Origin of the sequence: Azonexus hydrophilus DSM 23864, from assembly GCF_000429605.1 — a bacterium.
In the GTDB taxonomy this organism is placed as follows: Bacteria; Pseudomonadota; Gammaproteobacteria; order Burkholderiales; family Rhodocyclaceae; genus Azonexus; species Azonexus hydrophilus.
Genome location: NZ_KE386925.1, coordinates 168,090 through 280,365, shown reverse-complemented (window position 1 = coordinate 280,365; position 112,276 = coordinate 168,090). Strand labels below are relative to the sequence as shown.

Below are 112,276 nucleotides of genomic sequence, written 5' to 3'. Positions count from 1 at the left end.
ACGCACTGCGCAACATGGCGCTGCCGGTGGTTGCCTATCTCGGCGTCCAGCTGGCCTTCGTCATCGAGGGTGTGGTCATCCTGGAAACCCTGTTCGCCTGGCCCGGCATCGGCCACGCCATGGTGCACGCGGTGTTCTGGCGCGACGTGCCGATGATCCAGGGCACCTGCCTGATGCTGGCGCTGTGCTTCGTCATGTTGAACGCGCTGGTCGACCTGCTTTGCCTGGCGCTCGATCCGCGCCATCGCTGAATGAACCGCCCATGAAGCTGACTACCCTGCATCGCATCGGCTGGCTGTTGCTCGCCGCCATCGCTGTCTTCGCCGCCTTTGGCCCGGCGCTCACCGGTACCGACCCCTTTGCCCAGGACCTGCGCGCCTTCCTGCAGGCGCCCGCTCTGGCGCATCCACTCGGCACCGACCACCTCGGCCGCAGCATGCTCGCCCGGCTCGCCGATGCCGCCCAGCTTTCGCTCGGACTGGCCGCGCTGAGCGTGCTGTCGGCGGCGATTCCGGGCACCGTGCTCGGCATCCTCGCGGCCTGGTATGGCGGCGCGCTGGAAAAAGTGCTGCTGTTCATCTCCGATTCGGTGCTGGCGCTGCCCGGCCTGCTGCTGGTGCTGCTGCTGGCGACACTGGCGCCGGGCGAGTTCTGGCCGCTTTACCTGGGCCTGTCGCTGGCCTTCTGGGTCGAGTATTTCCGCGTCGTCCGCGCCAGTGCCCGGACGCTGTTCGCCTCGCCCGGCGTCGAGGCCTCGTTGCTGCTCGGTTTCGGTCTCGGCTACATCGTCCGCCGTCATGTCTGGCCGGAGCTGGCGCCGGTGGTGCGGACGCTGGCCAGCTTCGGCCTGGCCGCCGCGGTGCTGGCGATGGCTGCGCTCGGTTTCGTCGGTGTCGGCGTCAAGCCGCCGCGCCCGGAGCTCGGCGTGATGATGACCGAGCTGCTGCCGTATTACCAGGAAGCCCCCTGGCTGATCGCCGCGCCGGTCGGCCTGCTAGCGACGACCTTGCTGGCGCTGATCCTGATCCAGCATGAGGAGAAGAACGCATGAAGCGCATCCTGGCGGTTGACGGGCTGAGCGTTCGTGCCGGCGACAACGCGCTGCTGCGCGACGTGAGTTTCGCGCTGGCACCGGGCGAGGCGCTGACCCTGGTCGGTCAGAGCGGCGCCGGCAAATCGCTGCTGGCGCAGGCGATCATGGGCAATCTGCCGGATGCCCTGCAGGCGGCCGGCACGGTCGAGGTCGCCGGCGTCGCCTCGGCCGCCGCCGACCACCACACGCGCCGGCCGCTGTGGGGCCGCCAGCTCGGCCTGCTGCCGCAGGAGCCCTGGCTGGCGCTTGACCCGACCATGCGCATCCTGGCCCAGGTCGAGGAAACCTATCGCCATGTCCGCCGCGACGGCAACGCCGCCAACGCCCGCCAGCGAGCGCGCGAGGCGCTGGCCGGCCTCGGCCTGCAGGACAAGGCCGGGCATTATCCGCACCAGATTTCCGGCGGTATGGCCCAGCGCGTCGCCTTCGCCGCGGTCTATGCCGGCGGCGCGCCGATCCTGATCGCCGACGAGCCGACCAAGGGCCTCGACAGGCGCATGCGCGACGAGGTCGTCACCTTGCTGCGCGAGGCCTTGCTCGAAGGTTGTGCGCTGCTCACGGTGACCCACGACCTGGAAGTCGCCGAAGCCCTCGGCGGCCGCCTGGCGGTGATCGAGCAGGGGCGGATCGTCGAATCCGGCGCCACAGCGACGGTGATGCAGGTGCCGCAGCATCCCTACACCCAGGCGCTGCTCGCTGCCCAGCCCCGCAACTGGCCGGCAGAGCCGGCGCCGGCCAGTGGCCAGCCGCTGCTGACAGCGCAGGGCCTGGCCAAGGCCTTCGGCGCCCAGCGCCTGTTCGCCGGTATCGACCTCTGTGTCCATGCCGGCGAGCGGCTGGCGCTGACCGGCCCGAGCGGCTGCGGCAAGACGACGCTGGGCAACATCCTGCTCGGCGTGCTCAAGCCCGACGCTGGCCGTGTCGTCAGCCATGCGGCGCGCCCGTTCGCCTTCCAGAAGTTGTACCAGGACCCGGTCGCTGCCTTCCCGGCGCGGCAGACGCTGCGGCAAACCTTCGCCGACCTGTGCCGCCTGCACCGCCTCGATCCCGGCGCGGCGGAACCGCTGCTGGCCGAGCTCGGCCTCGACGCCGCCTTGCTCGACCGCCTGCCGAGCGAAGTTTCCGGCGGCGAACTGCAGCGCATCGCGATCGCCCGCATCCTGCTGCTACAGCCGCAATTGGTCTTTGCCGACGAACCGACCTCGCGCCTCGACGCGATCACCCAGAAGCAGACCATGGCCGTACTGCTGCGCGCCCTTGAGCGCAGCGGCGCGGCGCTGGTCCTGGTTACCCACGACGATGCTTTGGCCGAACGGGTTGCCGGACGGCGCCTGGCGATCGACATAGCGAACTGAGCTCGTCGCAAATCCGACAAAACCGCCGGCCAGGCGCGACACCACGCGCCCGGCCCACGCACCGGCGGCGTTTGCCACGCTGGCACCGCTCTTGCATTGGCCCGGGCGTTACCAACCATCGTCCCGTCTGCCATGTCTTTGCCTGAAACTGCCAGCTTTCGCTTGCTCTACGCTGTCGCCGTATGAACGCGGCCCATGTCGATGACTGGCTGCGCGGCCATGCCCTGACGGCCAGCGATATCGATTGCGCGACCACGGTGATGCTCAAGATCCTCGACGGCAAGTGCAAGATGGGCGCCGTGGATAAAGTCGTCATGGCGCTGCTCTACGACGCCGTCAAACATCGTCCGGGCGAGCGCTTCGGCGATGAATACCATCGTTTGATCGCCGCCGCCCGGGCTGCCAGCAGCGAGGAAATGCGCAATCTCATCTACGAAAAGCGCGTGCTCGCCGAAACCATGCTTTCGCGCCCGGTCATGAAAACCTTCAAGGCAATGCTGCGCGAGCAGGGCCTGTTCGCGGGATTGAGCGAGGATGATGAATCGCCGGCCTGAAAGTGTCGGTGGCGGCCTGTAAGAAACTGACGCACTTGCCGACTAACGGGGAACCACCGCGCATCGCGCCAGTCAACCTCCGGGTAGCGCTTGCGGCGAGCGGCGGGGTTTCAACCGCGATCCCGCGCCGGCGAAAGGCAAGCAATGTCCCCCCTCAAGAGATTACAAGGATTGATCTTGGCGATATCCAGCAGTGTATTGATCAGCGCCTGCGGCGACGGTGAAGCGGCCGCCAAGGCAAGCCGGCCGGCCATGCCCGCCGTCACCGACAGCATCGTCCTCGGCATGGGCTGTTTCTGGGGCGCCGAAAAACGCATGGCCGCCATTCCCGGCGTGCTCGATGTTGAAAGCGGTTACGCCAACGGCGACATCGCGGGCACCTACGATGCGGTGTTGGCGCACGAACGCATGCGTCAGTGGGGCAAATCCAGCCTGCGCAATCATGCCGAAGTGGTCAAGGTGATTTTCGACCCGGCCAAGGTTGATCTGGAAACGGTGCTGATCCAGTTCTGGGAAAGCCACAATCCGACGCAGGGTGATCGCCAGGGCAACGATGTCGGCAGCAACTACCGCAGCGCCGTCTATACGCACGACGCCAGCCAGCAAGCCGTCGCCCTGAAAACCCGTGACGCCTACCAGACGGCGCTGACGGCGGCAGGGCTCGGCCGCATCACCACCGAGATCGCGCCGCTGGAAAAATACTTCACCGCCGAGGAATACCATCAGGACTATCTGGTCAAGAATCCGGACGGTTATTGCGGCCTGGGTGGTACCGGGGTCAAGTATCCGGGCGCCTCCGCAGCAGCGCCGTCAGCCGGCATACCGCCGCTCGACCACGCCACACTCGACCTGCAGCGCCAGTTGATTGTCTTTGAAAGCGCCGACTGCATCTATTGCCAGAAATTCAAGGCCGACGTCCTCGACCACTGGCAATCGCCGGTGGCCATCGCCCGCAGCCTGAGTCCGCAGGCGCCGGCCGGCTGGACGCTGGCCAAGGCCTTGTTCGCCACGCCGACCATCGTGCTCTTCGAGCAGGGCAGGGAGGTTTCGCGTTACACCGGCTACAACGGCGATACTGGCCGTTTCTGGCAATGGTTGGGCTTCCACCTGCTGACGCCGGCACAACAGAAGATCGCCTTCGAGCAGGGCACCGAGTATCCCGGCACCGGTTCGCATCTCGACGAAAAGCGCCCCGGCACCTTCGTCGATCCCCTTTCTGGTGCGCCCTTGTTCCGTAGTGATGCAAAGTACGAGAGCGGCAGCGGCTGGCCCAGTTTCTTCAATCCGCTGCCGGGTGCGATCACGCTGCACGAGGATGACAGCCACGGCATGCGCCGGGTCGAAGTCCGCAGCGCCAGTTCTGGCATCCATCTTGGCCACGTCTTTGACGACGGCCCGCCGCCCACTGGCAAGCGCTATTGCATCAACGGCAATGTGCTGAAGTTCGTGCCGGACAAGGCCAGCTAAGGCATTCACGGTTGTTCGGTCTGGTAGGCAAGGCCACCGGTCAGGCAGGCATATGGTGCCGGCAGATCGCCCGGCAGACGCCAGCCGAACAACAATTCCTCGGCGTCATCGACGCTGGCGCCGGTGCACAGTATCTGCTCTGAGAGATGGGCGAACGCGGCCAAACGTAGCCAGAACAGCGTTTCCTCGGTCAGCCTGGGACTCATGATCTTCTCCCGTGATGCAACAAGGAGAATCAAGCAGTTTCCATTCCATTACGCGGGAGGTTTTGCCTTTTTCAGCGAGAGCGTGATCAGAAAAGGGAAGTCGGGGTCGGCCTTGCTGACGATACGGTAGTTCTCACCGACAGCCTGGGCGATCCAGCTGCTCAGGGCGGTACGATCGACCGCCTCGCAGCGCAGGTCGGCGACAATGGTGCCGCCGTCTTCATATACCGGGAAATCCGAGCAGCCCGCCGGCTTGATCGGCTGTCCATAGACGCTACAGGATGCCGTCGCCTCATCGAATACCGGGCAGGGCTTGCCGTGCGCGTAATACAAGCCGTTGCCGGCGCGGATTTCCTGCGGCCCCTGGCCCGCCTTCAGTTGCCGGTCGAAGGCGGCACGCGCCTCATCAATCCGCCAGAAAGTCCTGACCTGTTTCCAGTTCAGTTCCAGCACCAAGGGGTCGAGGCGACAGCAGGAATTCGAGCATTGCGGGCAATGCGGGATCACTGCGCTGGCCTGGTAGGCAGCGGCAGCGCTGGCGAGTTCATTGTCGAGGCGACGGTGGTTAGAGGAACTCATCTTGGATCAGGGCCCCTTGGTTGTCGACCACGGTTGCACCGGTACGCTCGAGATCGCGTTACTCGGCGCCCCAGCGATGATCTTGCGACTGATGCCGAGATAGATCAACACCTTGCGTTTGGCGTCGAAGAGGCGATGAATCTGCGTTTCCTTGAACAACAGTGAAGTGTTTTCGCTGAATACTACCTCGCGTTCCGGCAGATTCTCCGGTACGACGATCGGCGCGATCTGGCGGCAAGCGATGGAAAACTGCGAAGGGTCTTCCGCCAGACCGAGACTGCCCTTTATGCCACCGGTGCGCGCCTGGCTGATATGGCAGGTGACACCGGGAATCTTCGGGTCGTCATAAGCATAGACGCAGACGCGGTGATTGGCGCCGATCAATTTCCACTCGGTGGTTGTGCAGCCAATCTCCTCCGCCAACGCAGGCAGGGCGATGGTGGTGAGAAGCAGGACGGGCAGGGAGCGCATGAAGAATTCCGGTTTGACGGCAAACTTGGCAGTGTAGCGCGACTCAGTCCCTGGAAGCTGGTTTCAGGCAAGGCTTTCCAACCATTCCAGCAGCTTGCCAGCAGTGTCCGGCCATTGCGGGTCGAGCATCAGCATGTGGCCAGCCCCATCAATGATCTGCGTTCTGGCGTTCCACACTGCGGCAGTGAAGAAGAGCATCGAGGCCGGAAACACCTGGTCAGCCGAGCCACCCATGACCAATGCCGGAATGCGTGCCCGGCTACGGGCAACGCGAAAGGGCGCAGTGAGCATTTCGGCCACGGCCTTTTCAGATTCCGGCTGGATTAGCGGAAGATACTGGACGGTCTCCTCCGGCGCCAAGCTTGGCGAAAAATAGACGCTGGCCATCGTTCTCATTGTTTTTTCGTTGGCCGCGCCGTTGACCGCATTAGGCAATTCGGCGAAGAAATCCGGCATGGTCAGGGCAAAGCGACTGGCCGTGCCGCCTGTTCCGGTTGGCGGCACCGGTGCCAGGAAGGCGACGGCGTGAGCCGTGCCATGTTCGAGAAAGCGCTGGCTGACCAGGCACCCCATGGAATGTGCGATCAACACCGGTTCCACCGGCAGGCTGGCGACGGCGGTAGCCAGATCTGTGACGTAATCTTCGATGCCGAAATCGTCGAGATTGAGCCGATCACCCGGGTGGCTGCCGTGGCCGGAAAAATCAAGCGCGTAGCAGTTGTAGCCCAGATCCTGGAAATAAGGGATCAAGCGGACGCTCCACAGCGCAGCGTGGCTGTAACCACCATGCACAAAAAGCAATGGCGGCTGAGTACTCGCTTGATGGGCAGGGTAATGGTGAATGACCGGTGTTTTCGTGGGCATCTTGATCTTCATTGGTGAGAAATTGTTAAGCGCTCAGGGTAATTTGAATCTTCGGTTTCTTCATGAGCCTTTGGTTGACGCATGCAGGATGATCCAGAGAGGCTATATGGTATATATGTCAGATGTTGTTAACTCTGTTGGCAAATGAGTATTTTCCATGGCCTCAATCATGCCTAGTTCGGACCGTCAGCTCAAAATTCGCGCCTTATTCGACGAGTACATCGAGCTCTACGCCGCACGCGATGATCGACTGACCACCTTCTTCAGCGAAGACTTCTGTGGTTATACGGGCGGTGGCAGTGTCCTGGTTACGGATCGCGACGAGTGGGTGAGAATCACCCGCCAGGATTTTGCCGAGGTGCCGGAGCGCATCCGGATCGAAATGCGCGATATCTCTATGCAGGATCTGAGTGAGCATGTCGTCTCCGTCACTGCTTTTTTCAACATTCACCTGCCGGTTCCTGACCATGTCCTGGCGCGCGAGGTTGCGCGACTGACCCTGATCTTCCGTCTTGAAGGCGAGTCCTGGAAAATCGTCCACAGCGGCATTTCGATTCCCTATCACCTGGTGCTCGATGGCGAAGTCTATCCACTCAAGAATCTGCAGGAGCGCAACCGGGAACTCGAAGCCCTGGTCGAGGAACGCACCCGGACGCTGAATGAAAGGGAGTCGTTCTACCGGTTGCTTACGGAAGACGCGATGGATGTCATCTGGCGGGCTGACAACGAACTTCGCATCACCTACATCAGCCCGTCGGACGAACGCCTTCGTGGCTACAAGGCTGACGAGGTGGTCGGTCATCATGTGCTTGAGTTGTTCGATGAAGAAGGCGCGGCCATTGTCATGGAAGCATGGCATAAGCGGCAGGAAGCGGAGCGCGCAGGCAACAGGCTGGGTTTCGTCAGCTTCGAAGCCCCGCACCGCTGCAAGAATGGCAGCGTGATCTGGGGGGAAGTGTTCTCGAAGGCCATGCGCGATGAAAGCGGGAAAATCACTGGATATCACGGCATCACCCGCGAAATCACCACGCGCAAGCAGATGCAGGACCAGGTCAGGCAGCTGGCGTTCTATGACACGCTGACCCAGCTTCCCAACCGGCGCTTGCTCAGCGACCGCCTGAGCCAGGTACTGGCTGCCAGCAAGCGCTTTGGTCGTCATGGCGCCCTGATGTTTGTTGACCTCGATAACTTCAAACCACTGAACGACAAATACGGCCACTTCGTCGGCGACCTGCTGCTGGTTGAAGCTGCCAATCGATTGAAGGCTTGCGTGCGTGAGATGGATACTGTGGCGCGCTTTGGTGGGGATGAGTTTGTCGTGATGCTGGGTGAGCTTGATGCCGATCGCACGAAGTCCATTGCCCAAGCCAAGGCCGTTGCCGAAAAGATCCGCCTCAGGCTGTCAGCAACCTATCATTTGAATATTGTGCACGAGCGGATGGCAGAAAGCTCCGTTGAACACCATTGTTCGGCGAGCATTGGCGTGTTCGTGTTTCTCGACCATGAGGACAGTCCCGATGACATCCTGAAATGGGCCGACAAAGCCATGTATCAGGCAAAAGCCGCAGGGCGGAACACAATCCGCTTTCATGAGGCGGACGATGCGGCGTGATGCCCATCCCAATGCGCGACACATTAGCCTCCTGGGTGAGCTGCCGGGAAACCGGCCGCCACCTGACAGGCCATCGAGTGTGTCCGTGAAGCTTACTGCACCGGGCAGGATCAACCGGCCAGGCAGAGCCGCGAATAGCCGACTCCACCGCCCTTCTCGACGCGGATCTGCGCCGGAATCCGCTCCTTCATTCCGTCGACGTGGCTGATGACGCCGATCATCTTGCCGCTGGCGTTGAGCGTGTCGAGGGCATTGAGGGCGATTTCCAGGATGTCGGCGTCGAGCGTGCCGAAGCCTTCGTCGAGGAAGAGCGAGTCGATGCTGGTCTTGTGGCTGACCAGGTCGGAGAGGGCGAGCGCCAGCGCCAGGCTGACCAGGAAGCTTTCGCCGCCGGAGAGGGTGCGGGTGTCGCGGGCGACTTCGCCTTGCCAGCTGTCGACGATGTCGAGTTCGAGTTCGCCGCTGGTTTTGCGGCGCAGCAGGTAGCGGCCGTGCAGGCGGGCCAGGTGGCCGTTGGCGAGGTGCAGCAGGTGGTCGAGGGTGAGGCCCTGGGCGAACTTGCGGAACTTGTCGCCTTTGGCCGAGCCGATCAGGCCGTCGAGGCGCTGCCAGAGATCGGCGTCGGCGGTCTGCGCGGCGATTTCCTGGAATAGCGCCTGCTGGCTCTGCCGCGCCTCCTGGTCGCGGGCGAGCAGGGCGCGCCGGGCGCCGAGCTGTTCGCTGAGTTCGCGGCGCTGTTGGTCGAGTCGGGCGAGGGCGGTGTCGAGGTCGGCGAGCGGAGGTACAGGTGCCTCGCCTGCTTCACGCTGCAGGCGGGCGAGCTTTTCGCGGGCGGCCTGGAGCAGCGCGTCGGCCTGCTGCTTGGCGGCTTGCCGGGTTTCCCGGGCTTGCTGCAGGCGCTGGCGTTCTTCCGCCGGCAGCAGTGCGGCGGTGTAGGCATCGAGGTCGCTGAACGGACTGGCGGCGAGCGCCGTTTGCCAGGCGCTTGCCGCATTGGCAAGGGTTTGCTGCTGCCGGGCGAGATTGGCGTCAAGTTGCGCCTGACGGCCTTGCAATGCGGCGAGTTGCTGGCCGAGTTCGGCCAGGCGCTCGGCGCAGCGGGCGAGGGCGGCGGCGGGGTCGGCTTCGGCGCTGGCCGGTGCCGGCGGGGGGGCGTCGGCGGCTGCGGCCCGTCGTTGTGCAGCCTGTTCGGCCCAGTGGGCGGCCTGGGTCTGCGCGGCGTCGGCGCGTTCCTGTTGCTGGACGAGCTGGGTGGCGAGTTCCTGGCGGCGGCGCTGGGTCTGCTGCCAGTGCTGCCATTCGGTGTCGCGCTCGGCCACCCAGGCGGTGGGGTCGGCGGGGATATCGGCCAGGGTTTCCTTGAGCCGGGCGTCGAGTTCGGCCTGTTCGGCGGCGATGCCCTGGCTGGCTTTGGCGATTTCCGCCTGGCGCAGCGCGGCGGTTTGCCCGGCCTGGATCAGCAGTTGCAGTTGGTTGCCGGCGGCGAGCAGGGCCTGGGCGGCGTCGGCGGCGGTTTTGGTGGCGGCGTTGACCGCCTGTTCGCCGCGTTCGGCGGCTTGCAGGCGGGCGGCGAGCGCGTTCAGCGACTGCTCGGCCTGGCTGCGGGCGGCGGCGAGAGTTGGTTCGTCCTGCCAGGCGTCGATCGGCAGCGTGCCGGCCGGCAGCCCGGCGAGCTGGGTCTGCCAGTCGTCGGCGAGGCGGGCGAGGTCGCGGGCGGTCTTCGCCTGTTGTTCCTGCAGCGCGGCGTGCGCCGTTTTCGCCTTGGTCTGCTCGTCGCGCAGTTGCTGGCCTTTGTCGACCAGCTCGGCGAGCGACGTCTGTGCCGCCTGCAGTGCAGCCTCGGTGACCGAGACGTCGAGCGCGGCGTAGTCGGCGATCGCCGGGTGCTCGAGCGCGCCGCACAGCGGGCAGGGCTGGCCCGGCTGCAACTGGCGGCGGTGGTCGGCGAGGCTGCGGATCAGCCGTTCCTGTTCGAGCAGCTTCTGCTTGTCGGCGACCTGGGCGCTCAGCACCTTGTGCTGGTCGCGCAGCGCGACCAGCCTGCTTTCCCGGGCGGCGATCTGCGGTTCGCCCTGCTGCAGTTGCTGCGCCTGCGCGCCCATCAGGGCGGCGAGTTCGCGGCGCTGGCGGGCGAGCGCGTCGAGTTGCTGCCAGCGGTTGCCGGCAGCCTGCTCGCGTTGCCAGTGGGCGCGCAGGTCGGCCAGTGTCTGGCCAGCGAGGCGCTGGTTCTGTTCGGCGCGGCTGGTCTCGAGCGCAGCGTCGGCGGCGGTTTTTGCCTTCTGCGCGGCGTCGACCGTCAACTGCTGGGCGGCGCGTTGCCGTTCGTTGGCGGCCTGCTCGGCGGCGAGTTTCTGCTGCGCCTGCTGCTGGGCAGTGAGTTCGCGGGCGAGTTTGTCGCGTTGCCGGAATTGTTGATCCCAGACGCCAAGGCGTTCGCCAAGCTGGGCGCGCTGCGCGTGGGCGGTGCAGAAGTCGTCGATCTCCCTGGCGTCGCGCCGGCTTTGTTGCAGGGTCTGTTGCGCCTGGGCGGCGACGGCGGCGGCGTGGCTGGCGGCGGTGTCGTGGCCGGCCAGTTGGGCGGCCTGCAGGCGGCTGCGTTCGCCGTGCAGCGCCTGCCGTTCGGCGGCGGTCTGGCGGGCGGCGGCGTCGGCCTGCTGCCATTGCTGGTGCAGCGGCTGCAGCGCCGCGGCCGGTTCGCTGTCGGCCAGGCGCTTGAGTTCGGGCGCGGCGGCGGCCAGCGCGGCGTCGGCGGCCTGCTGGCGGGTGAGCGCGGCGGTGACTTCCTGTTCGGCCTGGGCGAGATCAAGGCGCCACTGGCGCTGTGCTTGCGTTTGCGTGTGCTGGCGCTGGAGGTCGGCGAGCTGTGTTTCCAGCACGGCGCTTTCCTGCAGCATCGCGGCGCGCTGTTCGTCGCTCATCAGCTCCATGCCGTCGGCGCGGGCCTTGAGCTGGGCCAGTTTGTCCCTGGCTTCGCGCGCCTGCTCGAAGACCTTGCGCGAGATTTCGCCGTAGATTTCGCTGCCGGTCAGTTCTTCGAGCAGTTCGGCGCGCTCGTTGGCGCTGGCATTCAAAAAGGCCGCGAAGCCGCCCTGGGCGAGCAGCATCGACTTGGTGAAGCGCGGGAAGTCGAGGCCGGTGATCTCGGCGACGCGTTTCAGCTTGTCGTTGGTCTGGGTGCTGAGGATGGTACCGTCGCCGGCCGCCAACTCGACTTTCGGCGCCTGCAGCGCGCCGTCGGCCTTGTCGCGGGCGCGGCGCTGGCTCCAGAAGGCGCGGTACACGGCGCCCTTGACCTCGAATTCGACCTCGGCCAGGCAGTCGGCGGTGTGCCGCGTCATGATGTCGTTGTCGGCGGCCGAGATCGTCTTCAGGCGCGGCGTCTGGTGGTAGAGGGCGAGGCAGATGGCGTCGAGCAGCGTCGATTTGCCGGCGCCGGTCGGCCCGGTGATCGCGAACAGCGCGTTGTCGGTGAACGGCGGCCGGGTGAAATCGATGGTCCATTCGCCTTTCAGCGAATTGAGGTTCTTCAGGCGCAGGCTGAGGATCTTCATGCTTCCTCCCCATGCAGGCCGGCGACGACGCTGCGGTAGCGCTCGCTCAGCGCCTGCTGCAGTTCGGCGTCGAGTCCTTCCTGCTGGAGGCGGCGGGCGAAGACTTCGTGCGGGTCGAGTTCGTCCAGCGTCTCGCTGGCGGTGGCTGCCAGCCGGGCGGCGGCGTTGCCGCGCTGGCGGCGGATGCGCAGGACTTCGACCGGCCAGCCGTCGGTCATCTTTTCAATGCGCGCCGGCAGGTCGGCGAGGTAGTCGTCCTCGGCGACGGTGACTTCCAGCCAGGTCGGCCGGTCCGGCGTGCCTAGCGCGGAGGCGGCGCCGATCTGTGCCGGCAGGTCGGCGAGCTTGCCGGCGATCGCTACCAGCCCCTGGAAGCGCGGTACCGGCAGCGGCGTCACCGCCTGCAGGCCGTCGGCGTTGAGGTCGACGAGCAGCATTTCCTTTTGCTGTTTCGCCTCGTCGAAGCCGAGTGGAATCGGCGAGCCGCAGTAGCGGATGTGTTCCAGCCCGCCGACTTTCTGCGGCCGGTGGATGTGGCCGAGCGCGATGTAGTCGGCGGGCGGGAAGGCGGCGGTGGGGAAGGCTTCGAGCGCGCCGACGTAGATCTCGCGCACCGATTCGCTGGCGCTGGCGCCGACCGTGGTCAGGTGGCCGGTGGCGACGACGGGCAGAGTGACGCCGAGCTCGGCCATTCTGGCCCGGGCGGTGGCGTCGACCGCGCCATAGTGCTGCTGGATCGCCTGCTGCAGCGACAACTGCTTGTCTTCGGCGCTCTGCCCGGCCTGGCTCTGCAGCACGTCGCGCGGGCGGACGAAGGGCACGGCGGCGACGATGCAGCCGGGCGCGCCGTCGCGCTGCGCCAGGACGACCACCTGCGTCGCCGGATCGGCGTGCGTCGCGGCGATCACCGTCGTCCCCAGGCGCGCCAGCAGTTCGCGGCTTTCGCTCAGTGTGGCCGGCGAATCGTGGTTGCCGCCGAGCAGCAGCAGCGCGACGCCTGCTTCGTGCAGGCGCACGACCAGTTGGCTGTACAACTCGCGGGCGTAGCTGGGCGGCGTGCCGGTGTCGAAGATGTCGCCGGCGATCAGCACCGCGTCGATGCTATGTTCCGCCACCTGTTCGAGCAACCAGCCGATCAGCGCCTGGTGCTCGGCCTGCCGGCTTTTGCCCATGAAATGCTGGCCGAGGTGCCAGTCGGAGGTGTGGAGGAGGCGCATGCGGGCGGCTTGGCGATGACAAAGGCCGGATTTTACGGCCTTTGTCCGGCCTTGCCTCAGGTCCCGCAGAAGGTCTGGTAGCTGGCGGTGATTTCCGGTGCTGCCGGTTCGGTGTAATGGCGGTCGGCTTCGCGTTCGTCGAAGGGCGCGCGCAGCGCGGCGAGCAGGGCGTCGAAGGGGGCCAGGTCGTTGCGGTCGACGGCAGCTTCGAGCGCATTTTCGACCAGGTGGTTGCGGGCGATCAGCCAGGGGTTGGCGCGCTTCATGGTCGCCAGCAGGGCGGCGTCGCGTTGCGCTTGGCGGGCTTGCCAGCGTTGCTGCCAGACGGCGGCGTCCGGGTCGTCGGCGAACAGTCGGGCGAGTACCTGCGGGCGGCCATCGGCAAAGTCGTAGAGGGCGCGGAAGCTGTTGGTGAAGTCGTGGCGGCCGCGTTGCAGCAGGGTCAGGAAATCGTTGGCCAGGGTGCGGTCGGTTTCGGTGTCGCCGTTGTCGTCGATGCCGAGCTTGGCGCGCATCACGTTCAGCCAGCAGGCGGCGTGACGCTCGGGGAAGGCCTCGATCACCGCCGTGGCGGCGGCGATGGCGCGGTCCATGTCGGTGTCGATCAGCGGCAGCAGGGTTTCCGCCAGGCGGGCGAGGTTCCATTGCGCAATCGACGCCTGGCGGCCGTAGGCGTAGCGGCCCTGGCTGTCGATCGAGCTGAACACGGTGCGCGGGTGGTAGCTTTCGAGGAAGGCGCAGGGGCCGTAGTCGATGGTTTCGCCGGAGATGGTCATGTTGTCGGTGTTCATCACGCCGTGGATGAAGCCGACGCCGAGCCAGCGCGCGACCAGCTCCGCCTGGCGGCTGGCGACGGCGTCGAGCAGCGCCAGGTAACGGTCGGCGCGGCCGGCCAGTTGCGGGTCGTGGCGGGCGATGGCGTAGTCGGCGAGCTGCTGTACGGCGGCCGGGCCATGATGCACGGCGACGTACTCGAAGGTGCCGACGCGCAGGTGGCTGGCAGCAATACGGGTGAGCACGGCGCCGGGCAGGGCGCGCTCGCGGCGCACCATGTCGCCGGTAGCGACCACGGCCAGCGCCCGCGTGGTCGGGATGCCGAGCGCGTGCATCGCTTCGCCGACCAGGAATTCGCGCAGCGCCGGACCCAGCGCGCACTTGCCGTCGCCGTTGCGCGAGAAGGGCGTGCGCCCGGAGCCCTTGAAGGCGATGTCGCGCTGTCGGCCCTGACGGTCGACCACTTCGCCGAGCAATAAAGCGCGGCCGTCGCCCAGGCGCGGCGAGAAACCGCCGAACTGGTGGCCGGAATAGGCCTGGGCGACCGGTTCGGCGCCGACCGGGACGAGATTGCCAGCGAGCATGGCAATGCCGTCGGTGCTCTCCAGTTGCTGCGGATCGCCGCCGAGTTCGCTGACCAGTTCCCGGTTCAGGCGGATCGGTTTCGGTGCGCTGGCCGCTTCAGCCTGCCAGCGAACGCAAAATTCCGGGAGTTCCCGGGCGTAGGTGTTGTCGAAAGTGAAAGGGCGAAAGCTGGCAGACATGGTGGTTTTCCGGGCAATGGGCAGGTTGACCGTGGCGAAGGATGTCAGTTCAAGCAATCGACGTTCCTGCCGCCGGGGTTCGCGATGGCGCCTGGGTAGTCTATGCTTCGCCTTGAGGAATATGGCAAACGGAGAGTAATGATGGGTATCAAGAAGCACGTGGCGACCTGGCTGGTGTTTGCGGTTCTGGCAACCGGTACGACGACGGGTATGGCTTCCGGCCTCAAGATCCTCGCCTTTGACGACAATTCCTGCCGGGCCTGGCGCCAGGGTGCCGAGGATGTCGAATTGCGCACCGCCCATGTCGCCTGGGCGCGGGGCTTTCTCAGCGGTCACAACTATGCCAACCCGCGTCAGCAGGTGACCGATGTCTCGGTGGCGACCGTCGAGCGCAACATCGAACAGTTTTGCCGTCGTAACCCGGATGGGCTGTTCATCGACGGCGTTTACCGGATGAGCGACAGCATGTCGGGGCGTAACGCGCCGATCAAGAAATGAAAAAGGCCGGCAATGCCGGCCCGGGATGTTGCTGCTGAGTTTCAGACGCGGTATTGGGCAACGATGTCGTGCATTTCCTGCGCCAGCTTGACCATTTCTTCCGAGGTGCCTGAAGTCGATTGCGCGGCGGCACTGTTTTCCTCGGCCATCTGCGCAATTTTCTCGACCTGTTGAGCGATGTCGGTGCTGGCGACGCCCTGTTCCCGGATGGCGCTGGTGATGTCGCTGACCATGCCAACCGTTTCTGTCGAACCGTTGCCAATTTCCTGCATCGCGCCGCTTGCCTGCTCAGCGTAACCGACACCGGAGGCAACTGCGCCTTCGACGCTCTGGATACTGTGTACAGCGCCCTGGGCGCCGCTGAGCATTTCCTGGATGGTTACGGCAATTTCCTGAGTCGAGTGGCCGGTTCGCTCGGCCAGCTTGCGCACTTCGTCAGCCACAACGGCGAAGCCGCGGCCCTGTTCGCCGGCACGCGCTGCCTCGATGGCGGCATTGAGAGCGAGCAGGTTGGTCTGGTCGGCGATGTCTTTGATCACGGAAACAATGGTGCTGATCTTCTCGCTTTGTTTCTCCAGTGCCGTCAGTTGCTCGGAAGCGCTTTGCACGGTGGTGGCAATGCCGTTGATCGACAGTACCGTCTCGCCGATGATGTTCTGGCCGCGTGCAGCGACGCTACCGGCGCTGGTTGCCAGACGGCGGGTGTCCTCGGCGCGGTCGGCGACGTGATTGACGCTGACGGTCATCTCTTCGACTGCCGCCGCCATGCTTGAGGCGGCTTCGCTCTGGTACTGGGAGGCAACCGACATCTGACGGGCCGCCGTCGATACCCGCTGAGCCGCTTGATTGACGGATTCAGCGTGCCTGGACATTTTGCGGAAGCTCTGCTGGAGGCGTTCGAGCAGGCCGTTGAAAGCGTGTGCGACCTTGGCCAGTTCATCGTTGCCGGCAACATCCAGGCGCCCGGTGAAGTCGAGGTCCTTCTCGATGCCGGTGAATATCGTCACCATCCGGTCGAGGCCGCCTGAAACGTGACGGTAGATCAGCAGGCCGATGGTGGCGACGACCAGGCTGAGTAGCACGATCGCACCGACAACCAGGTTGATCGCGGTGTTGTGGATGTCGTAGGCCTCCTTGGCCGACTCCTCGGCATGCGTCTTGATGAACTTGGCGTGCTCGACCAGGGCGTTGGACAGGCCATTGACGGTGTCGGCGGCATTGCGCGAGATGGTCATCGCTTCATCGCGGTTGCCGGCGAGCGCGGCGGCCATGTACTGCTTGGCGAACTCGAGGTAGGCGGCGGCGGTCTTCTTGTCGTGCGCCAGCAACTCGCGGTCCTTGTCGTCGTGCACCAGCTTCTCGTAATCGGCGAAGGCGGCGTTCATCTCGGCCATGCGCTCGTTGAAACGCTGGACCAGCGTCTCGCGGCGGGCCAGGTCGCTTTCGATGAGGACGTTGATCAGGAAAGGGCGGGCGAGCAGGAAGGCGGTCTGCGCTTCATTCAGCTTGAGGATGCCGGGAATCGTGGTTTCGTTGGTTTCCTTGACGCCATTGTTGATCTTGGCCATCTGATAGAGACTGAAGCCTCCAAGGCCAATCAAGCCGGCAATCGCCAGTGCGATAAGCAGGACGATGCGCATTGCGATGCTCATGAAAACCTCCAGTGATATTTGTTCAAGTGTTGGGATAGTTAAGCCTCGCGATTCTAGGTTATTTATCGATCATAATCAATAATTATGAAAAAAATACCAAATGTAACCGTGCAATAATTCGTTACCAGTCATGCCGATGTTCTGAATTGGCATGGCGGCCATTTGCTTGACCGCCCTCGGGTATAATGCCCGCCTCTCCGCATCTAACCCGACCGCACACTCCATGGCCGACATCATTTGCCTCAAAGGCGACGCCGCCTTTTCCGCCTTCCGCCTGCAACGCCTGCTCGCCCGCCTGAGCGCGGCGGTGTCGGACATCGAATCGGTGACCGCCGATTACTGGCACGTCGTCGCGCAGAAGCGTGCGCTGTCCGCCGACGAGCGCGCCAAGCTGGCCAAGTTGCTGGAAGAAGTGCCGGCCGGCGCCGACAAGGGCGAACTGTTCCTGGTGGCGCCGCGCATCGGCACCATTTCGCCGTGGTCGTCCAAGGCCACCGACATTGCCTTCAACTGCGATCTGGAACCGGCCATCGAACGCATCGAGCGCGTCGTCGCCTTCCATGTCATCGTGAACAACGCCCGCGCGCTGAGCAGTGACGAGCAGAAGATTGTCGCCGGCCTGCTGCACGACCGCATGACCGAATCGGTGCTCGCCGGTTTTGCCGAAGCCGGCGAACTGTTCCGCCATTTCGCGCCGAAGCCGCTGTCGACTGTCGACATCCTGGCTGGCGGCAAGGCCGCACTGGTCGAAGCCAACGGCACGCTGGGCCTGGCGCTGTCCGACGACGAAGTCGATTACCTGCTCGACATCTTCACCAAGGCCGGGCGCAACCCCACCGACGTCGAACTGATGATGTTCGCCCAGGCCAACTCCGAGCACTGCCGCCACAAGATCTTCAATGCCTCCTGGGTGATCGACGGCGAGAAGAAGGACAAGACGCTGTTCGGCATGATCCGCGAAACCCACGCCGCCAACCCGCAGGGCACGGTGATGGCCTACGCCGACAACGCCTCGATCATCGAAGGCGCGACCATCCAGCGTTTCTACCCGGATGCCGACCGCGGCTACAGCTACAAGGAAGAGCTGACCCACATCCTGACCAAGGTCGAGACGCACAACCACCCGACGGCCATTTCGCCGTTCCCCGGCGCCTCGACCGGCTCCGGCGGCGAAATCCGTGACGAAGGCGCCACCGGCAAGGGTTCCAAGCCGAAGGCCGGCCTCTGCGGTTTCTCGGTCTCCAACCTGAACCTGCCGGATGCCCCGCAGCCGTGGGAACACGCTTACGGCCGTCCGTCGCGCATCGCTTCCGCCCTCGACATCATGCTCGAAGGCCCGATCGGCGCCGCTGCCTTCAACAACGAATTCGGCCGCCCGAACCTGACCGGCTACTTCCGGACCTACGAGCAGGACGTGGCCGGCACGGTCCGCGGCTACCACAAGCCGATCATGATCGCCGGCGGCCTTGGTTCCATCCAGGCCGAGCAGTCGTTCAAAGAAGAAACCTTCCCGGTCGGCACGCTGTTCGTGCAACTCGGCGGCCCCGGCATGCTGATCGGCCTGGGCGGCGGCGCCGCTTCGTCGATGACGGCTGGCGTCAATGCCGAAGACCTCGACTTCGCCTCGGTGCAGCGCGGCAACCCGGAAATCCAGCGGCGTGCCCAGGAGGTGATTGATCGCTGCTGGCAGATGGGCAAGGACAACCCGATCCTTTCCGTGCACGACGTCGGTGCCGGCGGCGTTTCCAACGCCCTGCCGGAACTCGCCCACTCGGGCGGCGTCGGCGCCAAGTTCGACCTGCGCAAGGTGCCGACCCTGGAGCCGGGCATGTCGCCGGCCGAAATCTGGTCCAACGAATCGCAGGAACGCTACGTGCTGGCCATTCCGCCGAACCGCATCGGCGAATTCCAGGCCATGTGCGAGCGCGAGCGCTGCCCGTTCGCCGTGGTCGGCGAAGCCACCGGCGACGGCCACCTGACCGTCACCGACGCGCATTTCGGCGTCAATCCGGTCGACATGGAAATGGAAGCGCTGCTCGGCAAGCCGCCGCGGATGACGCGCGATGTCACGTCGCAGCCGGCCAGCTTCGTGCCGTTCGACGCCGTTTCCATCGAACTCAAGGACGCCGCCTACCGCCTGATGCGTCTGCCGACCATCGCCGACAAGACCTTCCTGATCTCGATCGGTGACCGCTCGGTCGGTGGCATGACGGCTCGCGACCAGATGGTCGGCCCGTGGCAGGTGCCGGTGGCCGACGTGGCGGTGACCACGATGGGCTATCAAGGTTATCTGGGCGAAGCCTTCGCCATGGGCGAGCGCACGCCGCTGGCCGTGCTCGACGCGCCGGCTTCCGGCCGCATGGCCATCGGCGAGGCGCTGACCAACCTGGCCGCCGCCGATGTCGGCAGCCTGGACAAGGTTAAGCTCTCGGCCAACTGGATGGCACCGTGCGGCGTGCCGGGCGAGGATGCCCGCCTGTACGCCACGGTCGAAGGCATTACCGAGCTGTGCAAGCAGATCGGCGTGTCGATCCCGGTCGGCAAGGATTCGCTGTCGATGCGCACCGCCTGGGATGAGAACGGCGAGAAGAAGCAGGTCGTTTCACCGCTGTCGCTGATCGTTACCTCGTTCGCCGCCGTCGACGACGTGCGCAAGACGAAAACCCCGCTGCTCGCCAGCGATCAGGGCGAAACCGAATTGCTGCTGCTCGACCTCGGCAAGAACCGCCTTGGCGGCTCGGCGCTGGCGCAGGTGTACAACGCCACCGGCGACGATGCGCCGGACGTTGATGAACCGGCCAAGCTCAAGGGCCTGTTCGACGCCGTGCAGAAACTCAATCGCGACGGCCTGCTGCTTGCCTACCACGACCGTTCCGACGGCGGCCTGTTCGTCGCCGCCTGCGAAATGGCCTTCGCCAGCCGCCGCGGCGTCTCGCTCGACCTCGACGGCGTCTGCTTTGACGCCGCCGCGCTTGATGTCGATGGCGCCGAGAAGCGTCCGGACCTGATGGCCGGCCGCGATTTCGAGCACATCGTCCGCGCGCTGTTCAATGAGGAACTCGGTGCGCTGATCCAGATCCGTCGTGCCGACCGCGAGAAGGTCACGCCGATTCTGCGTGCCTGCGGTGTGCCTTACCACTTCGTCGGCCACTTGAACGAGTGGGACGAAATCCGCGTCACCCGCAATGCCAAGCGCGTGCTGCGCGAGAAGCGCGTCGATCTGCAGCGTGCCTGGTCGGAAACCAGCTTCCGCATGCAGGCGATGCGCGACAACCCCGACTGCGCCCAGCAGGAATTCGACCGCATCCTCGACGTCGCCGACCCCGGCCTGACGCCGAAGGTGACTTTCGATCCGCAGGAAGATTTCACCCAGGTCTACCGCGACATCAGCGGCCGCCCGCGCGTCGCCATCCTTCGCGAGCAGGGCGTCAACAGCCATTACGAAATGGCCGCCGCCTTCGATCGCGCCGGCTTCCAGTCGGTCGACGTGCATATGAGCGACATCCTCGCCGGCCGCGTCAGCCTCAAGGACTTCAAGGGCCTCGTCGCCTGCGGTGGCTTCTCCTACGGCGACGTGCTCGGTGCCGGCCAGGGCTGGGCCAAGACCATCCTGATGCACGACGGCTGCCGCGACGAGTTCGCCGCCTTCTTCAACCGCCCGGACACCTTCGCACTCGGCGTCTGCAATGGCTGCCAGATGATGAGCGCGCTCAAGTCCATCATCCCCGGTGCCGAACACTGGCCGGCTTTCCGCCGCAACCAGGTCGAGCAGTTCGAAGCGCGCTTCGTGATGACCGAGGTACTCGATTCGCCGTCGATCTTCTTCGCCGGCATGGAAGGCTCGCAGATCCCCATCGTCGTCTCGCACGGCGAAGGCCGCGCCGTCTTCGACAACGCCGACGACCCGGGCAAGTGCCTGTCGGCGATCCGCTACGTCGACAACAAGGGCGAGCCGACCGAAGTCTACCCGTACAACCCGAACGGTTCGCCGGGCGGCCTGACCGCGGTGACCACCGCCGACGGCCGGTTCACCATCATGATGCCGCACCCGGAGCGCGTCTTCCGTACCGTGCAGATGTCCTGGCACCCGGAAAGCTGGGGTGAGGACAGCCCGTGGATGCGGATGTTCCGCAACGCCCGGCGCTGGGTCGGCTAAGCGCTGTTCGCCGCCCTCGGCGTCGGGGGCGGCTTAAGCGACGAAGCGCATCGACAGGTCGAGCGCCTTGACGTCCTTGGTCAGGGCACCGACCGAGATGCGATCGACCCCGGTTTCGGCAATGGCGCGGATGGTTTCCAGGCTGACGTTGCCGGAGGCTTCGAGAATGGCGCGCCCGGCGTTGACGGCGACGGCCTCGCGCATCAGGTCGGGGGTGAAATTGTCGAGCAGGATCATCCGGGCGCCGGCAGCCAGCGCCTGGTTCAGTTCGTCGAGGTTTTCCACTTCGACCTGGATGAACTTGCAGCGGTCGGCGGCTTGCCCGGCGACCTGTTCGGCTGCCGCGTAGGCCTGGGCGATGCCACCGGCGGCATGGATGTGATTTTCCTTGATCAGGATCGCATCCCACAGCGCCAGCCGGTGGTTGCCGCCACCGCCCGCACGGACGGCGTATTTCTGGGCGATGCGCAGGCCGGGCAGGGTCTTGCGGGTGTCAACGACCTGCGCCCGGGTGCCGGAGATGGCATCGGCGTAGATGCGGACCTTGCTGGCCACTGCCGACAGCAGTTGCAGGAAGTTCAGCGCGCTGCGCTCGGCCGTCAGCAGGGCGCGGCCGTTACCGTCGATGGTGCATAGCAGCTGATCGGCAGCGATCCGTTCGCCGTCACCGGCCTGCCAGGTGATGTGGGCATTCGGGTCGAGGCGGCGCACGCATTCGTCAAACCAGGCCGTGCCGCAAAGCACGCCGGCCTCCCGAGAAATGACCGTGGCCCGGACCTGACGGGCGCCGGGTACCAGTGAAGCGGTCAGGTCGCCGGGGCCGACATCTTCGGTCAGGGCGGCGTCGACATTGCGGGTGATTTCTGCGGCGAGCGGGTAGGCGAATTCTATGGACATCTCTGGGTTCCGGCGGCATGCTTAGGCGCGAATTGTACCGTCAGGGGGGAGACAATGTCAGAAATCGTCGGGGTGTTTCACGTCAGTCTTGGGGTGATGGTCGTTCTGGTGCTGGCGGTGCTCCTGCTGTTCTGGTACCTGCGCGACGTCACCCAGAAGCGCCACACGGTCTTGCGCAATTTCCCCATCGTTGGCCATCTGCGTTTCTTCTTCGAAAGCCTGGGCGAATACTTCCGCCAGTACTTCTTCCTCGGTGACCGCGAGGAAATGCCCTTCAACCGGGCGACACGCGCCTGGGTCTATCGGCTGGCCAAGAACGAAGGCGGCATGATCGGCTTCGGTTCGACCTACGACATCAACCAATCCGGCGCGCTGGTCTTCGTCAACGCCGCCTTTCCGGTGCTCGACAGCGATCACCGGCCGTCGCCGCCGGTGATGATCGGCGAAGGCTGGTGCGACAAGCCGTTCGCCGCCCGTTCGCTGATCAATATCAGCGGCATGAGTTTCGGCGCCATTTCCCGGCCGGCCGTCCGCGCCCTGTCGCAAGGCGCGGCCCTGGCCGGTTGCTACATGGATACCGGCGAAGGCGGGCTCAGCCCCTACCATCTCGAAGGGCGCTGCGACGTCATTTTCCAGATCGGTACGGCCAAGTACGGTGTTCGCGAAGAGTCTGGCCGCCTGAGCGACCTGCGCCTGCGCGAACTGGCCGGGCACGAGCATGTCCGCGCCTTCGAGATCAAGCTGTCGCAGGGCGCCAAACCGGGTAAAGGCGGGGTGCTGCCGGCGGCCAAGGTAACGGCCGAGATCGCCGCCATCCGCGGTATTCCAATGGGCAAGGATTCGCTGTCGCCAAACCGTCACCCCGAGACCGGGACGATGGAGGAACTGCTCGACATGGTCGTGCATGTCCGCGAAGTGACCGGCAAGCCGGTCGGCATCAAGACTGCCATCGGCGGCTGGCAATTCATGCACGAACTGGCCGAAGCCGTCAGACGGCGCGGTTTGTGGAGCGCGCCGGATTTCCTCACCATCGACGGCGGCGAGGGCGGTTCGGGCGCGGCGCCGCAGGCGCTGGCCGATCACATGGCCCTGTCGATCAACGAAGCGCTGCCGCGCGTGGTCGACGCCTTGATCGAAAACGGCTTGCGCGAGCGGATCAAGGTGATTGCCTCGGGCAAGCTGCTGACCCCGGCCAAGGTCGCCTGGGCACTGGCCTGTGGTGCCGATCTGGTCAATTCGGCCCGCGGCTACATGTTCGCGCTCGGCTGCATTCAGGCCTTGCGCTGTCACCAGAACACCTGTCCGACCGGCATCACCACGCACAACCAGAAACTGCAGCGCGGTCTGGTCGTCGAGGACAAGGCCGAACGGGTTGCCCATTACACGCGCAACCTGAACCAGGAAGTGGAAATGATCGCCCATGCCTGCGGGGTTCCGCATGCCCGGGAACTGCGCCGCGAACATGTACGCATCGTCCAGCCCAACGGCCAGAGTCAGGCGCTGAACATGCTCTATCCCTATCCGTCGCCGCCGGCGGCGGATTGAGGCTGCACTTCAACGCAGCCAGTCGTTGACCAGGCAGCGGGCGCTGTCGATGACTTCGCCGGCGGTCAGGCCGACCGGACCGATGCCGTCGGCGGCCAGCCGGTCGGCGGCTGCGCCGTGCAGATGCACCGCCGCCAGCAAGGCCTGTTCCGCCGGCCATTGCTGGGCCAGCAGGGTGGCGATCATGCCGCTCAGGACGTCGCCCATGCCGGCCGTGGCCATGCCCGGGTTGCCGGTGGTGTTGATCCACCAGCGGCCATCCGGTCCGGCGACAATCGTGCCGCAACCCTTGAGGGCGACCGGGCAAGCGTAGCGCGCAGCCATCTCGCGGGCGGCGGCGATGCGATCAAGCTGCACCTCGCGCGTCGAGGCGCCGAGCAGACGGCCGGCCTCGGCCGGGTGCGGGGTCAGGATGGCCGGCGCGACGCGGTTGTAGAGGTTGCCTTCGAGGCGCCCGTCGCTGGCCAGGATGTTCAGGGCATCGGCATCGAGGACCAGAGGCAACGGGCATTTCAGGGCCTGCTCGACGCAATCGGCTGCGTTGCCGGCGGTGCCGAGCCCGGGGCCGCACACCAGCGCCTGCAGGTCGGCCTGGAAGAGCGTGTCGATGCGGCGGATCATCAGTTCCGGCTGGACCAGGTCCACGCTCGGTCCATCCGGGTCGAGCAGGCCGAGATAGACGCGGCCGGCGCCGAGCTTGAGCGCGGCACGACCGGCGAGCAGGGCGGCGCCGCTCATCGACTTGCCGCCACCGATGATGCCGACGCCGCCGAAGCTGCCCTTGTGCGAATTGCGGCCCCGGGGTTTGAGGCGCCCGGCGAAATCCTGGCGGCTGACGGTGTGGCCGTCGGCCGGGTCAGCGCCGGTCGTCTCGAGGTCGAGCGTGGCGATGGCGATTTCGCCGCAGTGGTCGGGACCGTCGGCGGTCAGCAGGCCGGGTTTGCCGGCGATGAAGGTCAGGGTGTGCGTGGCTTCGATGCAGATGCCGGGCCGGTTGCCGGTGTCGGCATCGAGACCGGACGGGCAGTCGAGCGCCAGCAGGGCGCAGCCATCACGGCGGGCGAGGCGGTTGGCCAGCGCGATCCACTCGGCGTAGATGCCTTCCGGCGCCCGTTTCAGTCCGATGCCGAACAGGCCATCGATGATCAGGCCCCAGTGCCGTTCGTCCTCCAGTGTCAGGGAAAACTCGCCGCCGGCGTCGGTGAAGCGCCGGCAGGCCGCGGCGGCGTCGGCCGGCAGTTGTTCCGCCTGGCCGGCGAACAGCACGCGGACATCGAAAAAGCGTTGGCGCAGCAGTCGGGCTGCCTCGAAGGCGTCGCCGCCATTGTTGCCGGGGCCCGCCAGCACCAGGATGGGGCGGTTACGCTCGCCGGCCAGCTGGCTGGCCAGGTCGGCGGCGGCTTGACCGGCACGTTGCATCAGCGGCTGGTCGGCGTGGCGGGCTTCGATGCGCCGTAGCGATGGGCTCAGGAGGAGACGGGTGTCCATGCCGTGATTCTAGCGCCACATGGCGCGGCCGAGGCGGATCGTGGCAGCATGGATGCTGACCGTGTCGTCGATGTTGCGCGCATAGCCGCCGGCCATGGCGACGGCCACCGGAATGGCGCCGTCCCGGCAGCGCCGGAATACCCGCCGGTCGCGCTCCGCCAGGCCGTTCATGCTCAGGGCCAGGCGACCGAGCCGGTCGTCGGCATAGGGGTCGGCACCGGCCAGGTAGATGACCAGATCGGGGCAGGCGAGATCGAAGGCAGTGTCCAGTCCATGCTCAAGCTGGGCCAGGTAGGCCGGGTCGCCGCAGCCGTCGGGCAGCTCGATGTCGAGATCGCTGTTTTCCTTGGTGAACGGGTAGTTGCGGGCGCCGTGAATGGAAAAGGTGAAGATGTCGGGATCGTCCCTGAGGATGGCGGCGGTGCCGTTGCCCTGGTGCACATCGCAATCGACGATCAGGATGCGCCCGGCCAGTCCTTCCGCCCGCATCGCCCGAGCGGCGACGGCAGCATCGTTGAAGACGCAGAAGCCTTCGCCATGGCCGGCAAAGGCGTGGTGGGTGCCGCCGGCTAGATTGGCGGCGATGCCCCGGCTGGCGCAGGCGGCACGGCAGGCGTCGATGGTGGCGCCGGCCGAGCGCCGGGAGCGCTCGACCATGCCCGGACTCCACGGAAAGCCGATGGCCTTCTGCATCTTTTCGTCGATCTCGCCGAGGCTGATGCGCCGGATGTAGTCGGCGTCGTGGGCGCGCTGCAGTTCCTCGTCGGTGGCGGCGTGCGGCAGATGGAAGTCGTCTGGTGAAAAATCGCCGCCGGCGAGCAGTGTCTGCCGCAGGCGGGCGTATTTCTCCATCGGGAAGCGATGCCCCGGCGGCAGCGGCAGAACGAAGACGTCGGTGTAGAAAAGCTGCATCGCGGCGGTCGGTGCGCGCTGGCACCGACCAGAGATGTCAGTTCAGCGCGGCGGAAAGTTTGCGACGATATTCGCGGACGAGATCGTCGTACTGCTCGCCAGCCAGGGCCTCGAAGAACTGGAGCAGGGCCTTGCGCCCGGCGCCTTCGTCGAAGAAACGGTCGCGCCGGACCACTTCGAGCGCGGCGTCGAGCGCCTCGCGGAAGCGGCTTTGCGCGGCGTAGGCCTTGGCCAGTTCGAGGCGCGTGGCGTGGTCGTCCGGGTTGGCGGCCAGCTTCGCTTCCAGCGGTTCGGTATCGGCAGCGCCCTGGGCCAGTGCCAGGCGGGCGCGCAGGGCGCCGGCGCGCTCCGGTTCGTCCTTGAATTCGCCAGCCAGCAACTGCGCGGCTTCGTCGTTGCGGCCCAGGTGCATCAATACCTCGATGGCGTCGAGTTGCACCGCCTGATCCTGCGGATTGGCCTGACTGGCCTCGACCAGCCTGGCCAGCGCTTCCTCGAACCGGCCTTCGGCGGCCAGGGCGGCTGCCTCTTCGCGCGGATTGGCGTTGTCGCCGGCGGGCAGGGCGATGCGGTCGAGAAACTGGCGGACCTGGCCTTCGGGCAGGGCGCCGTTGAATTCATCGACCAGTTGTCCCTGGAATACGACCTTGACCGACGGAATGCTGCGCACGCCGAAATGGCCGGCCAGCTGGGGGTATTCGTCGGAATTGACCTTGGCCAGGAGGAAGCGGCCCTGGTATTCCTCGGCCAGTTTTTCCAGCATCGGCTTCAACGTCTGGCACGGGCCGCACCAGGGCGCCCAGAAATCGACCACCACCGGCACCTGCAGCGAGGCCTGCAGGACCTTGATTTCGAATTCCTCGATGGAGACGTCAAAAGAGAATTGGGACATGTGTGCTTTTCCGGTCTGTTTCAGTTGCCGGGTATTTTAACGGAGACTGGCGGAAGCGGCGGACGGCTTTCGCTCCCGGCATGTTTTCGGCTATCATTCTGCTTTCCCGCAGCCTGTCTTTCCATGACCAAATACGTTTTCGTTACAGGTGGTGTCGTGTCCTCACTGGGCAAAGGCATCGCCGCCGCGTCGCTCGGGGCCATTCTGGAATCCCGCGGCATCAAGGTTACCCACCTCAAGCTTGACCCCTACATCAACGTCGACCCCGGCACGATGAGTCCCTTCCAGCACGGAGAGGTCTTCGTCACCGAGGATGGCGCCGAGACCGATCTCGATCTGGGGCATTACGAGCGCTTCACCAGCGCCAAGATGACCAAGCGCAACAACTTCACCACCGGCCAGATTTACGACACGGTGCTGAAGAAAGAGCGCCGCGGTGAATATCTCGGCAAGACGGTGCAGGTCATCCCGCACATCACCGACGAGATCAAGGGCAAGGTCAAAGCCGGCGCCGAGGGTGCCGACGTGGCCATCGTCGAGGTCGGCGGCACGGTCGGCGACATCGAGTCTCTGCCCTTCCTGGAAGCCATCCGCCAGATGGGCATCGAGGAAGGCCGCAACAACGTCTGCTACATGCACCTGACGCTGCTGCCCTACATCCCGACCGCCGGCGAACTGAAGACCAAGCCGACCCAGCACTCGGTCAAGGAACTGCGCGAGATCGGCATCCAGCCGGACATCCTGCTGTGCCGTGCCGACCGCTCGATTCCGGTCGAGGAGCGGCGCAAGATCGCGCTGTTCTGCAACGTCATGCCGGAAGCCGTCATCGAGTGTCTCGACGCCGACTCCATCTACAAGATCCCGGGCATGCTGCACGAGCAGATGCTCGACGAAATCGTCTGCCACAAGCTCGGCATCCTGGCCAAGGCAGCCGACCTGTCGGTCTGGGAAAACCTGATCGTGGCGCTGGAACACCCGCTGCACCAAGTGAAGATCGCCTTCGTCGGCAAGTACGTCGATCTGACCGAGTCGTACAAGTCGCTGATCGAAGCCATCAAGCATGCCGGCATCCACACGCGCAGCGAAGTGAACATCGTCTATCTTGATTCGGAAGAGATCGAGAAGAACGGCACCGGCGTGCTCGAGAGCATGGACGCCATTCTCGTGCCGGGCGGTTTCGGCCGCCGCGGTACCGAAGGCAAGATCGCCGCGATCCGCTACGCCCGCGAGAACAAGGTGCCGTATCTGGGCATCTGTCTCGGCATGCAGATGGCCGTCGTCGAATTCGCCCGCCATGTCGCCGGCCTGAAGGACGCGCACTCGACCGAGTTCGTTGCCGACACGCCGTACCCGGTGATCGGCCTGATCACCGAGTGGCTCGACGCCTCCGGCAAGGTCGAGAAGCGCAGCGAGGATTCCGACATCGGCGGCACCATGCGCCTCGGTGCCCAGGTCTGCCAACTCAAGGAAGGTTCGCTGGCCCGCCAGATTTACGGCGCTGCGGAGATCACCGAGCGTCACCGCCATCGCTATGAAGTGAACAACACGCTGCTGGCGCAACTGGAAGACAAGGGCCTGGTCGTTGCCGGCCGGGCGCCGGGCACCGACCTGTGCGAAATGGTTGAACTGCCGGCCGATGTCCATCCATGGTTCGTCGGTTGCCAGTTCCATCCGGAATTCACCTCCAATCCGCGCCAGGGACATCCGCTGTTCACGTCCTACGTCAAGGCCGCGCTGGCCAGCAAGCAGGGCAAGAACTGATGAAACTCTGCGGTTTCGAGGCTGGTCTTGACCAGCCTTTTTTCCTGATCGCCGGTCCCTGTACCGCCGAGTCGGAGCAATTGTGCGTCGATGTCGCCGGCCGCATGAAGGAAATCTGCGCCCGCCTGGGTGTCAATTACATTTTCAAGGCATCCTACGACAAGGCCAACCGCAGTTCCGGCAAGTCGGTGCGCGGCCCCGGCATCGATGGCGGCCTGAAGATTCTTGAAGCCGTGCGCGCCCAGGTCGGTGTGCCGGTGCTGACCGATGTCCATGATGGCAACGACGTCGCCCAGGTGGCGAGCGTGGTCGACGTGCTGCAGACGCCGGCCTTCCTCTGCCGGCAGACCGATTTCATCCACGCCGTGGCGTCCTGCGGCAAGCCGGTGAATATCAAGAAGGGCCAGTTCCTGGCGCCGGGCGACATGAAGAATGTCGTCGACAAGGCGCGCGAAGTGAACGGCGGCGCCGACAACATCATGGTCTGCGAACGCGGTGCCAGCTTCGGCTACAACAACCTCGTTTCCGACATGCGCTCGCTGGCGATCATGCGCGATACCGGTTGCCCGGTGGTATTCGATGCCACCCACTCGGTGCAGTTGCCGGGCGGGCAGGGTACGGTTTCCGGCGGTCAGCGCGAATTCGTTCCGGTTCTGGCGCGGGCGGCGGTGGCGGTGGGGATTTCCGGCCTGTTCATGGAAACCCATCCCTGCCCGGAAAAGGCCTTCTCCGACGGCCCGAATTCCTGGCCGCTGGATCGCATGGAAAGCCTGCTGGCGACCCTGGTGGCGCTGGACAAGGCCGCCAAATCGGCCGGTTTTGAAGAATTGAAATTCTGATAATTTACTTTAATTTGTTCTTTCAACCTTCTGTTTACAAGGAAGAAATATGAGTTCTATCGTTGATGTTGTCGCCCGCGAGATCCTGGATTCCCGTGGCAATCCCACGGTCGAGGCCGATGTCCTGCTCGAGTCCGGCGTCATGGGCCGTGCGGCTGTTCCGTCGGGCGCTTCGACCGGCACCCGCGAAGCCATCGAACTGCGTGACGGCGACAAGAGCCGTTACCTCGGCAAGGGCGTGATGCAGGCCGTCGAGAACATCAACACCGAGATCTCGGAAGCGATCATCGGTCTCGACGCTCAGGAACAGGCCTTCATCGACCAGACCATGATCGAACTCGACGGCACCGACAACAAGTCGCGTCTCGGCGCCAACGCCATCCTGGCCGTGTCGATGGCTGTCGCCAAGGCCGCTGCCGAAGAATCCGGCCTGCCGCTGTACCGCTACTTCGGCGGCATGGCGCCGATGCAGATGCCGGTGCCGATGATGAACATCATCAACGGCGGCGAGCACGCCAACAACAGCCTGGACATCCAGGAATTCATGGTCATGCCGGTCGGTGCCAACACCTTCCGCGAAGCCCTGCGTTGCGGCGCTGAAATCTTCCACGCGCTGAAGAAGCTGCTCGACAAGGCCGGTCACTCGACCGCCGTCGGCGACGAAGGCGGTTTCGCCCCGAACCTCGGCAGCCACGCCGAAGCCCTGCAGATCATCATGCAGGCGATCGAGGCCGCCGGTTACGTGCCCGGCCAAGACGTCCTGCTGGCCCTCGACTGCGCTGCTTCCGAGTTCTACAAGGACGGCAAGTATCACCTGTCCGGCGAAGGCCTGCAGCTGACCTCGGCTCAGTTCGTCGATTACCTGGCCAACCTGGCTGACCAGTTCCCGATCGTCTCGATCGAGGACGGCATGTCGGAAGCCGACTGGGACGGCTGGAAGCTGCTGACCGAGCGTCTGGGTGCCAAGGTGCAGATCGTCGGCGACGACATCTTCGTCACCAACACCCGCATCTTCAAGGAAGGCATCCAGAAGGGCATCGCCAACTCCATCCTGATCAAGATCAACCAGATCGGCACGCTGTCGGAAACCTTCGCCGCCGTCGAAATGGCCAAGCGCGCCGGTTACACCGCCGTGATCTCGCATCGCTCGGGCGAAACCGAAGACAGCACCATCGCCGACATCGCCGTCGGCCTCAACGCCGGCCAGATCAAGACCGGTTCGCTGTCCCGCTCGGACCGCATCGCCAAGTACAACCAGCTGATCCGCATCGAGGAAGATCTGGGCGATACCGCTTCCTACCCGGGCCGCGAGACTTTCTACAACCTGCGCTGATCGCTCATGCGCTGGCTGACGGTCGGCCTTCTTGCCGTGATCGTCCTCCTCCAGTACCCATTGTGGCTGGGTAAGGGAGGATGGTTGAAGGTATGGGAGTACGACCGTCAGTTGAAGGTCCAGCGGGAGGAAACCCGCAAGCTGGAAATCCGTAACGCGGGCCTCGATGCCGAGGTCCGCGATCTCAAGCAGGGCTACGATGCCATCGAGGAGCGCGCGCGCTTTGAACTCGGCATGGTGAAACAGGACGAAGTGTTTGTCCAGATACCCGACGAGCCCGCCGGCGAGCGCCGGTAAATCGCTTCAAACCTTGTAGCCACCGCCATTTTGCTCAGCTAGAATCGTTCTCAGCAGTCCCACGCTGAGCACTCAAGGAGAACGATATGCTGCTCAAGAATGGCGATAAGGCCCCGACATTCAGCTTGCCGGATGCTGATATGGAGACTGTCGATCTGGCGAGCTTTCAGGACAAACAACACCTTGTCCTGTTGTTCTACCCCAAGGACGGAACACCCTCCTGTACGCGTGAAGTCACCGATTTTTCGGACCATGAGGTAGATTTCCGGAAACACGGGTGCTCCATTCTCGGCATCAACCGGGAAGACTGTCTCAAGCATCAGGAATTCAGGGACAGGGAAGGTATCGGTATCAATCTGCTGTCCGACGCCGAAGGCGAAGTTTGCCGGCAATACGGCGTCTGGCAGACGAGGGAGGTGGATGGGCAGCCGAAAACCGGCATCGTCCGTTCAACCTTCGTCATCGATCGCAGCGGCGTCATCCGCCATGCGCTTTACAACGTCAATTTCAAGGGTCATGCCCAGGAAGTACTGGCCCTAGTCAAGGAACTCAACTCATGAACCAACTGGTTGCCCGCAATACCGTCATCACCCTCGACTACCATGTCACCGATTCCGATGGCGAAGTCGTGGACGAAGGTCGCGATCCGCTCGTCTATCTGCACGGCGGCTACGACGACATCTTCCCCAAGATCGAAGAAGCCCTGCAGGGCAAGAGTGTCGGCGAGTCGGTCCAGGTCAAACTGCAGCCCGACGAAGCTTTCGGCGAATACGATCCGCAACTCGTCCAGATCGAGCCGCGCAAGGATTTCCCCAAGGAACTCCAGGTCGGCATGCAGTTCGAAGGCGGTCCGGAAGACGGTAGCGACGAAGAGTTCGTGATCTATCGCGTGACCGACATCGAAGGCGACAAGGTTGTGCTCGACGGCAATCATCCGCTCGCCGGCAGCGCCCTGGTATTCACCTGCACCGTCACCGCCATCCGCCCGGCCAGCGCCGACGAAATCGAGCACGGCCACGTGCATGGCGCCGACGACGAGGACGGCTGCGACCACTAAGCTCGCTACTTCAGCAAGCCTTTCAGCGCGTACAGCGCATCGAGTGCCTCGCGCGGCGTCAGACTGTCCGGGTCGATGGCAGTGAGGTGCTCGACCACCGGATGCGGCGCCGATTCGCTGGCTTCGGCCAGCTCGCCCGGGAAATCCTGGGCGAACAGGTCGGGTTGCAGCGGATCGACGGCGGCGCGCTGCTCGAATTCGCGCAGCTGTTTTCTCGCCGCGCGTACCACGGCCGACGGAATCCCGGCCAGCGCCGCCACCTGAATCCCGTAGCTCTGGTTGGCCGGGCCTTCCTCGACCGCGTGCATGAAGACGATGCGGTCGTTGTGCTCGACGGCGCCAAGATGGACGTTGGCCAGTTCGCTGTATTCGTGCGACAGCCGGGTCAGTTCGAAATAGTGCGTGGCGAACAGCGTCAGGCTGCGGTTCTTGTCGATCAGGTGGCGCAGGATGGCGAAGGCCAGGGCCATGCCGTCGAAGGTCGAGGTGCCGCGCCCGATCTCGTCCATCAGCACCAGGCTCTGGTGGGTCGCGTGGTGCAGGATGGCGGCGGCTTCGGTCATCTCGACCATGAAGGTCGACCGCCCGGACGCCAGATCGTCGGAAGCGCCGATGCGGGTGAAGATGCGGTCGAGCGGGCCGAGCACGCAGCGGTCGGCGGGCACGAAGCTGCCGATGTGGGCGAGCAGGGCGATCAGCGCGACCTGGCGCATGTAGGTCGATTTACCGCCCATGTTCGGGCCGGTGATCAGCAGCAGCCGCCGGCTTTCGGCCAACAGACAGTCGTTGGCGATGAAGGTCTCGGCGCTCTGCGCCAGTTCGTTCTCGACCACCGGGTGACGGCCACCCTCAATACTCAGTTGCGTTTCTTCGGCAAACTCCGGCTTGCACCAGTTGCGCTTCAAGGCCGATTCGGCAAAACCGGCGAGCAGGTCGAGCTGGGCGACGGCGCGGGCAATGATCTGCAGCGTCGGCACGACCGGCAGCAGCGCATCGAGAATGCCCTCGTAGAGCAGCTTCTCGCGCGCCAGCGAACGTTCCTGCGCCGACAGCGCCTTGTCCTCGAAAGCCTTCAGTTCCGGCGTGATGTAACGCTCGGCGTTCTTCAGCGTCTGCCGCCGGCGGTAGTCGTCGGGAATCTTGTCGACGTTGGCGTGCGTGACCTCGATGTAGAAGCCATGCACCTTGTTGTATTCGACCTTGAGGCTGGAAATCCCGGTGCGCTCGCGCTCGCGGACCTCCATATCGACGAGGAAGGCGCCGCAGTTGTCGTTGAGCGAGCGCAGCTCATCCAGATCGGCGTCGTAACCCGGCGCGATGACGCCGCCGTCGCGCACCTGGGCGCCCGGTTCGGCGGCGATGGCGCGGACCAGCAGGTCGAGCGTCTCAGCCGGCGTTTCGAGTTCGGCGAAGGATTGCTGCAGCAAAGCCGACGGCGTGCCGGCCAGCGGCGCCCGCAGTTCCGGCAGGCGGGCGAGCGATTCGCGCAGGCTGGCGAGGTCGCGCGGGCGGGCGTTGCGCAGCGCGATGCGGCCGGCGATGCGCTCGATGTCGGCGATACCGCGCAGGGCTTTTCTGGTCTCGCCGGCCAGTCGACCGTAATCGTCGAGCAGCGCTTCGACCGCACCATGGCGGGCGGCCGGGATCGCCCGGTCGCGCAGCGGATGGTGCAGCGTGTGCCGTAACAGCCGCGAGCCCATGCTGGTGATGCAGTTATCGAGCAGCGAGAACAGCGTCGGCGACGGCTGGCCGCGCAGCGTCTCGGTCAGTTCCAGATTGCGCCGGGTGGCCAGGTCGAGGCCGAGGTAGGCGCCCTCGATTTCCACGGTCAAACCGCGCAAATGCGGCAATTTGCCCGACTGCGTCGCCTGCGCGTACTGGAGCAGGGCGCCGGCTGCGGCAATCGCCGGCTTCAGGCCCTCGGCGCCGAAACCGGCCAGCGAGGCGACCTCGAACTGCTCGCAGAGCAGGCGTTTGGCCGAATCGAAATCGAAATACCAGTCCGGCTGGCGCGTGCGCGCCACATCGATGCCGAAATTCGGCGTCCAGCTTTCCGGGTAGAGGATTTCCGCCGGGCGGATGCGCTCCAGCGTCGCGGGAATCTGCTCGGCCGGCACCTCGATCAGGATGAACTCGCCGCTGGCCAGGTTCAGCCGGGCGATACCGGCGGTGTTGCGCAATGTCGTCACCGCCAGCAGCCAGATGTCCTGCTTGTCGTCGATCAGCGTCGCGTCGGTCAGCGTGCCCGGCGTGACGATGCGCGCCACCGCCCGCTCGACCGGCCCCTTGCTGGTCGCCGGATCGCCGATCTGCTCGCAGATCACCGCCGACTCGCCCAACTTCACCAGCCGCGCCAGGTAGGGCTCGAGCGAATGGAAAGGTACCCCGCACATCTTGATCGGCACCCCGGCCGACTGCCCGCGCGTGGTCAGCGTGATGTCGAGCAACCGCGCCGCCTTCTCGGCGTCCTCGTAGAACAACTCGTAGAAGTCGCCCATGCGGTAAAAGAGCAGGGTGTTCGGATGCTTTGCCTTGAGCCCGAGGTACTGGACCATCATCGGGGTGTGCTTGGGGCTGTCGGCGGTTTTGCTCATCGGCTGGGTCAGGTGGAAAAAGATGCGGATTTTAGCAGGCGCTCAGCAAGTGCCCGAACATGTCGTTGCCGTCGACAGATCAAGGAAACCTGTCGATATTTCCGCAAAACATCGACACGTTCTCCGGCTCAGCCCTGAAGCAGTTCAGTATCCGCGTGGTCGTAAGCCGGAGAACAGCAGCACAGCAGCTTGAGCGGCGCCTCGCCGGTGGCTTCGATGCAGTGTGGCGTGCCTGGGGGAATGCAGACGGTGTCGCCCGGCTGGACGGGGAAATGTTCCTGGCCCAGGGTCATCAGGCCGGTGCCGGCGGTGATGTGGTAAAGCTCTTCGGTGATCGCGTGGCGGTGCAGTTCGGTTTTGCAGCCGGGCAGGATGGTGGCTTCGGCGAGGCTTTGCGCACGATTGCCGTGTACCGACGGGTGCATCAGTTCGCGGATTTCGGAGCCGTCCTTGGTGATGTAGGGGGCGACGCCTGCGTAGGCTTGCAGCGTCATGGTCAGTGCGGGGAATCGTCCAGGTGCATCACGTCGTCGCGGTCGCGCTGGTTGGCCAGGTGGCGTTCGCGGATCAGGTACATGATGCCGCTGACGAACAGCCCGAACAGCGTCAATACCCAGTAGATCGACATGTCGGCGCGGATCATCACGTAGTACAGGCCGGTCATGATCAGGATCGACAGGTTTTCGTTGAAATTCTGCACGGCGATCGAGTGGCCAGCACCCATCAGGATGTGGCCGCGGTGCTGGAGCAGGGCGTTCATCGGTACGACGAAGAAGCCGGATAGCGCGCCGATCAGGATCAGCAGCGGGATGGCCAGCCACATGTCGCGGACGAAGTTCATGACCAGCACGATGATGCCCATGGCGATGCCGAGCGGGATGACCCGCACCGACTTGCGCAGGGTGATGAACTTGGCGGCGACGATGGCGCCGGTGGCGACGCCAACCGCAACCACGCCCTGGAGCATTGAGGATTGCGACAGGTTGAGGCCGAGCGCGGTTTCTGACCACTTGATGACGATGAACTGCAGCGTTGCGCCGGCACCCCAGAACAGGGTGGTGACGGCCAGGGAAATCTGGCCGAGCCGGTCACGCCAGAGCAGTTTCAGGCAGTGATTGAACTCGTGGATCAGATAGAGCGGATTCTTCTTCAGCGGCTTGTGGTCGACGCCGGTGTTGGGAACGAAGAAATTGAACAGCGCGGCCAGCAGATAGAGCAGGGCGATGATGGCGACGGCGATTTCGGCGGTGGTGTCGAGTCCGGTATCGATCAGCGGGAAATCGAAGCTCAGCAGGTGGCTGGTCACGTTGGGCTGGATCAGCAGGCCGCCGATGACGACGCCGAGGATGATGGCGCCGACGGTCAGGCCTTCGATCCAGCCGTTGGCCACGACCAGCAGGCGGTGCGGCAGGTATTCGGTGAGGATGCCGTACTTGGCCGGCGAATAGGCGGCGGCACCCAGTCCGACGATGGCGTAGGCGGCGAGCGGGTGGATGTGGAGAAACATGAGTCCACAACCGAAAATCTTGATGCTGTTGCTGATCAGCATGACCCGGCCCTTGGGCATCGAGTCGGCAAAGGCGCCGACAAAGGCAGCCAGGGCAACGTAGGAAATGGTGAAGCAGGTCTTGAGCAAAGGCTCGTATTCGGCCGGCGCCTGCATGTCGCGCAGGGCGGCAATGGCGACGATCAGCAGGGCGTTGTCGGCCAGCGCGGAAAAGAATTGCGCGGCCATGATGATGTAGAAGCCGAACGGCACGAAACTTTGTCTCTTAATCTATTACTTTGGGCGAGGTTTATACCACGGAATGCACTCGCCGATGGCGGGTAGCGCAGCCTGAAGGCCCTTGCTTACCGTTTGATGACAGCGACCGGGGAAAAATACACGCCGTTACGCGGAGCGGTGGGTGAATGTGGTTGAATAGCGCTTTACCCGTTCTGGAGTTCTGCCATGGCTGACCGGCGTTTGCAGGTGTTTCATGCCGTAGCCAAACATCTGAGTTTCACCCGCGCTGCCGATGCCCTGTTCATGACACAGCCGGCGGTCACCTTCCAGATCCGGCAACTGGAAGAACAATACGCCACCCGCCTGTTCGAGCGTCGGCACGGCAGCATTTCGCTGACGCCGGCCGGCGAACTGGCCTTCGAATACGCCCGCAAGATACTCGCCTTGTCCGACGAGATGGACATCCGCATCGGCGAGATGACCGGCGAAATGCGCGGGCCGCTGCTGGTCGGCGCCAGCACGACGATTGCCGAATTCATGCTGCCGCGCGTGCTTGGCGAATTCAATGCGCTCTACCCGCAGGTCAGGGCCCGGCTGATCGTCGGCAATTCGGAGAGCATCGAAGGCCAGGTCGCCGAACATACGCTCGACGTCGGCCTGATCGAAGCGCCGGCGAAACTGTCCGGGCTGGAAAGCCGGATGTGTTGCGAGGACGAACTGCAGGTCATCTGCGTGCCGGATTATCCGCTGGCCGAGTTTCCGGTGTTGCGTCCGGCCGACCTCGCCGATTACGAATTCATCTCGCGCGAGCCGGGGTCGGGAACGCGCGAAATCACCGACGCTTATTTTGCCGAGCACGGCATTGCCCCGGAAAGCCTGAAGGCGCAGATGGAACTGGGTAGTCCGGAAGCGCTCAAAGGCGTCGTCGCCACCGGCCTGGGGTTTGCCATCGTGTCGCGCGCGGTGGCCGCCCGCGAGGTCGCGCTCGGCGAATTGCGCGGGATTCCGCTCGATCCGCCGCTCAAGCGCGGCCTTTACCTGATTCACCCGCAGGAACGTTTCCAGTCGCGGGTGCTGACCACCTTCATCGATTTCGCCCGGCGCCAGCTCAAGGAGCACGCAGCATGAAGATTTCCCGCCCGATCCGCGCCCGCATCCGGCCGGCGGCCATTCTCAACAATTATCGCCAGGCCAAGGCGCATGCGCCGGATGCCTGGGCCTGGGCGGTGGTCAAGGCCGACGCCTACGGTCACGGCCAGCTGCGCGCCGTGGACGCCCTGCGCAGCGAGGCCGACGGCTTTGCCCTGCTCGAATGCGAAAACGCCGTCGCCCTGCGCGAACACGGCGTGCGCCAGCCCATCCTGCTGCTTGAAGGCATTTTCGGCATCCACGACGCCAAACAGGTGGTCGAACACGGCCTGCACAGTGTGGTCCATTGCCTGGAGCAGATCGACATGCTGGCCGCGCAGGCCCGCACCGACCGACCGCTGAGCGTCTATCTCAAACTCAATACCGGCATGAACCGCCTCGGTTTCACCGAAAGCGCGCTGCCGACCGCCTGGGAGCGCCTGAAGCGGATTCCTGCGCTCAACCTGACGTTGATGACGCATTTCGCCGAAGCCGACGGCGAGCGCGGTGTGCTTTGGCAACTGGAACGCTTCCAGGCGATGGCTGGCGAATGGCACGGGCCGGTCAGCCTGGGCAATTCGGCAGCCATCCTGCGTCACCCGTTGGCGCACGGCGACTGGGTACGGCCGGGGATCATGCTCTACGGTGCCTCGCCGTTTGCCGACCAGTCGGCCGAGGAATTCGGCCTGCAGCCGGCGATGGTCCTGGAAAGCCGGATCATCGGCGTGCAGACGGTCGCCACCGGCGAACGCATCGGCTACGGCGGCACCTATGTTGCCGAACGGCCGATGCGCATCGGCATCGTCGCCTGCGGTTACGCCGACGGCTATCCGCGTCATGCGCCGACCGGCACGCCGATTGCCGTTGCCGGCAAGCTGACGCGTACCGTCGGCCGGGTGTCGATGGACATGCTGGCCTGCGATCTCAACGATATCCCCGACGCCGGCATCGGCAGTCCGGTGACGTTGTGGGGGCCGGGCGAGGCCGGTTACGTGCCAGCCGACGCGGTGGCCGCCGCTGCCGGCACCATTGCCTACGAACTATTCTGTGCCCTGGCGCCGCGCGTGCCGGTGACCATCGACGGACAATAAATGGCCAAAGCCAAGACGCTCTACAGTTGTACCGAATGCGGGGCGACCAGCCCCAAGTGGCAGGGCCAGTGCCCCGGCTGCAATGCCTGGAACACGCTGGTCGAGACGATTGCCGAAAAACCCGGCAACCACCGTTTCGAGTCGCTGGCCCCGGCGGCGAAGCTGCAGAACCTGGCCGACATCGAAGCGCGTGAGGCCGACCGCATCGCGACCGGCATCGGCGAGTTCGATCGCGCGCTCGGCGGGGGTCTGGTCGGCGGCGGCGTGGTGCTGATCGGCGGCGATCCGGGCATCGGCAAGAGTACCTTGCTGCTGCAGGCGCTGGCGCATCTGGCCCAGGCGCACAAGGTGCTTTACGTGACCGGCGAGGAATCCGGGCAGCAGGTGGCGTTGCGCGCCCGCCGGCTCAATCTCGATACCGGCAATCTGCCGCTGATGGCCGAGATCAACCTCGAGCGCATTCTGGCGACGCTGCAGGCCGAGCAACCGCAGGTGGCGGTGATCGACTCGATCCAGACGCTGTGGTCCGATCAGTTGTCGAGTGCGCCGGGGTCGGTCGCCCAGGTGCGCGAATGCGCGGCGCAACTGACGCGCCTGGCCAAGCAGGCCGGCATCACCGTGATCCTGGTCGGCCACGTGACTAAGGAGGGCGCGCTGGCCGGGCCGCGCGTGCTCGAACACGTGGTTGATACCGTGCTCTATTTCGAGGGCGACACGCATTCCAGTTTCCGCCTGGTGCGCGCGGTCAAGAACCGTTTCGGCGCGGTCAACGAACTTGGCGTCTTCGCCATGACCGAGACCGGCCTCAAGGGGGTCAGCAATCCGTCGGCGATGTTCCTGTCGCAGCACGGCCAGGAAGTCGCTGGGTCGTGCGTGATGGTGACGCAGGAGGGAACGCGGCCGCTGCTGGTGGAAATCCAGGCGCTGGTCGATACCGCGCACGGCAACCCGCGCCGGCTGACGGTGGGGCTGGACGCGCAGCGTCTGGCCATGCTGCTGGCGGTGTTGCACCGCCACGCCGGCATCGTCTGCTTCGATCAGGACGTCTTCGTCAATGCCGTCGGCGGGGTCAAGATAGGCGAACCGGCAGGCGATCTGGCAGTCATTATGGCAATTACTTCTTCATTGAAAAACAAGGCATTGCCAGAGAAACTTATAGTGTTTGGTGAAGTTGGTCTGGCCGGTGAAATCCGGCCCGCGCCACGCGGTCAGGAGCGCCTGAAGGAAGCGGCCAAGCTCGGTTTCACGCGGGCGCTGATTCCTGAAGCCAACCGGCCGCGCCAGGCCATTCCCGGCATGGAGGTGATCGCCGTCAAGCGCGTCGAGGAAGCCGTCCAGCGTATCCGGGAGCTGCAATGATGTTGGGTCTGGCCTGGCGCATGCTCAAGCGCGAATTGCGCGCCGGCGAGTTGCGCCTGCTGTTCGTTGCCCTGTGCATCGCCGTCGCCGCCGTGTCGGCGGTCGGTTTTCTGGCCGACCGGGTCGGCCGCACCCTGGAACTGGAAGCGCGCCAGATGCTCGGCGCCGATCTGGTGCTGGTCGCCGATCAGCCGATCGACGACGCATTCGTTGGTGAAGCCCAGGCGCGCGGACTGCGTGCGGTGCGCACGCTGGTTTTCCCGAGCATGGTTTTCGCCGACGGGCGGGCGCAACTGGTCGAAATCAAGGCCGTGGGCAGCGCCTATCCCTTGCGCGGGCAGTTGCGTCTGGCTGCCCAGGTCGATGGCGCAGATCAGGCGGTGGCCGGCGGGCCATCCGCCGGCAGCGTCTGGGGCGATGCCCGCCTGTTCGGCCTGCTGGCGCTGACGCCGGGGGCGAAGGTCGGCGTTGGCGAACTGCAATTGCCGGCGGCTGGTGTGCTGACCCAGGAACCGGATCGCAGCTTCAACCTGTTTTCGGTGGCGCCGCGCTTGATGATGCATATCGACGATGTGCCGGCCAGCGGACTGATCCAGTTCGGCGCCCGCGTCCGTTACCGGTTGCTGCTCGCCGGCAGCGAACCGGCGCTGGCCGGCTGGCGCGAGTGGGCCGAAAGCCGGCTGGATCGCGGCCAGCGTCTGGAAGGAATCGCCGATGCCCGTCCGGAAGTGCGCAATGCGCTCGACAAGGCGCAGCGTTTCCTCGGTCTGGCGACCTTGCTGACGGTGATCCTGTCGGCCATCGCCGTGGCCCTGGCGGCGCGCCGCTACATGCAGCGCCATCTCGATGCCTGCGCCGTGCTGCGTTGCCTGGGAACGACCCAGGGCGGGCTGTTGCGCCTGCACGTGCTGGGTTTTCTGATGATGACCCTGCTGGCCACCTTGCTTGGCGTGCTGCTCGGCTTTGCCGCGCATTTCGCGCTGGTCTCGGCGATGAGCGGCCTGCTTGGCGCGCAGTTGCCGATGCCCGGCAGTGGCCCGGTCCTCGAAGGCCTGCTGGTCGCTGCCGTGCTGCTGTTCGGTTTCGCCGTGCCGCCATTGTTGCAACTGGCGCGGGTGCCGACCCTGCGGGTACTGCGCCGGGAACTGGGGCCACCGGCGCCGCTGGCGGTCATCGGTTACCTGTTCGGTTTCCTGCTGCTGGCCGTGCTGATCGTGCGTGCGGCCGGCGATTTGCGCCTGGGCTTGCTCGCGGTGGGCGGTTTTGTCGGGGCGCTGGCCTTGTTCTGGGGCATTGCCTGGCTGGCCGTGGGTCTGGCCGGCCGGCTGCGCGGCGGTGCCGGCTTCGGCTGGCGTCAGGGCCTGGCGACGCTGGCGCGGCATGGCGCGGCCAATACCCTGAAGGTCGTCGCCCTCGGTATCGGTCTGATGGCCTTGCTGCTGCTCGGCGTGACCCGGCTGGAGCTGGTCGAGGCCTGGCAGAAATCGGTGCCGGCCGACGCGCCGAACCGTTTCGTGATCAACATCCAGCAGGACCAGCGCCAGGCGGTGGCCGACTGGCTGGCCGGGCAGGGCATCGCCGCCGAACTGGCGCCGATGGTCCGCGCCCGCCTGCTCAGCGTCAATGAGCGGCCGATCAGTGCCGCCGATTTTCCTGAGGATGACCGGGCGCAACGCTTGATCGAACGCGAATTCAACCTCTCCTGGCGGGCCGACCTGCCGACGGGCAATGAACTGGTCAGCGGGCGCTGGTTCTCCGGCAAGGCCGGCGAAGCCTCGGTCGAGGCCGGGCTGGCCAAAACCCTGGGCATCGCCCTCGGCGACCGCCTGGTGTTTTCGGTGGCCGGCGTCGAAAAGCCGGTCGCGGTGACCAGCCTGCGCAAGCTGGATTGGGATTCGATGCGCGTCAATTTCTTCGTGCTGACGCCGCCGGGCGTGCTCGAAGACGCGCCGGCCAGCTACATCACCAGCTTCCATCTGAGCGCTGCGCAGCGTCCGGCAGCGGCACGGCTGGTCGAGGAATTTCCCAACCTGACGGTGATCGACATTGATGCCATCCTGGCCCAGATCCAGTCGGTGGTCGGGCAGGTGGTGGCGGCTGTCCAGGTGGTCTTCCTGTTCACGCTGACGGCCGGTGCCGTGGTGTTGTATGCGGCGCTGTTGTCGGCGATCGACGAGCGGCGTTTCGAACTTGCCGTGATGCGCGCGCTGGGCGCCCGCCGCGATCAATTGCGCGCCGCCATGCTGGTCGAACTGGCGGCTGTCGGGGCGCTGGCCGGCCTGATCGCGGCTGTGGGCGCGGCGGTGGTCGGCCAGTTGCTGGCGCGCCAGGTATTCCAGCTCGACCCGGTGTTTTCCTGGACGTCGCCGCTGCTGGCGGCGGTGCTCTGCGCACTGGCGACCACCCTGGCCGGCTGGCTGGGCATGCGCCGGTTGCTCGCCGTGCCGCCGCTGGCGGCGCTGCGTCAGGGCGCCTGAAGGCCGATCTCGACGATGTTGCGCCCGCCTTCGCGGCGATAGTGCTGTGTCTGGCTCATGCCGCCCAGCAGGGCCAGGCCGAGTCCGCCGATGCTGTCGTCGCCGGCCGTTATGGCGGGCGGCAGGAAGGGATTGAAGGCCGGCGCTTCGTCTTCGTAACGCAGCGTCAGGCCACTGTCGTCGCGTCCGAGAACCAGGCGGACCAGGCTGTCGCTGTTTCCCCGCAGGCCATGGTCGATGGTGTTGATGAACAATTCCTCGGCGAGCAGTTGCAGGCGTAGGCAGTCCGCTTCACCTATGCCCAGGCGCACGCAGGCAGCGGCGATTCCGGCGTTGAGTTCGGTCAGCGCTTGGTGGCGCGCCGGGACTGAAATTTCCGTAGAATGTTCGTTCATGACAAAAACAGGACGACAGGGCAATGATTAAATCACATCGTGCAGCAGCTTTGATGATTGTCGGCATGGCCGGCAGTCTTTCCGCGTTGGCGGCCGACGTGGCAGGCATGGTCAAGACGAGCAGCGGCCGGGTTGTCATCGAGCGTCAGGGCGAAATCCTGCCGGCTCCGGTGGGTACCCAGGTACGGGTTGCCGATCGCGTGCGTACCGGTGTGGATGGCGCCGTGGGCGTGACCTTGCGCGACAACACCTTGCTTTCTGCCGGCCCGGGCTCGCTGGTAGTGATCGACAAATTCGCTTTCGACAGTTCGACGCTGGATGGCCGGATGTCGGTCGGCGTCCGTAAAGGGACGCTGTCGGTCGCTACTGGCAAGATTGCCAAGCGGACACCGGAATCGGTCGATTTCCATACGCCGACGTCGGTGCTTGGCGTACGCGGCACCGAATTCATCATCGAAGTCGCCGGGGGCAGCAATGAATAAGTTGCTGCTGCCGGGTCTGGCATTGCTTCTGCTGGCTGGTTGCGCCAGCGAACGCGTGGTCCTGCTGCCGTCGCCCGACGGCAAGCCGGCCGCCGTCGTGCTGCGTGATCGCGCTGGTGCCGAACAGGTGCTTGACCAGCCCTACGCGGCAACGGTCCGGCGCCTTGGCATCAATCGCGCTGATCAGACCGATGCCGAAACGGTGCAGGCCCGTTACGCGCAGACGCTGCAGGCGCTGCCGGTGCGTCCGGTCAGCTTCGTGCTCTATTTCGAACTCGGCAGCGATCGTCTGACGCCCGAGTCCGAGGCCGAGTTTGCCCGGGTCAAGCAGGAAGTTGCAGCGCGCACGGCGCCTGAGGTGATGGTCATCGGCCATACCGACCGGGTCGGTTCGGTGGAAGCCAACGACGCGCTGTCCTTGCAGCGGGCGCAGACCATGCGCGGTCTGCTGGTGGCCGAAGGCCTGCCGGCGGAAAAACTCGAAGTCGCCGGTCGCGGTGAGCGGGAGCCGCTGGTGGCCACCGCCGATGAGGTCGAGGAAGCGCGTAACCGCCGGGTGGAAATCAATATCCGCTGAGCGGTCCGTTCCAGCGCAGCAGCAGCAGGGTCAGGTCGTCGGCCGGCGCGGCGCCGGCCTCGAAGCGCCGGACCGCGTCGCGAATCAGCGCGCATTGCTGGCTCGGTGAGTTGTCGGGGAGCGTCGCCAGGCAGTCGGCCAGCCGTTGCGTGCCGAACAACTCGCCGCCGTCGCCAGCCTCGCTGACGCCATCGGTGAACAGGCAGAGCAGATCGCCGGGTGACAAGGTGCATCGGCCGGCAATGTAGGGATAGTCGCCCAGCGCACACAGGGGCGGACCGGCGATGGTGTCGGTATCGATGCGCAGGATGTCTGCGCCGCGCTTGAGCATCGGCGCATCGTGGCCGGCGCAGACGTAATCCAGGGTTCCGGATTCGACGTCGAGAATGGCGATGAAAGCAGTGACGAACAGATAGGCCGGATTTTCCCGGCTGAGTTCGCGTTCGATGTCGTGCACGGCGGCGGCCAGATCGTCGTGGCGGCGGGCCAGGGTGCCTCCGAGCGTCTTGGAAATGGCCATGAACAGGCTGGCCGGCACGCCCTTGCCGGAAACGTCGCCGATGGCGATGCACAGGCGCTGCCGGTCGAGCATGAAACAGTCGTAGTAATCTCCGCCGACGGCTCGGGCGGGTTCGAGCACGGCGCCGATGGCAAAACGCGCCTCGCCGGCAAAGCACTTTTCCGGGTCGGGCAGCAGGCCCATCTGGATTTTGCGGGCGGCATCGAGTTCGCCGGCGACGCGGGCGGCTTCCTCACGGCTGCTCTGCAACTGGCGTTCCGCTTCGCGGCGGCGGGCGTCGGCAGCAATCAGCGTGCTGCCGAGCAGGGCCATGAAGACCGGGGCCAGGAGGACGCTCAGCGATGGTCCGTCGAACAGCCAGCGACCCGCCAGGAAAGCCAGGTAACCGCTGCTGACCAGGCTCAGGCTGAGGCCGGCGAAGGTGAAGACCGCGTAACGCGGCCGTAGCGCCGGCACGGCAGCGATCAGCAACAATCCGCCAAACAGCAGGGCGCTCATCTCGACCAGCGGCATCCAGTGGGGCCGCCGCAGAGCGGTTTGTTCGAGCAGGCTTTCGATGACCTGGGCGTGAATGTCCACGCCGGGCAAGCTGTCGCCGAGCGGGCTGATCACCCGGTCCTGGAGGCCGATGCTGTTGAAACCGACGATGACGAAGCGCGAGGCGAATATTTCCGGCGGATGCACGCCGGCCAGGACGTCGGCGGCCGATAGATAGTAGTTGGCGCTGGACTTGCCGAAGTGCAGCAGCAGTTCGCCGTTGGCCTGCGTCGGCAGATGGTAGTCGCCGATCCGGATGCCGCGCATGCCGGCGCTGCCCTGATCGACCGCGACTTGGCCGCCGCCCAGCGCCTGGCGCACCATTTCCAGCGGCAGCGACAGGTAGGGCTGATCGTGAATGAAGGCCAGCGTGGGGACCCGGCGCAGGATGCCGCGTTCGCCGTGGCTGGCCAGATTGTCCGGGGTGGCGTTGATGAAGCCCTCGCTGCCGGCTGCGGCCTGGAGTTCGGGGCGGCTGGCGAGGGCGCTGGCAAAGTGCGGCAGGGCGGTCGTCGCGGCGGGGTCCATTGTTACCGCCGGCAGGGGATGCAGCGGCTTGCGGGCGCCCGGCAATTCGCGGGACAGGCCGACGACCGCCAGCGTGGTCGGGGCGCGGCCGACGACCTCGGCCAGGACCGCATCCGGATCGGGCAGACCGTGCAGCAGGTGGGCGCTGCCGGGCAGGCGGCGGGCGATCAACTCGGGGGCATGCTGGTCGCGCTCGGCGAAAACGAAGTCGAGACCGACGGCCAGCGGTTCGCCGGCCTGTATCCTGGTCAACAAGCGGGCGACCAGATCGCGCGGCCAGGGCCACTGACCATGAGCAACCAGACTCTGGCTGTCGATGCCGACGACGATGACCGGTTCGTTTTCGCGTTGTCTCGGCTGCAGTCGCTGATAGCGGTCGAACTGGCCGGCCTGCAGGTTGTGCAAGGGCGTGCGCTCGATGTTGTGCAGCAGGCCGGCGGCTATCGCCAGCAGCACGACCGGGAACAGGCGTCCCCGCCCGGCGCGCAGCAGGGCCGCGGCGAGGGCGGTCAGGCGGCTCACAATTCGACGATCAGTCCGTCGTAAGCGGAGACGATCTCCAGCGGCGCCCGTTCGCCGCGCGTGATCTGTTCGAGGCGACGGGTCTCGGCGAACAGGCGGCTGAGCTGCTTGTCGTCGTGGATCGGTTCGTGATGGAACAGCGCCAGTTTTTTGGCGGCGGCGGCCTGGCACAACTCGACGCCAACGACATTGCTCGAATGTCCCCAGTCCGATTTGACCGAGGCGGCTTCGGCCAGCGAGTACATGGCGTCGAAGATGACCAGATCGGCCTTGTCGAAGAAGCGGATGAATTCGTCGAAGGATTCGATGTCGTCGAGCTTGTGTTCCGAGTCGGTGCTGTACACCACCGATTTGTCGACGCTGTCGAAACGGTAGCCGTAGGAGTCGCCGGCATGCAGTTGCAACTTGGGCGTGACGTTCAGGCCGCAGATGAAATGCGGTTTGCCCGGCGTCATCAGGTCGAATTCGATTTTCGCGCCGGCCTGCGAGTAATCGACGGGAAAGCAGGGTGCCCGCATCTGCAGGCGGATGGCTTCCTCAAGTTGCGCGTGGCAACCGTGGATGACGATCCGGTTGCCCGGAATGTACATCGGCGTGAAGAACGGGAATCCCATCAGGTGATCCCAGTGCAGGTGCGAGACGAAGATGTGATAGGTCTGCGGGTTGGGTACGCCGAAGCGGGCGATCTTGGCCTGGCCGAGCGGGCGGGCGCCGCTACCCATGTCGCAGATGATGTGTTCGGGGCAGTCGGCGACGATCTCGACGCACGAGGAATTGCCGCCGAAGGTCGAGCTGACGGCAAAAGGCAGGCTGTCGACGAACTCGTCGATGGCGGCGCGATTGCGGAAACTCCGGCCATTGGCGGTAACCAGCGCGGAAACGATCTTTTCCCGGATGTCGTGACTGGTCATTGCCGTCGGCAATGAGCCCCGGGTACCCCAGAAAACCACCTGTTTCATTTGCCGAGTACCTTGCAGGCGGCGTCCACGCTGGCATAGCAGGGAACGATCAGGTTGAAGCGGCTGATCGTGAACACTTCCTGGACCAGGGGCGTCAATGCGGCGATGGCGAAGCTGCCTTGCTGGGCCTTGGCCTGGCGCGAGGCCATCATCAGGACGCGCAGACCGGCGCTACTGATATAGATCACCCCGGAGAAATCGAGCAAGACCGGCGCCTGGCCCTGGCGACAGTTGGCCAGCAGGGGTTCGAGCGCCCGGGTGAACTCTTCTGCAATGCTGTGGTCTATGCGACCGCCGACTTCGACGATCAGCACGCCTGACTGTTCGCGGATGGGTAGATTCATCGTTGCCTGAAAGCTTTACGGGCGTTGAAAAATCCAAGTATGCCATGGCACTTGGCACACTTAGGTAAAATATTGCATGCTTACAAACAACACACAGCCGGCCGTTCGCCCGCTCTTCTCCTGGCGCAAATTCTGGGCACACCGTTTCGGCCCGGCGCCCTTCCTGCCGATGTCCCGGGCGGAAATGGAACAACTTGGCTGGGATTCCTGCGACATCATCCTGATCACCGGTGACGCCTACATCGACCACCCGAGTTTCGGCATGGCGCTGATCGGGCGCTTGCTTGAAGCCCAGGGCTTCCGCGTCGGCATCGTCAGTCAACCGGACTGGAATTCGGCGGCCGACTTCCGCCAGCTGGGCAAACCCAACCTGTTCTTCGGCGTCACCGCCGGCAACATGGATTCGATGGTCAACCGCTACACCTCGGATCGCAAGCCGCGCTCGGACGATGCCTACACGCCGCATGGCGAGGCCAACAAGCGGCCCGACCGCGCCGTCACCGTGTACGCCCAGCGCTGCCGCGAGGCCTTTCCCGGTTCGGCCGTGGTGATCGGTTCGATCGAGGCCAGCCTGCGGCGCATCGCGCACTACGATTACTGGTCGGACAAGGTGCGCCGCTCGGTGCTGCCCGATTCGAAGGCCGATTTGCTGGTTTTCGGCAATGCCGAACGCGCCATCGTCGAGCTGGCGCATCGCCTGGCCAGGGGCGAGAAGATTTCGGAAATCCGCGACCTGCGTGGCACCGCCTTCATGGTCGGGCGCGACTGGCTGCCGTCGGCTGAGTGGGAAGAGATGGACTCGACCGAAGTCGATACCCCCGGGCCGCTGGTCAAACACGCCGATCCCTACGCGATGGACGAGGGCACTGACAAGAATGCCTGTGCGACGCCGGCCGCCGCCGATGGCGCCCAACCGGTGCGCATCGTCTCGCGCGCCGAGCGCCTGGCCGCGCGCCGCGAGCGCCGCGCCCATACCTTCATCCGCCTGCCGGCCTACGAGCAGGTCAAGGACGATCCGGTGCTCTACGCGCACGCCTCGCGCACCTTCCATCTTGAGTCCAATCCCGGTAACGCCCGCGCCTTACGCCAGGCGCACGGTGAGCGCGACGTCTGGCTGAATCCGCCGCCGGTGCCGCTCTCCACCGAGGAACTCGACGGCGTCTACGAGCTGCCCTACGCGCGCCGGCCGCATCCCGCCTATGGCGAAGCCAAGATTCCGGCTTGGGAGATGATCCGCTTCTCGGTAAACATCATGCGCGGCTGCTTTGGCGGCTGTACCTTCTGTTCGATCACCGAGCACGAAGGACGCATCATCCAGAGCCGCTCAGAAGATTCGGTGATCCGCGAGATCGAGGAAATGCGCGACAAGACGCCGGGCTTCACCGGCATCGTCTCCGATCTCGGCGGGCCGACCGCCAACATGTACCACTTGAAGTGCAAGGACGAGAAGATCGAAGCGGCCTGTCGCCGGTTGTCCTGCGTCTATCCCGACATCTGCGAGAACCTCGGCACCGACCATACGCCGCTGATTTCGCTGTACCGTCGGGCGCGCAGCCTGAAGGGCGTCAAGAAGGTGCTGATCGGCTCCGGCCTGCGTTACGACCTGGCGGTGCGCTCGCCCGAGTACATCAAGGAACTGGTCCAGCACCACGTCGGCGGCTACCTGAAGATCGCTCCGGAGCACACCGAGGACGGCCCGCTGTCGAAGATGATGAAGCCCGGCATCGGCACTTACGACCGCTTCAAGCAGTTGTTCGACCGCTTTTCCCGCGAGGCCGGCAAGGAACAGTACCTGATCCCGTATTTCATCGCCGCGCACCCGGGCACCCAGGATACGGACATGGTCAACCTGGCGCTGTGGCTCAAGAAGAACAACTTCCGCCTCGACCAGGTGCAGACCTTCCTGCCGACGCCGATGGCGCTGGCGACGACCATGTACCACACCGAGAAGAACCCGCTGAAGAAGCTGCACCGGCAGGGCGGGGAAACCGTCGGCGCCGTACGTGGCGCGCGCCAGCGCAAGCTGCACAAGGCCTTCCTGCGCTACCACGACCCGGAAAACTGGCCGCTGCTGCGCGAGGCCTTGAAGGAAATGGGCCGCGCCGACCTGATCGGCAACGGCAAGAAGCAGTTGGTGCCAGCCTGGCAACCGGCCGGTACCGGCTTGAAGGCAGCGGCGGCCGTTGCGGCAGCGTCAAGAGCGGCACCAGGCGGAAAATCTGCGCCCGCCAGACCGGGTGGCTCCACCCACGGCAAGCCCCGCACCGGTCATGCAGCCTCGGCGGCCCGTCCGGCGAACGCGCCGCGTCCGTCCGGGCAGCGTCCCGCACCGCGCAAGAAGAATTCACCACGATAAAAAACCAGGGAGAACCGCATGGAAGAAAAACAGGCCACCACCTACGAGAAGATCGGCGGCGAAGCGATGGTCGGCAAGCTGGCCGACCGCTTCTACGAACTGATGGATACCGTTCCCCAGTTTACCGAGTTGCGCGCGATGCATCCGCCCAGCCTGGCCGGCTCGCGCGACAAGCTGTTCAAGTTCCTGTCCGGCTGGTTCGGCGGCCCCGACCTGTTCGTCGAGGAATACGGCCACCCGCGTCTGCGCGCACGCCACATGCCCTTCGCCATCGGCACGCTCGAGCGCGACCAGTGGGTCGCCTGCATGGTGCTGGCGATGGAGGATGTCGGCATCGAGGAAGACACCCGCAAGGTCTTGCTGAACAACTTCTTCAATACCGCCGACTTCATGCGTAACAAGGAAGGTTGAGCGTCAGCGCCGCCCGCCGGATACTTCGCTGAAGAAAGTCCAGATCGCCTCGCTGGCGTCAAGCGCCTGCGAGGCGTTTTCCTTGCCGCGGCGGACGGCCTCGGCGCCCGGCCAGGAATGGCCGCCGTCCGCGGTGACGCAGAGCTGGACGGTGGCGCCGTCGCGGCAGCCGCGGTAGCGTTCGCACCAGGCGCCGGGGCTTTCCAGTGTGCGTTCGGGTTGTGTCTGACAGGCATTGCGCCCGACCCAGCGCTTGACCGTTTCCGGCACCGAAACGAAATCCATGACCTTGCTCGCATCGCGAAAGGCGTCCGGCCCGGCGCCGCCGTCGAACAGCACATGCGTGTCGTTGCGCGCGTGGATGTGCAGGACCGGCACCGGCCGCGCCGGCCGGCACGTGGTGACGGCTTCGGTACCGGCGACGGCAGCCACGGCGCGGACCAGGTCGGTGGCCTCGCAGGCCAGCCGGTAGGCCATCATGGCGCCGTTCGACATGCCGGTGGCGAAGACGCGCTGGCGGTCGATTGCCACCTGCCGGCTAACATCGGCGACCACGGCGCGGCTGAAGCCGACGTCGTCGCTGTTGCGGTCACGCGCATCCCCACAGCAGCCGCCGGCGTTCCAGGTGGCCAGCCGGCCGCGCGGCAAACGACTGTATCCATTGGGAAAGGCGACGACGAAACCGCCCTCGCGCGCCTTGCTGATCAAACCGTAGCGTGCGTCGTCGGCCATGAACTCGGCGTGTCCGCCGCCGCCGTGAAAGGCCAGCACCAGTGCCGCCGGCTTGCTGGTATCCAGACCAGGCGGAACGTACAGCGCGTAACGGCGCTTCTCGCCGTCGTGGCGGAGGTCCACGATTTTCGCTTCGTCGTTGTCTCGATCCCGCCAGCTGGCGCCTGCTGGAGCGGCAAGCAGCGTCAGGAGAGCGAGGATCAGGGCGCGGTGCAGCATTTCGATGGCTCCGGGAAGTCTTGCGGAAAGCATAGGCAAGCTGCGTTTTGCTGTCCAATCGCAGTTGTTACCAAACATAAATTTATTTGCCGGGTTGTGCGAGGGGATATGTTGCGACGCAGCATGGGATGGTAGAATCACGCCTTTGATTTTTCTGACTATTCCTACAAACATGTCCGCACGCCCCATCCGCAACATCGCCATCATCGCCCACGTCGACCATGGCAAAACCACGCTGGTCGACCAGCTGCTCCGCCAATCCGGTACTTTCGCAGCCCACCAGCAGGTGGTTGATTGCGTGATGGACTCCGGTGACATCGAAAAAGAACGCGGCATCACCATCCTGTCCAAGAACACCGCCGTCGAATACGAAGGCATCCACATCAACATCGTCGACACCCCGGGCCACGCGGACTTCGGCGGTGAAGTCGAGCGCGTGCTCGGCATGGTCGATGGCGTGGTGCTGCTGGTCGATGCCGCCGAAGGCCCGATGCCGCAAACCCGCTTCGTGACCAAGAAGGCACTGGCCCAGGGCCTGCGCCCGATCGTGCTGGTCAACAAGGTCGACCGCGACGGCGCCGATCCGGACAACGCCGTCAACCTGACCTTCGATCTGTTCGACAAGCTCGGCGCCACCGACGAGCAGCTCGACTTCCCGATCGTTTACGCTTCCGGCCTGAACGGTTGGGCGGCGATGGAACTCGACCAGCCGCGCGAGAACATGAAGCCGCTGTTCGACACCATCCTGCGCCACGTGCCGGCCCCCGATGCCGATGTCGACGCGCCGCTGCAACTGCAGATTTCCGCGCTCGATTATTCTTCCTACGTCGGTCGCATCGGCGTCGGCAAGATCATCCGTGGCCGCGTCAAGACCGGCCAGAACGTGATGGTCATGTTCGGTACCGATGAGGAGGCCGCCGAGCACGACCGTTCGCCGATCAAGGCCAAGATTGGCCAGGTGTTCGGCTACAAGGGCCTGAACAAGGTCGAAATGGACGAAGGTCAGGCCGGCGATATCGTCCAGATCACCGGTATCGAAGATCTGGTGCTGGGTTGCACGGTGACCGATCCGGACCAGCCGGAAGCGCTGCCGCTGCTGAAGATCGACGAGCCGACGCTGTCCATGCAGTTCATGGTCAACACCAGCCCGCTGGCCGGTACCGAAGGCAAGTTCGTCACCAGCCGCCAGATCCGCGACCGTCTGCACAAGGAACTGCTGACCAACATGGCGCTGCGCGTGCATGACACCCCGAACGGTGACGTCTTCGACGTGGCCGGTCGCGGCGAACTGCACCTCGGCATCCTGCTCGAAAACATGCGCCGCGAAGGCTACGAGCTGGCCGTCGGCCGTCCGCGCGTGGTCAAGAAGGTCATCGACGGCGTCGAATGCGAGCCGTACGAGCAACTGACCGTCGACGTCGAGGAAGAACACCAGGGCGGCGTCATGGAGGCCCTCGGCCTGCGCAAGGGCGAGATGCTCGACATGGTGCCGGACGGTCGCGGTCGTGTCCGCATCGAATACCGTATCCCGGCCCGCGGCCTGATCGGTTTTCAGGGCGAGTTCATGAACCTGACCCGCGGCAACGGCCTGATGAGCCACGTTTTCGACGAATACGCGCCGGTCAAGGAAGGCACCGTCGCCGAGCGTCGCAACGGCGTGCTGATCTCGCAGGACAACGGCGAAGCCGTCGCCTACGCGCTGTGGAAGCTGCAGGATCGCGGCCGTATGTTCGTCAACCCGGGCGAGAAGCTGTACGAAGGCATGATCATCGGCATCCACAGCCGCGAGAACGACCTCGTCGTGAACCCGATCAAGGGCAAGCAGCTGACCAACGTCCGTGCCTCGGGGACTGACGAAGCCGTCCGCCTGGTGCCGCCGGTCCAGCTCAGCCTGGAAGCCGCCGTTGAATTCATCGATGAGGACGAACTGGTGGAACTGACGCCGAAGTCGATCCGTCTGCGCAAGCGCCATCTGACGGAAATCGAACGCAAGCGGGCGCAACGCGGCCTGTAATTGCCATGCGCTTCTGCCAGCCCTGTCGGGAACTGGTACAGCGTCACCGGAAGGCGGCCCGTTGGGTCGCCTTTTTCATTGGCCTGTCGATTTTTTTCACCTTGCTCGGCCTGGTCAGCGACCCGGTCAATGGCATCGGCTTCTGCAAGATTTATCCCTGAGCGGGCGGTATCTGGCTCAGGAAGCGTTCGGCAAACTGCGCGTGCGGTAGCGGGCGACTGACCAGGTAGCCCTGCACCACATCGCAGCCCAGTGCCGCCAGGATGTCCCACTGGGCTTGCGTCTCGACGCCTTCGGCGACGACCTCCAGCGACAGGCTGTGGGCCATGGCAATGATTGCCCGGACCAGTGGCTCGCTATTGCGCTGCTGTTCGTCGTCGATCAGCCCGGTGATGAAGGCGCGGTCGATCTTGAGTGAGCCGACCGGCAGCCGCTGCAGGTAGGAGAGGGACGAGTAGCCGGTGCCGAAATCGTCCAGGGCGATGCCGATGCCGGCTGCCCGCAGGCGTGCCAGTTGGTCGACGCCGTCACCACCGGGGTCGAGAACGACCGATTCGGTGACTTCGACATCCATCGCCGAGGTCGGCAGCTTGTTTGCCGCCAGCGTATCGAGTATCCGTTGCGAGACGGAAGGGCGCCAGAACTGGCGCGGCGACAGGTTGATGGCGATCGGCGGGATCTCGCCGTAAAGCTGCCGCCATTCGGCAATCTGCCGGGCTGCCCGGTCGATGACCCAGTCGCCGAGCGGAACGATCAGTCCACATTCTTCGGCAACCGGAATGAACTGGTCCGGCGGGATCATCGAGTTGCCGTCACGCCAGCGCAACAAGGCCTCGGCACCGACCAGGCGACCATCGGTCAGGCTGAGCTTGGGCTGGTAGTGCAGTTCAAAACAATCGTCCTGAAGCGCCTTGCGCAGTCGCGTTTCGAGCGATATCCGCAAACTCAGGCGTTCGTCCATCTGCGGTGTGTGGAAACGGATGGCGTTGCCCCCCAGGCCCTTGGCGGCATACATGGCCGCATCGGCGTGACGCAACAGGGTTTCACCGTCACGGGCGTCTTTCGGGAACAGGCTGATGCCGATGCTGGCAGTACTCAGGAAAGTCGTGTCGTCATCGACCAGCGGTTCGCCGAGCGCGTCCTTGAGTTTCTGGGCAACAGCCAGCGCCGTGGCGCCATCGCTTTGCGGCAGGATGATGATGAATTCGTCACCGCCCTGGCGATAGAGCTGGCTGCCGGCCGGCAACAGGTTGCGCAGGAGGATGCTGACGGTTTGCAGCATGCGGTCACCGGCACGGTGGCCGAGGCTGTCGTTGACGTTCTTGAAACGGTCGAGATCGATGAACAGGACAGCCAGGGTTTGTTGCTGCCGGCTGGCTTCGTCGATGGCTGCCTGCAGTTGCTCGGCAAACAGCAGACGGTTGGGCAGGCCGGTCAGGCTGTCGTGGCGGGCCAGGAATTCCAGTTCCTCCTGATGCTGCCGGCGCTCGGTGATGTCGGTGACCGAACCGACCATCTGGTAGGCGGTTCCGTTCCGGTCGCGGACGGCCAGACCGCGCGAGGCGATCCAGCGGTATTGCCCGTCGCTGGCCAGCACCCGGTACTCGCAATAGAAGTGATCGGTTTCACCCTTGATGTGGCGGGCCACCTCGCGATTGTAAAAAGCGACGTCGTCCGGATGCACCAGGCGGAGCCAGGCGTGGGTGTCAGGCAGGAAATCCTCGCGATAACCGAGAATTTGCAGCAAGCGGGTGCCGACACGAAGTTTCTTGCTGACCGGGTCCCAGTCCCAGAAACCATCGTGCGCGGCCTGCATGGCCAGCTGATAGGCCTGCGAAATCGAGCGGTAATGCTGGAATTCGGCATTTGCCAGCCAGAGCATGGCGACACCGCCGGCACTCAGCAGCAGGACCGAAAGCAGGCCGGGCAGGAGAAGATTCAGGGCCAGACCAATCGCCATCAGGGCAATCGCACCCAGAATCGCCGACGGATACTGCAGCGACGATAACCAGGAAGCCTTGGCGACTGGCATGGCGCAGTTCAGCCGCCGGTCATCGACATGAAGCGGATGACCTGTGGGCTGTTCATCTGGTTGGAGAAATCATGCCCGAACGGCTTGATTCCCATGCTGTCCACAATCGCCTGGCGGAGTGCCAGGTCGTCGCCGCTGCGCAGCACCGGCAGCAGGTTGAGGGCGTCGTTCTGTCCGAGGCAGGGGTAGAGCTCTCCCTTGGCGGTGATGCGCACCCGGTTGCAGCTGTCGCAGAAATTGTGACTGTGCGGCGAAATGAAACCGACCCGTGTTTCGCTGCCGGGAATCCGCCAGTAACGTGCCGGCCCGCCGGAGTTTTCATCCGACGGCGTCAGTTCGAAATGCTGTCCAAGTAGCGCCAGGGTTTCCTCGGTGGAAATGTAGGTCTGGCTGCGTCCATGGATTTCGCCCAGCGGCATTTCCTCGATGAAGGAAATATCCAGTCCCTGGGCCATGGCGAAGCGGACCAGATCGACAAATTCGTGATCGTTGGTGCCGCGCATCATCACCGTATTCAGCTTGGTGCGACGGAAACCAGCCGTCGATGCTGCCTCGATGCCGCGCAGGACCTTGCCCAGCTCGCCGATCCGCGTGATCTGCCGGAAACGTTCGGGGTCAAGGGTGTCGAGGCTGATGTTCAGGCGTTTGACGCCGGCCGCCTTGAGCGGTTCGGCGAAGCGTTCGAGTTGCGAACCGTTGGTGGTCAGCACCAGATTGTCGAGGCCGGGCAGGGCGCCCAGGCGCTCGATCAGCCACATGACGTTCTTGCGTACCAGCGGCTCACCGCCGGTCAGGCGCAGCTTGTTGGCGCCCAGGCTGACAAAGGCTTCGGCCACCCGCAGCGATTCCTCGAGGCTCATGACCTGATTGCGCGGCAGGAAGGTCATTTCCTCGGCCATGCAATACGTGCAGCGGAAGTCGCAGCGATCGGTGATCGACAGGCGTACATAACTGACGTGGCGACCGTATTTGTCGACCAGCGTACCCGGAAGGTGGTCGGTCTTGGTCACGACGGGGCGGAAGTCGACGAGGCTCGCGGGCGTATCCTCGACATGCAGGGTTTCGTTACGCATGTGCCGGATTATCAGCGCTCGAAACACGGGGAACAAGGGGGTAGATCGAAATGGGTAGTCGCCGCATTTGCAACTGTCATCACAAAGCGCCGACTGGCACGAGTGAGTATGCTAATATCCTTGTCTGCCACTGCTTAGTGGCTTGTTTCTCCGGGATATTGGCAGGCTTGGAACAAGATTCCGGAAAAACAAAAAGCCCAGCGACATGGCTGGGCTTTTTGATGGAACTTGGCTCCTCGACCTGGGCTCGAACCAGGGACCTACGGATTAACAGTCCGGCGCTCTACCGACTGAGCTATCGAGGAATTGAAGCGAGCATTATAGGAGTAGAATGCCGGTGAGTCAAGTCTTCTCGGTCGTTTCTGGAATGGAAGTTGTGCGATGAATTCCGGTTTGGTCTATGCAAAAACCCCTATTGGGGATGAGGCTGTTCGTCAAAGTACACGGGTTGTCCAGCGCAATCTGCGGATGGTGCTGGTCCAGGTGGACGGAAAGATGACGGTTGGCGAATTGTCGGCCAAGATCGGCAATTCACGCCTGGTGGAAAATGCCATCGACGAACTGGAGCGCGGCGGTTATATCGTGCCACTGGCCAAGGCGGCTGCCGCCTGGGAGTTGGGTAAGCCCAAGTCCCGCAAGGAACAGGTTTCTGCCATTTCCCAGTTTTCCACTTTCGGTTCGGGCGCTGCTTCGGGGCCGACAAGCCTTGGCGCGCAAAGTCAGGTCAGCCGTTTTTCCTCCTTTGGCAAACCCATCCTGCCGACGGCGGCGCCGGTCGCTGAAGCGCCAGGTTTCCAGCCGGAATTCGAGCCGGACATCCATGACGATGTGCCGGCTCCGGCCGGTCGTCTGCCCCGTCTACTGGCCTTGGGCGGCGTCGGCTTGCTGGCATTCCTGGTCTTGCTGGTCATCTTTTTCCCTTACGGCAACTATCGCGCCGACATCGAGCGCGAACTGGGCGGCATGCTTGCGGCGCCGGTCACGGTTGGCAATGTTTCGCTCAGGCTCTTGCCGGCGCCACATTTATCCTTGCAGGGAATCACCATTGGCGCGGCCGGTGGTGGTGTTATCGATGCCATCGAAATTCATCGCCCATGGGGGATGATTTTGTCCGGGGCTGCCGGCGTCAAGGATGTCACGGTTGCTGGCGCCAGTATTCCGGTTGAACAGCTGCTGGCCTTGCCGGCGATTGGCAAGTCGCCGGCGATACCCTTGCCGGCCATGCGTCAGCTCACGCTCAGCGACTTCCGGGTCAATGCCGGGAATTCGGTATTTTTTGGTCCGTTCGGCGGACGTCTCCTGCTGTCTTCCGGGCAACTGGAAAGCGCCTCGCTGGAGACGCCGGATCGTAGTGTCCTGATCACGGCCAGGACGCTTGCCCAGGGTGTCGATCTGAAGATGGAAGGGCGTGCCTGGCGATTACCGGGGGTTCCCGTGACTTTCCCCGTCCTGCAGGCCAAGGTGGTGCTGGAAGAAAATCGCCTGCAGCTCGGCGACATCGATGCCAGTTTCTTCGGTGGCTTGCTCAAGGGCAACTGGACGCTGAGTTGGGGGACTGGCTTGGCGATGTCGGGTAATGGCGAGTTGACCCGTCTCGATCTGCGTCGTATCGGTGCCGACCTGATACCGCAGATGACGGCCGAAGGCGATCTCAGCGGCAGTATCCGGATTGCGGCTCGCGGAGACGACTGGCAGGCGCTCTGGCGAAATGCCTCGGCGCAGTTGCAGATCGATGTCACCCGCGGACTGATGAACGGCATGGATATTGGCGAAGCCGCAAGGCGCGGTCCCGGATCGCTGGTCCGCGCCGGGGCCACGCGTTTCGACAGATTGCAGGCCGATGTTGGTGTCGACGCGCAGGGCGTTTCCTTGCGCGACATCCGGCTTGATGCCGGTCTGCTGACTGCCTCGGGGCAGTTGCGGGTTGCGCCTGGCGGCGAGGTCAATGGCGCAATGGTGGCGCTGGCGCGCTCCTCGGTATCGACGACGCGGGTTCCGCTGGCGGTTAGCGGCAGCCTGCCGACCTTGACCCTGAGCGCGGGAAGATAAAAAAGGGCGGGAAAAATTCCCGCCCTTCGTTTTTGGTCAGTGCCGTCTGCTTACTTGGTGACGGCGGCGACTGCCTTGGCGACGTAGTCGATGTTCTTGCTGTTCAATGCAGCCAGACAGATGCGACCGGTCGATACGGCGTAGATGCCGAATTCTTCCTTCATGCGTTCAACCTGAGCAGCGGTCAGGCCGGTATAGGAGAACATGCCGCGTTGCTGGGTGACGAAGGAGAAGTCCTGGGCACAGCCGGTGGCCTTGATCGCGTCGACCAGACCGCCACGCATGGCGCGGATGCGATCACGCATGCCAGCCAGCTCGGCTTCCCACTGGGCGCGCAGTTCGGTCGATGCCAGCACGGCGGCAACCAGGGCGCCGCCATGGATCGGCGGGTTCGAGTAGTTGGTGCGAATGACGCGCTTGACCTGCGACATGACGCGGGCCGACTCTTCCTTGGAGGCGGTGACGACCGACAGGGCGCCGACGCGCTCGCCGTACAGCGAGAAGTTCTTGGAGAACGAGCTGGAGGCAAAGAACTGCAGGCCGGAGGCCGAGAAGGCGCGGATCGCCACAGCATCGGCATCGATGCCGTCGGCAAAGCCCTGGTAGGCCATGTCGAGGAAGGGCACCAGGCCGCGTTCCTGGCAGATGCCGACGACTTCGGCCCACTGGGCGTCGCTCATGTCGGCGCCGGTCGGGTTGTGGCAGCAGGCGTGCAGCAACACGACCGAGCCCGGGGCCATCTTGTTCAGGTCGGCCTTCATGCCGGCGAAGTTCACGCCACGGGTGGCGGCGTCGTAGTAGGCGTAGTCTTCAACGATGAAGCCGGCAGCCTCGAACAGGGCGCGGTGGTTTTCCCAGGACGGGTTGCTGATGTAAACCTTGGCGTCCGGGTTCAGGCGCTTCAGGTAGTCAGCACCGATCTTCAGGGCGCCGGTACCGCCGATGGCCTGGGCGGTGATCACACGGCCAGCGGCAAGCAGTTCGGAATCCTTGCCGAAGAGCAGGTTCTGGACGGCGGTGTTGTAGGCCGGGTTGCCTTCGATCGGCTGGTAGCCGCGCGGCAGGCTGGCCTTGACGCGCATATCCTCGGCAGCTTTGACGGCGGCCAGCAACGGAATCTTGCCGTTATCGTCGAAGTACACACCGACGCCAAGGTTGACCTTGGTATCACGCGCGTCGGCGTTGAAGGCTTCATTCAGACCGAGGATCGGGTCGCGCGGGGCCATTTCCACCGCAGCGAAGATCGAAGAGGACATTAGCGACTCCGTGAAATAATAGAGAGGGAACAACAATAACGCGCGATGTGTCCATCGCGACGACAAGCGCAGAATTTTATCATGAGCGAAACCAACAGCAGCACGCCCGTCGTCTGTTTCGACGGCAGTCCCTACCGTTTGCACCAACCCTTTCCGCCGGCCGGCGATCAGCCGGAGGCGATCCGCCTGTTGACGGAAGGGATCGAGGACGGCCTGTCGTTCCAGACCCTGCTCGGCGTGACCGGTTCGGGCAAAACCTACACCATGGCCAACGTCATCGCCCGTACCGGGCGGCCGGCGTTGATCCTGGCGCCGAACAAGACGCTGGCGGCGCAGTTGTACTCCGAGTTCAAGGAGTTTTTCCCGGAAAACGCCGTCGAGTACTTCGTTTCCTACTACGACTACTACCAGCCGGAAGCCTATGTGCCGTCGCGCGACCTGTTCATCGAAAAGGACAGTTCGATCAACGATCACATCGAGCAGATGCGTTTGAGCGCGACGAAGAGTCTGATCGAGCGGCGCGACGTGGTGATCGTGGCTACTGTGTCGTGCATCTACGGTATCGGCGACCGCGACGAGTACCACAACATGATCCTGACCATGCGCGTCGGCGATCGCATGGATCAGCGCGACATCGTCAAGCGTCTGACTGACATGCAGTACGAGCGCAACGAGATGGACTTCCATCGCGGCATCTTCCGCGTGCGTGGCGACGTCATCGACATTTTCCCGGCCGAACACGCCGAGCACGCGATCCGCGTCTCGCTGTTCGATGACGAGATCGAGAGCCTGCAGTTCTTCGATCCGCTGACCGGCCAGTTGCTGCACAAGGCCTTGCGCTTCACGGTGTTCCCGGCGTCGCACTATGTCACCCCGCGGGCCACCGTAGTGCGGGCGATCGAGGCAATCAAGGCGGAATTGCGCGAACGCATCGAGTTCTTCACCAATCACCAGAAACTGGTCGAGGCGCAGCGGATCGAGCAGCGCACCCGCTTCGACATCGAGATGCTCGACCAGATCGGTTTCTGCAAGGGTATCGAAAACTACTCGCGGCATTTTTCCGGGCGTAAAGCCGGCGAATCGCCGCCGACGCTGATCGACTACCTGCCGCGCGATGCGCTGATGTTCATCGACGAATCGCACGTCAGCATCGGCCAGGTCGGCGGCATGTACAAGGGCGACCGCTCGCGCAAGGAGAACCTGGTCGATTACGGTTTCCGCCTGCCGTCGGCACTCGACAACCGGCCGCTGAAATTCGACGAATTCGAGCGCCAGATGCGCCAGACCGTTTTCGTGTCGGCGACCCCTGCCGAGTACGAGAATGAGCACGCCGGCCAGGTCGTCGAGCAGGTGGCCAGACCGACCGGGCTGATCGATCCGCAGGTCATCGTGCGCCCGGCAACGACTCAGGTCGATGATCTGCTCGGCGAGATCAACAAGCGGGTCGGCGTCGCCGAGCGGGTGCTGGTGACCACGCTGACCAAGCGCATGGCCGAGGATCTGACCGATTTCCTGGCCGATAACGGGATCAAGGTGCGTTACCTGCATTCGGATATCGATACCGTCGAGCGCGTCGAGATCATCCGCGATTTGCGCCTGGGCGAGTTCGACGTGCTGGTCGGCATCAACCTGCTGCGTGAGGGGCTGGATATTCCGGAAGTTTCGCTGGTCGCCATTCTCGATGCCGACAAGGAGGGTTTCCTGCGTTCCGAACGTTCGCTGATCCAGACCATTGGTCGGGCGGCGCGCCATATTCATGGCACAGCGATCCTGTACGCTGATAGGATTACGCAATCCATGCAGAAAGCCATCGCCGAGACGGAACGGCGACGGGAAAAGCAGATCGCATTCAACGAGCAGCACGGCATCGTGCCGCGCGGGGTGTCCAAGAAGATCAAGGACATCATCGACGGGGTATACGATGCCGAATCGGCGCAGACCGAGCTGAAGGCGGCGCAACAGCGCGCGGTCTACGAGGCAATGGATGAAAAAACCGTCGCCAGGGAAATCAAGCGACTCGAGAAACAGATGCTCGATTGCGCGAAGAACCTGGAATTCGAAAAAGCGGCGGCTGCGCGCGACGAACTTTTCCGACTCAGGGAACGTGTTTTCGGCGTTGCACAGCACGACCCCGATGGAGATAAGAGGCAATGATTTACCGCGTGCTGCTGGTTTGCATGGGCAACATCTGTCGTTCACCAACGGCAGAGGTTGTGCTCAGACATATGATAAAAATCAATGGACTGGGAGATAGAGTTGAAGTTGATTCTGCGGGAACGCACGGCTATCACGTCGGCGAAGCCCCGGATTCGCGTACGCAGCGGGCAGCATCGGCGCGTGGCTACAACCTCTCGCAATTGCGTGCCCGCAAGGTGGCCTTGCAGGACCTCGATTACTTCGACCTGATCCTGGCCATGGACCGCAGTAATCTGGACAACCTGCAGCGCATGGCGATGCCTGAGCAATTACCCAAGATTCAGTTGCTCATGGATTACGCCGGGAATTTCGAAGACGACGAAGTGCCGGATCCGTACTATGGTTTGGGGCACGGCTTCGACCTGGTGCTCGACATGGTCGAGGACGCCGCCAAGGGCGTGGTCGAGGCGGTGCAGAAAAAACTCAGCAGCGGCTGAGGCGGCTTCAGCAATGAAAAAGGGCGTCCCGCAGGACGCCCTTTTTGTTGGCCGTGACCGGCTTACTTGCCGGTTTCGACCATGACCAGCGGCTCGTCGGCACTTTGCTCGACCGCCTTTGCCTTGCGCGGACGACCCAGCTTGACTGGCGGTTCGCTCGGGGCGACCAGCACTTCAGCCGTGGTTTGGACCATGACCAGTCCGCTGTCCGACAGGGCAGCATCGACATTGATCGGTGCGCTGGCCGGCAGCGGGGCCGGTGCTGCGACGGCTTCCACGGCGACTGCCTGGGGCTGCTCGACGACCGGGATTTCGACCGGGGCTTCGACAACCGCCTGGACTTCGGGTGTTGCCGGTTCGGCAGCAATCTCGGCGACCGTGACGGTTTCCTGAACGGCTTCGGGAGCGACTTCGATCTGGGCGACGGCAGCCACTTCGGTTGCCGGGGCCTCGACGGCCGGTGCAGCGACCGGTTCGATCGCTTCGACAGCCACTTCGACAGTCGCTGCCATCGGTGCCGGGCTGGCCTCGATGGTGGTTTCCGCGGCAGGAATGGTCACGACGACCGGCTCATTGTTGATCGTCTCGCTGGTCTCAGCGCTGACCGCGTCGACCATGGTGGTTTCCGATTCGTTGCGGCGTTCGTTGCGGCCACGGCCACCACGACGACCACGACGACGGGCGTTGCCTTGCTCGTCGCCAGCCGCTGCGGTTTGCGGAGCATCCGGTTCAACGGCCTGAAGCGCTTGCGGCATCTGTTCGATTGCCGGGCGAGTCTCGGCCTGCGGCTGACGCTCGCGGCGTTCCTTGCGCGGACGACGTTCCTGGCGTGGTTCACCATTGCCGGCAGCTTCTTCGCGGGCCGGCTTGTCGTTGCGTTCGGTGTTGCGATTGTTGCGTTCGCCTTCGTCACGACGGTTGCCGTTACGACCATTGCGGCCGTTACGGCGGTTGTCGTTACGAGCACCTTCGCGGCTTTTACGGGCCGGCGCTTCCGGCTTGACTTCGACAGCGGCAACCGGTTGGGCCGGGCCGCGGAACCAGGCGGCGATGCGAGCGAACAGTCCGGCGGAAGCGGCAGCAGGCACCGGGGCGGCGACAGCTTCTTCCTTGGCCGGCAGGTTGGGGGCCGGCTGTTCCGGCGAAATGCCCTTGATCGCAGCTTCCTGGCGCGGCTTGGCGCTTTCCTGCTGGCTGGCCTGCTTGGCAGATTCCTCGATCGGCTGGTCAACCATCCGGTAGGAAGGTTCGCGCAGGTCGTCGTTGTTCAGGTCGTCGTGGCGCAGGCGGGTGATCGTGTGCGCCGGCGTTTCCAGGTGAACATTCGGGATCAGCAGGATGGTGACCTTGTGGCGCAGTTCGATGGCCTGGATGTCCGGACGCTTCTCGTTGAGCAGGAAGGTGGCGACATCGACCGGTACCTGAACATGCACGGCGCCGGTGTTTTCCTTCATCGCTTCCTCTTCGAGGATGCGCAGGATGTGCAGCGCGGCCGATTCGGTCGAGCGGATGTGGCCGGTGCCGGAGCAGCGCGGGCAGGGGATGTAGCTGGTTTCGGCGAGGGCCGGACGCAGGCGCTGGCGCGACAGTTCCATCAGGCCGAAACGGCTGATCTTGCCCATCTGGACACGGGCGCGGTCGAAACGCAGGGCGTCGCGCAGGCGGTTCTCGACTTCGCGCTGGGCCTTGCTGTTTTCCATGTCGATGAAGTCGATGACGATTAGACCGCCGAGGTCGCGCAGGCGCAACTGGCGGGCCAGTTCGTCGGCGGCTTCGAGGTTGGTCTTGAGCGCCGTTTCCTCGATGTCGGCACCCTTGGTGGCGCGACCGGAGTTGACGTCGACAGCGACCAGGGCTTCGGTGTGATCGATGACGATGGCGCCGCCGGACGGCAGGTTGACCTGGCGGGCGAAGGCGGTTTCGATCTGGTGTTCGATCTGGAAGCGCGAGAACAGCGGCACGTCGTCGCGGTAGCGCTTGACGCGGTTGATGTTGCCCGGCATCACGGTGCCCATGAAGGCCTTGGCCTGTTCATAGACTTCGTCGGTGTCGATCAGGATCTCGCCGATGTCCGGCTGGAAATAATCGCGGATGGCGCGGATGACCAGCGAGCCTTCGAGGTAGATCAGGAAGGCGCCCGATTGCTGCTGGGCGGCGCCTTCGATGGCGGACCACAGTTGCAGCAGGTAGTTGAGGTCCCACTGCAGCTCTTCGGCCTGGCGGCCGATGGCGGCGGTACGGGCGATCAGGCTCATGCCGCCGGGGACTTCCAGCTGGTCCATGATTTCACGCAGTTCGGTGCGCTCGTCGCCGTCGACACGACGGGAGACGCCACCGCCGCGCGGGTTGTTCGGCATCAGCACGAGGTAGCGGCCGGCCAGCGAGACGTAGGTGGTCAGGGCTGCGCCCTTGTTGCCACGTTCATCCTTGTCGACCTGGACGATCAGTTCCTGACCTTCCTTGAGCGCATCCTGGATGCGGGCCTTGCCCGGTTCGACGCCCGGCTGGAAATAGGCGCGGGAGACTTCCTTGAACGGCAGGAAACCGTGGCGCTCCGAACCGTAATCGACGAAGCAGGCTTCGAGCGACGGTTCGATGCGGGTGATGACACCCTTGTAGATGTTGCTTTTCCGTTGTTCCTTGGCGGCGGATTCAATGTCGAGATCAATCAGTTTCTGACCATCGACAATGGCGACACGGAGTTCTTCCGCCTGTGTCGCATTGAAGAGCATGCGTTTCATTGTTTTGGGGCTCCAGCTCGCTGGTGCTCACGGCAACGAAACGCCCATGCAGGCAGCGACAGGTTCAGTTATCGGGTTGCGTCATGTGATTGGCGGCAAAGGCGATGATGAATGTGCTGATCGTTAAATGACCGCGAGTCTTTTTATGAAATGCGCGATCTTGGAATTCCTGCAACGGGCGATCCGTGCGTGCTTGTGGCGAGCTAATCCGTTAACATCACTACTTTTGGTGAGTGAACTTAACCAGTCGTTTCACGTTGGTTTGTCCCGGGCAATTGGCACGGGAGGGACTTCGTGGCCTGCCGCATGGCAGTCGCGCTTGCAGCGCGAGGGCGGACGGTCTGACGGTTCGGCATCCCTTGCAAACAGAGACGTAAAACGCAGGCAGTATATTAGAAAATGAATGGCACAGGTAACAATTCGGTCACTCTGGTTGTGATCGGCGAAGAAGCGCAAGGGCAGCGCCTGGACAATTACCTGCTGCGGCACTGCAAGGGGGTGCCGAAGAGCCATGTCTATCGCATCCTGCGTAGTGGCGAAGTCCGGGTCAACAGCCGCCGGGTCGATGCCACCTATCGACTGGAAATCGGCGACCGGGTGCGCATTCCGCCGATCCGCATCGCCGAGCGCCCGCAGGACGAGGTCGAGGAGGCCGCCAAGGCTCGCGTCGATCTACCGATCATTTTCGAAGACGAGGCGATGCTGGTCATCGACAAGCCCGAAGGCATCGCCGTCCATGGCGGCAGCGGGGTCAGCTTCGGGGTCATCGAAGCGCTGCGCCGGCAGCGGCCGCAGGCCAAGTTCCTCGAGCTGGCGCACCGGCTCGACCGCGAGACCTCGGGCATCCTGCTGGTTGGCAAGAAGCGGCTGGCGCTGACGGCGCTGCACGACATGTTCCGCGAGCACGGCGCCGGTGCCGACAAGCGCTACCTGGTGCTGGTCAAGGGGCGCTGGATGAACAATACCCAGCACGTCAAGGCGCCGTTGCTCAAATACCTGACCGACAGCGGTGAGCGCCGGGTCTCGGTCAATGCCGAAGGCAAGGCATCGCATACAGTGTTTCGTCTGCTCGCCCGCTGGCCGGACATGAGCCTGCTCGAAGCCCAGTTGAAGACCGGGCGGACGCACCAGATTCGCGTCCATCTTGCACATCTCGGTTTTCCCATCCTCGGCGACGAGAAGTACGGCGATTTCAACCTCAACAAGCGACTGCGTCCGGCCGGTCTGAAGCGCATGGCACTGCACGCCTGGCGCATGGCTTTTCGCCATCCTTTGCTGGGCACGCCGGTCGAGTGCGTGGCACCACTGCCGGACGGCATCCGCCAGTACATGACGACGGTGGACGCGCAAACCCCGCGCGAGTTTTCCGCCGACAACCTGCAACAAATCCTGGAGCAACAATGAAATACGAACTCGTGGTTTTCGACTGGGACGGGACGCTGCTCGATTCCGCTGGCGCCATCGTCAGGGCCATCCAGGCCGCCTGCCGCGATCTCGACCTGCCGGTGCCGGACAATGCCCGGGCCAGCCACGTCATCGGACTCGGTCTGGCTGATGCGATGCGCCACGCGGTCCCCGATCTGGCGCCAGAAAACTATCAGGCGATGGTCGACCGCTACCGCTTCCACTATCTCTCCGGCGATCATGCGCTGACCCTGTTCGACGGGGTGCCGGCAATGCTGGCGCGCCTGCACGCGGCCGGACACATCCTGGCGGTCGCTACCGGCAAGAGCCGGCTGGGGCTTGAACGGGCGCTCGACCACTCCGGTTTGCGGCCTTTCTTCTCGGCCTCGCGCTGCGCCGACGAATGTCACTCCAAACCGCACCCGCAGATGCTTGAGGAACTGATGGCCGAATTCGGCGTGACCAGCTCTGCCACCGTGATGATCGGCGATACTTCGCACGACCTGTTGATGGCCAGCAATGCCGGCGTCGATGCGCTGGCCGTCACCTACGGCGCCCATCCGCACGATCACCTGCTTGAGCATGCGCCGCTGGCCTGTCTGCACGACGTCGCTGAACTCGACGCCTGGCTGATGTCCAATGCCTGAGCAGGCTATACTTGACCGGTGAAATCTTCCCCCAGAAAGAACTAGATGGACCTCAATCCCCAACGCTCAGACAACGATCCCGCCTGGGAGAGAAAAACCCTGGAAAAGCTGGCTTTTGCCACACTCAGCGAACAGCGCGCGCGGCGTCGCTGGGGCATCTTCTTCAAGCTGCTGGGCTTTGGCTACCTTGCCTTCATCCTGTTTGCCCTGATCGAATGGGATAGCAGCAAGGTGGCCGACAGGCATGTCGCGATGGTCGAGCTGCGTGGTGTCATTGCCGCCAAGGGTGAAGCCAGTGCCGACAGCTTGGTGTCGGCACTGAACTCGGCATTTGACGCCCCGAATTCGCAGGCCGTGGTGCTACGCATCAACAGTCCGGGCGGCAGCCCGGTGCAGGCCGGTATCGTCAACGACGAAATCCGGCGGCTGCGGGCCAAGTATCCCGACAAGCCGCTCTATGCCGTGGTCGAGGATGTCTGTGCTTCCGGCGGCTACTACGTAGCCGCTGCCGCTGACCAGATCTATGTTGACAAGGCCAGTGTGGTCGGTTCGATCGGCGTGCTGATGGACGGTTTCGGTTTCACCGGCACGATGGAAAAGCTGGGCGTCGAACGGCGCCTGCTGACCGCCGGTGAAAACAAGGGTTTCCTCGATCCTTTCTCGCCGCAGGACGAAACCCAGCGGGCGCATGCCCGGACCTTGTTGGCCGATATCCACGCCCAGTTCATCGAGGTGGTCAAGAAGGGGCGTGGCGAGCGCCTGAAGGACAACCCGGAGATATTTTCCGGCTTGATGTGGACCGGTGCGCAAAGTATCCAGTTGGGGCTGGCCGATGGTTTCGGTACGGTTGAATCAGTCGCTCGCGACGTGGTCAAGGTCGAGGACGTGCTTGATTACTCGGTCAAGGAAAACCTCGCCGAGCGCTTTGCCAAACGGCTTGGCGCCGGTGCGGTCGACAGCTTCTGGCGTGGTTTTTCCAGCAGTGCCGGTGATTTTCGCCTGAACTGATCAGGCCAGCAGCAGGAAAACCGTCGGACGCCGCTCGATTTCGGGCGGCGTTTGTTTTTTCCACTGGGCAACGGTCAGGGTGCGGATGAATTCGCCGGGCAGGGTCAGGTCGGTGGCGACACACAATCGGGTCGTTCCCTGGCAGGCCTGCAGAATGGCGTCGAACATTGCCCGGTTGCGGTACGGTGTTTCGATGAACAACTGGGTCTGTCGGCGCTTGCGCGATTCGGCTTCGAGTTCGCGCAGGGTCTTGCTGCGATCGATGTCCTTGGCCGGCAGGTAGCCCTGAAAGGCAAAACGCTGGCCGTTGAGGCCGGAGGCCATCAGGGCCAGCAGCAGCGACGACGGGCCGATCAGCGGCACGACGCGGATGTTCTCGCGCTGGGCCAGGGCGACCAGATCGGCACCCGGGTCGGCGACCGCCGGGCAACCGGCTTCCGACAGCAAGCCGACGTCGTGACCGGCGCGCAGCGGCGCCAGCAGGTGATCGATGGCATCCGGCCGGCTGTGTTCGTTGAGTTCTTCCAGTTGCAGTTCCTGCAAGGGCAGGTCGGTGCCGGCCGCCTTGAGGAAGGCGCGGGCGCTTTTCGCCTGTTCAACGACGAAATGACGTAGTGGCCGGACGGTGGCCAGAACGCCAGGGTGCAGGCTGTCCGGCGGCGCCGATGGGCCGAGCGGGACGGGAATCAGGTAGAGGGTGCCGGCCATCAGAGGATTGCCACGCCCTGATTGCGCAACATGTCACACAGGGCGATCAGCGGCAGGCCGACGAGTGCATTCGGGTCGTCGCCCTGCATGCCGGCGAGCAGGGCGATGCCCAGGCCTTCCGATTTGGCTGAGCCGGCACAGTTGTAGGCCGGTTCGCGTTGCAGGTAGTTGTCGATCTCGCTGTCGGTCAGCGTCCGGAAGGTGACCAGCGTCGGTACGCCGCGCACCTGGCTGACGCCGGTGCTGGCGTTGTACAGGCACAGGCCGGTGAAGAAATTGACGGTCTTGCCCGACAATTCACGCAACTGGGCAATGGCACGTTCGTGATTGCCGGGTTTGCCGTAGATGCGACCATCAACCGTGGCGACCTGGTCGCTGCCGATGATCAGTGCATCGGGGTATTGCTCGGCAACGGCTCTGGCCTTGGCGGCGGACAGGCGCAGGGCCAGCGCCTCGGGGGCTTCGCCGGGGAGGGCGGATTCGTCGGTCTGGGGGTTGGCAACGCTGAAGGGCAGGCCGAGGCGGGCCAGCAGTTCGCGCCGGTACGGCGAGGTTGAAGCGAGTACGAGGTTTTTCATCTTGAAAGTTTTTGTGCAACAAAGCCTTGCGTCGATTTGTTGATGCAGCACTTTGTCTTTGACTTGGCGAGCCAAAAATAATATCATCCGCCGTTTAAGTCGCAACAGATTCAGCTTGAAAAGAATCAATGATGCCTTCGCCTTTGCCCGGGATGCGCGTGTTCTGCAAGGAACGCTGGCGGTTTCGGCAATGGAACGCCTGCATGATCTGCTGGCCGAAGTGTCCGGGGAGGTTTCCTGGCATCTCGAAGGTTTCAGGGGTAAACGTGGCGAACCCTTGCTGCGCCTGACGGTGAGCGGATGCATTCCGCTGGCTTGTCAGCGCTGCCTGGATGCCATCGATTTCGCGCTGGACGTCGATCGTCTGCTGGAAGTCATTCCGGCCAACGCCGACGTGTCGCAAGACGAACTGGAAGACGACAGCCGGGATTTTCTGCCGGTGGAAAAGGAACTGGATGTGGCGGAGCTGGTCGAGGACGAAATTCTGTTGTCCCTGCCGGTTGCGCCGCGACATGATGGATGTGGTTTGCCTGGCGCGTCTGGTGCCGGTGAGCGGGTCAACCCGTTTGCTGCACTGGCCGGGCTCAAAGGCAAGCCGAACTGATTTTTTTTGGAGTAACACAAAATGGCCGTTCAACAGAACAAGAAGTCCCCGTCGAAGCGTGGCATGCACCGTGCCCATGATTTCCTGACCGCGCCCCCGCTGGCCGTCGAGTCCACCACCGGTGAAACGCACCTGCGTCACCACATCTCCCCGAGCGGTTTCTACCGCGGCAAGAAGGTCCTCAAGGCCAAGGGCGAGTAATCGTTCATTGAAGGGCAGGCGGCTCTTTCGGGAGCGCCTGCCTTTTCTTTTGCCATGACAACCCGCATCGCCATTGATTGCATGGGGGGTGACCACGGACCGTCGGTGACGGTGCCCGCGGCTATCCGTTTTCTTGCAGAACATCCGGCGGCTCATCTCGTCCTGGTTGGTCAGGAGGAGGTTTTGCGTCCGCTGCTCGGCACTACGGCCGATGATTCACGCCTGCGCATCGTCAATGCGACCGAAGTGGTCGGCATGGACGAATCGCCGGCGCTCGCCTTGCGCAACAAGAAGGATTCTTCGATGCGCGTGGCCATCAATCTCGTCAAGTCCGGCGAGGCTGACGCCTGCGTTTCAGCCGGAAACACCGGCGCACTGATGGCGATCTCGCGCTTCGTCCTCAAGATGCTGCCCGGTATCGACCGGCCGGCGATCTGTGCGCCGCTGCCGACGATCAACGGCCACACGCACATGCTCGACCTCGGTGCCAACGTCGATTGCGAACCGGAGCACCTGCTGCAGTTCGGCATCATGGGCGCCATGCTGGTCGCCGCCATGGAGCACAAGGAACGGCCGACAGTCGGCATCCTCAATATCGGCGAGGAAGAGATCAAGGGTAACGAGGTGGTCAAGGCTGCCGCCGACCTGCTGCGCAATTCCGGTCTGAATTTCGTCGGTAACGTCGAAGGCGACGGGATCTACAAGGGCGAAGCCGATGTCATTGTGTGCGATGGTTTTGTCGGTAACGTCGCCCTGAAGACTTCCGAGGGGCTGGCGCAGATGCTGGCATCGTCGTTGCGCAGCGAGTTCAAGCGTAGCTGGCTGACCAAGATCGCGGCCCTGATCGCCATTTCGGTGCTCAATAATTTCAAGAAGCGCTTCGACCATCGCCGTTACAACGGTGCGATCCTGCTCGGCCTCAAGGGAATTTCGGTGAAGAGCCACGGCTCGGCCGACGAATTGTCGTTCGGCACCGCCATTGCCCGGGCCTACGACGCGGCGGAAAACCGTGTCCTGGAGCGGATCACCGAGCGCCTGGCACTAACCAATGCGGCTTCGTCCGCTGCTGTGGAGACAGTCTGAATGTACGCACGCGTGATCGGCACCGGCAGCTACCTGCCGGGCAAACCCGTCAGCAACGATGACCTGGCGGCGCGCGGTATCGATACCAACGACGAGTGGATCGTCACGCGCACCGGTATCCGCAGCCGTCATCTGGCCGAAGCCGGCACGACCTCGAGCGAACTCGGCCTGATCGCCGCCCAGCGGGCTCTGGAGATGGCCGGTGTCGCTGCAGCCGACCTCGACTTGATCGTTGTTGCCACGTCGACCCCGGACTTCATCTTCCCCAGCACTGCCTGCATCATTCAGGGCAAGCTCGGTAACAAGGGCGCTGCCGCCTTTGACGTACAGGCCGTTTGTGCCGGTTTTACCTATGCCCTGGGCATTGCCGAGAAATTCATTGTTTCCGGCTCGCACAAGAAGGCGCTGGTCATCGGCGCCGAAGTGTTTTCGCGCATCCTCGACTGGAACGATCGTGGCACCTGCGTGCTGTTCGGCGACGGTGCCGGCGCGGTGGTCCTTGAAGCCTCGGAGACCCCGGGTATCATGGCCACGGCGATGCATGCCGACGGCAGCCAGTTCGGTATCCTCAACGTGCCTGGCCAGGTCTGTTCGGGTCAGGTCACCGGTGATCCCTTCCTGCGCATGGACGGTCAGGCGGTATTCAAATTCGCCGTGCGCGTGCTTGCCGACATCGCCGAGGAAGTCTGCGCCAAGGCCGGTATCTCGACCGCTGACCTTGACTGGCTGATTCCTCATCAGGCCAATATCCGCATCATTGAAGCGACCGGCAAGAAGCTTGGCGTGCCCCGTGAGAAAGTGATCGTTTCCGTCGATCGTCATGGCAATACCTCGGCCGCATCGGTGCCGCTGGCGCTGGACGAAGCCGTTCGCGATGGACGCATCCAGCGCGGCCAGAAAGTCCTGGTCGAGGGGGTTGGTGGCGGTTTCACCTGGGGCGCAGCCCTGCTCGAATTCTGATAACAGGAGACTGATTGATGTCTTTTGCCTTCGTATTTCCCGGCCAGGGCTCGCAGAGCGTTGGCATGATGGCCGCTTACGGCGATGCCGCCGTGGTTCGCGCCACCTTTGACGAAGCGTCTGCCGCGCTTGGCGACGACCTGTGGGCGATGGTCGCTGACGGTCCGACCGAAGTCCTGACCCAGACCGTCAATACCCAACCGGTCATGCTCACCGCCGGTATCGCCGCCTGGCGCCTGTGGTGCGAGAAGGGCGGCAAGATGCCGGCCGTCGTCGCCGGCCACAGCCTGGGTGAGTATTCGGCGCTGGTTGCTGCCGGCGTCATCGAGTTCAAGGACGCGGTACCGCTGGTCCGCCTGCGCGCCGCTGCCATGCAGGAAGCCGTGCCGCTCGGCACCGGCGCCATGGCCGCCGTGCTCGGTCTGGATAACGCCGGCATCGTTGCCGCCTGTGCCGAAGCGGCGCAGGGCGAGATCGTCGAGCCGGTCAATTTCAACGCCAACGGCCAGACCGTGATCGCCGGCCACAAGGGCGCCGTCGAACGCGCCATGGACGCCTGCAAGGCGCGCGGTGCCAAGATGGCCAAGGCGCTGCCGGTGTCGGCACCGTTCCATTCCTCGCTGATCCGCCCGGCTGCTGACAAACTGGCTGCGCGTCTGGCCGAGCTGACGCTGCAGGCGCCGAAGATTCCGGTAATCAACAACGTCGACGTGGCGATCGAAAACGATCCGGCCCGGATCAAGGATGCGCTGGTGCGCCAGGCCTACAATCCGGTGCGCTGGGTCGAGACGGTCCAGAAAATGGCCGCTATCGGCGTGACGACCGTGGCCGAATGCGGTCCGGGCAAGGTCCTGGCCGGTCTGACCAAGCGTTGTGCCGACGGTGTTGCCGGGGTTGCCCTGGCTGATGCGGCGGCCATCGAAGCCAATCTCGGCCTGGAGTAAGCGATGCTCAACGACAAGATTGCGCTGGTCACCGGCGCCACCCGCGGTATCGGCCGCGCCATCGCCCTCGAACTCGGCCGCCAGGGTGCCACCGTGATCGGTACGGCGACCAGCGAAGCCGGTGCCGGGCAGATTTCGGCCTATCTCGCCGAAGCGGGCATCAAGGGTCGTGGTGTCGTCCTCAACGTTACCGACAACGCGCAGACCGACGCCGTGCTCGCCGAGGTCGCCAAGGAATTCGGCGCCATCACAGTGCTCGTCAATAACGCCGGCATCACCCGCGATAACCTGACCATGCGCATGGGCGACGACGAGTGGGATGCGGTCATCGACACCAACCTGAAGGCGGTTTTCCGTCTGTCGCGCGGCGTCATGCGCGGCATGATGAAGGCGCGCTTCGGCCGCATCGTCAATATTTCGTCGGTGGTCGGCTATTCCGGCAACGCCGGCCAGGCCAATTACTGCGCTGCCAAGGCCGGCGTCGCCGGTCTCTCCCGGTCGCTGGCGCGCGAACTGGGCAGCCGCAACATCACGGTCAATTGCGTCGCGCCGGGCTTCATCGCCACCGACATGACGCATGCGCTGACCGAAGAACAAAAGGCCGCTATGCTGGCCTCGATTCCGCTGGCTCGTGCCGGCACACCTGAAGACGTCGCCGGTGCGGTCGGCTTCCTGGTTTCTCCCGCTGCCTCGTATGTCACGGGTACTACCGTGCATGTGAATGGCGGCATGTTCATGGATTGATTACACCAAGTCCCGGCTTTTGGTAGAATCAACACGTTTTTTTTCGTACCCCGAGGGGAAGGAGTTTTTCGAATGGATAACATCGTAGAGCGCGTCAAGAAGATCGTCGCCGAACAACTGGGTGTGAACGAAGCGGACATCAAGAACGAGTCCTCTTTCGTCGATGATCTGGGCGCGGATTCGCTGGACACCGTCGAGCTGGTCATGGCGCTGGAAGAGGAATTCGAATGCGAAATTCCGGACGACCAGGCCGAGAAGATCACGACCGTCCAGCAGGCTGTCGATTACATCCTCGCCAACAAGCAGTAAGCCAATTCCGGTTTCAACCAGGCAAGGCCGGCCCCCAAGGCCGGCCTTGCTATTTTTGCTTTCGGAGTGCATATCTTGGCACGTCGTAGAGTCGTCATCACCGGCCTGGGCCTGATTTCCCCGGTCGGCAACAGCGTCGAAGAAGGTTGGAAGAACATCGTTGCCGGCGTTTCCGGCATCGCACCGATCACCCGCTTCGACACCTCGACCTTTCCGGTACAGTTTGCCGGTGAAGTCAAGAATTTCGACATCACCCAGTACATTTCCGCCAAGGATGCCCGGCGCATGGATACCTTCATCCATTACGGCCTGGCTGCGGGCATGCAGGCCGTGCGTGACGCCGGCCTGGATCAGGAGGGCGCGGCCGATCCCGAGCGCGTCGGTGTCGCCATCGGTTCCGGTATCGGCGGTCTGCCGCTGATCGAAGCCACCAAGGACGAATACAATGTCGCCGGCGTGCGCAAGGTTTCGCCTTTCTTCGTTCCCGGTTCGATCATCAACATGATTTCCGGCAACCTGTCGATCGAGTACGGCTTCAAGGGCCCCAATCTGTCCATCGTGACCGCTTGCACGACCGGTACGCACTCGATCGGCGAAGCCGCACGCATCATCGAATACGGCGATGCCGACGTGATGGTTGCCGGCGGTGCCGAATCGACCGTGTCGCCGCTCGGCCTCGGCGGTTTCTGCGCAGCCCGCGCGCTGTCCACCCGCAATGACGACCCGGCGACGGCCAGCCGTCCGTGGGACAAGGATAGAGACGGTTTCGTGCTGGGCGAGGGCGCCGGTGTCCTGGTGCTCGAAGAGTACGAACACGCCAAGGCCCGTGGCGCCAAGATCTACGCCGAAGTGGCCGGCTACGGCATGAGCGCCGACGCTTATCACATCACCGCCCCGAACATGGACGGCCCGCGCCGTTCGATGGTCAATGCGCTGAAGAATGCCGGTGTGACGCCGGCCGACGTCCAGTACGTCAATGCGCACGGTACGTCGACGCCGCTCGGCGACAAGAACGAATCGGATGCGATCAAGGCAGCCTTCGGCGACGCGCAGAAGTCCATCGTCGTCAATTCGACCAAGTCGATGACCGGTCACCTGCTCGGCGGTGCCGGCGGGGTCGAGTCGTTGTTCACGGTGCTGGCCATCCATCACCAGATCTCGCCGCCGACGATCAACATCTTCAATCAGGATCCCGAGTGCGATCTGGATTACTGCGCCAACCAGGCGCGGCCGATGAAGATCGACGTAGCGCTGAAGAACAACTTCGGTTTCGGCGGAACCAACGGCTCGCTGGTGTTCAAGCGTATCTAAGCGCGACTGCCAGGGAGACGAACGGTGCAGTTTCCGGTGATCATCGGACTGCACCGTTCTTTTTTGCTCGATCGCCTGCTGCTGCTCGTGGTGCTGGCAAGCGTCGTGTTCATCGGCTTCTATCCAGGGGAACCCTGGCAGGTGGCGGGCTTGCTGGTGGTTGTCGTCCTGCTCGTCGGGCTGGCCTGGCGGCAACTACGTCCGCCGTTTGCCGCCTTGCGCCTGACCCACGACGGCAGGGTGGAGGGGCGTTTGCAGGAAGATGGCGAGTTTGTTGCGCTGCGTTGCCTGCCGGGGGCTACGGTCCATCGCTGGCTGACGGTATTGCATCTGGCACCGGAAAGCGGCGGGGCGGCCAGCGTGCTGGTGGTGACCGTCGATAGCAGCGGGCCGGACGAGTTTCGCCGGCTAAGGGTTTTCCTGCGCTGGCAGAACCGCGTCAGCGCTTCTGGCGACGTGGCTTGAGCGTGGTATTGCGGGGTTTTGCCGCCATGTCCGGATAGTCCGGCGAGTAGTGCAGGCCGCGACTTTCCTTGCGCAGCATGGCGCAACGGATGATCAGTTCGGCCGTGAGGACGAGATTGCGCAGTTCGATCAGGTCGTGACTGACCCGGAAATTGGCGTAGAACTCGTTGATTTCGCGTTTCAGCAGGCGCACGCGATGTTCGGCGCGCTTCAGTCGCTTGGTCGTGCGGACGATGCCGACATAGTCCCACATGAAGCGGCGCAGTTCGTCCCAGTTGTGAGAAATCACCACTTCCTCGTCGGCATCGGTGACCCGGCTGTCGTCCCAGTCGGGCAGGGCAGGCAGCGGTGCCGGCTTTTGCGCGAGCATGTCCTTGACCGCCGCTTCCGAGAACACCAGGCATTCGAGCAGGGAGTTGGACGCCAGGCGATTGGCGCCGTGCAGGCCGGTGCAGGAAGCTTCGCCGGCAACGTAGAGACCGGCGACATCGGTATGCCCGTCGAGGTCGCAGACGATGCCGCCGCAGGTGTAATGGGCAGCCGGAACGACCGGAATCGGTTCGCGGGTGATGTCGATGCCGAGCTCCAGGCAGCGTGCGTGGATGTTCGGGAAATGCTCGCGGATGAAGGCTTCGCCCTTGTGCGAGATATCGAGGTAAACGCAGTCCAGGCCACGCTTCTTCATCTCGAAGTCGATGGCGCGGGCGACGATGTCGCGCGGCGCCAGTTCCTCGCGCTCGTCGTGCTCAGGCATGAAGCGCGTGCCGTCCGGCAACTTGAGCAGACCACCTTCGCCGCGCACGGCCTCGGAAATCAGGAAGGACTTGGCGTTGGGGTGGTAGAGGCAGGTCGGGTGGAACTGGATGAACTCCATGTTGGCCACCCGGCAACCGGCGCGCCAGGCCATGGCGATGCCATCGCCGGTCGAGGTGTCGGGGTTGGTGGTGAACAGATAGACCTTGCCGGCGCCGCCGGTCGCCAGCAGGGTGTTGGCTGCGCCGATGGTCAGGACGTCACCGGAAACACTGTTGAGGACATAGGCGCCGAAACAGCGGTTCTTGTCGGTGCCGAGCTTGCTGCCGGTGATCAGGTCGACGGCGATATGGTCTTCGAAGACATGGATCTTCGGGTGCTTGCGGACTTTCTCGGTGAGCGTCTGCTGGACCGCGGCGCCGGTGGCATCGGCGACGTGGATGACCCGGCGGGCGCTGTGACCGCCCTCGCGGGTCAGGTGATAGCCGGATTCGTCCTTGGTGAAGGGAACGCCCTGTTCGATCAGCCATTCGATCGCGCTGCGGCCGTTCTCGACAACGAAGCGGGTGGCCTTTTCGTCATTCAGCCAGGCGCCGGCAACGAAAGTGTCCTGGATATGCGCTTCGATCGAATCGCGGTTGTCGAGCACCGCGGCAATGCCGCCCTGGGCCCATCCGGAGGCGGAGTCCTCAAGCTTGCGCTTGCTGATCAGCGCGACGCTGCAATGATCGGCCAGGCGAAGCGCCGCCGATTGACCGGCGAGGCCGCTGCCGATGATGAGCACATCAAAGTTGAGCACGATGTTTCCCGGAGAAGATAATCCGGCGCGCAATATAGCACGCGGAAAACGATTCACATCGTTACAGAAAATCACAATTAGGGATAAGTCCCTAGGGGTGGCGTCAAAAGGCCTGCGTTATACTCTGCCCCAACAAGAACATATTCCCGGGAAAAACAGAGTCATGAGCGAGCGCGAGGTCGATCAGTTGCTGGTCGAGCGGGCGCAAGGCGGCGATCAAGGCGCCTTCGACCAGTTGGTGAGCAAGTATCAGCGCAAGCTGGGTCGCTTGCTGTCGCGCTACATCCGCGATGCGGCAGAAGTCGAGGATGTGTCGCAGGAGGCCTTCATCAAGGCCTATCGCGCCTTGCCGTCCTTCCGCGGCGACAGCGCCTTCTATACCTGGCTGTACCGGATCGGCATCAACACCGCCAAGAACTACCTGGTTTCCCAGGGGCGGCGGGCGCCGACCAGTACCGAATTCGATGCCGACGAGGCCGAGGGCTTCGAGGATGCGGCCCTGCTGCGCGACATCAATACGCCGGAGAGTCTGCTGATGTCCAAGCAGATCGGCCAGACCGTCAATAGCGCGATGGATGCCTTGCCCGAGGAATTGCGCACGGCCATCGTCCTGCGCGAAATCGAGGGGCTGTCCTACGAAGAAATCGCCGGCATCATGGACTGCCCGATCGGCACCGTCCGTTCGCGGATTTTCCGGGCACGCGAGGCCGTCGCCGGCAAGCTGCGCCCCTTGCTCGACATCGCTCCCGACAGGCGCTGGTGATGGAAGGCGAGGGCAGCGTCATCCGGGCGGTCGTCCGCCTGGTCGATCCGGCCGGCGCCGTCGTCGAAATCGCGCAGGGCGGTTGCGGCCGTTGCCATGAAAAGGGTGGTTGCGGTGGCCATCACCTGACCCAGACCTTCTGTAGCGGCCCGCGTCGCTATCGCGTGGGCAATGCCATCGGCGCCGAAGTCGGCGACACGGTTTCAGTTGCCGTCACGGCGGGAACCTTGCGGCGCGGTGCCAATCTGGCCTACGGCCTGCCGGTGCTCGGCCTGATCGGCGGGGCCGTGCTCGGCGCGCAACTGGGCGGCGACATGGGGGCCATCGTCGGCAGCCTGATTGGCGTGGTTGCTGCCTTCGCGCTGGCGGCACGCCGCTCGCGACAACCGGTGGGCGATCCCGGCAGTCGGCCGCACATCATTTCCCGCATCCCCGAGATTCAGGAGAAAACCGGTCAATGAAGCACATTCTGGCGATTCTTTCCTTGCTCCTTACCGTCGGTCTGGCCCAGGCACAATCGCGCGGACTGCCGGATTTCACCGAACTGGCGGAAAAGCAGGGGCCGGCGGTGGTCAATATCAGTACCACGCAGACCGTTCGCGGACAGGCCGGGGCCATGCCTTTCCCGTTCGACGAGAGCGATCCGGCGTTCGAGTTGTTCAAACGTTTCTTTCCTCGTGTTCCCGGCGGCGGTGCTGCGCCCAGGGAGTTCGACAACAAGTCGCTGGGTTCCGGCTTTTTCATCAGCGACGATGGCTACCTCCTGACCAATGCGCATGTCGTCGACGGCGCCGAGGAAGTCACGGTCCGTCTGACCGACAAGCGCGAGTTCAAGGCGCGGATTGTCGGCGCCGACAAGCGGACCGACGTGGCCTTGCTCAAGATCGAGGCCAGCGGCCTGCCCTTCGTCAAACTGGGTGACCCGTCCCGGCTCAAGGTCGGCGAGTGGGTGGTGGCCATCGGTTCGCCCTTCGGTTTCGACAATTCGCTGACCGCCGGCGTGGTTTCGGCCAAGGGGCGCTCGCTGCCGCAGGAAAACTACGTGCCCTTCATCCAGACCGATGTGGCAATCAATCCGGGCAATTCGGGCGGGCCGCTGTTCAACCTGAACGGTGAAGTGGTCGGTATCAATTCGCAGATCTACAGCCGCAGCGGCGGCTACATGGGCGTCTCGTTCGCCATTCCAATCGACGTGGCGATGGATATCCAGCAGCAACTGCGGATGTCGGGCAAGGTCAATCGTGGGCGGATCGGCGTGGTCATCCAGGAGGTCAGCAAGGAGCTGGCCGATTCGCTGGGCCTGGCGCGGCCAATGGGCGCCGTGGTCAATGCCGTCGAGCGCGACGGACCCGCCGAAAAAGCCGGCATCGAAGCCGGCGACGTGATCCTGCGTTTCGACGGCAAGGCGGTCGAGACCTCGGCCGATCTGCCGCGCATGGTCGCAGCGACCCGTCCGGGCATGCGCTCGGTGGTCCAGGTCTGGCGTAAAGGGAAGCTGCGCGACATCGCTGTCGTGGTCGGCCAGATGGCAGACGAGTCCCAGGCCGCTGCGCGACCGCCACGCGCCGGCCGCGCGCCCGAGCGCAGCGCCAATCGACTGGGTCTGGTGGTCGGCGAACTCTCCGCCGAACAGCGGCGTGCGCTGCGCATCGACGGCGGATTGGTGATCGAGGAAGTGCGCGGTGCAGCGGCACGTGCCGAGTTGCGCCAGGGCGACATCATCATTGCCCTGATCCATCGCGGCAGCACCACCGAACTCAAGTCGGCCGAGCAGTTCAACAAACTGCTGGCCCAACTGGACAGGAATACCAACGTCACCTTGCTGATCCGCCGTGGCGAAATGCAGACCTTCGTGACCGTGCGGGGCTTGAATGGCAATTGAACTGACCTTGATGAGCCGTGGCTACTGCCATCTGTGCCATGACATGGAGGCGGCGCTGGCGCCGCTGGCGGCCGAGTTCGGGGCGACGGTGACGGTAGTCGACGTCGATGCCGACCCGGCGCTCGAAGCAAAATACGACGAACTGGTGCCGGTGCTGCTGCACGGTGAAACCGAGCTCTGTCACTACTTCCTGGATGAGGCCAAAACCCGTGAATATTTGGTGCAAATCCGCTAGAATTCAGGGTCTTCCGAATCGCCAAGGGCGCCGTTAGCGCCCTTTTTTACTGCCTGCAATGGACCACATCAGAAACTTCAGCATCATCGCCCACATCGACCACGGTAAATCGACCTTGGCCGATCGCATCATCCATCTCTGCGGTGGCCTGTCCGACCGTGAAATGGAGGCGCAGGTGCTCGATTCGATGGATATCGAGCGCGAGCGCGGCATCACCATCAAGGCGCAGACAGCGGCGCTCCAGTACAAGGCGCGCGACGGCAAGGTGTACAACCTGAACCTGATCGACACGCCGGGACACGTCGACTTCTCCTACGAAGTTTCGCGTTCGCTGTCGGCCTGCGAAGGCGCGCTGCTGGTCGTTGATGCCTCGCAAGGCGTCGAGGCGCAGACGGTGGCCAACTGCTATACGGCGCTCGACCTTGATGTCGAAGTGGTGCCAGTGCTCAACAAGATCGACCTGCCGTCGGCTGATCCGGACAACGCCCGCCAGGAAATCGAGGACGTGATCGGTATCGACGCGACCGATGCGGTGCTCGCGTCGGCAAAGACCGGGCTGGGCGTCGAGGACATCCTCGAAGCCGTGATCGCCCGCGTGCCGCCGCCCAAGGGCGATGTCAGCGCGCCACTGAAGGCGCTGATCATCGACTCCTGGTTCGACAACTACGTCGGCGTCGTCATGCTGGTGCGTGTTGTCGAAGGCGAGATGAAGCCCAAGGACAAGCTCTACTTCATGTCCACCGGCGCCACCCAGCTGTGCGAACAGGTCGGCGTGTTCACCCCGAAATCGCTGCAACGCCCGTCGCTGAAGGCCGGCGAGGTCGGCTTCGTGATTTCCGGAATCAAGGAACTGAAGGCGGCCAAGGTCGGCGACACGATCACCCTGGCCGACCGCAAGGCGACCGAGCCGCTGCCCGGCTTCAAGGAAATCAAGCCGCAGGTGTTCGCCGGTCTCTACCCGGTCGAGTCGAACCAGTACGACTCGCTGCGCGAAGCGCTGGAAAAGCTCAAGCTCAACGACGCCTCGCTGCAATACGAGCCGGAAGTCTCGCAGGCGCTGGGCTTCGGCTTCCGCTGCGGCTTCCTTGGCCTGCTCCACATGGAAATCGTGCAGGAGCGCCTGGAGCGCGAATTCGATCAGGATCTGATCACCACCGCGCCGACCGTGGTGTACGAAGTCGTGCAGCGCGACGGCTCGGTGATCCAGGTCGAGAACCCGGCCAAGCTGCCGGAGATCTCCAAGATCGAGGAAGTGCGCGAACCGATCATCACCGCGACCATCTTCGTGCCGCAGGATTACCTGGGCAACGTCATCACGCTGTGCAACCAGAAGCGCGGCAATCAGGTCGACATGCATTATCACGGCCGCCAGGTGAAGCTGGTTTACGAGATGCCGATGGCCGAAGTGGTCATGGATTTCTTTGACAAGCTGAAGTCCTGCTCCAAGGGCTACGCTTCGCTCGACTACGATTTCAAGGAATACCGCGCCGCCGATGTGGTCAAGCTCGATATCCTGATCAACAGCGAGAAGGTCGATGCGCTGTCGCTGATCGTGCACCGCTCCAATTCGCAGTACCGCGGCCGCGAACTGGCGTCGAAGATGCGCGAGCTGATTCCCCGGCAGATGTACGACGTCGCCATCCAGGCCGCCATCGGATCGCACATCATCGCCCGCGAGAACGTCAAGGCAATGCGCAAGGACGTGCTGGCCAAGTGTTACGGCGGCGACATCAGCCGCAAGAAGAAGCTGCTGGAAAAGCAGAAGGCCGGCAAGAAGCGCATGAAGCAGGTCGGCTCGGTGGAAATCCCGCAGGAAGCATTCCTCGCCGTGCTGCGCGTTGATAGCTGAGAGAACGCATGAATTTCGCCCTGATCCTTCTCATTCTGGTCGTCGTCACCGGCATCCTGTACGCGATCGACATCCTCAAGTTCCGTAAGCTGCGCGCTGCCAACGACAAGCAGCCGCTGTGGGTGGAGTGGGGGGCCGATTTCTTCCCGGTGATCCTGATCGTCTTCGTGCTCCGTTCCTTCCTGTTCGAGCCGTTCAAGATTCCCTCGGGCTCGATGATCCCGACGCTGCTGGTGGGCGACTTCATCCTCGTCAACAAATACACCTACGGCGTCCGCCTGCCGGTGATCAACACCAAGATCATCGATGTCAACGAGCCGCAGCGCGGCGACGTGATGGTCTTCCGCTATCCGGAAGATCCTTCGCTCGACTACATCAAGCGCGTGGTCGGCCTGCCGGGCGACACCATCGAGTATCACAACAAGCAGTTGCGCATCAACGGCCAGGCCGTGGCCATGGAAAAGCAGCCGGACTTCCTGCATGCCGAGCGTCTGTACTACTCCGAGCAATACACGGAAAAACTTGGCGACGTCGAGCATAAAATCCTCAACGATGCCGACGCGCCGGCCTTCATTCCCGGTGTTTCATCCTTTCCCTATCGGGAAAATTGCACATACAATGCCAGTGGCGTGACCTGCAAGGTGCCGGACGGCCATTACTACATGATGGGCGACAATCGCGACAACAGCCGCGACAGCCGGGCCTGGGGCTTCGTGCCGGAACAGAACATTGTCGGCAAGGCCTTCTTCATCTGGCTGAATTTCGACGACTTCAGCCGTATCGGTGCATTCAGGTAAGGTGAGAACATGAAATATCAACGTGGTGTAGCGCTTTCCGGCCTGATTTTCTGGGGTATCGTCCTAGTCCTCGTGGCCGTGCTGGGCATGAAGGTGACGCCTTCGGTCATCGAGTACTACAAGATATTGCAGGGCAGCAAGGCGGTAGTCGCCAAGGCAACGCCGGATTCAACCGTGGTCGAGCTGCGCCGTTCCTTCGACAAGTATGCCGAAGTCGACCATCTCGCGTTTTCGTCACGCGACCTTGAAATCTACAAGGACAAGCGTGGCCAGGTGGTCATCGAGTTCGCCTATGAAAAACGCATTCCCTTGTTCGCCAATGTCAGCCTGCTGATTGACTACAAGGGGACGACTGCGGAATAAGCATGACGCCGCAGAAAATCGCCGCAGGCATCGGGCATGAATTTGCCGATGCCGCTCTCCTGCGTACGGCGCTGACGCACCGCAGCTATGGCACGCCCAACAACGAGCGCCTGGAATTCCTCGGTGACGGCATCCTCGATTGCGTGATCGCCGACATCCTCTATCAACGCTTTCCGGAATTGCCCGAAGGCGATCTTTCCCGCCTGCGGGCCAATCTGGTCCGTCAGGAAACCCTGCACGGACTGGCGCTGCAGCTGGGCGTCGGCCAGGCGCTGCGCCTGGGTGAAGGTGAGCTGAAAAGCGGTGGGGCCACGCGCCCGTCGATTCTGGCCGACGCGCTCGAAGCACTGTTCGGTGCGGTTTATCGCGATGCCGGGTTCGAGGTGGCGGCCAGGCTGATTGCCCGCCTCTACGCACCGCTGCTCGCCGACCTCAAGCCGGGGCAGTTCCAGAAAGATCCCAAGACCCGCCTGCAGGAATGGCTGCAGGGCAAGAAGAAGCCGCTGCCGCGTTACCAGTTGCTGGAAACCAGCGGCGCCGCCCATGAACAGTCCTTCGTCGTTGCCTGCGAAATCGACAACCCTTCGCTGCGTACCCAAGGGTGCGGCAGCAGCCGCCGCATCGCCGAACAGAACGCCGCCGAAGCGGCCTTGAAAGCCCTGAATCCATGACCGAAATCCGCTCCGGCTACATCGCCATCGTCGGCCGACCCAACGTCGGCAAGTCGACATTGCTCAACCACCTGATCGGCGAGAAGATCAGCATCGTCTCGCGCAAGGCACAGACCACCCGGCACCGCATCACCGGCATCCTGACCGAGGCCGACGCCCAGTTCGTCTTCGTCGATACGCCGGGCTTCCAGACCAAGTTTTCGAACGCACTGAACCGGGCAATGAACCGTGGCGTGACGCAGACCTTGAACGACGTCGATCTCGTCCTCTTCGTCATTGAGGCCGGCCGCTACGACGCCAAGGACAAGGCGGTGGTGCGCCTGCTACCGAAGGACCGGCCGGTGATCCTGGTCATCAACAAGACCGACTTGCTGAAAAACCGGGAAGCGCTGCTGCCTTTCCTCGCCGAGGTCTCGGCCGATTTCGACTACACCGCCGTGGTCCCGGTCAGCGCCGCCAAGGGCCGGCAAACCCAGGACCTGCTCAAGGAGGCGCGCAAGCACCTGCCGAACGAAGGCCTGATGTTCCCGGAAGACGACCTGACCGACAAGTCGGAGCGCTTTCTCGCCGCCGAATACATCCGCGAGAAGGTTTTCCGCCTGCTCGGCGACGAACTGCCGTACGCCACCGCCGTCGAGATCGAGAAATTCGAAGTCGAGGGCAATCTGCGCCGCATCTTCGCCGCCATCGTCGTCGACCGCGAAAGCCACAAGGCGATTGTCATCGGCAAGGGTGGCGACTCGCTGAAGCGCATCGCCAGCGAAGCCCGCCAGGACATGGAGCGGCTGTTCGACGGCAAGGTCTATCTCGAAGTCTGGGTCAAGGTGAAGTCGGGCTGGAACGACGACGAGCGCCTGCTCAAGAGCCTCGGCTACGAGTAAGCCGATCCGGGATATTTCGCGATGACTCTGCGCAGCAAGGTCGACGGCCAGCCCGCCTACGTGCTGCACAGCCTGCCGTTTCGCGAGACCAGCCTGATCGTCGAAGTCTTCAGCCGTGATTTCGGGCGCATGGCCCTGCTGGCACGTGGTGCGCGCCGGCCGCGGGCGGCGATCCGTGGTCTGTTGATGGGTTTTCAACCGCTGGAAATCGGCTGGGCCGGCAAGGGCGAGGTGCTGACGCTGATGAAGGCCGAATGGGTCGGCGGCCAGCCGCTGCTCGGCGGCGAGGCGCTGTTCTGCGGCTACTACCTGAACGAACTGCTGATGCATCTGTTGCCGCGCGAGGACGCCCACCAGACGCTTTTCGCCCGCTACGCCGAAACCCTGCAGCGCCTGGCTGCGCATAGCGACGCGGCAACCCGTGAAGGCGACCTGCGCAGCTTCGAGAAGGCGCTGTTGCAGGAACTCGGCTACGGCCTGATGCTCGAGCATGACGCCGCCGGCGAGCCCATTGCCGCCGATGCGTTCTACACTTACCGGATGGAGCAGGGTCCGGTGCGACTGGCGCATGCCGAAGCCGACGCCCAGGTGGTGCGCGGCAGCAGCCTGCTCGATCTCGGCGCCGGTGATTTCTCCAACCCGCGTTCGCGCGGCGAGGCCAAGACGCTGATGCGCACGCTGCTGAGCTATTACCTGGGCGGCCAGGAACTGGAAACCCGCAAGATTTTCAAGGAGTTGCAGGAATTATGATTGAACTCGGCGTCAATATCGACCACATCGCCACTGTCCGCCAGGCCCGGCGTACCTATGAACCCGATCCCGTCTGGGGTGCCGTCGAGGCGCATCTGGGCGGCGCCGACGGCATCACCGTGCATCTGCGCGAGGATCGTCGGCACATCCAGGACTCTGATGTCCGCCGGCTCAAGGAAACGACGCAGATCAAGCTTAACCTGGAAATGGCGGCGACCGACGAGATGGTCGGCATCGCCTGCGCGACCCGGCCGGAAATGGCCATGCTGGTGCCGGAAGGGCGTCACGAGGTGACCACCGAAGGCGGTCTCGACATCGTCGGCCAGGAAGCCCGGCTCAAGGACGTGATCGCCCGTCTGCGCGACGCCGGCATCACCACCAGCGTCTTCATCGACGCCGAAATCCCGCAGATCGAGGCGGCAGCAAGGATCGGTGCCAGCGTCTGCGAGATCCACACCGGCCCCTACGCCCACGCTTTTTACGAAAAAGGCCGCGATGCCGAGGCGCCGGCGGTGCTCGCCGAACTGCAGAAAATCCGCGTCGCCGGCCGCACCATCCGACAACTCGGCATGCGCTTCAACGCCGGTCACGCGCTCAATTACTACAACGTCCAGCCGGTCGCCCGGCTGGCCGGCATCCGTGAGCTGCACATTGGCCACGCCATCGTCAGCCGCGCCGTGTTCACCGGCCTGCGCGAGGCGGTGCGCGAGATGAAGGCTTTGATGGTCGCCGCCGCCGCGAATCCGGAAGCCGAATGATCGTCGGCATCGGCACCGATATCGTCGCCGTCGCGCGGCTGCGCGGCATGTGGGAACGGCACGGCGACAAGGCGCTGGACAAGCTGCTGGCGCCGGACGAACGCGACGATTTCGCGAGCGCCGCCGATAAAGGCCGCTTCCTGGCCAAGCGCTTCGCCGCCAAGGAGGCCTTCGCCAAGGCCTTCGGCACGGGCGTGCGACCGCCGGTGCTGCTGCCGGCGATTGCCGTCGGCCACGACGAACTGGGCAAGCCGGTGTTCAATTTTCACGGTCAACTGGCGGAAATCGTTGCAAACCGCTGCCTGACCGCGCACCTTTCGATCAGCGACGAAGCGGAATACGCCGTCGCCTACGTTTTGCTGGAGCAAGCATGAGCGCCAAGCTGCCCGGTCCGCTGATGATCGACATCGCCGGCACCGAACTCACCGACCTCGACCGTGAACGCCTGTGCCATCCGCTGGTCGGCGGCATCATCCTGTTTACCCGCAACTATCGTGACCGTGCCCAACTGACGGCGCTGTGCGATGAAATCCACGCACTGCGCGAGCCGCGCCTGCTGATCGCCGTCGATCACGAAGGGGGCAGGGTGCAGCGTTTCCGTGAGGGCTTCACCCGGCTGCCGCCGATGCGCGCCCTCGGCCAACTGCATGACAGCGATCCGGTCGCTGCGCTGGCAGCCGCCCGCGCCGCCGGTTTCGTCCTCGCCGCCGAACTGCGCGCCTGTGGCGTCGATTACTCGTTCACACCGGTGCTCGACCTCGATTACGGCCCGTCGCGGGTGATCGGCGACCGCGCCTTCCATCGCGACCCGGCCGTTGTTGCAGCGCTCGCCGGCGCGCTTGGCGAGGGTCTGAAGGCGGGCGGCATGGGCACTTGCGGCAAGCACTTCCCCGGTCACGGCTACGTCATTCCCGACTCGCACGTCGAACTGCCGGTCGACGACCGGCCGCTGGCGGCGATGACCGACGACCTGCGTCCCTATCGCGAACTGGCGCTCGATGCGGTCATGGCGGCGCACGTGATCTACGAGTGCTTTGATTCCAATACAGCCGTATTTTCAAATAAATGGATAACTTATTTGAGAAACGACTTGAAGTTTGACGGGGTGGTTTTTACCGACGATTTGTCGATGGCCGGTGCCGGTGTCGTCGGCGACATGCTGGCTCGCGTCGAAACCGCTTGGGCCGCCGGCTGCGACATGCTGCTCGTGTGCAACGCGCCGCATGCCGTTGCCCAGGTGCTCGCCGGTTGGCAGCCGGAAATCGATGCACGGCGCGGCGAACGCGTGGCCCGGCTGCTGCCCCCGGAAACGCGACGCTATCCCGATCCGCATGTCTACCGCGAGGCGCTGCAGGCGCTGCAGGCGCTGGCGCAGCTTGCCTGACGATCCGGGGTATTTGCGACGCTTCGGGAACGGAAAGCGAAGCAGGCCACTCCAAGCAGCGCCCCGAACCCATGGAGAAGACAATGAACGACAGCCTTTACGATATTCCCCTGCAGACCCTGGACGGCCGACCGGCCAGCCTGCGTGACTACGCCGGCGAGGTGCTGCTGGTAGTCAACGTTGCCTCGCGTTGCGGCCTGACGCCGCAATACGAGGGCCTGGAAAAGCTGCATCAGGCGCTGGCGCCGCGCGGTCTGCAGGTGCTGGGTTTCCCCTGCAACGACTTTGCCGCCCAGGAGCCGGGCACCGCCGACGAAATCCGCGAATTCTGCAGCGCCACGTACGGCGTCAGCTTCCCGCTGTTCGCCAAGATGCAGATCAACAGCGAACCGCGTCATCCGCTTTACGCCGCGCTGATTGCCGCGATCCCGAATGCCGTTTATCCGGAAGGCAGCGACTTCCGCGACAAGCTCGCCGGCTACAAGCTGCTGCCGGCGCGCGACACCGATGTGCTGTGGAACTTCGAGAAATTCCTGATCGATCGCCAGGGCAAGGTCATCGGCCGCTTCTCGCCGGATACCGCACCGGACGATGCGGCGCTGCGGGCGGCCATCGAGGCGGCACTCGGGTGAGCTCTTCGGCTACCGGCAACAACTTGCCGATGATCGATGTTTACCTGCCGATGATGAAGTCGGCAGCGATCATCTCGGCCGGCCAGCTCGGCCTGTTCGAAGCGCTGGCCGATGGCCCCTTGAGCACCGACGATCTGGCCGGGCGCCTGGCTGTCTCGGTGCGTGGTGTCGCCACGCTGGCCGATTTTCTGGTCAGCATCGACTATCTCGAACGTGACGGCGCCAGCTATTCCAACAGCGCATCGACTCAGCGCTGGTTCACCTCGCGCGGCGCCGTCGATTACACGCCGGGCCTGCTGTGGACCGCCGAAGCCTGGCCGATGATGGGCGATCTCGGCAGCGCGCTGCGCCGTGGCGGGCCGCAGACCACCTTGTGGGAAGCGATGCAGTCGCGGCCCCAGCTCGGCCAGACCTTTGCCGCCTACATGGCGGCTTTCGCCTGCGATCTCGGGCCGGACCTGCTGCGGTTGGTTCCGCTTCGACCGGACCAACAGCGCCTGCTCGACCTCGGCGGCTCGCACGGCCTGCACAGCATCCGCTTCTGCGAACACTATCCGCAATTGCGTGCGCAGATCGTCGATTTTCCCAGCGCCCTGGCCGACACCCCGGCGCGGCTGGCAGCGCATGGCCTGAGCGAACGCATCGCGCTGACCCCGGGCAGCGTGCTCGACCATCAATGGGCGCCCGCGCAGGACGTGGTTTTCTACCTGTCGGTCGCGCACAACCAGACAGCCGACGACAATCGCCGGGTCATCCGGCGCATCCGCGACAGCCTCAATCCGGGCGGCCTGCTGGTCATCCACGAATACCTCGACGACCAGCCGCCGTCGCCCTATCTGGCGGCATTCAAGCTGACCCTGATGTACGAGACCGGAACCAGCATCCATCGCGAAGCGGATTACCGCGCCTGGCTGGCCGAAGCCGGTTTCAGCGAGGTCAAACGCATTGACCTCGATCCGCTGGAGAAGGGCGCGTTGCTGTTGGCCAGCGTCTAGGGATTCAGTGCCGCCAGCAGCATGTCGAGAAAGGCCCGGGTCTTGGCCGGCATCAGCCGCCGGCCGGGAAACACCGCCCAGGCCGCATGCGCCGGCAGCGACCAGGCCGGCAGCACCCGGCGCAGCAAACCCTGGCGGACCCAGGGTGCGGCAAAGTAGTCCGGGACGGCCGTGATGCCGGCACCGGCGCGCGCCAGATGAATCAGCAGTTCCGGTGAATTGGCGACGGTATGGGCGCGCGGTGATCCCTGCCAGGCTTGCCGTTCATCCGGATGGCGCAACTCCCAGACCGCCGGTTCGCCGGAACGGCCATACAGGCGCAGGGTCGCGTGCAGCATGAGCGCATCGGGATGCGCCGGTTCGCCGTGCTCGGCCAGATACTGCGGGGCGGCGTACAAGCCGCCGGGGAAATCGGCCAGTTTTCGTGCCGCCAGCGAGGCATCGTCGGGCAGGCTGCCCATGCGGATGGCCAGATCGAAGTTTTCGCCCAGCAGGTCGACGCGCCGCGGTGACAGGTCGAGTTCCAGCGATACCGCCGGGTGCAGGGTGACGAAAGCGGCGAGCATGTCGGTCAGCAGCAGGGTGGCGAAATCGTTCGGCATCGACACGCGCAGCCGGCCGCTCGGCCGGGCCTGGCGGAACTCGCTGAGGGCGCGCACGGCGTCGACTTCGACCGCGACCTGGCGGGCGTGTTCGAGCAACTGACGGCCGTAATCGGTCAGCGTCAGCCGGCGTGTGGTGCGCTGGATCAGGCGCTCGCCCAGGCGTTCCTCAAGCAATGAAACGCGCCGTGAAACGGTCGATTTCGGCAGGCCGAGCTGCTCGGCGGCACGGCTGAAGCTCGCCGCATCGGCAACACGGGCGAAGATCAGCAGATCGTTGGCGTCAAATTGTTCCATATGCGGAACAATGTTATCCATTTGCCCCACTTAATCAAGTGATTCCGCTTAAATACAATGGACTCACCCTGACCCCAACGGAGAAACAACATGAACATCCTGCAGATCAACGCCAGCATCCGTGCCGCCGATGCCAATTCCACCCGTGTCGCCCGGCAGGTCGTCGAGCGCCTGCAAGCCGCCAATCCGGCTGCCACCCTCGACGTCCTCGATCTCGGCGCCAATCCGCCGGCCGTGCTCGACGGCACCGCGCTCGGTGCCTTGTTCACCCCGGCCGACCAGCGCTCCGCCGAACAGGCTGCCCGCGTCGCCAGCGACGATGCGCTGATCGCCCAGGTGCAGGCCGCCGACGTGCTGGTGCTCGGCGTGCCGATGTACAACTTCACGATTCCCGTGCAACTGAAAAGCTGGTTCGATGCGATTGCCCGCAACGGCGTCACCTTCCGCTACACCGCCAACGGTCCGGAAGGCCTGCTCAAGGGCAAGACCGCCTACGTGGCGCTGGCACGTGGCGGGCGTTACCGCGACACGGCGCTCGACAGCCAGGTGCCGCTGATCAGGACTTTCCTCGGTTTCCTTGGCATCACCGACGTCCATTTCATTTACGCCGAGGGCCTGAACATGGGGCCGGAGGCGACCGCGCAGGGTTTCGCCGAGGCGGAAGCCGAGATTGCCCGCCTGTTTTCCTGAGGGGAAATCATGAGCACGCCAACCAACCCGACCGAAAGCATCCGGCAAAGCCGCCGGGTCGAACAGCTCGTCGCCGGCACGGCCACCTCGGACGGTGCCGGCGTGCGCCTGACCCGCCTGCTGACGCAGAACCTGCAGCGCCGCCTCGATCCCTTCCTGATGCTCGACGCCTTCGGCAGCGACAATCCGGACGACTACATCGCAGGGTTTCCCGATCATCCGCACCGCGGTTTCGAAACCGTCACCTACATGATCGCCGGCCGCATGCGCCACCGCGACAGCGCCGGTCACGAAGGCCTGCTGGAGAACGGCGGCGTGCAGTGGATGACTGCCGGCCACGGCCTGATTCACTCCGAGATTCCCGAACAGGAAGACGGGCGCATGGAAGGTTTTCAGCTCTGGCTCAACCTGCCGGGCAAAGACAAGCTGTGTGCGCCTTGGTACCGCGATTTTCCAGCCGATCAACTGCCGCGCTACGATCTGCCCGGCGGCATTACCGTCACCGTCATTGCCGGTGAAAGCCGGGGTGTGGCCGGCGCCGTGACGCGCACGGCCACGCAGCCGCTCTACCTCGACATTCACCTGCCGGCAGGCGCCAGTTTCGAGCACCCGTTGCCAGCCGGGCACAACGCCTTTGTCGTGGTCTATCGTGGCGCCATGGACATCGCCGGCCAGCACGTTCCCGAAAAGCAACTGGCCATCCTCGACAACGACGTGGCTGCCGACGGCGTCCTGGTCAGCGCCCGGGAAGAGAGCCGCCTGCTGTTGATCGCCGGCCAGCCGCTCAACGAAGCAATCGCCCAGTACGGTCCCTTTGTCATGAATACCGAACAGGAAATCTACCAGGCGATCAACGACTACCGCAGCGGCCGGCTGGGTGCCGCGGAGGCACGCTGATGTCCCGCCTGCCCAGCCTGTTCGTGTCGCATGGGGCGCCGACCTTTGCCCTTTATCCCGGAACAGCGGGGCAGGCCTTGCGCGACATGGCCGCCCGACTGCTCGAGGCTTACGGCACGCCGCGCGCCATCGTCGTCGTCAGTGCCCATTGGGAAACGGCCGAGGTGACCGTCGGTGCCAGCGAGCAGCCGGCGACCATCCACGATTTCGGCGGTTTTCCGGAAGCGCTTTACGCACTGCGCTACCCGGCCGCTGGTGCGCCTGATGTCGCAGCCGAGCTTGTCGCCGGCCTCAACGCCGCCGGCCTGCCAGCGGCCATCGACCGACAACGCGGTCTCGATCACGGTGTCTGGGTGCCGCTGATGCACATGTTCCCGCAGGCCGACATCCCGGTGATTCCGCTTTCCCTGCCCAGCCACGGCGGGCCGCAACAGGCACTGGCGCTCGGCCGGGCGCTGGCACCGCTGGCCGAGCGCGGCATCCTGATCGTCGGCTCCGGCAGCATCACGCACAACCTCGGCGACTATCGTCGGGCCTGGCAACAGGGCGGGCAGACGCCGGCCTACGTCGGTGAATTCGCCGACTGGCTGGCCGCACGCCTGGCCGAAAACGACATCACCAACCTGCTTGATTACCGCCACGCTTCACCCCACGGCCGCCACGCCCATCCGTCCGAAGAGCACCTGCTGCCGCTATTCGTCGCCCTCGGCGCAGGCGGCGCAAACTGCCAGCCGGAACGCTTCCATGCCGGCGTCGATGACTTGGTGATTGCGATGGATGCTTACGCGTTTTCGGTTGGCTGAAGACGCTGCCAAACCTGCAGGCGCACATCCACCGTCAGCGCCAGGCGGCTGAGTTGCGCTGCCTTTTCCCGGCCGGCTGGGCTGGCGCGGTAGAAGTGCGGGGTCATCACCAGCAGGTCGGCGATTTGTTCCTGGCTGTCGAGTTCGATGCGGCAGGACAGCGATTCGCGGTGCCGCAAGGAGAACCCCGGTGGTGCCTGATCGTTCGGTGCCGCCGGGGTTTTCAAGGTCGGGTAGATGATTTCGCGCAGTTCGCGCAGGTGATCGGGGCCGGCGTCGATCATGATCAGTGTGCCGCCCGGCTTGAGCACGCGGGCGAATTCCGGATAGACCGGAAAACCGAACAGGCACAGCACGCGGTCCAATGTTGCCGGCAGTACCGGCAGCTTGGCGTTGCTGCCGACCACCCAGGTCGCCGTGCCGCGTTGTGCCTTGGCTGCCGCCTGGACGGCCCATTTCGAGATGTCGAGACCGAGCAGGGCCGAGGATTTTCCGGCAGCGTCGGCTTGCGCGGCAAGCTGGCGCAGGTAGTAGCCTTCGCCGCAGCCGGCGTCGAGGCAGGCTGCGGCGGCCGGCAGGTCGGCGAGTGCGGCGCGCGCCGCCAGTTCGGCGATCGGCCGGTAATGGCCGGCTTCCAGGAAGCGACGGCGGGCAGCGACCATTTCCTTGCTGTCGCCGGGATCACGCGAGCGTTTGTGCTGTACCGGCAGCAGATTGACGTAGCCTTGCGCGGCCTGGTCGTAGCGGTGGCCGGCCGGGCAGGTCCAGCCGCCGTCCGCGCTCGCCAGCGGTGCGCCGTCGAGCGGGCAGGCGAGGGCAGTGAACGCTGTCGTCGCCATCGCCGGCCTCAGGCCGCCTTGAGCAGTGCCGAGGCTTCCTCGCGGGCGCGCTTGGCTTCGTCGAGCAGGTAGCGCTGGTAGTCGTCGAGGTCGCCGTCGAAGGGACCGACGCCGCCGCGCGAGACCAGCCAGAACTCGTCGCACACCGAGCGCAGCATGGCGCGGTCGTGGCTGACCAGCATGACCGTGCCTTCGAACTCGTTGAGCGCAACGCACAGCGCTTCGCGGGTGTTGAGGTCGAGGTGGTTGGTCGGTTCGTCGAGGAGCAGCAGGTTGGGCCGCTGCCAGACCAGCATGCACAGCACCAGGCGGGCCTTTTCGCCGCCGCTCATGGTGCCGACCGCCTGCTTGACCATCTCGCCGCCGAAGTTGAAGTTGCCGAGGAAGTTGCGCAATTCCTGTTCGCGGCCCGGCACGTTGCTGCGGCCGGCGGCGATCGCTTCCTTGGCCAGCCGGATCATGTGTTCGAGCGGCGTGTCCTGCGGGCGCAGCACGTCGAGTTCCTGCTGCGCGAAGTAGCCGATGTTCAGGCCCTTGCCTTCGGTGACCTGGCCGCTGATGGCGCCGAGGTCGCGGGCGATGGTCTTGACCAACGTCGATTTGCCCTGGCCGTTGGCGCCGAGGATGCCGATGCGCTGGCCGGCCATCACCGAGCGGTTGATGCCACGGACGATGGTCGTCGGCGGCGTGCCGGCCGGCGCGTCGTCGGGCGGCGGGTAGCCGATGGCGACATCGACCATCGACAGCATCGGGTTGGGCAGGTTCTGCGGTTCCTGGAACTCGAAGCTGAAGTCGGCGTCGGCCAGCACCGGCGCGATCTTTTCCATGCGCTCCAGCGCCTTGACCCGGCTCTGCGCCTGTTTGGCCTTGCTGGCCTTGGCCTTGAAACGGTTGATGAAGGATTGCAGGTGGGCGATCTTGTCCGCCTGGCGGGCCATCGTCGCCTGCTGCAGCGCCATCTGCTCGGCGCGCATGTCCTCGAACTTGCTGTAGTTGCCGCCGTAGCGGACCAGCTTGGCGTTGTCGATATGCAATGTGACCTGGGTGATCGCGTCGAGGAACTCGCGGTCGTGGCTGATCATCACCAGCGTGCCCGGGTAGCGCTTGAGCCAGGCTTCGAGCCAGACCATGGCGTCGAGGTCGAGGTGGTTGGTCGGCTCGTCGAGCAGCAGGATGTCGGACGGGCACATCAGCGCGCGCGCCAGTTGCAGGCGCATGCGCCAGCCACCCGAGAAACTGTTGACCGGCTGGTAGAGCTCGGAGACCTTGAAGCCGAGGCCGAGGATCAGCGCCTGGGCGCGCGCCTCGGCGTCGTGTTCGCCGGCGTCGTGCAGGGCCATGTAGGCTTCGGCCATGCGCATGCCGTCGTCGCTGGCTTCGGCCTCGAAAACCTCGTTGCGGGCGGCGAGCAGCGGCGTGTCGCCGTCGATGACGAAATCGGTCGCCGACTGGTCGGTTTCCGGCATGTCCTGGGCAACCTGGCCCATGCGCCACTGGCTGGGCATCGAGAAGTCGCCGCCGTCCTCGTGCAGCTTGCCGCTGAGGAGCGCGAACAGGGTCGACTTGCCGGCGCCGTTACGCCCGACCAGGCCGACCTTCTCGCCCGGATTGATGGTGACCGTGGTCTTGTCGAGCAGCACTTTCGTGCCGCGACGCAGGGTGACTTTGCTGAGGACGATCAAAGCAGGCCAGCGCTTTCCTCGACGCCAAGATGCACGTTCATCGCCTGCACGGCGGCGCCGGAAGCGCCCTTGCCCAGGTTGTCGAGACGGGCGATCACCAGCATGCGCTCGGCGTTGCCGAAGACGGCGATATCGACGCGGTTGCTGCCGTTGTTGGCTTCAACATTGAAGAAACCGCCGTCGGTGGTGGCGTCGAGATCGACCGGCAGGACATTGATGAAGCGCTCGCCGGCGTAGTAGTCGGCGATGATCTTCTGGACGTCGGCCGGCGTCGCGGCGCGGGTGAATTGCGCCGGTTGCAGGTAGGCGGTGACGGCCAGGCCCTTGTAGAACGGCCCGACGATGGGCTGGAAGATCGGCGCCACGGTCAGACCGGTATAGGCCTGCATTTCCGGCAGATGCTTGTGGGCGAGGGCGAGCGCGTAGGGACGCGGCGCCTTCAGTTGCGTGGTGCTGGCGGCTGCGGCTTCGTAGTCGGCGATCATCGACTTGCCGCCACCCGAGTAACCGGTGATGGAATTGGCAGCGATCTGGGTGGCGGCCGGCAGCAGCCCGGCGGCGACCAGCGGACGCAGCGCCAGGATGAAGGCGGTGGCGTGGCAGCCGGGATTGGCGATGCGCTTGCTGGCGCGGATCTTGGCGCGCTGTTCCGGGCACAGCTCGGGCAGGCCGAAGACCCAGTCGGGATCGACGCGATGCGCGGTCGAGGCGTCGATGATGCAGGTGTTCGGGTTGTCCACCAGGCTGGCCGATTCCTTGGCCGCCGCGTCGGGCAGGCAGAGGAAGGTGATGTCGGAGGCGTTGATCAGGCGCTTGCGCTCGGCGAGATCCTTGCGCTTGTCGGCGTCAATCTTGAGGATTTCGATATCGGCGCGCTGCGCGAGGTATTCGTTGATCTGCAGGCCGGTGGTGCCTTCCTGGCCGTCGACAAAGACTTTGTAGCTCATGGTGGGGTCCGCGGTTCGGGTTGTTCGAATGGGGAATTCTGGCAGAAAAGCATGTCGCTTTGGCGACACCCCGGAAAAAGCAAGGGCAGCCGAAGCTGCCCCTGGCGATTCCGGCAGAAGCAGGAATTACTTGCTGCGGCTGCGGTATTCGTCGGTGCGCGTATCGATTTCGATCTTGTCGCCGATTTCGACGAAGGCCGGAACCGGCAGCTCGAAACCGGTGGAGATCTTGGCCGGCTTCATGACCTTGCCCGAGGTATCGCCCTTGACGGCCGGTTCGGTGTAGATGACTTCACGGACCAGCGAGTTCGGCAGTTCAACGGAGATGGCCTTGCCGTCGTAGAACACGACTTCGCAGGGCATGCCGTCTTCGAGGTACTTGAGCGCGTCGACCATGTTCTCGGCTTCGACTTCGAACTGGTTGTAGTCGGCGTCCATGAACACGTACATCGGGTCGGCGAAGTAGGAGTAGGTCACTTCCTTCTTGTCGAGAACGACGACTTCGAACTTGTCGTCAGCCTTGTAAACCGCTTCCGACGGGTTGCCGGAGAGCAGGTTCTTGAGCTTCATCTTGACGACGGCAGCGTTGCGGCCGGACTTGTTGTATTCGGTTTTCTGGACCACGAGCGGCTCGGTGCCGACCATGATCACGTTACCGGAGCGGAGTTCCTGAGCGGTCTTCATGTGAAATATTCCAGAGTCTGAAAAGAAAAACGCGCGATTATACCGCGTCGACACAGAATTTGACGAGGCTTGCGCTCAATTCCGGCAGCCGCATGCAGTGACGTTGCCATTCGCGCGCATGCCGGTCGATGGCAGGCAGATGCGCCAGGAAATCCTGCCAGGCGGCGGTCAGCTTGGTCGGCGGCAGCGGCGTGTTCCAGGCCAGGAAGATATTGCGTACCGCCGTCGCGGCCGGGGTTTCCAGCCCGACTGTGTAGCGGTCGAGAAAGGCCGTCAGCTTGTCGAGATGGGCGTCGTCGTCCTGCGGATAGATGTGCCAGACGAACGGCCGACCGGCGAGTTGGGCACGGACGAAGGAATCCTCGCCACGCACGATGTTGATCGCGCAACGGCGGAGCAGGGCGTCGTAGTCGGCTTGCGCCAGGAAGGGCACCGGCTCGATGCGGGCTGCGCCGACTTGCCACGGCCCGTCGCCGGGCAGGCAGGCGCGCACGGCGGTCAGCGGTTTGCCCGGCGAGACCAGGCAGCGTAGCGGCTCGGGCGCGCGGGCCAGTGCTTCCAGCCACGGTCCGAGCGGGGCGTTGTCGTAGCAGAACAGGCTGATCTCGCCAGTGGCTGGCTCGGTGGTCAGCGGCAGGCCCGGTTCGCGCAGCAAGCCGCCGGTCGCCGGGGAAAAGCCGGGAAAGAAGAAATACTTGATCAGCGGCAGGCTGGCGTGCGGCGAGGCGACGCCGTGGCAACTCTCGGCCCAAGCTTCGGCGGTCAGGTATTCGAGATTGATCCAGGCCGGCGCCTTGGGCAAGTCGGCCATGGCCTGCAGGTAGCTGGTGGGCAGTTCGCAGGCAAAGGCCTCGATGACGACATCGGCAACCCGGTCGACGACAAAGGGCGTCGTCCATTGGCGGACCTCGATACCGTCAAGGTGTTGCGCGGCGGCCTGCGGATCAAGCGCTGGGCACAACTGGCGCATGCTGCCCAGGTCGTCGACCCACAGCCTGACCCGGCGCTGGTGTACGCCCGACAACTGGCGGGCGAGTCGCCAGCAGACGCCGATGTCACCGTAGTTGTCGACGACGCGGCAGAAAATGTCCCAATGAAGCTGCATGGCCGGCATGTTAACATCGCTCCCCGTGGCTTTCGACGCAAAATCCTTCCTCGCTTCCCTGACCGAACTGCCCGGCGTGTACCGGATGATCGGCGCCGACGGCGCCGTGCTCTACGTCGGCAAGGCCAAGAACCTGAAGAAGCGGGTCGCTTCCTACTTCCGCGACAACCTGTCGAGTCCGCGCATCGCCCACATGGTCGGCCAGATCGACCACATCGAGACGACCGCGACGCGCACCGAAGCGGAAGCGCTGCTGCTGGAAAACAACCTGATCAAGTCGCTGGCGCCGCGCTACAACATCCTGTTTCGCGACGACAAATCCTACCCCTACATCGTGCTGACGCGCGACAAGTTCCCACGGCTCGGCTTCTACCGTGGCAACCCGGACCGCAAGGCCGATTATTACGGACCTTACCCGTCGTCGTGGGCGGTGCGCGACAGCATCCACCTGCTGCAGAAGATGTTCCGCCTGCGCACCTGTGAGGACAGCGTCTTCGCCAACCGCTCGCGACCCTGCCTGCTGTATCAGATCAAGCGTTGCAGCGCCCCCTGTGTTGGCTACATCTCGCCCGACGACTACGCCGCCGACGTCCAATATGCAGCGATGTTCCTCGCCGGCAAACAGCAGGAAGTGATCAAGCGCCTCAACACGGCGATGGAGAGGGCCGCCGAGAAGCTCGCCTTCGAGCTGGCGGCGATCTACCGCGACCAGATCCAGTCGCTGCACCAGGTCCAGGAAAAGCAGTTCGTTTCGAGCAGCAAGGGCGAGGACGTCGATATCGTCGTCGCCGTGCGCGAAGCCGGCCAGCTCTGCGTCAACCTGGCGATGGTGCGCGGTGGCCGCCATCTCGGCGACCGCCCGCTGTTCCCGAGCAACGCCGGTGATTCGACCGCCGCCGACGCGCTGACCGCCTTTCTGCGCCAGCATTACGAACTGCATCCAGCCCCCGGCCGGCTGCTGGTTTCGCCGCTGCCGGAAAGCGAAGAGCTTGAGGAAACCGCCGCCAGCCTGGCCGAACTCGCCGGTCGGCCGGTACCCATTGCCGAAGCGCGCACGCTGACGCAGAAGGCCTGGGTCGAGATGGCGTTGCAGAACGCCCGCCTAGCCATCCTGGCGCGCAACCAGGCGTCGGCACAACAGGAACAGCGCCTGGCCGCGCTGCAGGAGGCATTGCAACTGAGCGAGGCAATCGTCCGCATCGAATGCTTCGACATCAGCCACACCATGGGCGAAAGTGCCGTCGCCTCGTGCGTGGTCTACGACGGCAACAAGATGAGCAAACGCGATTACCGCCGCTTCAATATCCGCGACATCACGCCCGGCGACGACTATGCGGCCATGCGCCAGGCGGTGACGCGGCGCTACGACGGCATCGCCAGCGGCGAGGGCAGGGCGCCCGACCTGATCCTGATCGACGGCGGCAAGGGGCAGGTCGCTTCGGCCTGGGCGGCGCTCGCCGACCTCGGCCTGACCCACCTGAACATGATCGGCGTCGCCAAGGGCGAGGAGCGCAAGCCCGGCCTGGAAAACCTGATCTTTCCGGAGGCCGACGGCCGGCCGCCGCTCAACCTGCCGTCCGACCATCCGGCACTGCACCTGATCCAGGAAGTACGCGACGAGGCGCACCGCTTCGCCATCACCGGCCACCGCGGGCAACGCGCCAAGAGCCGCAAGACTTCGACGCTGGAAAGCCTGCCCGGCGTCGGCCCGGCCCGCCGTAAAGCCTTGATCGCCCGTTTCGGCGGCCTGGCCGGCGTGCGCGAGGCAAGCATCGACCAGCTCGCCGAGATTCCCGGCATCGGTCGCGAACTCGCCGAAAAGATTCATTCCGCCTTACACTGACGGCCTATGCCATTCAATCTTCCCATCCTGCTCACCTGGCTGCGCATCGTCGCCATCCCGCTGCTGATCGCGGTCTATTACCTGCCGGCCGACTGGGCGACGGCGCAGGAGCGCAACCTGATCGCCACGCTGATCTTCATCGCCGCCGCGCTGACCGACTGGGCCGACGGCTATCTGGCGCGCAAGCTCAATCAGACTTCGGCCTTCGGCGCCTTCCTCGACCCGGTTGCCGACAAGCTGATGGTCGCCGCCGCGCTGATCGTTCTGGTCCAGCTCGGCCGCGCCGACGCCATCGTCGCCACCATCATCATCGGTCGCGAGATCACCATCTCGGCACTGCGCGAATGGATGGCCAAGATCGGCGCGGCGAAGAGCGTCGCCGTCTCGATGCTAGGCAAGATCAAGACCGCCGCGCAGATGGCAGCGATTCCGCTGCTGCTGCTCCAGGCGCCGCTGTTCGGTATCGATACGATGCTGGCCGGCGAGTGGTTGATCTGGCTGGCGGCACTGTTGACCTTGTGGTCGATGGGCTATTACCTGCGCATGGCCTGGCCGGAAATTGCCAGGCGTAGTGCGGAAAAATAGAAGAGGGTGTTGACAAATCCCTTGGGGCGTCTATAATGCGCGCTCTGTTTGACGCGGCAGTAGCTCAGTTGGTAGAGCGATACCTTGCCAAGGTATAGGTCGAGAGTTCGAGACTCTTCTGCCGCTCCAAATTCCTCGGGGAAGCATGGCTTCCTCGTTAGTAGTAAAAGTTTGTAGGCGTGGCGCGATAGCAAAGCGGTTATGCACCGGATTGCAAATCCGTGTAGGTCGGTTCGACTCCGGCTCGCGCCTCCAGAGACATGCGGCAGTAGCTCAGTTGGTAGAGCGATACCTTGCCAAGGTATAGGTCGAGAGTTCGAGACTCTTCTGCCGCTCCAGTCTGAAAAGGGAAAGCGCAATGCGCTTTCCCTTTTTCATATCTGCTTCCCGATATAATCGCGAAGCCGCCCGGATGGTGAAATTGGTAGACACAAGAGACTTAAAATCTCTCGCTCTTTGAGCGTACCGGTTCGACCCCGGTTCCGGGCACCACTAGGCCAGTCATGATCATCTACGACCTGAGTTGCGACAACGATCACCGCTTTGAAGGCTGGTTCCGCAGCCCCGACGATTTCGAAGCACAAAACGCACGCCAATTCATCCGTTGCCCGCAATGCGACAGCGCCAATGTGCGCCGCATACCATCGGCCGTGGCTATCGGCGGCCATGCCGAGGACAGGGAAGTGCCGACCGAATCCCGTTCAGCCAGCACGGTCAGCACGGCGATGGTGCCGGCGAACTCGCAAGTGGCCGCAGCCTACCAGGCGCTGGTCGACGCCATCGTTGAAAGCGCGGAGGACGTCGGCAGCAGCTTCGCCGAGGAAGCCCGTCGCATCCACTACAACGAAGCCCCCGAGCGATCGATCCGCGGCCAGGCCACCAGCGATGAACGCGAAGCCTTGCTGGACGAAGGCATCGATATATTCCAGCTACCGGTGATCCGGAACAAACACTGAACACGAAGCATTGATTGCCGCTGATCGTATCCATTCCACTCGTTCAGCGGCCATATCGATTACCTCGCACAAACATAATTTAACATAATACAAATTATACGAAGCAGAGGAAATGGTGTTTTCCGCCTGCCGCCTTCTCCTGTCATTAGAACCTTGGTGTTTCTATCTACTGAGTCGGTTTCGTTACTTGCTGGGCTGACACGGCGCGCAATTGTTCGGCGATATCCGTATTGTTGAAGCGAAGCGCAATATCCAGCGCAGACTCACCGCGGTCGGTTCGCAGTTCCGTGTTCGCCTTCGCTGCAAGCAAGGCGTTGACGATGGGCCGGAAACCTCCCCGTGCTGCCGCCATCAGCGCAGACATGCCGCTTTCGCTGACCGCATCTACATTGGCGCCGTGGCGCAAAAGGAAGGCGACAATCTCCTGATGGCCACCAAAAGCCGCATAAACGAGCGGCGGCCAGCCCGGAACTTCCTGGGATGCTCCTGCTGCGACCAGGACTTCGACAATGCGTTGGTGCCCACGCAATGCCGCCAGGGCCAGGGCCGTGTCGCCGGCAGCGTTACGGGCGTTGAGTTTGGCTCGGTGATTGACCAGTAATCCGGCCAGTTGCGCATGGCCGTCGCGGGCAGCCAGCATCAGCAGTGTATTGCCCTCGATGTCCGTCGTGTCTGCCGAAGCGCCACGGGCCAGCAGCCGGCCAATGGCGTTGGTGTCGCCCAGTCTGGCCCCCTGGATCAGATCGTCGTAGGTGCTGCCATGGGCAAACAGCGGCATGGTGGTGGCGAACAGTACGGCAACCAGCGTTTTCTTCAGCATTTTCATGTCTCCGGACGGAACAGGCGCCTGAAATTCTCGGTGCTTGCAGCGGCAATGGTTTCAAGCGGCTGTTCACGCAGCCGGGATATTTCCTCGGCAACATAGCGCACGTAAGCCGGTTCGTTCGGTTTGCCGCGATATGGTGCGGGCGCCAGGTACGGCGCATCGGTTTCGATCAGCAGGCGGTCGAGCGGACATCGGCGTGCCACATCCTTGACGATGTGCGCATTCTTGAATGTGACGATGCCGGAAAAGGAGAGATGGAAGCCGATGTCCAGCGCCTGTTGAGCGATTTCCCAGTTCTCGGTGAAGCAATGCATGACCCCGCCGATAGCGGAAGCCCCCTCCTCGCGCAGGATGCGGATGGTGTCTTCGGCCGACTCGCGGGTATGCACGACCAGGGGTTTGCCGCAACGCAAGGCGGCGCGGATGTGGGTACGGAAACGGGCCCGCTGCCACTCGGGTTTATCCTTGTGCCAGTAGTAGTCCAGCCCGGTTTCACCAATACCGACGACTTTGGGGTGGCTGGCCAGCGCCAGCAGACGATCCTCGTCGGGTTCTTCGGCGTCGGTGTATTCGGGATGAACCCCCACCGTTGCATAGAGAATCGGCGATTGCTCGGCAACGGCCAGAACGCGGGGAAAATCTTCGAGGTTGACGCCGATGCACAGCGCGGCGCCGACATCATTGGCCTGCATGGCGGCAAGGACGTCCGGCAAGCGCTCGGCAAGCCCCGGGAAATCGAGATGACAGTGCGAGTCGACCAGCATCGGCCGGATCAGAGCGTGTGCGTTGGGCGGGCCGACTGCAGTACGCCGCCGAGCAGCCCTTCGATCTTGCGGCGTGCTTCCTGGCCGCTCTCGTCGTCGTTGAAATGCACACCGATCCCCTGCGCGCGACCGTTCTGGGCGCCAGCCGGCGTCACCCAGATCACGGTGCCGGCAATCGGCAGCTTGGTCGGGTCGTCCATCAGGGACAGCAGCATGAAGACTTCATCGCCCAGGGTATAGCCGCGAGTGGTCGGGATGAAGATCCCGCCATGGCGGAGGTGCGGCATGAAGGCCGCGTAGAGGGCGGATTTCGAGTTGATGTTCAGCGACAGGACGCTGGGGCGCTGCGGGGCGGTTTTGGCTTCGCTCATCCTCGATCTGCGGAAAACAGTGCTCGGTAGTCCAGAAAAATGCTTTCCAGGAAGAGCCGCGCATTCAGCGGTTGCTCTGCTTCCTGGCGACGCAGGTTCATGTTTCGATAGAAAGTGATCAGTCGAACGGAGGGAATCATATCAGCCAGCATGCCGATTTTGGCTTGTTGGGCCAGAAAATATCTCGCCGTCAGGCCATTCTTGCTCAGATTGAGGTCTACCAGCCACTTCTGCATGGCCTCGACAACCTGTTTGAGTTGCAGATTGCCCTTGCTGTCCTTGATCGCTTTTTCCAGATCGCCGGCCATTTGCAGCGGTGACACGTTGCGCCCTTCCTGCAGACGAGCGATCAGGATATCGAGCCAACTCCCCTGCCCGGCGGCAGCCATTTCCTCGGCAAAGCGCGGTGCCCCCCCGCTGAGCGCCAGCCAGCGCTCAGCGTCGGCAATGCCGGATGCCTTGAGCGCAGCCACCGAAACCTGTTGCGGCGGCGTTGCCACGGCCAGGGTCTGGCAGCGGCTGCGTATCGTCGGCAGCAAGCCGGACGGCTCGCCAGAAACCAATAAAAACAATATATTTGGCGGCGGCTCTTCAAGTATTTTCAAGATAGAGTTCGTGGCGTTCCGGTTCATTGCTTCGGCCGGATTGATCAATACGATACTGAGTCCGCCACGGTGACTGCCAACTCCCAGGAATTCGTCAAGGCTGCGAATCTGGTCAATGGTGATCTGCTGGCTGGGCTTTTTCTTGCCCTCTTCCACCTCGCTTGCTGCGGCAAGCGCTTCCGGTTGCAGCAAGCGGAAATCCGGATGGTTACCCTGGGCAAACCAGTTGCAAGCCAGGCAATGACCACAGGCCGTGCCGTCGATGCTGCGGCTCTCACACAAAAGAGAGGCGGCGAACTCGCGGGCCAGCGCGAATTTACCCAGGCCTTTCTGACCGATCAGCAACAGGGCATGCGGCAAGCGTTCCCGCCGGGACTGCAGGCTTGCCCAGGCGTCGGAATGTATCTCTAAAATTTTCATTAACAGATACTTGAAACGATAACTTCAAGTTGTTTGCGAATTTGCTCGATGCTATTTTCGGCAGCCACCGTGCGAATTCTCGACGGGCTGGCCTGGGCGCGATCCAGGTAGGCCTGGCGAACCCGGTGATGAAAATCGGCGCGCTCCTGTTCAAATTTGTCGAGCACGCGGTTGGCCAGAACGATGCGTTCCCGCGCAACTTCGAGCGGCAGGTCGAACAGCAGGGTCAGGTCCGGCTGCAGATGTTCATGGACCCAGTGTTCGAGCGCCAGGAACTTGGCCTTGTCGAGGCCGCGCCCGCCACCCTGATAGGCCCAGGTGGCATCGCTGAAACGATCGCAGATGACCCACTCTCCCCGCGCCAGCGCCGGTTCGATACGCTGGGCCAGGTGTTCCCGGCGGGCGGCGAACATCAATAAGGTTTCCGTTTCCAGGTGCATCGATTCATTGAGCAGCAACTCACGCAGCTTTTCACCCAACGGGGTACCGCCCGGCTCACGCGTGACCAGGACCGTGAGACCGCGACCGCGCAGGGTCTCGGCCAGCCACTCGACATGGCTGCTCTTGCCGGCCCCGTCGATGCCTTCGAAAGTGATGAATTTGCCTCTCATTTTCCGCCTCTCTGGTAACGGTTCACGGCACGGTTGTGCTCGTCGAGTGTTCGTGAAAACTGGCTGGTGCCGTCGCCGCGCGCGACGAAATAGATGGCATTGCTGTCAGCCGGTGAAATTGCCGCACGCAGCGAGGCCAGCCCCGGCATGGCGATCGGCGTCGGCGGCAGGCCAGCGCGCGTATAGGTGTTGTAGGGCGTATCGGTCTGCAGGTGAATCTTGCGCAGATTGCCGTCGAAAGCCTCGCCCAGGCCGTAGATGACCGTCGGATCGGTCTGCAGGCGCATGCCGATGCGCAGTCGGTTGACGAAGACGGCAGCGACATGGGCGCGGTCTTCCTCACGGCCGGTTTCCTTCTCGATGATCGAGGCCATGGTCAGGACATCGTCTGCCGTCTTGTACGGCAGGCCCGCCGGACGTTGCAACCAGGTTTCGTCCAGTCGCGCCTGCATCGAGGCAACTGCCCGGGCGATCAGTTCGAGATCGCTCGACTCCTTGTCGAACAGGTAAGTATCAGGAAACAGCCTGCCTTCCAGACTGCTTAGCGGCAATCCCAGACGGGCGATGATCTGCGCTTCGCTCATGCCCAGCGTATCGTGCCGCAACGCCGGATGAGCATCGAGCCGGGCGCGGAACTGGCGGAAAGTCCAGCCCTCGACCAGCGTGATGCTGGCCTGGATGACTTTGCCGCTGGCCAGTTTTTCGAGCAGGCTGAGCGGTGTTTCGCCGACCGAAGTGCCGTAGGTACCCGGCTTGATTGCGCCGCTTTTCCCTTGCCAGCGGGCGAGCAGGACGAACAGGTCGGCATCGACCGACAAGCCGGCCTCGTTCATCTGCCTGACCGCTGCCCGCAGGCTGCTGCCTGGCATGACGCGGAATTCAAGCGTATTTTCGGAAACCTCGATCGGCTGCTGGGTCCACCAGACGAAGCTGGCAGCCAAACCGACGGCGGCAATCAACAACAGGGCAACAAGACGAAAAACAAGACGCATGGGAACTCGTGACGCTTTGGCTGGTCTTGCCCGTCGGAACGAGCATGGATGTGCGCACGAAAGCGTGCACCGAAACGGGCGATATAATAGCCCAAACCTCAAGGAGCCCTCATGAATCCCCATTGGCGCAGCTTTCTCGAATCGACCGACGCCTGCTTTGCCGCAGATGTTCCGGAAGTCCTGCACTTCGGCGACGCTCAGGCGGAATTGCTGGCAGCCAGCCGGCAAACTGTCCTCGTGCCGTTGACGCATCTTGCGAGCATCACCGCCAGCGGCGACGAGGCCAAAACTTTCCTGCACGGCCAACTGACCAGTGACGTCAATCATCTCGTCCAGGGCGCTGCCCAGCATGCCGGCTGGTGTACGGCCAAGGGACGGATGCAGGCCAGCTTTGTCGTCTGGCACGAGAACGAATGCTACCGGATGTTGCTGGCAGCCGATCTACTCGAAGCCACCGCCAAGCGCCTGCAGATGTTCATCCTGCGCGCCAAGGTCAAGCTGCAGGTGGAAAGCGAGACGATCCTGCTCGGCCTGGCCGGCCCGAAAGCTACCGAAGCGTTGGCCGATGCCGGGCTGCCGATTCCCGAGAGCGTCATGCGCGCATCGAGCAGCGGTGACGGCACCAGCATCATTCATATCGACGCGCAACGCTACGTCCTGGCTGCCCCGGTGACCGCCTTGCCTGCCCTCTGGCAGAAGCTCGGCGTCAAGGCCCGGCCGGCCGGCTTGCCGGCCTGGCGCTGGCTGGATGTGCAGGCTGCCTTCCCCTTGGTCAGCCTGGCCACCAAGGAAGAGTTCGTGCCGCAGATGGCGGATTTCGAAAAGATTGGCGGCGTCAGTTTCAACAAGGGCTGCTACCCGGGCCAGGAGATCGTCGCTCGCACGCAGTACCTGGGCAAGGTCAAGCGCCATCTCTACCGCCTGAGCGGCGATGTTCCCTTGCCCGCCGGCGCCGATCTGTTTTCACCCGACAACCTGGAGCAGGCCAGCGGCAAGATCATGCTGGGTGCGCCCTCGCCGGCCGGTGGTCACGTGGCGCTGGCGGTAGTTCAGTCCAACTACGCCGGCAACCTGCGCCTCGGCAGCCGGGACGGCCAGGAAGTGACAGCCAGCGCGGTCAATCCGGCCTGACCAGGATCGATGTGCCTGATCCTGGTCGGCTGGCAGGTCCATCCGGCTTACCCGCTGGTGGTTGCCGCCAACCGCGATGAGTTTCATGCCCGGCCGACGGCGTCTGCCGCTTTCTGGGAAGAAGATGCGCGGGTGTTTGGCGGGCGCGATCTCGAAGCCGGCGGCACCTGGCTGGGCGCCACCCGCGACGGTCGCTTCGCGGCCGTCACCAATGTGCGCGAGCCCGGCGCTGTCAAAGGAAAGCGCTCGCGCGGCGAACTCACTGCCCGTTTTCTGCTCGACCAGCAAGCGGCCCAGACCTACGCCGAAGCGCTGACGCCGGGCGATTACTCAGGCTTCAACCTGCTGCTTGCCGACCGGGAAACGCTGGTTTACGCCTCCAATCGCGACCCCGGCTACCGCAGCCTGCCGCCGGGTGTTTATGGATTATCCAACCACCGCCTGGACACGCCCTGGCCGAAGCTGCTCAAGGCGCGCGAGAACTTTTCCCGGGCGCTCGATCGGCTACCCGATGAAACCGCCTTCTTCGAACTCCTGGCTGACCGTAGCATCGAAGCCGACGACCGCCTGCCGGATACCGGCGTGCCGCTGGCCTGGGAAAGGCTGCTGTCGGCAGTTTTCGTGCAATCGCCGGATTACGGCACGCGCGCTTCGACGCTGCTGCTGCGCAATGCGGCCGGCGACATGGTGTTGTACGAGAAAAGCTTTGCCGCAGACGGCAGGGAAATTCAGTCTTCGCGGATTTCGACGGCCGTATAGCACGGCACCCGATCGAACAACTCGATGATGTCGGCGTTGCGCATGCGCACGCAGCCATGCGATCCGGGAACCCCCATTTGCGCCGTATCCGGCGAGCCGTGGATATAGACGTAGCGGCGCATCGTATCGACGCAACCGAGACGGTTGAGGCCGGGCTCACACCCCGACAGCCAGAGGATGCGCGTCAGTATCCAGTCGCGTCCCGGAAATTGTTCGGCCAGTTCCGGCGTCCAGATCTCCCCGGTCGGCCGGCGGCGGACGAATACGGTGTTGGCCGCCTGACCGGCACCGATCTTGGCGCGGATGACGTGCATTCCGCGTGGTGTCCGGTAACTACCCGACTGCTCGCCGACCCCGGCCTTGGCGGTCGAAACGGTGTATTCCTTCAGGAGCGTACCATCGTCGTCCATTACCTGCAGGCGCTGATGGGCGACCGAGATCATGAGTTTCATGTCGCTTTCCGGCGCCGCCCGGCAAAGAAATTGGACAGCAACTGACTGCATTCGTCGGCCAGAATGCCGCCTTCCACGCTGGCATGATGATTCAGCCGCTGGACACCGAACAGATCGACCACGCTGCCATGAACGCCGGTTTTCGGATCGCGCGCGCCGTAAATGACCCGGCTGATCCTCGCATGCATGATCGCACCGGCGCACATCGCGCAAGGTTCCAGCGTCACGTACAGTTCGCAACCCGGCAAGCGGTAATTGCCCATCGTCCTGGCTGCATCGCGCAAGGCCGCGATTTCCGCGTGCGCCGTCGGATCATGCTCGCCGATCGGCGAATTGAAGCCGCGACCGACGATTTTTCCGTCGAGCACGACGACGGCACCAACCGGAACTTCGCCAAGGCATTCGGCCGCCCGCGCCAAGGATATGGCCTCGCGCATGAAATATTCGTCGCTCAAGCCGGACGGCTGGATATCAACAGTATTTTCCGAAGTCATTATTCGATGTGGCGAGCGAGGCGGAGGCGTAGTATACCGCAGCCTTGAAAGGCACTTCCCCCTCACCGTTTTCGTATTGCGATCATGTTCGAACATATACTGATGTTTATCCTGGGGCTTGCTGCCCTGACCCTGGGCGCTGAACTGCTGGTGCGCGGCGCGGCCCGTCTGGCGCTGACTTTCGGCATTTCACCGCTGGTCATCGGCCTGACCATTGTCGCGTTCGGCACCAGCGCGCCGGAAATGGCCGTATCCGCCGGTGCCGCGCTCAACGGTAGCGGCGACCTGGCGATTGGCAACGTGGTCGGCAGCAATATCGCCAATATCCTCCTGATTCTCGGCCTGTCCGCATTGATCGTCCCGCTGGCAGTCAATGAACAGATCATCCGCCAGGAAATCCCGATCATGATCGGCACCTGCCTGCTGTTCGTGGTTTTTGCCATGGACGGCAACATCGGGCGCGGCGAAGGCGCCCTGCTCTTCGCACTGGTCATCGTCTACACGGTCTTCCTGGTCACGCAGTCGCGCCGCGCAAGCAAGGAGGCCGAAGCCGAGTTCGCCGATGAAATGCCGGACACCAGCAGCCGCTGGGATGCCCACTGGAGCGTGCAGGCCCTGCTGGTGATCGGCGGACTGGGCTTGCTGGTTATCGGTGCCGACTGGCTGGTCGATTCGGCAGTCGCGGTCGCAAAGATCTTTGGCGTCAGTGATCTCGTCATCGGCCTGACCGTTGTCGCTGTTGGTACCTCGATGCCGGAAATCGCCACCTCGCTGGTTGCCGCCTGGCGCGGCGAACGCGATATTGCCGTCGGCAATGTGGTCGGTAGCAACATTTTCAACATACTTGCCGTTCTCGGATTCTCCAGCCTCATCGCCGACGGTGGAATCATCGTTTCCGAAGCGGCACGCAATTTCGACCTGTGGGTGATGCTGGCCGTTGCTTTCGCTTGCCTGCCCATCTTTGTTACCGGTCGCGAAATTGCCCGCTGGGAAGGCGGTGTATTCATCGCGTATTACGTCGCCTACACGGCCTACCTCGTACTGGCAGCCACCCAGCACGACAGCCTGTCCGCATTCTCCTCGACCATGCTTGGCTACGTGCTGCCGCTGACGGTAATCACCTTGATCGTCAGTTTTGTGCGAAGTAACGGAAAACAGCCGCCAGCAAACAGCTAAAGAAAAACGCCCCTGGTTTCAGGGGCGTTTTTTATTTTCCCGGGATCATTCCCACTCGATCGTCGCCGGCGGTTTGCCGGAGACGTCGTACACCACCCGGTTCAGCCCGCGCACTTCGTTGATGATCCGGTTGGACACCCGGCCGAGGAGTTCATACGGCAGGTGCGCCCAGTGCGCGGTCATGAAGTCGCTGGTAACGACGGCACGCAGCGCGACGACGTTCTCGTAGGTGCGGCCGTCGCCCATCACGCCGACGCTCTTGACCGGCAGGAAGACGGCGAAGGCCTGGCTGGTCAGGTCGTACCAGGTCTTGCCGACATCAGCTTCGGTGCAGGCGCCGGCCGCGACATCGCGTTCGGTAGCCACGGTCGCGCGCAGCTCATCGATGAAAATGGCGTCGGCCCGCTGCAGCAGTTGCGCGGCCTTCTGCGTGACTTCGCCGAGGATGCGCACGCCCAGGCCGGGGCCGGGGAACGGGTGGCGATAGACCATTTCGCGCGGCAGGCCGAGAGCGACGCCGAGTTCGCGGACCTCGTCCTTGAACAGCTCGCGCAGCGGTTCGAGCAGCTTCAGGTGCATGTCTTCCGGCAGGCCGCCGACGTTGTGGTGACTCTTGATGGTGTGCGCGCCCTTCTTGCCCTTGCCGGCCGATTCGATCACGTCCGGATAGATCGTGCCCTGGGCCAGCCATTTTGCCGACACCAGCTTCTTCGATTCGGCCTGGAAGACCTCGACGAATTCCTTGCCGATGATCTTGCGCTTCTGTTCCGGGTCGGAGACGCCGGCCAGCTTGCCCATGAAGTCGTCGACCGCATCGACGCGGATGACCTTGACGCCGAGGTTGCGCGCGAACATGTCCATGACCATGTCGCCTTCGTTGAGGCGCAAGAGGCCGTGATCGACGAAAACGCAGGTCAGCTGGTCACCGATGGCGCGGTGAATCAGCGCCGCGGCAACGCTGGAATCGACGCCGCCGGACAAGCCGAGGATGACATCATCGCTGCCCACCTGGGCGCGGATCGCGGCAACGGCTTCGGCGATGTAGTCGCCCATCACCCAGTCGGTGCCGCAGCCGCAGATGCCGTGCACGAAACTTTCGAGGATGGCACGGCCCTGCACGGTGTGCGTAACTTCCGGGTGGAACTGCACGGCGTAGAACTTGCGGCTTTCGTCGGCCATGCCGGCGATCGGACAGGAGGGCGTGGACGCCATGGTCTTGAAGCCGGGCGGCAGTTCCATCACGGAATCACCGTGGCTCATCCAGACCTTGAGCATGCCGTGACCTTCGGCCGTGGTGAAGTCGGCGATGTCCTTCAACAACGCCGTATGGCCATGTGCGCGCACTTCGGAATAGCCGAATTCGCGCGCCTTGCCGGCCGCCTCGGCAGTCATCACCTGGCCGCCCAGTTGCTGCGCCATGGTCTGCATGCCGTAGCAAATGCCGAGCACCGGGATGCCCAGTTCGAAAACGATCTTCGGCGCCCGTGGCGTATCGCCCTCGGTGACCGAACTCGGGCCGCCCGAAAGGATGATGCCTTTGGCGCCGTAGTTGCGGATGAACTCGTCGGAAACGTCGTAGGGATGGATCTCGCAGAAGACCTTGGCTTCGCGCACGCGGCGGGCGATCAGCTGGGTGACCTGGGAACCGAAATCGAGGATGAGGATTTTCTGGTGGGACATGTTCACAACCTTGAATGAAAAAGGCGGCTGAATTAGCCGCCCTTCTGGACACTGGAACGATCAGTCGAGGTGATAGTTCGGCGCTTCCTTGGTGATCTGCACGTCGTGCACGTGCGATTCGCGGATGCCGGCCGAGGTGATCTCGACGAAACAGGCCTTCTCGTGCATGTCGGCGATGGTCGGCGTGCCCAGGTAGCCCATCGAAGAGCGCAGACCGCCCATCAACTGGTGGATCACGGCGAGCACCGAGCCCTTGTACGGGACGCGGCCCTCGATCCCTTCCGGGACGAACTTGTCGACGTTGGCGGTGGCTTCCTGGAAATAGCGGTCACTGGAACCGGCCTGCATCGCGCCGAGCGAACCCATGCCGCGGTAGGACTTGTACGAGCGCCCCTGGAACAGCTCGACCTCGCCCGGGGCTTCCTCGGTGCCGGCGAACAGGCCGCCGAGCATGACGGTATCGGCACCGGCGGCGATCGCCTTGGCGATGTCGCCGGAGTAGCGGATGCCGCCGTCAGCGATCATCGGTACGCCAGTACCCTTGAGCGCTTCGGAAACGTTCTGGATGGCGGTGATCTGCGGCACGCCGACACCGGCGACGATGCGCGTGGTACAGATCGAGCCGGGACCGATGCCGACCTTGACGCCGTCGGCGCCGGCATCGACCAGCGCCAGGGCCGCGTCGGCGGTGGCAATGTTGCCGCCAATGACCTGGATCTGCGGGTAGTTTTTCTTGACCCACTTGACGCGATCAAGCACGCCCTGCGAGTGACCGTGGGCGGTATCGACGACCACCACATCGACGCCGGCTTCGGCCAGCAGTTCGACGCGCTCTTCCGTACCGGCACCGACGCCAACTGCGGCACCGGCGCGAAGGCGGCCGCTGGCATCCTTGTTGGCGAGCGGGTGTTCGGTGGACTTGAGGATGTCCTTGACGGTGATCAGGCCGCGCAGTTCAAAGGCATCATTGACCACCAGCACGCGCTCGAGGCGGTGCG

The 112,276-nt window shown here is 63.9% G+C and carries 107 protein-coding genes and 5 tRNA genes (2 of these 112 only partly in view); 68 read left to right on the top strand and 44 right to left on the bottom strand.

Going from position 1 to position 112,276, the window contains the following annotated elements; translation table 11 throughout:
* From G471_RS0112675 to msrA, 5 genes are all read left to right on the top strand, one after another.
* Positions 1–251, top strand: the final stretch of a protein-coding gene (locus G471_RS0112675; RefSeq protein ID WP_028995673.1) for an ABC transporter permease. The gene continues 709 nt to the left of window position 1, outside the view; 251 of the gene's 960 nt are visible here — the last part of the coding sequence; its start codon lies off the left edge, out of view; the stop codon is at positions 249–251.
* Between the two features lie 11 nt (positions 252–262).
* Entirely contained in the window at positions 263–1,051 is a 789-nt protein-coding gene (locus G471_RS0112670) for an ABC transporter permease (RefSeq protein ID WP_051295472.1), read from the top strand.
* Complete coding sequence (locus tag G471_RS0112665) at positions 1,048–2,448, top strand: ABC transporter ATP-binding protein (RefSeq protein WP_028995671.1); 1,401 nt, start codon at positions 1,048–1,050, stop codon at positions 2,446–2,448. Before G471_RS0112670 ends, G471_RS0112665 begins: the two co-directional genes overlap by 4 nt.
* Before the next feature lie 182 nt (positions 2,449–2,630).
* A complete protein-coding gene (locus G471_RS0112660; RefSeq protein ID WP_028995670.1) occupies positions 2,631–3,002 on the top strand; it encodes a hypothetical protein in 372 nt (123 codons plus the stop codon).
* A gap of 177 nt (positions 3,003–3,179) precedes the next feature.
* Positions 3,180–4,469, top strand: coding sequence for a peptide-methionine (S)-S-oxide reductase MsrA (gene msrA, locus G471_RS0112655; RefSeq protein ID WP_211226427.1), 1,290 nt, complete (start codon positions 3,180–3,182; stop codon positions 4,467–4,469).
* 5 nt (positions 4,470–4,474) lie between these two features.
* Here the strand turns inward: msrA and G471_RS0112650 are convergent, their stop codons facing one another.
* From G471_RS0112650 to G471_RS0112635, 4 genes are all read right to left on the bottom strand, one after another.
* Positions 4,475–4,675, bottom strand: coding sequence for a hypothetical protein (locus G471_RS0112650; protein WP_028995668.1), 201 nt, complete (start codon positions 4,673–4,675; stop codon positions 4,475–4,477).
* Positions 4,676–4,723: 48 nt separating this feature from the next.
* The gene (locus G471_RS0112645) at positions 4,724–5,254 is read right to left on the bottom strand and encodes a YkgJ family cysteine cluster protein (protein WP_081700254.1); all 531 of its coding nucleotides are present in this window, start codon (positions 5,252–5,254) and stop codon (positions 4,724–4,726) included.
* A gap of 6 nt (positions 5,255–5,260) precedes the next feature.
* Entirely contained in the window at positions 5,261–5,725 is a 465-nt protein-coding gene (locus tag G471_RS0112640) for a CreA family protein (protein ID WP_028995666.1), read from the bottom strand.
* A 63-nt stretch (positions 5,726–5,788) separates the two neighbouring features.
* A complete protein-coding gene (locus G471_RS0112635) occupies positions 5,789–6,589 on the bottom strand; it encodes an alpha/beta hydrolase (RefSeq protein ID WP_043421746.1) in 801 nt (266 codons plus the stop codon).
* A gap of 157 nt (positions 6,590–6,746) precedes the next feature.
* Here G471_RS0112635 and G471_RS18850 point away from each other — a divergent pair, with 157 nt between their 5' ends.
* Positions 6,747–8,201 carry a diguanylate cyclase domain-containing protein gene (locus G471_RS18850; RefSeq protein WP_081700253.1) on the top strand — a complete coding sequence of 485 codons (1,455 nt, stop codon included), beginning with the start codon at positions 6,747–6,749 and terminating at the stop codon, positions 8,199–8,201.
* Between the two features lie 110 nt (positions 8,202–8,311).
* Here the strand turns inward: G471_RS18850 and G471_RS0112620 are convergent, their stop codons facing one another.
* The 3 genes from G471_RS0112620 to G471_RS0112610 are packed head-to-tail and all read right to left on the bottom strand — an operon-like array spanning position 8,312 to position 14,564.
* A complete protein-coding gene (locus G471_RS0112620) occupies positions 8,312–11,752 on the bottom strand; it encodes an AAA family ATPase (RefSeq protein WP_028995664.1) in 3,441 nt (1,146 codons plus the stop codon).
* Positions 11,749–12,969 carry an exonuclease subunit SbcD gene (gene sbcD, locus G471_RS0112615; protein ID WP_028995663.1) on the bottom strand — a complete coding sequence of 407 codons (1,221 nt, stop codon included), beginning with the start codon at positions 12,967–12,969 and terminating at the stop codon, positions 11,749–11,751. Before sbcD ends, G471_RS0112620 begins: the two co-directional genes overlap by 4 nt.
* Before the next feature lie 56 nt (positions 12,970–13,025).
* Positions 13,026–14,564, bottom strand: a complete 1,539-nt coding sequence (locus G471_RS0112610; RefSeq protein ID WP_245580561.1) for a protein adenylyltransferase SelO — start codon at positions 14,562–14,564, stop codon at positions 13,026–13,028.
* An 81-nt stretch (positions 14,565–14,645) separates the two neighbouring features.
* Here G471_RS0112610 and G471_RS0112605 point away from each other — a divergent pair, with 81 nt between their 5' ends.
* On the top strand, positions 14,646–15,005 hold the full coding sequence (locus G471_RS0112605) for a hypothetical protein (protein WP_245580560.1): 360 nt from the start codon (positions 14,646–14,648) through the stop codon (positions 15,003–15,005).
* A gap of 41 nt (positions 15,006–15,046) precedes the next feature.
* Here G471_RS0112605 and G471_RS17600 read toward each other — a convergent pair whose 3' ends face one another.
* A complete protein-coding gene (locus tag G471_RS17600; protein WP_051295471.1) occupies positions 15,047–16,657 on the bottom strand; it encodes a methyl-accepting chemotaxis protein in 1,611 nt (536 codons plus the stop codon).
* A 223-nt stretch (positions 16,658–16,880) separates the two neighbouring features.
* Between G471_RS17600 and purL the strand changes: the two genes are divergently transcribed.
* On the top strand, positions 16,881–20,813 hold the full coding sequence (gene purL, locus G471_RS0112590) for a phosphoribosylformylglycinamidine synthase (RefSeq protein ID WP_028995660.1): 3,933 nt from the start codon (positions 16,881–16,883) through the stop codon (positions 20,811–20,813).
* 33 nt (positions 20,814–20,846) lie between these two features.
* Here purL and nadC read toward each other — a convergent pair whose 3' ends face one another.
* Positions 20,847–21,710, bottom strand: coding sequence for a carboxylating nicotinate-nucleotide diphosphorylase (gene nadC / locus G471_RS0112585; RefSeq protein WP_028995659.1), 864 nt, complete (start codon positions 21,708–21,710; stop codon positions 20,847–20,849).
* A 54-nt stretch (positions 21,711–21,764) separates the two neighbouring features.
* Between nadC and G471_RS0112580 the strand changes: the two genes are divergently transcribed.
* Entirely contained in the window at positions 21,765–23,255 is a 1,491-nt protein-coding gene (locus G471_RS0112580) for an FMN-binding glutamate synthase family protein (protein WP_028995658.1), read from the top strand.
* A 9-nt stretch (positions 23,256–23,264) separates the two neighbouring features.
* Here the strand turns inward: G471_RS0112580 and G471_RS17595 are convergent, their stop codons facing one another.
* From G471_RS17595 to G471_RS0112565, 3 genes are read right to left on the bottom strand one after another with little or no spacing between them, the layout of a single operon-like run.
* On the bottom strand, positions 23,265–24,743 hold the full coding sequence (locus G471_RS17595; RefSeq protein WP_043421596.1) for an NAD(P)H-hydrate dehydratase: 1,479 nt from the start codon (positions 24,741–24,743) through the stop codon (positions 23,265–23,267).
* 9 nt (positions 24,744–24,752) lie between these two features.
* Complete coding sequence (locus G471_RS0112570) at positions 24,753–25,655, bottom strand: histone deacetylase family protein (RefSeq protein ID WP_028995657.1); 903 nt, start codon at positions 25,653–25,655, stop codon at positions 24,753–24,755.
* Between the two features lie 37 nt (positions 25,656–25,692).
* Positions 25,693–26,547: a tetratricopeptide repeat protein gene (locus G471_RS0112565; RefSeq protein ID WP_028995656.1), complete on the bottom strand. Its 855-nt coding sequence runs from the start codon at positions 26,545–26,547 to the stop codon at positions 25,693–25,695.
* A gap of 123 nt (positions 26,548–26,670) precedes the next feature.
* Between G471_RS0112565 and G471_RS0112560 the strand changes: the two genes are divergently transcribed.
* From G471_RS0112560 to G471_RS0112535, 6 genes are all read left to right on the top strand, one after another.
* Entirely contained in the window at positions 26,671–28,308 is a 1,638-nt protein-coding gene (locus G471_RS0112560; protein ID WP_028995655.1) for a CTP synthase, read from the top strand.
* Positions 28,308–29,147 (top strand): 3-deoxy-8-phosphooctulonate synthase, encoded by an 840-nt coding sequence (gene kdsA, locus G471_RS0112555; protein WP_028995654.1) that lies wholly within the window; start codon positions 28,308–28,310, stop codon positions 29,145–29,147. Before G471_RS0112560 ends, kdsA begins: the two co-directional genes overlap by 1 nt.
* A gap of 49 nt (positions 29,148–29,196) precedes the next feature.
* Complete coding sequence (eno, locus tag G471_RS0112550) at positions 29,197–30,480, top strand: phosphopyruvate hydratase (protein WP_028995653.1); 1,284 nt, start codon at positions 29,197–29,199, stop codon at positions 30,478–30,480.
* Between the two features lie 6 nt (positions 30,481–30,486).
* On the top strand, positions 30,487–30,777 hold the full coding sequence (gene ftsB / locus G471_RS0112545; RefSeq protein WP_028995652.1) for a cell division protein FtsB: 291 nt from the start codon (positions 30,487–30,489) through the stop codon (positions 30,775–30,777).
* Between the two features lie 89 nt (positions 30,778–30,866).
* Positions 30,867–31,337 (top strand): peroxiredoxin, encoded by a 471-nt coding sequence (locus G471_RS0112540; protein WP_028995651.1) that lies wholly within the window; start codon positions 30,867–30,869, stop codon positions 31,335–31,337.
* Positions 31,334–31,834, top strand: coding sequence for an FKBP-type peptidyl-prolyl cis-trans isomerase (locus G471_RS0112535; protein ID WP_028995650.1), 501 nt, complete (start codon positions 31,334–31,336; stop codon positions 31,832–31,834). The genes G471_RS0112540 and G471_RS0112535 overlap by 4 nt, the downstream gene beginning before the upstream one ends.
* A 5-nt stretch (positions 31,835–31,839) precedes the next feature.
* On the opposite strand, the gene mutS is transcribed toward G471_RS0112535, so the two are convergent.
* The 3 genes from mutS to lplT form a co-directional block, all read right to left on the bottom strand.
* Positions 31,840–34,428: a DNA mismatch repair protein MutS gene (gene mutS, locus G471_RS0112530; RefSeq protein ID WP_028995649.1), complete on the bottom strand. Its 2,589-nt coding sequence runs from the start codon at positions 34,426–34,428 to the stop codon at positions 31,840–31,842.
* A 128-nt stretch (positions 34,429–34,556) separates the two neighbouring features.
* Positions 34,557–34,922, bottom strand: coding sequence for a cupin domain-containing protein (locus G471_RS0112525; protein ID WP_028995648.1), 366 nt, complete (start codon positions 34,920–34,922; stop codon positions 34,557–34,559).
* Between the two features lie 2 nt (positions 34,923–34,924).
* Positions 34,925–36,187: a lysophospholipid transporter LplT gene (gene lplT, locus G471_RS0112520; RefSeq protein ID WP_028995647.1), complete on the bottom strand. Its 1,263-nt coding sequence runs from the start codon at positions 36,185–36,187 to the stop codon at positions 34,925–34,927.
* A gap of 192 nt (positions 36,188–36,379) precedes the next feature.
* On the opposite strand from lplT, the gene G471_RS0112515 reads away from it, so the two are divergent.
* Genes G471_RS0112515 through G471_RS0112500 form a run of 4 tightly spaced genes read left to right on the top strand, consistent with a single transcriptional unit; the run spans position 36,380 to position 42,209 of the window.
* Entirely contained in the window at positions 36,380–37,282 is a 903-nt protein-coding gene (locus G471_RS0112515; protein ID WP_028995646.1) for a LysR family transcriptional regulator, read from the top strand.
* Positions 37,279–38,373: an alanine racemase gene (gene alr / locus G471_RS0112510; RefSeq protein WP_043421593.1), complete on the top strand. Its 1,095-nt coding sequence runs from the start codon at positions 37,279–37,281 to the stop codon at positions 38,371–38,373. The genes G471_RS0112515 and alr overlap by 4 nt, the downstream gene beginning before the upstream one ends.
* Positions 38,374–39,732: a DNA repair protein RadA gene (gene radA / locus G471_RS0112505; RefSeq protein WP_028995644.1), complete on the top strand. Its 1,359-nt coding sequence runs from the start codon at positions 38,374–38,376 to the stop codon at positions 39,730–39,732.
* Positions 39,729–42,209, top strand: coding sequence for an ABC transporter permease (locus G471_RS0112500; RefSeq protein ID WP_028995643.1), 2,481 nt, complete (start codon positions 39,729–39,731; stop codon positions 42,207–42,209). Before radA ends, G471_RS0112500 begins: the two co-directional genes overlap by 4 nt.
* On the opposite strand, the gene G471_RS17590 is transcribed toward G471_RS0112500, so the two are convergent.
* A complete protein-coding gene (locus G471_RS17590) occupies positions 42,197–42,604 on the bottom strand; it encodes an ATP-binding protein (RefSeq protein ID WP_051295470.1) in 408 nt (135 codons plus the stop codon). The genes G471_RS0112500 and G471_RS17590 overlap by 13 nt on opposite strands.
* A 23-nt stretch (positions 42,605–42,627) precedes the next feature.
* Here G471_RS17590 and G471_RS0112490 point away from each other — a divergent pair, with 23 nt between their 5' ends.
* Positions 42,628–43,086 carry a FecR family protein gene (locus tag G471_RS0112490; RefSeq protein WP_043421591.1) on the top strand — a complete coding sequence of 153 codons (459 nt, stop codon included), beginning with the start codon at positions 42,628–42,630 and terminating at the stop codon, positions 43,084–43,086.
* Complete coding sequence (locus tag G471_RS0112485; protein WP_051295469.1) at positions 43,079–43,663, top strand: OmpA family protein; 585 nt, start codon at positions 43,079–43,081, stop codon at positions 43,661–43,663. The genes G471_RS0112490 and G471_RS0112485 overlap by 8 nt, the downstream gene beginning before the upstream one ends.
* Here the strand turns inward: G471_RS0112485 and G471_RS0112480 are convergent.
* The 3 genes from G471_RS0112480 to G471_RS0112470 are packed head-to-tail and all read right to left on the bottom strand — an operon-like array spanning position 43,650 to position 47,073.
* Entirely contained in the window at positions 43,650–45,770 is a 2,121-nt protein-coding gene (locus G471_RS0112480; RefSeq protein ID WP_051295468.1) for a CHASE2 domain-containing protein, read from the bottom strand. The genes G471_RS0112485 and G471_RS0112480 overlap by 14 nt on opposite strands.
* Positions 45,767–46,729 carry an MBL fold metallo-hydrolase gene (locus G471_RS0112475; RefSeq protein ID WP_028996070.1) on the bottom strand — a complete coding sequence of 321 codons (963 nt, stop codon included), beginning with the start codon at positions 46,727–46,729 and terminating at the stop codon, positions 45,767–45,769. Before G471_RS0112475 ends, G471_RS0112480 begins: the two co-directional genes overlap by 4 nt.
* On the bottom strand, positions 46,726–47,073 hold the full coding sequence (locus G471_RS0112470; protein ID WP_028995639.1) for an STAS domain-containing protein: 348 nt from the start codon (positions 47,071–47,073) through the stop codon (positions 46,726–46,728). The genes G471_RS0112475 and G471_RS0112470 overlap by 4 nt, the downstream gene beginning before the upstream one ends.
* A 169-nt stretch (positions 47,074–47,242) precedes the next feature.
* Between G471_RS0112470 and G471_RS0112465 the strand changes: the two genes are divergently transcribed.
* Both G471_RS0112465 and G471_RS0112460 read left to right on the top strand, forming a co-directional pair.
* Positions 47,243–49,429: a YgiQ family radical SAM protein gene (locus tag G471_RS0112465; RefSeq protein WP_211226440.1), complete on the top strand. Its 2,187-nt coding sequence runs from the start codon at positions 47,243–47,245 to the stop codon at positions 49,427–49,429.
* 18 nt (positions 49,430–49,447) lie between these two features.
* Positions 49,448–49,840, top strand: a complete 393-nt coding sequence (locus tag G471_RS0112460; protein ID WP_028995637.1) for a group II truncated hemoglobin — start codon at positions 49,448–49,450, stop codon at positions 49,838–49,840.
* Positions 49,841–49,843: 3 nt separating this feature from the next.
* Here G471_RS0112460 and G471_RS17585 read toward each other — a convergent pair whose 3' ends face one another.
* Positions 49,844–50,791, bottom strand: a complete 948-nt coding sequence (locus tag G471_RS17585; RefSeq protein ID WP_051295467.1) for an extracellular catalytic domain type 1 short-chain-length polyhydroxyalkanoate depolymerase — start codon at positions 50,789–50,791, stop codon at positions 49,844–49,846.
* Positions 50,792–50,963: 172 nt separating this feature from the next.
* Between G471_RS17585 and typA the strand changes: the two genes are divergently transcribed.
* Positions 50,964–52,805, top strand: coding sequence for a translational GTPase TypA (gene typA / locus G471_RS0112450; protein WP_028995636.1), 1,842 nt, complete (start codon positions 50,964–50,966; stop codon positions 52,803–52,805).
* Between the two features lie 5 nt (positions 52,806–52,810).
* Positions 52,811–52,966: a hypothetical protein gene (locus G471_RS19180; RefSeq protein WP_157272517.1), complete on the top strand. Its 156-nt coding sequence runs from the start codon at positions 52,811–52,813 to the stop codon at positions 52,964–52,966.
* Here the strand turns inward: G471_RS19180 and G471_RS17580 are convergent.
* The 3 genes from G471_RS17580 to G471_RS0112430 all read right to left on the bottom strand — a co-directional run bounded on the left by G471_RS17580 (position 52,957) and on the right by G471_RS0112430 (position 56,215).
* Positions 52,957–54,837, bottom strand: coding sequence for a putative bifunctional diguanylate cyclase/phosphodiesterase (locus tag G471_RS17580; protein WP_081700249.1), 1,881 nt, complete (start codon positions 54,835–54,837; stop codon positions 52,957–52,959). The two genes, G471_RS19180 and G471_RS17580, sit on opposite strands and share 10 nt — an antisense overlap.
* 8 nt (positions 54,838–54,845) lie before the next feature.
* A complete protein-coding gene (gene moaA, locus G471_RS0112435) occupies positions 54,846–55,910 on the bottom strand; it encodes a GTP 3',8-cyclase MoaA (RefSeq protein ID WP_081700248.1) in 1,065 nt (354 codons plus the stop codon).
* Between the two features lie 229 nt (positions 55,911–56,139).
* A tRNA-Asn gene (locus G471_RS0112430) sits at positions 56,140–56,215 on the bottom strand.
* A gap of 190 nt (positions 56,216–56,405) precedes the next feature.
* On the opposite strand from G471_RS0112430, the gene G471_RS0112425 reads away from it, so the two are divergent.
* The gene (locus G471_RS0112425; RefSeq protein WP_157272516.1) at positions 56,406–57,959 is read left to right on the top strand and encodes an AsmA family protein; all 1,554 of its coding nucleotides are present in this window, start codon (positions 56,406–56,408) and stop codon (positions 57,957–57,959) included.
* 50 nt (positions 57,960–58,009) lie between these two features.
* On the opposite strand, the gene G471_RS0112420 is transcribed toward G471_RS0112425, so the two are convergent.
* Positions 58,010–59,215 carry an amino acid aminotransferase gene (locus G471_RS0112420; RefSeq protein ID WP_028995633.1) on the bottom strand — a complete coding sequence of 402 codons (1,206 nt, stop codon included), beginning with the start codon at positions 59,213–59,215 and terminating at the stop codon, positions 58,010–58,012.
* Positions 59,216–59,296: 81 nt separating this feature from the next.
* On the opposite strand from G471_RS0112420, the gene uvrB reads away from it, so the two are divergent.
* Positions 59,297–61,369 carry an excinuclease ABC subunit UvrB gene (uvrB, locus tag G471_RS0112415; RefSeq protein ID WP_028995632.1) on the top strand — a complete coding sequence of 691 codons (2,073 nt, stop codon included), beginning with the start codon at positions 59,297–59,299 and terminating at the stop codon, positions 61,367–61,369.
* Entirely contained in the window at positions 61,366–61,848 is a 483-nt protein-coding gene (locus G471_RS0112410; RefSeq protein WP_028995631.1) for a low molecular weight protein-tyrosine-phosphatase, read from the top strand. Before uvrB ends, G471_RS0112410 begins: the two co-directional genes overlap by 4 nt.
* Positions 61,849–61,910: 62 nt before the next feature.
* On the opposite strand, the gene G471_RS0112405 is transcribed toward G471_RS0112410, so the two are convergent.
* Complete coding sequence (locus tag G471_RS0112405) at positions 61,911–64,589, bottom strand: Rne/Rng family ribonuclease (RefSeq protein ID WP_028995630.1); 2,679 nt, start codon at positions 64,587–64,589, stop codon at positions 61,911–61,913.
* 399 nt (positions 64,590–64,988) lie between these two features.
* Here G471_RS0112405 and G471_RS0112400 point away from each other — a divergent pair, with 399 nt between their 5' ends.
* The 3 genes from G471_RS0112400 to G471_RS0112390 are packed head-to-tail and all read left to right on the top strand — an operon-like array spanning position 64,989 to position 67,648.
* Positions 64,989–65,993: an RluA family pseudouridine synthase gene (locus tag G471_RS0112400; RefSeq protein WP_028995629.1), complete on the top strand. Its 1,005-nt coding sequence runs from the start codon at positions 64,989–64,991 to the stop codon at positions 65,991–65,993.
* Entirely contained in the window at positions 65,990–66,640 is a 651-nt protein-coding gene (locus G471_RS0112395; protein ID WP_028995628.1) for an HAD family hydrolase, read from the top strand. The genes G471_RS0112400 and G471_RS0112395 overlap by 4 nt, the downstream gene beginning before the upstream one ends.
* A gap of 45 nt (positions 66,641–66,685) precedes the next feature.
* Positions 66,686–67,648 (top strand): S49 family peptidase, encoded by a 963-nt coding sequence (locus G471_RS0112390; protein WP_028995627.1) that lies wholly within the window; start codon positions 66,686–66,688, stop codon positions 67,646–67,648.
* Here the strand turns inward: G471_RS0112390 and G471_RS0112385 are convergent, their stop codons facing one another.
* Together G471_RS0112385 and G471_RS0112380 are read right to left on the bottom strand one after the other, a co-directional pair.
* Positions 67,649–68,356, bottom strand: a complete 708-nt coding sequence (locus tag G471_RS0112385) for an SAM-dependent methyltransferase (protein WP_028995626.1) — start codon at positions 68,354–68,356, stop codon at positions 67,649–67,651.
* On the bottom strand, positions 68,356–68,934 hold the full coding sequence (locus G471_RS0112380) for a Maf family protein (RefSeq protein WP_028995625.1): 579 nt from the start codon (positions 68,932–68,934) through the stop codon (positions 68,356–68,358). The genes G471_RS0112385 and G471_RS0112380 overlap by 1 nt, the downstream gene beginning before the upstream one ends.
* 190 nt (positions 68,935–69,124) lie before the next feature.
* On the opposite strand from G471_RS0112380, the gene G471_RS0112375 reads away from it, so the two are divergent.
* The 9 genes from G471_RS0112375 to G471_RS0112335 all read left to right on the top strand — a co-directional run bounded on the left by G471_RS0112375 (position 69,125) and on the right by G471_RS0112335 (position 75,555).
* Positions 69,125–69,538: a YceD family protein gene (locus G471_RS0112375; RefSeq protein WP_245580559.1), complete on the top strand. Its 414-nt coding sequence runs from the start codon at positions 69,125–69,127 to the stop codon at positions 69,536–69,538.
* Between the two features lie 21 nt (positions 69,539–69,559).
* Positions 69,560–69,739, top strand: a complete 180-nt coding sequence (gene rpmF, locus G471_RS0112370; RefSeq protein ID WP_028995623.1) for a 50S ribosomal protein L32 — start codon at positions 69,560–69,562, stop codon at positions 69,737–69,739.
* A 54-nt stretch (positions 69,740–69,793) separates the two neighbouring features.
* Positions 69,794–70,822 (top strand): phosphate acyltransferase PlsX, encoded by a 1,029-nt coding sequence (gene plsX, locus G471_RS0112365; RefSeq protein WP_028995622.1) that lies wholly within the window; start codon positions 69,794–69,796, stop codon positions 70,820–70,822.
* The gene (locus tag G471_RS0112360; RefSeq protein ID WP_028995621.1) at positions 70,823–71,782 is read left to right on the top strand and encodes a beta-ketoacyl-ACP synthase III; all 960 of its coding nucleotides are present in this window, start codon (positions 70,823–70,825) and stop codon (positions 71,780–71,782) included.
* Positions 71,783–71,799: 17 nt separating this feature from the next.
* Positions 71,800–72,726, top strand: a complete 927-nt coding sequence (gene fabD / locus G471_RS0112355; protein WP_028995620.1) for an ACP S-malonyltransferase — start codon at positions 71,800–71,802, stop codon at positions 72,724–72,726.
* A gap of 3 nt (positions 72,727–72,729) precedes the next feature.
* Positions 72,730–73,470 carry a 3-oxoacyl-ACP reductase FabG gene (fabG, locus tag G471_RS0112350; RefSeq protein ID WP_028995619.1) on the top strand — a complete coding sequence of 247 codons (741 nt, stop codon included), beginning with the start codon at positions 72,730–72,732 and terminating at the stop codon, positions 73,468–73,470.
* Between the two features lie 72 nt (positions 73,471–73,542).
* A complete protein-coding gene (gene acpP, locus G471_RS0112345) occupies positions 73,543–73,779 on the top strand; it encodes an acyl carrier protein (RefSeq protein ID WP_028995618.1) in 237 nt (78 codons plus the stop codon).
* A gap of 75 nt (positions 73,780–73,854) precedes the next feature.
* A complete protein-coding gene (gene fabF / locus G471_RS0112340; RefSeq protein WP_028995617.1) occupies positions 73,855–75,090 on the top strand; it encodes a beta-ketoacyl-ACP synthase II in 1,236 nt (411 codons plus the stop codon).
* 24 nt (positions 75,091–75,114) lie between these two features.
* Positions 75,115–75,555 carry a protein YgfX gene (locus G471_RS0112335; protein WP_028995616.1) on the top strand — a complete coding sequence of 147 codons (441 nt, stop codon included), beginning with the start codon at positions 75,115–75,117 and terminating at the stop codon, positions 75,553–75,555.
* Here G471_RS0112335 and nadB read toward each other — a convergent pair.
* Positions 75,530–77,110 carry an L-aspartate oxidase gene (nadB, locus tag G471_RS0112330; RefSeq protein WP_028995615.1) on the bottom strand — a complete coding sequence of 527 codons (1,581 nt, stop codon included), beginning with the start codon at positions 77,108–77,110 and terminating at the stop codon, positions 75,530–75,532. The two genes, G471_RS0112335 and nadB, sit on opposite strands and share 26 nt — an antisense overlap.
* A 160-nt stretch (positions 77,111–77,270) precedes the next feature.
* On the opposite strand from nadB, the gene rpoE reads away from it, so the two are divergent.
* From rpoE to G471_RS0112255, 15 genes are all read left to right on the top strand, one after another.
* On the top strand, positions 77,271–77,870 hold the full coding sequence (gene rpoE, locus G471_RS0112325) for an RNA polymerase sigma factor RpoE (RefSeq protein ID WP_028995614.1): 600 nt from the start codon (positions 77,271–77,273) through the stop codon (positions 77,868–77,870).
* Positions 77,870–78,331, top strand: coding sequence for a SoxR reducing system RseC family protein (locus tag G471_RS17575; RefSeq protein ID WP_051295466.1), 462 nt, complete (start codon positions 77,870–77,872; stop codon positions 78,329–78,331). The genes rpoE and G471_RS17575 overlap by 1 nt, the downstream gene beginning before the upstream one ends.
* Complete coding sequence (locus G471_RS0112315) at positions 78,328–79,752, top strand: DegQ family serine endoprotease (protein WP_028995613.1); 1,425 nt, start codon at positions 78,328–78,330, stop codon at positions 79,750–79,752. The genes G471_RS17575 and G471_RS0112315 overlap by 4 nt, the downstream gene beginning before the upstream one ends.
* Positions 79,742–79,987 (top strand): glutaredoxin family protein, encoded by a 246-nt coding sequence (locus G471_RS0112310; protein ID WP_028995612.1) that lies wholly within the window; start codon positions 79,742–79,744, stop codon positions 79,985–79,987. Before G471_RS0112315 ends, G471_RS0112310 begins: the two co-directional genes overlap by 11 nt.
* Before the next feature lie 58 nt (positions 79,988–80,045).
* On the top strand, positions 80,046–81,836 hold the full coding sequence (gene lepA, locus G471_RS0112305; protein ID WP_028995611.1) for a translation elongation factor 4: 1,791 nt from the start codon (positions 80,046–80,048) through the stop codon (positions 81,834–81,836).
* 8 nt (positions 81,837–81,844) lie between these two features.
* Positions 81,845–82,633 (top strand): signal peptidase I, encoded by a 789-nt coding sequence (lepB, locus tag G471_RS0112300; protein ID WP_028995610.1) that lies wholly within the window; start codon positions 81,845–81,847, stop codon positions 82,631–82,633.
* 9 nt (positions 82,634–82,642) lie between these two features.
* Positions 82,643–82,996 (top strand): DUF4845 domain-containing protein, encoded by a 354-nt coding sequence (locus G471_RS0112295; RefSeq protein WP_028995609.1) that lies wholly within the window; start codon positions 82,643–82,645, stop codon positions 82,994–82,996.
* A gap of 2 nt (positions 82,997–82,998) precedes the next feature.
* A complete protein-coding gene (gene rnc, locus G471_RS0112290) occupies positions 82,999–83,667 on the top strand; it encodes a ribonuclease III (protein WP_028995608.1) in 669 nt (222 codons plus the stop codon).
* The gene (gene era / locus G471_RS0112285; RefSeq protein ID WP_028995607.1) at positions 83,664–84,548 is read left to right on the top strand and encodes a GTPase Era; all 885 of its coding nucleotides are present in this window, start codon (positions 83,664–83,666) and stop codon (positions 84,546–84,548) included. The genes rnc and era overlap by 4 nt, the downstream gene beginning before the upstream one ends.
* 21 nt (positions 84,549–84,569) lie before the next feature.
* Complete coding sequence (recO, locus tag G471_RS0112280) at positions 84,570–85,298, top strand: DNA repair protein RecO (protein WP_028995606.1); 729 nt, start codon at positions 84,570–84,572, stop codon at positions 85,296–85,298.
* On the top strand, positions 85,295–86,056 hold the full coding sequence (locus tag G471_RS0112275; protein ID WP_028995605.1) for a pyridoxine 5'-phosphate synthase: 762 nt from the start codon (positions 85,295–85,297) through the stop codon (positions 86,054–86,056). Before recO ends, G471_RS0112275 begins: the two co-directional genes overlap by 4 nt.
* A complete protein-coding gene (gene acpS, locus G471_RS0112270; protein WP_028995604.1) occupies positions 86,053–86,430 on the top strand; it encodes a holo-ACP synthase in 378 nt (125 codons plus the stop codon). The genes G471_RS0112275 and acpS overlap by 4 nt, the downstream gene beginning before the upstream one ends.
* On the top strand, positions 86,427–87,440 hold the full coding sequence (gene nagZ / locus G471_RS0112265; protein WP_028995603.1) for a beta-N-acetylhexosaminidase: 1,014 nt from the start codon (positions 86,427–86,429) through the stop codon (positions 87,438–87,440). The genes acpS and nagZ overlap by 4 nt, the downstream gene beginning before the upstream one ends.
* An 83-nt stretch (positions 87,441–87,523) precedes the next feature.
* Positions 87,524–88,072, top strand: a complete 549-nt coding sequence (locus tag G471_RS0112260) for a glutathione peroxidase (RefSeq protein ID WP_028995602.1) — start codon at positions 87,524–87,526, stop codon at positions 88,070–88,072.
* Positions 88,069–89,067, top strand: coding sequence for a methyltransferase (locus G471_RS0112255; protein WP_043421588.1), 999 nt, complete (start codon positions 88,069–88,071; stop codon positions 89,065–89,067). Before G471_RS0112260 ends, G471_RS0112255 begins: the two co-directional genes overlap by 4 nt.
* Here the strand turns inward: G471_RS0112255 and G471_RS0112250 are convergent.
* Complete coding sequence (locus tag G471_RS0112250; protein WP_028995600.1) at positions 89,064–89,966, bottom strand: LysR family transcriptional regulator; 903 nt, start codon at positions 89,964–89,966, stop codon at positions 89,064–89,066. The two genes, G471_RS0112255 and G471_RS0112250, sit on opposite strands and share 4 nt — an antisense overlap.
* Before the next feature lie 90 nt (positions 89,967–90,056).
* Here G471_RS0112250 and G471_RS0112245 point away from each other — a divergent pair, with 90 nt between their 5' ends.
* From G471_RS0112245 to G471_RS0112235, 3 genes are read left to right on the top strand one after another with little or no spacing between them, the layout of a single operon-like run.
* Positions 90,057–90,656, top strand: coding sequence for an FMN-dependent NADH-azoreductase (locus G471_RS0112245; protein ID WP_028995599.1), 600 nt, complete (start codon positions 90,057–90,059; stop codon positions 90,654–90,656).
* A gap of 9 nt (positions 90,657–90,665) precedes the next feature.
* On the top strand, positions 90,666–91,553 hold the full coding sequence (locus G471_RS0112240) for a pirin family protein (RefSeq protein WP_028995598.1): 888 nt from the start codon (positions 90,666–90,668) through the stop codon (positions 91,551–91,553).
* The gene (locus G471_RS0112235; RefSeq protein WP_028995597.1) at positions 91,553–92,356 is read left to right on the top strand and encodes a dioxygenase family protein; all 804 of its coding nucleotides are present in this window, start codon (positions 91,553–91,555) and stop codon (positions 92,354–92,356) included. Before G471_RS0112240 ends, G471_RS0112235 begins: the two co-directional genes overlap by 1 nt.
* Here G471_RS0112235 and G471_RS0112230 read toward each other — a convergent pair.
* From G471_RS0112230 to G471_RS0112210, 5 genes are all read right to left on the bottom strand, one after another.
* On the bottom strand, positions 92,335–93,195 hold the full coding sequence (locus G471_RS0112230; RefSeq protein ID WP_028995596.1) for a putative RNA methyltransferase: 861 nt from the start codon (positions 93,193–93,195) through the stop codon (positions 92,335–92,337). The two genes, G471_RS0112235 and G471_RS0112230, sit on opposite strands and share 22 nt — an antisense overlap.
* An 8-nt stretch (positions 93,196–93,203) precedes the next feature.
* Positions 93,204–94,877: an ABC-F family ATP-binding cassette domain-containing protein gene (locus G471_RS0112225; RefSeq protein WP_028995595.1), complete on the bottom strand. Its 1,674-nt coding sequence runs from the start codon at positions 94,875–94,877 to the stop codon at positions 93,204–93,206.
* Positions 94,874–95,824 carry an N-acetyl-gamma-glutamyl-phosphate reductase gene (gene argC, locus G471_RS0112220; protein ID WP_028995594.1) on the bottom strand — a complete coding sequence of 317 codons (951 nt, stop codon included), beginning with the start codon at positions 95,822–95,824 and terminating at the stop codon, positions 94,874–94,876. The genes G471_RS0112225 and argC overlap by 4 nt, the downstream gene beginning before the upstream one ends.
* Positions 95,825–95,950: 126 nt before the next feature.
* Entirely contained in the window at positions 95,951–96,508 is a 558-nt protein-coding gene (gene efp, locus G471_RS0112215; RefSeq protein ID WP_028995593.1) for an elongation factor P, read from the bottom strand.
* A gap of 37 nt (positions 96,509–96,545) precedes the next feature.
* Positions 96,546–97,622 carry an elongation factor P maturation arginine rhamnosyltransferase EarP gene (locus G471_RS0112210; RefSeq protein WP_051295465.1) on the bottom strand — a complete coding sequence of 359 codons (1,077 nt, stop codon included), beginning with the start codon at positions 97,620–97,622 and terminating at the stop codon, positions 96,546–96,548.
* Between G471_RS0112210 and uvrC the strand changes: the two genes are divergently transcribed.
* The 7 genes from uvrC (at position 97,621) to G471_RS0112175 (ending at position 100,997) form a co-directional block, all read left to right on the top strand.
* Positions 97,621–99,456: an excinuclease ABC subunit UvrC gene (uvrC, locus tag G471_RS0112205; RefSeq protein ID WP_028995591.1), complete on the top strand. Its 1,836-nt coding sequence runs from the start codon at positions 97,621–97,623 to the stop codon at positions 99,454–99,456. The two genes, G471_RS0112210 and uvrC, sit on opposite strands and share 2 nt — an antisense overlap.
* Positions 99,457–99,462: 6 nt before the next feature.
* On the top strand, positions 99,463–100,041 hold the full coding sequence (gene pgsA, locus G471_RS0112200; RefSeq protein WP_028995590.1) for a CDP-diacylglycerol--glycerol-3-phosphate 3-phosphatidyltransferase: 579 nt from the start codon (positions 99,463–99,465) through the stop codon (positions 100,039–100,041).
* Positions 100,042–100,094: 53 nt separating this feature from the next.
* Positions 100,095–100,170: transfer RNA gene (locus G471_RS0112195), tRNA-Gly, on the top strand.
* A gap of 52 nt (positions 100,171–100,222) precedes the next feature.
* Positions 100,223–100,296: transfer RNA gene (locus G471_RS0112190), tRNA-Cys, on the top strand.
* 7 nt (positions 100,297–100,303) lie between these two features.
* Positions 100,304–100,379, top strand: a tRNA-Gly gene (locus G471_RS0112185).
* Positions 100,380–100,447: 68 nt separating this feature from the next.
* Positions 100,448–100,533 (top strand) — tRNA-Leu (locus G471_RS0112180).
* An 11-nt stretch (positions 100,534–100,544) separates the two neighbouring features.
* Positions 100,545–100,997 carry a DUF1178 family protein gene (locus G471_RS0112175; protein ID WP_028995589.1) on the top strand — a complete coding sequence of 151 codons (453 nt, stop codon included), beginning with the start codon at positions 100,545–100,547 and terminating at the stop codon, positions 100,995–100,997.
* 166 nt (positions 100,998–101,163) lie between these two features.
* On the opposite strand, the gene G471_RS0112170 is transcribed toward G471_RS0112175, so the two are convergent.
* The 6 genes from G471_RS0112170 to mltG are packed head-to-tail and all read right to left on the bottom strand — an operon-like array spanning position 101,164 to position 105,586.
* The gene (locus G471_RS0112170) at positions 101,164–101,817 is read right to left on the bottom strand and encodes an ankyrin repeat domain-containing protein (RefSeq protein ID WP_157272515.1); all 654 of its coding nucleotides are present in this window, start codon (positions 101,815–101,817) and stop codon (positions 101,164–101,166) included.
* A gap of 2 nt (positions 101,818–101,819) precedes the next feature.
* A complete protein-coding gene (locus tag G471_RS0112165; RefSeq protein ID WP_028995587.1) occupies positions 101,820–102,587 on the bottom strand; it encodes a TatD family hydrolase in 768 nt (255 codons plus the stop codon).
* Between the two features lie 8 nt (positions 102,588–102,595).
* A complete protein-coding gene (locus tag G471_RS0112160; protein WP_028995586.1) occupies positions 102,596–102,958 on the bottom strand; it encodes a PilZ domain-containing protein in 363 nt (120 codons plus the stop codon).
* Complete coding sequence (gene holB / locus G471_RS0112155) at positions 102,955–103,983, bottom strand: DNA polymerase III subunit delta' (protein ID WP_028995585.1); 1,029 nt, start codon at positions 103,981–103,983, stop codon at positions 102,955–102,957. The genes G471_RS0112160 and holB overlap by 4 nt, the downstream gene beginning before the upstream one ends.
* On the bottom strand, positions 103,983–104,594 hold the full coding sequence (gene tmk / locus G471_RS0112150) for a dTMP kinase (RefSeq protein ID WP_028995584.1): 612 nt from the start codon (positions 104,592–104,594) through the stop codon (positions 103,983–103,985). Before tmk ends, holB begins: the two co-directional genes overlap by 1 nt.
* Positions 104,591–105,586, bottom strand: coding sequence for an endolytic transglycosylase MltG (gene mltG / locus G471_RS0112145; protein ID WP_028995583.1), 996 nt, complete (start codon positions 105,584–105,586; stop codon positions 104,591–104,593). Before mltG ends, tmk begins: the two co-directional genes overlap by 4 nt.
* A 111-nt stretch (positions 105,587–105,697) precedes the next feature.
* On the opposite strand from mltG, the gene ygfZ reads away from it, so the two are divergent.
* Complete coding sequence (gene ygfZ, locus G471_RS0112140; RefSeq protein WP_028995582.1) at positions 105,698–106,717, top strand: CAF17-like 4Fe-4S cluster assembly/insertion protein YgfZ; 1,020 nt, start codon at positions 105,698–105,700, stop codon at positions 106,715–106,717.
* 9 nt (positions 106,718–106,726) lie between these two features.
* Positions 106,727–107,476, top strand: coding sequence for an NRDE family protein (locus G471_RS0112135; RefSeq protein ID WP_028995581.1), 750 nt, complete (start codon positions 106,727–106,729; stop codon positions 107,474–107,476).
* Here G471_RS0112135 and G471_RS0112130 read toward each other — a convergent pair.
* Positions 107,446–107,928: a L,D-transpeptidase gene (locus G471_RS0112130; protein ID WP_028995580.1), complete on the bottom strand. Its 483-nt coding sequence runs from the start codon at positions 107,926–107,928 to the stop codon at positions 107,446–107,448. The two genes, G471_RS0112135 and G471_RS0112130, sit on opposite strands and share 31 nt — an antisense overlap.
* Entirely contained in the window at positions 107,925–108,422 is a 498-nt protein-coding gene (gene tadA / locus G471_RS0112125; protein WP_051295464.1) for a tRNA adenosine(34) deaminase TadA, read from the bottom strand. The genes G471_RS0112130 and tadA overlap by 4 nt, the downstream gene beginning before the upstream one ends.
* An 84-nt stretch (positions 108,423–108,506) precedes the next feature.
* Here tadA and G471_RS0112120 point away from each other — a divergent pair, with 84 nt between their 5' ends.
* Positions 108,507–109,598, top strand: coding sequence for a calcium/sodium antiporter (locus G471_RS0112120; protein WP_028995578.1), 1,092 nt, complete (start codon positions 108,507–108,509; stop codon positions 109,596–109,598).
* A gap of 45 nt (positions 109,599–109,643) precedes the next feature.
* Here the strand turns inward: G471_RS0112120 and guaA are convergent, their stop codons facing one another.
* Both guaA and guaB read right to left on the bottom strand, forming a co-directional pair.
* Positions 109,644–111,278, bottom strand: a complete 1,635-nt coding sequence (guaA, locus tag G471_RS0112115; protein ID WP_028995577.1) for a glutamine-hydrolyzing GMP synthase — start codon at positions 111,276–111,278, stop codon at positions 109,644–109,646.
* A 60-nt stretch (positions 111,279–111,338) separates the two neighbouring features.
* Positions 111,339–112,276: the 3' portion of an IMP dehydrogenase gene (guaB, locus tag G471_RS0112110; RefSeq protein ID WP_028995576.1), read on the bottom strand. It continues 526 nt past the right edge of the window; only the last 938 of its 1,464 coding nucleotides appear in the window; its start codon lies off the right edge, out of view; its stop codon occupies positions 111,339–111,341.

Excerpts from the sequence above, each read along its gene's own strand:
- G471_RS0112670 (WP_051295472.1), top strand. The coding sequence starts at position 263 with ATGAAGCTGACTACCCTGCATCGCATCGGCTGGCTGTTGCTCGCCGCC.
- G471_RS0112665 (WP_028995671.1), top strand. The coding sequence starts at position 1,048 with ATGAAGCGCATCCTGGCGGTTGACGGGCTGAGCGTTCGTGCCGGCGAC.
- G471_RS0112660 (WP_028995670.1), top strand. The coding sequence starts at position 2,631 with ATGAACGCGGCCCATGTCGATGACTGGCTGCGCGGCCATGCCCTGACG.
- G471_RS0112650 (WP_028995668.1), bottom strand. The coding sequence starts at position 4,675 with ATGAGTCCCAGGCTGACCGAGGAAACGCTGTTCTGGCTACGTTTGGCC.
- G471_RS0112645 (WP_081700254.1), bottom strand. The coding sequence starts at position 5,254 with ATGAGTTCCTCTAACCACCGTCGCCTCGACAATGAACTCGCCAGCGCT.
- G471_RS0112640 (WP_028995666.1), bottom strand. The coding sequence starts at position 5,725 with ATGCGCTCCCTGCCCGTCCTGCTTCTCACCACCATCGCCCTGCCTGCG.
- G471_RS0112635 (WP_043421746.1), bottom strand. The coding sequence starts at position 6,589 with ATGCCCACGAAAACACCGGTCATTCACCATTACCCTGCCCATCAAGCG.
- G471_RS18850 (WP_081700253.1), top strand. The coding sequence starts at position 6,747 with ATGGCCTCAATCATGCCTAGTTCGGACCGTCAGCTCAAAATTCGCGCC.
- G471_RS0112620 (WP_028995664.1), bottom strand. The coding sequence starts at position 11,752 with ATGAAGATCCTCAGCCTGCGCCTGAAGAACCTCAATTCGCTGAAAGGC.
- sbcD (WP_028995663.1), bottom strand. The coding sequence starts at position 12,969 with ATGCGCCTCCTCCACACCTCCGACTGGCACCTCGGCCAGCATTTCATG.
- G471_RS0112605 (WP_245580560.1), top strand. The coding sequence starts at position 14,646 with ATGATGGGTATCAAGAAGCACGTGGCGACCTGGCTGGTGTTTGCGGTT.
- G471_RS17600 (WP_051295471.1), bottom strand. The coding sequence starts at position 16,657 with ATGAGCATCGCAATGCGCATCGTCCTGCTTATCGCACTGGCGATTGCC.
- purL (WP_028995660.1), top strand. The coding sequence starts at position 16,881 with ATGGCCGACATCATTTGCCTCAAAGGCGACGCCGCCTTTTCCGCCTTC.
- nadC (WP_028995659.1), bottom strand. The coding sequence starts at position 21,710 with ATGTCCATAGAATTCGCCTACCCGCTCGCCGCAGAAATCACCCGCAAT.
- G471_RS0112580 (WP_028995658.1), top strand. The coding sequence starts at position 21,765 with ATGTCAGAAATCGTCGGGGTGTTTCACGTCAGTCTTGGGGTGATGGTC.
- G471_RS17595 (WP_043421596.1), bottom strand. The coding sequence starts at position 24,743 with ATGGACACCCGTCTCCTCCTGAGCCCATCGCTACGGCGCATCGAAGCC.
- G471_RS0112570 (WP_028995657.1), bottom strand. The coding sequence starts at position 25,655 with ATGCAGCTTTTCTACACCGACGTCTTCGTTCTGCCGCTGCCGCCGGGG.
- G471_RS0112565 (WP_028995656.1), bottom strand. The coding sequence starts at position 26,547 with ATGTCCCAATTCTCTTTTGACGTCTCCATCGAGGAATTCGAAATCAAG.
- G471_RS0112560 (WP_028995655.1), top strand. The coding sequence starts at position 26,671 with ATGACCAAATACGTTTTCGTTACAGGTGGTGTCGTGTCCTCACTGGGC.
- kdsA (WP_028995654.1), top strand. The coding sequence starts at position 28,308 with ATGAAACTCTGCGGTTTCGAGGCTGGTCTTGACCAGCCTTTTTTCCTG.
- eno (WP_028995653.1), top strand. The coding sequence starts at position 29,197 with ATGAGTTCTATCGTTGATGTTGTCGCCCGCGAGATCCTGGATTCCCGT.
- ftsB (WP_028995652.1), top strand. The coding sequence starts at position 30,487 with ATGCGCTGGCTGACGGTCGGCCTTCTTGCCGTGATCGTCCTCCTCCAG.
- G471_RS0112535 (WP_028995650.1), top strand. The coding sequence starts at position 31,334 with ATGAACCAACTGGTTGCCCGCAATACCGTCATCACCCTCGACTACCAT.
- mutS (WP_028995649.1), bottom strand. The coding sequence starts at position 34,428 with ATGAGCAAAACCGCCGACAGCCCCAAGCACACCCCGATGATGGTCCAG.
- G471_RS0112525 (WP_028995648.1), bottom strand. The coding sequence starts at position 34,922 with ATGACGCTGCAAGCCTACGCAGGCGTCGCCCCCTACATCACCAAGGAC.
- G471_RS0112515 (WP_028995646.1), top strand. The coding sequence starts at position 36,380 with ATGGCTGACCGGCGTTTGCAGGTGTTTCATGCCGTAGCCAAACATCTG.
- alr (WP_043421593.1), top strand. The coding sequence starts at position 37,279 with ATGAAGATTTCCCGCCCGATCCGCGCCCGCATCCGGCCGGCGGCCATT.
- radA (WP_028995644.1), top strand. The coding sequence starts at position 38,374 with ATGGCCAAAGCCAAGACGCTCTACAGTTGTACCGAATGCGGGGCGACC.
- G471_RS0112500 (WP_028995643.1), top strand. The coding sequence starts at position 39,729 with ATGATGTTGGGTCTGGCCTGGCGCATGCTCAAGCGCGAATTGCGCGCC.
- G471_RS17590 (WP_051295470.1), bottom strand. The coding sequence starts at position 42,604 with ATGAACGAACATTCTACGGAAATTTCAGTCCCGGCGCGCCACCAAGCG.
- G471_RS0112490 (WP_043421591.1), top strand. The coding sequence starts at position 42,628 with ATGATTAAATCACATCGTGCAGCAGCTTTGATGATTGTCGGCATGGCC.
- G471_RS0112485 (WP_051295469.1), top strand. The coding sequence starts at position 43,079 with ATGAATAAGTTGCTGCTGCCGGGTCTGGCATTGCTTCTGCTGGCTGGT.
- G471_RS0112475 (WP_028996070.1), bottom strand. The coding sequence starts at position 46,729 with ATGAAACAGGTGGTTTTCTGGGGTACCCGGGGCTCATTGCCGACGGCA.
- G471_RS0112470 (WP_028995639.1), bottom strand. The coding sequence starts at position 47,073 with ATGAATCTACCCATCCGCGAACAGTCAGGCGTGCTGATCGTCGAAGTC.
- G471_RS0112465 (WP_211226440.1), top strand. The coding sequence starts at position 47,243 with ATGTCCCGGGCGGAAATGGAACAACTTGGCTGGGATTCCTGCGACATC.
- G471_RS0112460 (WP_028995637.1), top strand. The coding sequence starts at position 49,448 with ATGGAAGAAAAACAGGCCACCACCTACGAGAAGATCGGCGGCGAAGCG.
- G471_RS17585 (WP_051295467.1), bottom strand. The coding sequence starts at position 50,791 with ATGCTGCACCGCGCCCTGATCCTCGCTCTCCTGACGCTGCTTGCCGCT.
- typA (WP_028995636.1), top strand. The coding sequence starts at position 50,964 with ATGTCCGCACGCCCCATCCGCAACATCGCCATCATCGCCCACGTCGAC.
- G471_RS19180 (WP_157272517.1), top strand. The coding sequence starts at position 52,811 with ATGCGCTTCTGCCAGCCCTGTCGGGAACTGGTACAGCGTCACCGGAAG.
- G471_RS17580 (WP_081700249.1), bottom strand. The coding sequence starts at position 54,837 with ATGCCAGTCGCCAAGGCTTCCTGGTTATCGTCGCTGCAGTATCCGTCG.
- moaA (WP_081700248.1), bottom strand. The coding sequence starts at position 55,910 with ATGCGTAACGAAACCCTGCATGTCGAGGATACGCCCGCGAGCCTCGTC.
- G471_RS0112425 (WP_157272516.1), top strand. The coding sequence starts at position 56,406 with ATGACGGTTGGCGAATTGTCGGCCAAGATCGGCAATTCACGCCTGGTG.
- G471_RS0112420 (WP_028995633.1), bottom strand. The coding sequence starts at position 59,215 with ATGTCCTCTTCGATCTTCGCTGCGGTGGAAATGGCCCCGCGCGACCCG.
- uvrB (WP_028995632.1), top strand. The coding sequence starts at position 59,297 with ATGAGCGAAACCAACAGCAGCACGCCCGTCGTCTGTTTCGACGGCAGT.
- G471_RS0112410 (WP_028995631.1), top strand. The coding sequence starts at position 61,366 with ATGATTTACCGCGTGCTGCTGGTTTGCATGGGCAACATCTGTCGTTCA.
- G471_RS0112405 (WP_028995630.1), bottom strand. The coding sequence starts at position 64,589 with ATGAAACGCATGCTCTTCAATGCGACACAGGCGGAAGAACTCCGTGTC.
- G471_RS0112400 (WP_028995629.1), top strand. The coding sequence starts at position 64,989 with ATGAATGGCACAGGTAACAATTCGGTCACTCTGGTTGTGATCGGCGAA.
- G471_RS0112395 (WP_028995628.1), top strand. The coding sequence starts at position 65,990 with ATGAAATACGAACTCGTGGTTTTCGACTGGGACGGGACGCTGCTCGAT.
- G471_RS0112390 (WP_028995627.1), top strand. The coding sequence starts at position 66,686 with ATGGACCTCAATCCCCAACGCTCAGACAACGATCCCGCCTGGGAGAGA.
- G471_RS0112385 (WP_028995626.1), bottom strand. The coding sequence starts at position 68,356 with ATGGCCGGCACCCTCTACCTGATTCCCGTCCCGCTCGGCCCATCGGCG.
- G471_RS0112380 (WP_028995625.1), bottom strand. The coding sequence starts at position 68,934 with ATGAAAAACCTCGTACTCGCTTCAACCTCGCCGTACCGGCGCGAACTG.
- G471_RS0112375 (WP_245580559.1), top strand. The coding sequence starts at position 69,125 with ATGGAACGCCTGCATGATCTGCTGGCCGAAGTGTCCGGGGAGGTTTCC.
- rpmF (WP_028995623.1), top strand. The coding sequence starts at position 69,560 with ATGGCCGTTCAACAGAACAAGAAGTCCCCGTCGAAGCGTGGCATGCAC.
- plsX (WP_028995622.1), top strand. The coding sequence starts at position 69,794 with ATGACAACCCGCATCGCCATTGATTGCATGGGGGGTGACCACGGACCG.
- G471_RS0112360 (WP_028995621.1), top strand. The coding sequence starts at position 70,823 with ATGTACGCACGCGTGATCGGCACCGGCAGCTACCTGCCGGGCAAACCC.
- fabD (WP_028995620.1), top strand. The coding sequence starts at position 71,800 with ATGTCTTTTGCCTTCGTATTTCCCGGCCAGGGCTCGCAGAGCGTTGGC.
- fabG (WP_028995619.1), top strand. The coding sequence starts at position 72,730 with ATGCTCAACGACAAGATTGCGCTGGTCACCGGCGCCACCCGCGGTATC.
- acpP (WP_028995618.1), top strand. The coding sequence starts at position 73,543 with ATGGATAACATCGTAGAGCGCGTCAAGAAGATCGTCGCCGAACAACTG.
- rpoE (WP_028995614.1), top strand. The coding sequence starts at position 77,271 with ATGAGCGAGCGCGAGGTCGATCAGTTGCTGGTCGAGCGGGCGCAAGGC.
- G471_RS17575 (WP_051295466.1), top strand. The coding sequence starts at position 77,870 with ATGGAAGGCGAGGGCAGCGTCATCCGGGCGGTCGTCCGCCTGGTCGAT.
- G471_RS0112315 (WP_028995613.1), top strand. The coding sequence starts at position 78,328 with ATGAAGCACATTCTGGCGATTCTTTCCTTGCTCCTTACCGTCGGTCTG.
- G471_RS0112310 (WP_028995612.1), top strand. The coding sequence starts at position 79,742 with ATGGCAATTGAACTGACCTTGATGAGCCGTGGCTACTGCCATCTGTGC.
- lepA (WP_028995611.1), top strand. The coding sequence starts at position 80,046 with ATGGACCACATCAGAAACTTCAGCATCATCGCCCACATCGACCACGGT.
- lepB (WP_028995610.1), top strand. The coding sequence starts at position 81,845 with ATGAATTTCGCCCTGATCCTTCTCATTCTGGTCGTCGTCACCGGCATC.
- G471_RS0112295 (WP_028995609.1), top strand. The coding sequence starts at position 82,643 with ATGAAATATCAACGTGGTGTAGCGCTTTCCGGCCTGATTTTCTGGGGT.
- rnc (WP_028995608.1), top strand. The coding sequence starts at position 82,999 with ATGACGCCGCAGAAAATCGCCGCAGGCATCGGGCATGAATTTGCCGAT.
- era (WP_028995607.1), top strand. The coding sequence starts at position 83,664 with ATGACCGAAATCCGCTCCGGCTACATCGCCATCGTCGGCCGACCCAAC.
- recO (WP_028995606.1), top strand. The coding sequence starts at position 84,570 with ATGACTCTGCGCAGCAAGGTCGACGGCCAGCCCGCCTACGTGCTGCAC.
- G471_RS0112275 (WP_028995605.1), top strand. The coding sequence starts at position 85,295 with ATGATTGAACTCGGCGTCAATATCGACCACATCGCCACTGTCCGCCAG.
- acpS (WP_028995604.1), top strand. The coding sequence starts at position 86,053 with ATGATCGTCGGCATCGGCACCGATATCGTCGCCGTCGCGCGGCTGCGC.
- nagZ (WP_028995603.1), top strand. The coding sequence starts at position 86,427 with ATGAGCGCCAAGCTGCCCGGTCCGCTGATGATCGACATCGCCGGCACC.
- G471_RS0112260 (WP_028995602.1), top strand. The coding sequence starts at position 87,524 with ATGAACGACAGCCTTTACGATATTCCCCTGCAGACCCTGGACGGCCGA.
- G471_RS0112250 (WP_028995600.1), bottom strand. The coding sequence starts at position 89,966 with ATGGAACAATTTGACGCCAACGATCTGCTGATCTTCGCCCGTGTTGCC.
- G471_RS0112245 (WP_028995599.1), top strand. The coding sequence starts at position 90,057 with ATGAACATCCTGCAGATCAACGCCAGCATCCGTGCCGCCGATGCCAAT.
- G471_RS0112240 (WP_028995598.1), top strand. The coding sequence starts at position 90,666 with ATGAGCACGCCAACCAACCCGACCGAAAGCATCCGGCAAAGCCGCCGG.
- G471_RS0112235 (WP_028995597.1), top strand. The coding sequence starts at position 91,553 with ATGTCCCGCCTGCCCAGCCTGTTCGTGTCGCATGGGGCGCCGACCTTT.
- G471_RS0112230 (WP_028995596.1), bottom strand. The coding sequence starts at position 93,195 with ATGGCGACGACAGCGTTCACTGCCCTCGCCTGCCCGCTCGACGGCGCA.
- argC (WP_028995594.1), bottom strand. The coding sequence starts at position 95,824 with ATGAGCTACAAAGTCTTTGTCGACGGCCAGGAAGGCACCACCGGCCTG.
- efp (WP_028995593.1), bottom strand. The coding sequence starts at position 96,508 with ATGAAGACCGCTCAGGAACTCCGCTCCGGTAACGTGATCATGGTCGGC.
- uvrC (WP_028995591.1), top strand. The coding sequence starts at position 97,621 with ATGTTAACATCGCTCCCCGTGGCTTTCGACGCAAAATCCTTCCTCGCT.
- G471_RS0112210 (WP_051295465.1), bottom strand. The coding sequence starts at position 97,622 with ATGCCGGCCATGCAGCTTCATTGGGACATTTTCTGCCGCGTCGTCGAC.
- pgsA (WP_028995590.1), top strand. The coding sequence starts at position 99,463 with ATGCCATTCAATCTTCCCATCCTGCTCACCTGGCTGCGCATCGTCGCC.
- G471_RS0112175 (WP_028995589.1), top strand. The coding sequence starts at position 100,545 with ATGATCATCTACGACCTGAGTTGCGACAACGATCACCGCTTTGAAGGC.
- G471_RS0112170 (WP_157272515.1), bottom strand. The coding sequence starts at position 101,817 with ATGCTGAAGAAAACGCTGGTTGCCGTACTGTTCGCCACCACCATGCCG.
- G471_RS0112165 (WP_028995587.1), bottom strand. The coding sequence starts at position 102,587 with ATGCTGGTCGACTCGCACTGTCATCTCGATTTCCCGGGGCTTGCCGAG.
- G471_RS0112160 (WP_028995586.1), bottom strand. The coding sequence starts at position 102,958 with ATGAGCGAAGCCAAAACCGCCCCGCAGCGCCCCAGCGTCCTGTCGCTG.
- holB (WP_028995585.1), bottom strand. The coding sequence starts at position 103,983 with ATGAAAATTTTAGAGATACATTCCGACGCCTGGGCAAGCCTGCAGTCC.
- tmk (WP_028995584.1), bottom strand. The coding sequence starts at position 104,594 with ATGAGAGGCAAATTCATCACTTTCGAAGGCATCGACGGGGCCGGCAAG.
- mltG (WP_028995583.1), bottom strand. The coding sequence starts at position 105,586 with ATGCGTCTTGTTTTTCGTCTTGTTGCCCTGTTGTTGATTGCCGCCGTC.
- ygfZ (WP_028995582.1), top strand. The coding sequence starts at position 105,698 with ATGAATCCCCATTGGCGCAGCTTTCTCGAATCGACCGACGCCTGCTTT.
- G471_RS0112135 (WP_028995581.1), top strand. The coding sequence starts at position 106,727 with ATGTGCCTGATCCTGGTCGGCTGGCAGGTCCATCCGGCTTACCCGCTG.
- G471_RS0112130 (WP_028995580.1), bottom strand. The coding sequence starts at position 107,928 with ATGAAACTCATGATCTCGGTCGCCCATCAGCGCCTGCAGGTAATGGAC.
- tadA (WP_051295464.1), bottom strand. The coding sequence starts at position 108,422 with ATGACTTCGGAAAATACTGTTGATATCCAGCCGTCCGGCTTGAGCGAC.
- G471_RS0112120 (WP_028995578.1), top strand. The coding sequence starts at position 108,507 with ATGTTCGAACATATACTGATGTTTATCCTGGGGCTTGCTGCCCTGACC.
- guaA (WP_028995577.1), bottom strand. The coding sequence starts at position 111,278 with ATGTCCCACCAGAAAATCCTCATCCTCGATTTCGGTTCCCAGGTCACC.